Source organism: Streptomyces sp. NPDC002403 (assembly GCF_053593015.1).
The window spans coordinates 1-112,949 of record NZ_JBSFBQ010000009.1; the positions used below are offsets into that span (position 1 = coordinate 1).

The following is a 112,949-nucleotide window of genomic DNA, read 5'->3' on the forward strand; positions in this document are numbered from 1 at the left end:
GTCCGCCTTGCCGGCCCGGAGAGGTGCGGCCGAGCACTCCTCCGTCCTGTCCATCGTGCCTCAGGCATGCGGGCCCGGGGCGTCGCTGGGAAACTGGGGAGGGGCCCGCCGGGCCCCACGGGCAGGTCCCGGAGAGAGAGGTGACCGCACCATGCCACGCGGATCCGACGCCAAGCGGGAGCGGCAGTACGAGCACATCAAGGAGAGCGCGCAGGAGCGCGGGGTGAGCGAGGAGCGCGCCGAGGAGATCGCGGCCCGTACGGTCAACAAGGCACGTGCCCGCGCCGGTGAGTCGAGGACGGCGAGCCGTACCTCCATCGAGGACATGTCGTCCTCGCGGCGCGGCGGTCTGCGCTCCCACAGCGGGGCGGCAGGACCGACCCGCGACCAGCTCTACGAAGAGGCGAGGAAGAAGAACATCCACGGGCGGTCGACCATGACGAAGGCCCAGCTGGCACGAGCGGTCGGCCGCTGAGCCCACCTCGAAGGCACCGGGACGGGGTCAGCCGCTCCAGGTCCAGTCGGCCACCTCCGGCAGGTCCGTGCCGTGTTCACGGATCCAGGCGTGATGGCGGGTGCGGACATCCGCCATCGCCTGGCGTACCGCCACCGCGCGCACGCCGAGGCCGGGCACCCGGTCGATGACGTCCATGACCAGCCGGTAGCGGTCCAGGTCGTTGCGGACCACCATGTCGAAGGGTGTCGTGGTGGTGCCCTCCTCCTTGTAGCCGCGCACATGCAGCTGTGCGTGACCCGCGCGCCGGTAGGCGAGCCGGTGGATCAGCCACGGATAGCCGTGGTAGGCGAAGATCACCGGCGTGTTCCGGGTGAACACCGCGTCGTACTCGGAGTCCGGCATCCCGTGCGGATGCTCCTCGCGGGGCAGCAGCCGCGCCATGTCGACCACGTTGACCACCCGCACCGCCAGCTCCGGCAGATGCCTGCGCAGCAGGTCCGCCGCGGCCAGGGTCTCCAGTGTGGGTACGTCCCCGGCACAGGCGAGCACCACGTCGGGTTCGCGGCTGCCGTCCTCCGTGCCCGCCCATTCCCACACACCGGCGCCGCGGGCGCAGTGCGCGCGGGCCTGGTCGAGGGTGAGCCAGTCGAAGGAGGGCTGCTTTCCGGCCACGATCACATTGACGTAGTCGCGGCTGCGCAGCGCGTGGTCGGCGACCGAGAGCAGGGTGTTGGCGTCCGGCGGCAGATAGACCCGTACGACCTCGGGGCTCTTGTTGAGGATGTGGTCGACGAAGCCCGGGTCCTGATGCGAGAAGCCGTTGTGGTCCTGGCGCCAGACGTGCGAGGTGAGCAGGTAGTTGAGCGAGGCGATGGGGCGGCGCCAGACCAGCCGACGGGATGTCCTGAGCCATTTGATGTGCTGGTTGACCATCGAGTCGACGATGTGGGCGAACGCCTCGTAACAGGAGAAGAGGCCGTGCCGGCCGGTGAGGAGGTAGCCCTCCAGCCAGCCCTGGCACAGATGCTCGGAGAGCACCTCCATGACGCGTCCGTCGCGGGCGAGGTGCTCGTCGGTCGGCAGTATCCGTTCCTGCCAGGCCTTGGCGGTGGCGCCGTAGAGCGCGCCGAGCCGGTTCGACGCGGTTTCGTCGGGGCCGACGACGCGGAAGTCGCGACGCTCGGCGGTGGCGGCCATGACGGCCTCCAGCAGACCTCCGAGCACCCGGGTGGGCTCGTGCAGCACCGTGCCGGGTCTGCCGACCTCGACGGCGTGGTCGTCGAGCGGCGGAATGGGCAGATCGCGCAGGAGCAGACCGCCGTTGGCGTACGGCGTCGAGCCGAGCCGGGCGTCGCCCTCGGGCACGCAGGAGAGCACCTCGGGGCAGGGCCGCCCCGACGCGTCGAAGAGTTCCTCGGGCCGGTAGGAGCGCATCCACTCCTCCAGCTGTCGCAGATGGTCCTCGTTGTCCCGGACCCCTGGCAGCGGGACCTGATGGGCGCGCCAGGTGCCCTCGACGGGCACCCCGTCGACCTCCGCCGGGCCGGTCCAGCCCTTGGGGGTGCGCAGCACGATCATCGGCCAGTGCGGGCGGCCGGTGTCGCCGCCGGTGCGGGCGCCGGCCTGGAGCTCACGGATCCGGTCGACGGCCCGGTCCATCGCGGCGGCCATCGCCCGGTGGACACCGACCGGGTCGTCGCCGCCGACGTACAGGGGGTCGTGTCCGTAGCCGCGCAGCAGGGCGTCGAGCTCCGTCTCGGGGAGGCGGGCCAGCACGGTCGGGTTGGCGATCTTGTAGCCGTTGAGGTGGAGGACCGGCAGGACGGCTCCGTCGTGCACCGGGTCGAGGAACTTGTTGGAGTGCCAGGACGCGGCAAGCGGTCCGGTCTCGGCCTCGCCGTCCCCGATGACGCAGGTGACGAGCAGCTCGGGGTGGTCGAGGGCGGCCCCGTAGGCGTGGGTGAGGGCGTAACCGAGTTCGCCGCCCTCGTGGATGGAGCCGGGTGTCTCCGGTGCCACGTGGCTGGGCACCCCACCGGGGAAGGAGAACTGCTTGAACAGCAGCCCCATTCCTTCGGCGTCGCGGCCGACGTCGGGGTAGGTCTCCGAGTAGCTGCCCTCCAGCCAGGAGTTGGCGAGGACGGCGGGTCCGCCGTGGCCGGGGCCCCAGACGCACAGACCCTGGATGCCTCGGGACCGGATGACACGGTTGAGGTGGGTGTGGACCAGGTTCAGTCCGGGCGAGGTGCCCCAGTGGCCGAGCAGGCGCGGCTTGATGTCCTCCCGGGCGAGCGGCCGGGTCAGGAGCGGGTTGTCCATCAGATAGATCTGGCCGACGGCGAGGTAGTTGGCGGCCCGCCAGTGCGCGTCCAGTGCCGAGATCTCCTCGTCGGACGGGCCGGACGGGGCCGCCGGGCCGGGGGCGTTGCTCATGGATGTCTCCAGCCGAAAAGCTCTAGGAGGTGGTGCCGACGGGCTCGGGGCCGTACCAGACCGTGGTCGCGTTGCAGAATGCGCGGATGCCCTGCCCGGCGAGCTCGCGACCGTAGCCGGAGCGTTTGACCCCGCCGAAGGGCAGCGCGGGGTGGGACGCCGTCATTCCGTTGAAGAAGACACCGCCCGCCTCCAGGTCGCGTACGCAGCGCCGCGCCTCGCCCGGGTCGCGGGTCCATACGTTGGAGCTCAGGCCGAAGGGGCTGTCGTTGGCGAGCGCGATGGCCTCGTCCAGCCCTTCGGCCCGGTAGAGCGAGGCGACGGGGCCGAAGGTCTCCTCGCGGTGGATGCGCATGGCGGGGGTGATGCCGGTGAGGACGGTGGGGGCGTAGAACCAGCCGTGCTCCAGTTCCGGGTCCAGGCCGTCGGGTCTGCCGCCTCCGCACAGTGCGCTGGCGCCCTGCCGGAGCGCGTCGTCCACCAGCTCCTCCAGGTCGGTGCGGCCCTGTTCGCTGGCGAGCGGTCCGATGTCGGTGGACTCCTGCATCGGGTCGCCGACCGTCAGATCGCTCATGCCCACGGTGAACCGTTCGGCGAACTCCTCGTACACCTCCGTGTGCACGATGAACCGTTTGGCGGCGATACAGGACTGCCCGTTGTTCTGGACCCGCGCGGTGACGGCGGTGCGGGCGGCCCTGGCGACGTCCGCCGACGGCATGACGAGATAGGGGTCGCTGCCGCCCAGCTCCAGGACGGTGTGCTTCACCTCGTCGCCGGCGATCGACGCGACGGAGCGGCCGGCCGGTTCGCTGCCGGTGAGGGTGGCCGCCGCGACCCGGCGGTCCCGCAGGATCGTCTCGACCGCCCCCGACCCGACCAGCAGGGTCTGGAAGCATCCCGCCGGGAATCCGGCCCGGCGGAACAGCCCTTCCAGATACATCGCCGTCTGCGGGACGTTGGAGGCGTGCTTGAGCAGGCCGACGTTCCCCGCCATGAGGGCCGGGGCGGCGAACCGTACGACCTGCCAGAGCGGGAAGTTCCACGGCATCACGGCGAGCACGGCGCCGAGCGGCCGGTAGTGGACGTAGGCCCGGGAGGCTCCGGAGTCCCGCACATCGGCGGCGGACGGATGCTCGTCCGCGAGGAGTTCCTCCGCGTGGGCGGCGTACCAGCGCATCGCCTTGGCACACTTGGCGGCCTCCGCGCGGGCCGCCTTGACGGGTTTGCCCATTTCGACGGTCATGGTGCGCGCGATGTCCCGCTGGTCCTCGTCCAGCAGCACGGCGGCCTGGTTCAGCAGGCGGGCCCGCTCGGCGAATCCGGTGGTCCGGTACTGCTTGAACGCGGTCTCGGCGGCGTCGAGCCGCTGCTCGATCCCCGCCTCGTCCAGTGCCTGAAACGTTCTGAGGGTTTCGCCGTTCGCGGGATTGACCGTCGCGATGGGCATGCCCGTGTCCTCCTTGACTCGGTTCTTCGACCGTGCCGCGCCGTACGCCGTGCCGCAACGCGGGCCCCGCCGGGCGGACACCCGGCCGGCGCGGTCCGCGCGTGCGGTGCGCACGTCGTCCGCGCCGGTGGGGGGAAGCGTTCGGCGGGTACCGGAGCCGGCGGTCCCGGTGTCCCGGCTCAGACGAGAGCGGGGTCGGCTGCCGTCACGGGCTCGGCGACGGGGGCGACGACCACCGCGGGCGAGCGGCGGAACTCGCGCACACCGGGCAGCGGCGGGAGCGGCGCGAGGCCGACGCTGTACGGCTCCTCGGCGTACCGGGTGAACCAGACGACCTTGCCCTCGGGCGTGCGGCAGGTGCCCCAGCTGTCGCTCAGGGCCATGACCCGGCTCAGGCCGCCGCCACCGGCGCTGAGCAGCCGCGGCATCCCCGAGCCGTTGTCGGCGACGGAGACCGTGAGATGCCGCCCGGACCAGCGGAGTTCGACGACGCAGTTGTTGTCGTCACCGACATGCCGGTGGACATTGGTCAGCAGCTCCTCCACACCCCGGCACACCGGCCGGATATGGAGTTCGAGACTCCAATGGCGGAGGTGTGCCGCGATTATTCGCCGCAGCTGGGACACACGCTCTGCCGAAACCTGGAGTTCGACCAGATAGTGCCGGTCGAGTGGAACGGTCATCGTCGAGGCTCCTCACATCGAGGCCCACTTGTCTTCGCCCCGTTGAACAACAACCCCCGAACACGAAGAGTGAGCAGATGTCACTTCTGGGTCACTCAACAGGGTGACCCGGCCGCACCGGTCGCGCAACACAGGGGACGACCGCCCAGGTCACAGGAGGTACGGCAGCAGCGTGTCCGGGGTGAGCGGGAGGCTGCGCAGTCTGATACCGGTGGCGTGCCGGACGGCGTTGCCGACGGCCGCGGCGGCGCCGACGATGCCGATCTCGCCGATGCCCTTGCTGCCCATCGGATTGAGATGCGGATCCTCCTCGTCGATCCAGTGCGCCTCGATCTCCGGCACGTCGGCGCAGGCCGGCACGTGGTAGGAAGCGAGATCGCTCTCGGTGAAGTCGCCGAAGACGGGGTCCATGGTGCTGGCCTCGGTCAGCGCCATGCCGATCCCCATGGTCATGCCGCCGATGAACTGGGAGCGCGCGGTACGGGAGTTGAGGATGCGTCCGGCGGCGAAGACACCGAGCATCCGCCGCAGTCGCACCTCTCCGGTCCGTGAGTCCACGGCGACTTCGGCGAAGTGCGCACCGAACGCGTGGCGTGCGTACGGGGATGCCTTCGCGGTCTCCTGCTGGGTGTCGGCGGTGACGGTGAGTCCGTCGGCGGGGACCGGGCCGGTGCGCTCGTCCAGCTGCCGCCGCAACATGGTGCATGCCTTGTGCACGGACCAGCCCCAGGAGGCGGTGCCCGACGATCCGCCCGCCAGCGGGGCGTCGGGCAGCTCGCTGCTGCCGATGTCGGTGCGGACGTTCTCCACCGGGGCATCCAGGGCGTCGGCCGCGATCTGCGCGAGCACGGTGCGGGCGCCGGTACCGATGTCGGTGGCGTTGACCCGGATGCGGTACGAGCCGTCGGGGGCGGCGTGCGCCGAGGCGCTGGAGGGGGCGATGTACACGGGGTAGGTGGCGGCGGCGACGCCCATGCCGAGCAGCAGCGGCCCCTCCTCACGGATCGCGGGGCGCGGATCGCGGTCGTACCAGCCGAAGCGCGCGGCGCCCTTCTCCAGGCAGGCGGCCAGGCCGCGGCTGCTGAAGGCCCGGCCGGAGTCCGGTTCGTTCGCCGGGTCGTTGCGGATGCGCAGTTCGACGGGGTCCATGCCGAGGGCCGAGGCGAGCTCGTCCATGGCGGACTCCAGCGCGTACATGCCCGGGGCCTCGCCCGGTGCGCGCATCCAGGAGGGGCTCGGTACGTCCAGGGCGACCACCCGGTGGGCGGTACGGCTGGTGGCGGAGCCGTACATGATCCGGCTCGGAACGGCCGCCTGCTCCACGAACTCCTTGATCGTGGAGGTGTGGGTGATGCTCTCGTGGTCGATGGCGGTGAGGTTGCCGTCGAGGTCGGCGCCGAGCCGGACGTGCTGGACGGTGGGGGCGCGATGACCGACCACGGCGGCCATCTGGCGACGGGGCAGCGCGATCTTGACGGGATGCCCGGTGTGGCGCGCGGCCATGGCGGCCAGCACGGTCTGCGGGCGCGTGGTGCCCTTGGAGCCGAAGCCGCCGCCGACGTGCTCGGAGACCGCGGTGATCTGCTGGGGCCGGATCCCGAACGCGGTGGCGAGGCTGTCGCGGACCGTGGTGGAACCCTGGCTGGAGTCGTGAACGGTCAGGTGCCCGTTCTCGTCCCACCACGCCGTCGTGGCGTGCGGCTCCATGGGGTGGTTGTGCAGGGCGCCGACGGTGTAGGTGGCGTCGATCTGTACGGGTGCCGTGACGAAGGCCCGGTCGGTGTCGCCACGTTCACGGACGGCGGGGTAGTCGCCGTTGACCGTTTCCGGGGTGTACAGGCCGGGGTGGTCCTCGGTCAGCAGGACGTCGTGCCCGGCACTCTCGTACGTGATGCGCAGCGCCTGCGCCCCGGCGCGGGCGCCCTCCGGGGTGTCGGCCACCACGAGCGCGACGGGCCAGCCCCGGTGCGGGACCCGGTCGTTCTGGAGGACGGCGAGGATCGGGTCGTCGGGCTCCTTCAGCCCGGGGGCGTTCTCATGGGTGAGTACGGCACGCACGCCCGGCAGGGCCAGGGCCTCTTCCGCGCGGATGGCGTCGATGCGGCCGCGGGCGACGGTGGCGGGGACGGGCCGGCCGTACAGACACCCCGGCGGGGTGTGCTCGGCGGCGTAGCGGGCGGTGCCCGTGACCTTGTCCCGGCCCTCACGGCGGACGACGGGGGTGCCCAGTGGCGGCGGGGCCTGGCTCATGACGGGGTCCTCACGGCAGGGGTCGGCGTCGGTGCGGTCGGTCAGCTGTCGGCGGCGAGTTCGGCGAGTGCGTCGACGGCCAGATTGCGGGCGAGGCCCACCTTGAACGCGTTGTCGCGCAGCGGGCGGGCGGCGGTGAGTTCGGCGTCCACGGCCCGTGCGAAGGTCTCGTCGGTGGCCGGTGCGCCCCGGAGCACGTTCTCGGCGGCGTGTGCGCGCCAGGGCCGGTGGGCGAGTCCGCCGAAGGCCAGCGCCGCGTGCTCGATCCGGCCGGCCCGGACGCTCAGTACGGCGGCTACGGACGCGAGGGCGAAGGCGAAGGAGGCGCGGTCGCGGGCCTTGCGGTAGAGGGAGGCGGCGCCGTCGGGGCGCGGTGGCAGGACCACCTCGGTGATGAGTTCGCCCGGTCTGATCTCGGTGTCCCGGTCGGGGGTGTCGCCCGGCAGGCGGTGGAAAGCGGTGGCGGACACGGTCCGCTCGCCGTCCGGTCCGTGCAGCCGGACGGTGGCGTCGAGGGCGGACAGGGCGACGGCCATGTCGGAGGGGTGGGTGGCGACGCAGTGCTCGGAGTGGCCGAGTACGGCGAGGTCGCGCTGGGTGCTGTCGCGGGCGGGACAGCCGGTGCCGGGTTCCCGCTTGTTGCACGGCTTGGAGGTGTCCTGGAAGTACGGGCAGCGGGTGCGTTGCAGCAGGTTGCCGCCGGTCGTGGCGGTGTTGCGGAGCTGCCCGGAGGCGCCGGACAGCAGCGCCTGGGACAGGACGGGGTAGCGGGTGCGTACCGCGGGGTGGGCGGCCAGGTCGCTGTTGCGCGCCGTCGCGCCGATCCGCAGGCCGCCGTCCGCGGTGTCGGCCACCTGGTCCAGTGGCAGCCGGCTGATGTCGATGAGCAGCTCGGGACCCTCGACACCGAGCTTCATCAGGTCGACGAGGTTGGTGCCGCCGGCGAGGAACACGGCGTCGGGGCGGGCGGCGCTCTCCTGGACCGCTTCGTCGGCGGACCGGGCACGGAGATAGGCGAAGGGCTTCACGGCGCCACGTCCTCGATCGCCTCGACGATACGGGGGTAGGCGCCGCAACGGCACAGGTTGCCGCTCATCCGCTCGCGGATCTCGTCGGCGCCGAGCGGTGCCGGGGCCGACAGGGGCGCGCGCCGGGGTGTGACGTGGGACGGGAAGCCGTCCGCGGCCTCGCCGAGCATGCCGAGGGCCGAGCAGAGCTGGCCGGGGGTGCAGTAGCCGCACTGCAGGGCGTCGCGGTCCAGGAAGGCTTCCTGGAGCGGGTGGAGCCGCTCGCCGTCGGCGAGCCCCTCGACGGTGGTGATGGCGGCGCCGTCGTGAGCGACGGCGAGCAGCAGGCAGCTGTTGGCGCGCCGCCCGTCGACGATGACGGTGCACGCCCCGCACTGTCCGTGGTCGCAGCCCTTCTTGGCACCGGTGAGGCCGAGGTGCTCGCGCAGGGCGTCCAGGACGGTGGTGCGGTGATCGAGCGTGAGCGTCCGCTCGGTTCCGTTGATCTGCAGTGTCAGGGTGGAACGGTCACCGGTCGCTGCCGGTTGTTGTGCACCGTCGTCCCGCCCGCGAGAGGGGTCCACGCACTCGCACCTTTCAGGGGTGGCCTTTTGCCCGTTTTCTACCAGACGTGCGGTGGCTTCCGGTCCCATTGCTCCGCCGCCGGGCCGCGATCCCTCGGCCTGTCGGCCCATCGGTCTACCGGCTGGACAGGCGCAGCCGTACCTCTTCCTCCTGGTCGCCGGAGACGGTCCCGACGACCTTGACGTCGAAGGCGTGCGCCAGGCTCTGGCGGAGCCGCTCCACCGCCCAGTAACCGCCCTGCACATCGACGCTGACCGGCGCGCCGAGCGCGACCGGCCCGGAGACCACCCTCGCCTCGGTGACGTCGACGGTCACCACCCATGCGGTGGGGCGCCTGCCCGCGATGTGCTGCGGCACGTCGACCGAGGCCCGGTCGGTGGTGAACGCGGCCCGCAGCACATCGAAGACCATCCGCGCGTCGGCCTTCTCGCACCCGCTGATGACGACCGAGACCTCCTCGACGTACCCGCTGTCCTCCGTCTGCTTCTCCTTGATGGTGTTCACCGCGGTTCCTTCCGCTCCGTGCCCCTGGGGCGATTCGGGGATGTCTCCAGGCTCACCCCGCGGCAGGGCGACGGCGACACGAGACCACCGGAATTCGAACGGATCACGGCCTCCCGGAGCGAAACGCCTTTCAAGTCATATCCACTTAAAACATGAATTCATGTGAATTATCGAGTGAGGACTCCGCCTCGGGGTATCCGGCAAGCATGGACGTTTCGAACGCAGACCTGAGTTCGCTGGCCCTCACCTTCGCCGACGGGCGGGGGGCCACCGGGTCGGTGATGGGCATCGTCGGAGTGGTGCTGGTGGCCGTGCTGATCGGTGCCGTCTGGCTCGGGAGGCGGCGCCGGGCCGAGGAGCTGCCACCGCCCAGACCCGACGAGCAGCCACCACGGCCGGACCACCGCAGCCACATCGAGGAACGCGATGTGCACGGCGACGACCACTTCCCGCCCGACCGCCGGGGACTCTCGCCGTACGAACTCGGTGACCACGGGAACGAGCCCATCCCCCGCGAGACCGACGAGCAACGCGACTGACGCCGCGGGCTTCCCGGCGCCGGTACGCGGTGGGGGCATCGCGTGGTGTTGCGGGGTCGGCCGCCCCCGGTGAGGCTGGTGAGGCCCGTCGGCCACGGGCGTACGCAGACCTCGCAACCGATGAAGGCAGTAGGACCATGACCGGAAGCCACCCGGGGAGGGCGCCGACACCGGCGCCGCTGACCGGATCCGCAGCGCCCTGCTGGGTCAACCTCATGACCCGCGATCTGGGATCGGCCCAGGCGTTCTACACCGCTGTGCTGGGGTGGACCTTCCGCCCGGGCAAGCTGGGGCAGGAGTTCTCGGTCGCACGACGCGGCGACGTACCGGTCGCCGGGATCGGTGCGGTGGCGACCGCGTACCGGGTGGCCGTGGCCTGGACGCCCTATTTCGCCGTCCCCGACGCCGACGCGGCCGCCTCACGCATCCGTGAGCGCAGCGGCACGGTCGCCGTCGGGCCGATGGCTCTCGGCAAGGGGCGCGGGGCGCTGGCGGCGGACCGGGACGGTGCGGTGTTCGGCATCTGGGAGCGGATCGAGCCGGCCACCTCACCGCCCGCGCCGAACGGCCACTCGCACGCCTGGCTGCGTCTGCACACCAGGAACGCCTTCGACGCCGCGATCTTCTACGGAGAGGTGCTCGACTGGGCGAGCGGGCGCCCGGGGTGCTGCGAGGTGTCGTACGACAAGGACGAGGTCATCATCGAATGCGACGGGCGGCGGCTCGCCCGGATCAGCTCCGGCGCGGTGGAGGCGGCACCCGACCCACTGGTCCGCCCGCACTGGCAGGTGCACTTCCCCGTCACCGATGTGCCGGCCACGGTCGCGGCGGCGAGGGAGCGCGGCGGCGGCCTGGTCGAGCTGCGGACCCTGCCCCGTGGCAGCGAGGCGACCCTGCTGGATCCGGACGGCGGCCTCTTCACGGTCACGGACCTGCAGGGGCCGGCGGCGGACGAACCCGGCTGACCGCGCCGTTCGCGTGGCCGGGCCGCGGTCATCTCCCGTGCGAGCGGGCCAGCGCCATGGCCGGGAAGACGAACCAGCAGACCAGGAACCACAGCGCCATGGCTCCCACCAGCCACAGGGCGACGGAGTTGTGCAGGGCCACCCGCAGAATGAGCAGCAACGCGGAGCACATCGTGCAGAACAGCAGGACGAGACCGAGCACGGTCATTCTCGACGCCCAGGTGACCGTCTGCGGCTTGAGCCTCCGGCCGGTGAGCAGCCGGTGGTACGAGACGGGCCCGATCAGGGCGGCGGCGGTGGCGGCTCCCAACATCACGGTGACCACGTAGATGGTGCGGTCGGTGTCCGAGAGTGCGGCGAAACGGGGCTGGAAGACGACGGCGAGCAGAAAGCCGAACAGGATCTGGACGCCGGTCTGGGCCACGCGCAGCTCCTGGAGCAGATCGGTCCACCGCCGGTCCGCGCGTTCCTCGGGCGTCTCGTGGCGGCCGTCGTCGCGGCCCTGACCGTCGGGAGGACGTGCTGTCGAGGTCACCGGGAGCCTCCGTCCGGATACCCGGAGTACTTCACCTTCCCCCCTCCCCCACCGTAACCGGTCACCGGTGCCGGGATGGTGGCCGGATCGTTCACCGGGCCTCGACGATCAGTTCGACCTCACCTAGGATTTCGGTAACGGCATCGCGCGTCGGTCACCGGCCGGGTGAGGCGTGGAGGTGCCCGTGAGATGCCCGTTGGAGGCATTCCACAGTGTCAGTCGAGTTGAATCACACCATCATCCACTCCCGGGACAACCGGAAGTCCGCCGAGTTCCTCGCGGACATACTGGGGCTCGAAATCGGCGAGGAGTGGGGCCCGTTCATCCCGGTCACCACCGGGAACGGCGTCACACTGGACTTCGCGACCATTCCCGAAGCCTCGATCACCGCGCAGCACTACGCCTTCCTCATCACGGAGGCGGAGTTCGACTCCGCGTACGCCCGAATCAAGGAGCTCGGGATCGAGTACTTCGCGGATCCGCACAGGAAGCATCCGGGCGAGATCAACCACAACGACGGCGGCCGGGGCGTGTACTTCCTCGATCCCGCCGGTCACGCCATGGAGATCATCACACGCCCGTACGGCGGCTTCCCCTCGTAACACGGCGTCCTGAGAAGGGAGTCGGGCCGGGACTCGCGCACGGGTCCCGGCCGGACCCCGCCGTGCCCGATCAGGCGACCGGCAGCAGCAGCTCGGGCCGGTCCCACATCACCGCGGGCGGATTGGCCGCCAGGGTGCCGGTACGCCGGGCACCCACACTGCGGTAGAAGCCCTCGGCGGGCGGGTGCGAGACGACACGGACTCCGGTGAGGCCGGCACTCTCCGCCTCGGCACGCAGATGCCCGATGAGGAGCCGCCCGATGCCGAGTCCCTGTGCGTCGTCGGCGACGAACATCAGGTCGAGTTCCGGCGGCTCGAGAACGAGCGAGTAGAAACCCAGCACCCGCTCGGTGCCGGGCTCCACGGCCGCGAAGACCCGATGGGCCTCGATGTAGTCGGGACCCACCCGGTATCCGGCGACCATGGCGGCGTACTGCCCCTCGTAGGCGCGGGAGGTCCTGACCAGCCGGGTGAGCCGCTTCGCGTCCCGGGCGGTGGCCCGCCTGATGCACACGGTCTCCCGTCGCTCCCCGCCACCCCGGCGCGTAATGCTCGATTTCATGGATGGAGTATTACGCATCCGGTTGCCGTGCACCTACTCGCGAGCCGATCGAGGCTACGGGTGATCGCGCGCGGCACGCCATTCGTCGACGACGGCGTCGATGTCGAACGGCTTGAGGTTCAGCAACGGTCCCGGCGGCGGCCGCCTGATGGCCGCCCGGATCTTCTCGTTGACCTCGGTCAGCATGCGCCGTACCTCGGCCTCCGTCCGCGCCCGGGCCACGGCTTCGGCCACGTCCTCCGCCTCCTTGCGCAGGGCCAGCGTCGGCGGGAGCACCGACACCCCCTCGCGCTGCATCTTCTGCTTGATCCACCAGTTCTCGTCGTAGGGAGCCCCGAGGCTTTCGAGCGGCTTGCCGAATCCCGGCAACTGCGAGAGGCCGCCCCGCTGCTCGGACTCCCGGATCTGCTTGTCGACCCATGATTCGAAGCTGACGCCCGCAGGCTTGCGTTCGGTCAACGTGCGCCCCTCTCGGAGGATTCGAGATCCGGTCCTTCCACGATACCCAGGGGCCGAGGAGGAATCCGGCACGCCCTCGCCCACCTCTGTGCAACGCGCCCTGCCACAGGGCCGTTCCGGTGCGCCAACCGCGCGCGTCAGTGGGCGTGCGCGGCGGGCTCCCCGGTCCCGCTCCCCCCGTGCGCACCGCCACCGTTCTCCATTTCCCCCACGCGGACGGTGAACGCCGCCGTGCGCACCTTGCCCTCGTGCTTGAAGTCGAGGAAGAGCCGGTACGTGCCCGCGCTGGGCGCCGTCGCGGTGAACGACACCACCGGACCCGGGCCTCCCTCGTTGGGGTGGACGTGCAGATAGGCCAGGTCGCCCGAGCGCAGGGCGACCAGGTGCCCGTACGCGCCGAGGTAGGGCTCCAGATCGGTGACGGGACGGCCGTCCTTGCTGATGGACGGCTTGAGTTCACCGGCCCGGCCGGCACGGAGTTCGCCTCCGAGCGTGACGCGGTAGCCGTCGACCTCGGCGGTGGCGCCCGGGACGGGGAGAGCGGCGGGACGATAGGCGCCGGAGACGGCCAGATCCGCTCCCAGAGTGAGGTTCTCGGCACCCGCCGCGGCCGGGGTGAAGTCGGCGAACACCTGGTAGCCGCCGGCTTCGGGGAGGTCGACCGGCGTCGACCAGGTGCCGTCGGCACCACGGACGGGGTGCAGATGCCGGTACTGGGTGAGGTCGGTGGAGGCGAGGATGAAGTGCAACTCCTTGCCGTGCTCACGCCGGTACGCGGTGACCTTGCGCCCGTTGTCGTCCTTGACGGCGAACCGGATCTCGGAGCGGGCCCCGGCCCGGACCGTCGGCGTCTCCAGGGCCAGCGTGTAGCCGCCTTCGGACACCTGCAGTCCACCGGGCGCGTGGTCCGCCGCCGCCTTCGTTCCGCCGCCCCCTCCCCCGCCGTGACCACCGTGCCGCCCCGCGGGACGGTCCTCCGCGGCCACCAGCGGGTCGACACCCTTGCCCACTCCGTACGCGGTCCCGAAGGTCGCGGCCAGCGCCGCGGCGAAGGCGGTGATCCTCAGTGCGTTGTTCATGACGGTTTCCTCCATCGGGTCGACCGGGAGGCAGCGCTTCCCGATGCCTCACAACATACCCCCTGGGGGTATCAAGTCAACCCTGGGGCACCTCTCGCCCCGAGGATCCGCGGGAGGAGGAAACGACCTGATCGCCGCTCAGGCGGGCACCACCAGTCCGTCGCGCAGCCGTTCCACCGCCGCCGGGGGAATGCGCAGACCGTCGCGCACATAGCCGTCGAGCCCTCCCCACCTCTCCTCCACCGCGTCCAGCGCCGTGTCGAGGTAGCGCGGACGGACCTCGGTGATCGCGGATGCGATCTCCGGCTCGCCGCCCGCGTCGAGGAAGTCCTGCACATAGGGCGCGAAAGCGGCCCGCAGCACCGGGTTCACCGCGAGGAACTCGGCGCGCACAACATCACGTGACGCACCGATCATCATCAGGAGAAGGGCGGTGCCCCAGCCGGTACGGTCCTTGCCCGCCGTGCAGTGGAAGAGCACCGGGCGGGCACGCTCGTCGGCGACCGTCTCGACGAAGGCCCGGTAGGCGGCGGACGCACCCGGCGAGAGCACCATCTGCCGATAGGTGTCCGCGAACAGCCCCTCCGCCTTCCCGCCCCCCAGCGTCCGCTCCGCCTCGACGGGGTCGGTGAGCAGCGCACGCAGCCGGGCCGGCGCCACACCCGGGTTGTCCCCGAGCACATCGGCGACGAACAGCCGGGCCCCGGGAGGCAGCCGGTCGGGTGCCGCGGCGCGCTCGTCCGCGGTCCGCAGATCGACGACGGTGCGGATGCCGAGCGCGGCCACCTGCGAGTCCTGCGCCGCGTCCAGTCCGCTGAGCTGACCGGACCGCAGCACGGCACCCGCCCGGACCCGGTGATCCGGGCCCAGGGCGATGCCGCCCAGGTCGCGCAGGTTGAGGACGGTGGATGCCGGGACGGCCCTGGCTGTCTGCACGATGAACTTCCCCTTTTTCCCGACGGGTATCCGAATTCATTCGACCTGGCCGGATCAAACGTCGCATGCGGTCGGGAAATCGACAAAGTAAAACGCCGGACGGAATCGATCGGAGGCTCCGGCAAAGACAATGTAAATGTGAAATCGCAACCGCCTCCATCCTGGTCAGGGGGACACCACACCAATAGCGGTTTCCTTTGCGGGAAACCGACCGAAGGGCGACGCCGTTCGGCACGCGGACCGGCAAGAAGGCCCTCGAATTCCGGGACCGGGGATTCCCGCAGGGCCGCGGCACGGGCCGGCCGGCACAATCCTCACCCGCACGCGGTGGCCGGCCGTCTACGCGACGGTGGGTGAAGGATCAAGTGCGCTCCGGAGAGGGCAAGGTCACAAGCGGAAGCCATGCTGCCCTCAAGCACCCTGACCTAGCATCTGGGCATGACGGTCCTGCCTGCCGACGGGCTTTCGTTGGCCGCCGAATTCCCCGCCCCCGCCCATGAGCACTGGCAGCGCCTCGTCGAAGGCGTGCTGCGCAAGTCGGGCAAGGACGCCGAGGGTTCGGCCGCCGAGGAAGCACTGTCCACCACGGTGGAGGACGGGCTCATCACCCGCCCCCTCTACACCTCGCGCGACAGCGCGCCCGATGCCGGATATCCGGGCTTCGCCCCCTTCACCCGCGGCAGCAAGCCCGAGGGCAACGCGGCGGGCGGCTGGGACGTACGGCAACGGCACGGCCTCGCGGACCCCGCGCGTCTCAACGAGGCGGTGCTCTCGGATCTGGAGAACGGCGTCACCTCGCTGTGGCTGGCCGTGGGCGGTGCCACGGGCGTTCCGGTGTCCGCGCTGGCGGGGGCCCTGGACGGCGTCTACCTCGATCTGGCCCCCGTGGTGCTCGATGCCGGCGGTGAGACCGACGCCGCGGCCACGGAGCTGCTGCGGATCTGCGCGGAGCGGGGCATCGACCTGGCGAGCGTGCGCGGCAGCCTCGGCGCGGACCCGTTCGGGGCGGCCGCCCGGACCGGCGCCGAGCCCGATCTGTCGGCCGCGGTCCACTGGGCACAGCGGTGCGCGCGGGAGTTTCCCGGGCTGCGGGCGCTGGCCGTCGACGCGCTGCCGTACCACGAGGCCGGCGGTTCGGCGGCCGAGGAACTGGGCGCTTCGCTGGCGACCGGTGTCGCCCTGCTGCGGGAGCTGACGGAGGCCGGCCTGTCGGTCGAAGACGCCTGTGGGCAGCTGGAGTTCCGGTACGCGGCGACCGCCGATCAGTTCCTCACCATCGCCAAGCTGCGGGCCGCCCGCCGGCTGTGGTCCCGGGTGGCCGAGGTGTGCGGGGCCGCCGGGGCCGGTGCCCAGCGCCAGCACGCGGTGACGTCGTCGGTGATGATGACGCGGCGCGACCCCTGGGTGAACATGCTGCGCACGACGCTGGCTTGCCTGGGGGCGGGTGTCGGCGGCGCCGACTCCGTCACCGTGCTGCCGTTCGATCACGCACTGGGCCTGCCGGACGCGTTCGCCCGGCGCATCGCCCGCAACACGTCGACGATCCTGCTGGAGGAGTCGCACCTGGCCCGGGTCATCGACCCGGCGGGCGGCTCCTGGTACGTGGAGCGGCTCACCGCCGAACTCGCCGACGCCGCCTGGTCGTTCTTCCAGGAGATCGAAGGCTCCGGCGGCCAGGCCGCCGCCCTTCGCTCCGGGATGATCGGCGAGCGTCTCGCGGCCACCTGGGCGGCGCGCAGCAAGGATCTGGCGCGTCGCAAGGAGCCGATCACCGGGGTCAGCGAGTTCCCGCAGCTGTCGGAGCGGCCGGTGGAACGGGAACCGGCCCCGGCCGGACCGGCCGCGGCCTCGGGCGGTCTGCCCAGGGTCCGCCGCGACGAGGCGTTCGAGGCGCTGCGCGCCCGGTCGGACGCGCACCTCGCGGCGACCGGGGAGCGGCCGAGGGTCTTCCTCGCCGCGCTCGGTCCCGCCGCGGCGCACACCGCGCGGGCGTCGTTCGCCGCCAACCTCTTCCAGGCGGGCGGCATCGAGCCGGTCCACGAACCGGTCGCGGTCGACGCGGCTTCGGCCGCCGACGCGTTCAGGGCCAGCGGGGCGACCGTGGCGTGCCTGTGTTCCAGCGACGCGCTCTACGCCGAGCAGGCCGCGGCGGTCGCCGGGGCGCTGGGTTCGGCGGGTGCGCTGCGGGTGTTCCTCGCGGGCCGGCCCGGCGGATACGCCGGCGTCGACGAGTACGTCTTCGCGGGCTCCGATGTGGTGGCCGTGCTCTCCTCCCTTCTCGACCGTATGGATGTGGCGTAATGCGTATCCCTGACTTCTCCGGCATCGAGCTCGGTCCGGGCGCCGCCGCCGAGGTGTCCGAGGAGCGGTGGCGCACCTCGGTGAAGGAGTCCTCCGGCAGTTCCGACGGCGACCTGCTGTGGGAGACCCCGGAAGGCATCGCGGTCAAGCCGCTGTACACCGGGCACGACCTCGAAGGGCTCGACTTCCTGGGCACGTATCCGGGCATCGCCCCGTATCTGCGGGGCCCGTACCCGACGATGTACGTCAACCAGCCCTGGACGATCCGTCAGTACGCCGGGTTCTCCACCGCCGAGGAGTCCAACGCCTTCTACCGCCGCAACCTCGCGGCCGGGCAGAAGGGTCTCTCCGTCGCCTTCGACCTGCCGACCCACCGCGGCTACGACAGCGACCATCCGAGAGTGACCGGCGATGTCGGCATGGCAGGCGTGGCGATCGACTCGATCTACGACATGCGGCAGCTCTTCGACGGCATCCCGCTGGACCGGATGTCGGTGTCGATGACGATGAACGGCGCGGTGCTCCCCGTACTGGCGCTGTACATCGTGGCGGCGGAGGAACAGGGCGTCGGGCCCGAGAAACTGGCCGGGACCATTCAGAACGACATTCTGAAGGAGTTCATGGTCCGCAACACCTATATCTATCCTCCGAAGCCCTCGATGCGGATCATCTCCGACATCTTCGCGTACACCTCGCAGAAAATGCCGCGCTACAACTCGATCTCCATTTCCGGCTATCACATCCAGGAGGCGGGTGCGACGGCCGACCTGGAGCTGGCGTACACCCTCGCGGACGGTGTGGAGTATCTGCGGGCCGGGCGCAACGCCGGTCTCGACGTGGACGCGTTCGCACCGCGGCTGTCGTTCTTCTGGGCGATCGGCATGAACTTCTTCATGGAGATCGCGAAGCTGCGGGCGGCCCGGCTGCTCTGGGCCAAGCTGGTCGGGGAGTTCGAGCCGAAGAACGCCAAGTCGCTCTCGCTGCGCACCCATTCGCAGACCTCGGGGTGGTCTCTGACCGCACAGGACGTGTTCAACAACGTCACCCGGACCTGTGTGGAGGCGATGGCGGCCACCCAGGGACACACCCAGTCGCTGCACACCAACGCGCTCGACGAGGCGCTCGCCCTGCCGACGGACTTCTCCGCCCGGATCGCCCGCAACACCCAGCTGCTGCTCCAGCAGGAGTCGGGCACCGGCCGGGTGATCGACCCGTGGGGCGGCAGCGCGTACGTGGAGAAGCTGACGTACGACCTGGCGCGCCGGGCCTGGCAGCACATCCAGGAGGTCGAGGCCGCGGGCGGCATGGCGCAGGCCATCGACGCGGGCATTCCGAAGCTCCGGGTGGAGGAGGCCGCGGCCCGCACCCAGGCGCGGATCGACTCGGGGCGTCAGCCGGTGATCGGGGTGAACAAGTACCGGGTGGAGAGCGATGAGCAGATCGACGTGCTCAAGGTCGACAACTCGTCGGTGCGCGCCCAGCAGATCGAGAAGCTGCGCCGACTGCGCGAGGAGCGCGACGAGCCGGCCTGCCGGGCGGCACTGAACGCGCTCACGGCGGCGGCCGAGCGGGAGCCCGGCCCCGGTCTCGAAGGCAATCTGCTGGCTCTCGCCGTCGACGCGGCCCGCGCGATGGCGACCGTGGGCGAGATCTCGGACGCCCTGGAGAAGGTGTACGGGAGGCATGCGGGCCAGATCCGTACGATCTCCGGTGTGTATCGCAACGAGGCAGGTGAATCCCCTTCCGTGGACCGGACCCGGGCACTGGTGGACAGGTTCGGGGAGGCCGAGGGGCGCCGTCCGCGCATCCTGGTCGCCAAAATGGGGCAGGACGGCCACGACCGCGGCCAGAAGGTGATCTCGACGGCCTTCGCCGACCTGGGCTTCGACGTCGACGTCGGCCCGCTGTTCCAGACGCCGGCCGAGGTGGCGCGGCAGGCGGTGGAGGCGGACGTGCACATCGTGGGCGTCTCCTCGCTGGCCGCCGGGCACCTCACGCTGGTGCCGGCGCTCCGTGAGGAGCTGGCGGCCGAGGGGCGTGAGGACATCATGATCGTGGTGGGCGGGGTGATTCCGCCGCAGGACGTCGAGTCGCTGCACGAGGCGGGCGCGACGGCCGTGTTCCCGCCCGGCACGGTCATTCCGGATGCCGCGTACGACCTGGTGACGCGGCTCGGTGCCGCGCTCGGCCACGAGCTGTGAGCCGCTGACCCGATGGCTCCGAAGATCGACATCGACAGCTATGTGAAGGGGGTGCTCGACGGGAAGCGGGCGCACATCGCGCGCGCCATCACTCTCGTCGAGTCCACCCGCCCCGATCACCGGGCGCTGGCCCAGCGGTTGCTGCGCGAGCTGCTGCCGCACTCCGGCGCCGCCCGGCGGATCGGCATCAGCGGCGTGCCGGGGGTCGGGAAGTCCACCTTCATCGACGCGCTGGGCACCCTGCTCACCGGACTCGGGCACCGGGTCGCGGTGCTGGCCGTCGACCCGTCCTCCAGCCGTACGGGCGGCTCCATCCTGGGCGACAAGACCCGGATGGAGCGGCTCGCGGTGGACCCGGCGGCGTTCGTGCGCCCGTCCCCGACCGCCGGGACCCTCGGCGGGGTGGCCAAGGCGACCCGGGAGTCCATCGTGGTGATGGAGGCCGCGGGGTACGACGTGGTCCTGGTGGAGACGGTCGGCGTCGGGCAGTCGGAGACGGCGGTGGCCAACATGGTCGACACGTTTCTGCTGTTGACGCTGGCCCGGACCGGCGATCAGCTCCAGGGGATCAAGAAGGGTGTACTGGAGCTGGCGGACGTGATCGCGGTCAACAAGGCGGACGGCCCGCACGAGCGCGACGCCCGCGCGGCCGCGCGTGAACTGGCGGGTGCGCTGCGGCTGATGCACCCGGTGGACGCGGCGTGGACACCTCCGGTGCTCACGTGCAGCGCCCGTGAGTCGGCCGGTCTCGACACGCTGTGGGAGCGGCTGGAGCAGCATCGCGCGCTGCTGGAATCGACGGGCCGGCTCGCCGCGATCCGCCGTGACCAGCAGGTCGACTGGACCTGGACGATGGTGCGGGACGAGCTGCTGGAGAGTCTGCGCGGCCATCCGGAGGTGCGTGCGCTCACTCCGGAGCTGGAACAGCGCGTACGGGACGGCGAGTTGACGGCCACCCTGGCGGCCGAGCGGATCCTGGCCGCGTTCCGGGGCACGGCCTGATCCGTAGGAAGGCCGGTGGCCGGGGCCTCGCCCCGGCCACCGGACGGGCCGCTCCTACAGGTCGAGCTGGTACTCGACCGACCTGTGTGTCGGTTCGTAGCCGAGCTCGTCGTTGATGCGCCGCATGTACGTATTGCTGTCGGCGGTGTCCGTCAGCAGCCCCTCCAGGCCCGGGTGGCTCTCGCGGGCCTGGAGGATGGACCGCGTCTTCATCCAGCGGCCGAGGCCGTGCCCGCGGTGCTCGGGGAGGACTCCGGTGCCGTAGTGCTGGGCGTCGCCCCTGCCCTCGCCCGGGACGACCAGTTCCGTGAAGCCCACGATCGTGGCGTCGGACTCGTCGACCGCCGCGACCGTGTGGAGCAGGTCGCCGCGTGCCGCGACGACCGCCGCCACGGACCGGACCCGGTCCACGTCCCAGACGACCGTGCCGAAGTCGGTGTCGTCCATGGGCATGTCGTCCATGGCCCGGCGGGACGCGGCGAACGTCGGCGCGAGCTCGTCCGGGACGGTGCCGTCCCAGGAGATGAGCCGGTAGCCCGGATGCGGCTGCCCGACGGCCCTGCGCAGTGCCCCGGTGTCGGCCTTCGCCAGCGGGAGCCTTGCGTAGGTCAGGGTCAGCACCTTGCGCAGCCCCTTGGCCCGCAGGAAGCCGTCCCCCGGGGAATCCGCCTCGACCTGCGCGATGACGCTGCGCCTCCCCTCCTCGCGGGCGGCGGCGACCGCCGCGTCGAACAGCCGCGAGCCGACCCCCTTGCGGCGCTCCGCCGGATGCACACGCACCTCCAGTTCGGCGAGGTGGTCCTGGCCCTCACGGGTGAAGACGCGCAGGAACGCCGAGCCGAGCGGGCTGCCCTCCGAATCGGAGGCGAGCCAGGCCAGCCGGTGGCTCCCGTCGGCCCGGGCGGGGTCGGCCAGTGCGGTGATGCGTAGGGACAAGGTGACTCCTCCGCGCCCGGGGCGCCGGTCGGGAACGGGGTGAACGGGCGGGTGGCCCGGAGAACCACATCACTCCGTGAATGCCGTGGCAACCGGTTATCGGGGCTTCGACCCCGCCCCGCCCCGAGTGCCGTGGTACCGTGCAATCAGCACATGTGTCCGCCTCGATTCGAGGCGCCGGTGCGGATTCACCTCCGGATTCACCTCTCCGAAGCCGCCACGCCCGTCTCCTTCCGACCGGCGATCCGGCTTTCCGTGTCACCTCACCCAGTTCGGGCCCGGCTTTCTCCGTCCGAGCTTTCCCGCCCGTCGTGCGGGGCGTGATCTCTGCCGCCCGCGCCGTCCGGCCCCTTCATTCGCCCTGTCCGCGAAAGGACCGCTCTCCATGACCAGCACTCTTGAACTCCCGCTTCTGCAAAAGGAGTTGACCACTGAGGAGGCCCAAGGCGTCCTCGACCTCACCCACCAGGGGAACGGCGCGCTGCGCGTCCGGGGCGACCGCCCCTCCCCCGGCGACGTGGTGGTCCCGGCCGCACTGATCCGCCGCCACGGCCTGCGCCGGGGCGATGCCGTCGAGGGGCTCTGCGACCGGCCACGCACCCTGTCCACCGTGGAGTGGGTCAACGGCCTTTCCCCGCAGACCCTTCGCGGCCGTCCGCACTTCCGCGACCTCACCCCGCTCCATCCCGGGCAACGGCTGCGGCTGGAGACATCGTCCGGTGGCCCCGCGATGCGTCTCGTCGACCTGGTCGCACCGATCGGCAAGGGACAGCGCGGGCTCGTCGTCGCCCCGCCCAGGACCGGCAAGACGGTGCTGCTCCAGCAGATCGCCGCCGCTGTCGCCGAGAACCACCCCGAGTGCCATCTGATGGTGGTGCTGATCGACGAACGCCCCGAAGAGGTCACCGACATGCGCCGCTCCGTGCGGGGCGAGGTACTCGCCTCGACGTTCGACCGGCCCGCGAAGGAGCACATCGCACTCGCCGGTCTCGCGGTCGAACGTGCCAAGCGGCTGGTCGAGCAGGGCCAGGACGTCGTCATCCTGCTCGACTCCCTCACCCGGCTGTGCCGCGCCCACAACAACGCCTCCGCCGCGGGCGGACGCACCCTCAGCGGCGGCGTCGACGCGGCCGCCCTGCTCGGCCCCAAGCAGTTCTTCGGCGCCGCACGGCGCGCCGAGGAGGGCGGCTCCCTCACCATCCTGGCCACCGCGCTGGTGGAGACCGGCTCCCGCGCCGACGACTACTTCTTCGAGGAGCTGAAGAGCACCGGCAACATGGAGCTCCGGCTCGACCGCCGGCTCGCCGAGAAGCGCATCCACCCGGCCGTGAACATCCCGGCGTCCGGCACCCGGCGCGAGGAACTCCTCGTGCCGGAGAGCGAGTTGCGAACCGTACGGGGACTGCGGCGCGCACTGCACGCCAGGGAACCGCAGAACGCGCTGGAGACACTGCTCGACCGGATCCGCCGCACCCCGGACAACGCGGCCTTCCTCCGCGCGGTCCACCGCACCGTTCCCGGGGTCTGAGCCCGCCCGGGCGGCGCCGGCCCGGCGCGATAGCGTGGCCGGGACCTTGCATGATCCGCGCCTCACGAACACAGGGAGAGCAGCCACATGGAGTTCCGCCGACTCGGCCGCAGCGGCCTGACCATCAGTGAGATCGCTTACGGAAACTGGCTCACCCACGGCTCCCAGGTGGAGGAGGACGCGGCGGTCGCCTGCATCCGTGCCGCCCTGGACGCCGGGATCACCACCTTCGACACCGCTGACGTCTACGCCGAGACCCGGGCCGAAGCCGTCCTGGGCCGGGCGCTCAGGAACGAACGCCGCGAGAGTCTGGAGGTGTTCACCAAGGTGTACTTCCCGACCGGTCCCGGACACAACGACCGGGGGCTCGGCCGCAAGCACATCATGGAGTCCATCGACAATTCGCTGCGCCGCCTGCAGACGGACTACGTGGACCTGTACCAGGCCCACCGCTACGACCACTCCACACCGCTGGAAGAGACCATGGAGGCCTTCGCCGACGTCGTCCGCTCCGGCAAGGCCCTGTACATCGGTGTTTCGGAGTGGACGGCCGGCCAGCTCCGCGCCGCGCACGGACTCGCCCGCGAGCTGCGGGTGCCGCTGATCTCCAACCAGCCGCAGTACTCGGCGCTGTGGCGGGTCATCGAGAGCGAGGTGGTGCCCGCGTCCGAGGAGCTGGGCATCGGCCAGATCGTCTGGTCCCCGATCGCCCAGGGCGCGCTCACTGGCAAGTACAGGCCCGGTGCGCCGCTGCCGGCCGGTTCGCGGGCGACGGACGACAAGGGCGGCGCGAACATGATCGCCGACTGGCTGCGCGACGACGTGCTGGAGCGCGTCCAGCGGTTGCGGCCGCTCGCCGACGGCGCCGGGCTCAGCCTGGCCCAGCTCGCGGTCGCGTGGGTGCTGCAGAACTCCAACGTCTCCGCCGCGATCATCGGCGCCTCCCGGCCCGAGCAGGTGACGGAGAACGCCGCGGCGGCCGGTGTGACGCTCGACGCGGAGCTGCTGAAGGGGATCGACGACATCCTGGACCCGGTGGCCGAGCGGAATCCCGGACTGACGGCCGGGTACGCGGGCCACAGCTGACCGACCGGCGGTTCTGCGCCCCGGCCCCACGATGAGCGGGGCCGGGGCGCAGCGGTGCGCGGTCAGGTGCCGGTGTGCAGCGAGGCGGTGTGCTCGCGGACCTGCGCCGGTGTGAGGTAGGCGTCCGTGTACTCGAAGTCGCGCAGCTTGGCCGGCTGCCGGGACAGGAATCCGGTGCGCACGAAGTCGTCGCCCGCGACCGCGTTGAGCACCCAGTTGGTCATCACCCGCGCCTTGGCGACATTGGTGCGCAGCGCCGACCAGTGGTATCCGCGGGCGACGGCCTGGGCGGGGACTCCGTGCAGCTCGACGCCGAGCGGCTTGGAGACCGCGTCCTTGCCACCGAGGTCCACGACGAGGCCGAGGTCCTTGTGGACGTACGGCCTCAGCGGCTGGTGGCGCAGGGTCGCGATGAGGTTGCCGGCGAGCCTGCGGCCCTGGCGCATGGCGTGCTGTGCGGTGGGTGGGCAGACCGCTCCGTCGCCCTTGCTCAGATCCGGTACGGCCGCGCAGTCGCCGAGGGCGAAGACCCCGTCGAAGCCTGGCAGGCGCATCTCCGGGGTGACGGCCAGCCGGCCGCGTACCGTCTCCGCGTCGAACGTGGTGACCAGCGGGCTCGCGGTGACGCCCGCCGTCCAGATCAGGGTCCGGCAGGGCAGCACCCGGCCGTCGGTGAAGGTCACCTTCTCCGGGGCGGCCTCGGCGATCGAGACGCCGAGCGACACCTCGATGCCGCGGGCGCGCAGCACCTCCAGAGCGCTCTGTCCCAGCTTGTCGCCCAGCTCGGGCATCAGCTTCGGGGCGATGTCGATGAGGTGCCACTTGATGAGCTCGGGATCGAGCCTCGGGTAGTGCCTGACCGCGTTGGTGGTCAGGCGCTGCAGACAGGCGGCCGTCTCGGTGCCGGCGTAACCGCCGCCGACCACCACGAACTGCAGGCGCGAGGCGCGTTCGCTCTCGTCGTGACTGGCGTCCGCGAGGTCGAGCTGGGCGATCACGTGGTCGCGTACGTAGGCGGCCTCGGCCAGTGTCTTCATGCCCCGCGCGTTGTCCACCAGACCGGGGATGTCGAAGGTACGGGTGACGCTCCCGGCGCTGAGCACGATGTAGTCGTAGGGCTCGTCGACGATCTCGTCGGTGATCTTGCGGATGACGCAGATCTTCGCCTTGGGGTCCACGCCGATGGCACCGCCCGGGATGATCCGGGTGCGGTGCTTGCGACTGCGGCGCAGCGATACGGCGACCGACTGCGGGGTGAGCACGCCCGCCGCCACCTGCGGCAGCAGGGGGAGGTAGAGCTGGTACGAGAACGGGGCGACGAGCGCGATCTCCGCCTCGCCGGGGGCGAGCCCGCGCTCCAGACGGCGTACGCATTCCACTCCGGCGAATCCGGCTCCGACAACGAGGATCCTGGGTCGTGCCACAGTGTTCGTCCCTTCTCGGGCCTGTACGGTCATCCGTTCGCCTGCCGTCGCACGCGCCCGTCGTTCCATCTTCACGAGCCCCGGGCGAGTTCGCCCGTTGGGGACGGCGGACGGACGACGCCGCCCGGTCAGCGGGTCAGCAGGGTGAGGGCGGTACAGGTGCCGCCGACCGCACCGGCGAACACGACACCGGCAACCACGCAACGCGCCTTGAGCAGGCGGTAGCGTGCCTCATACTCGCCGCGCAGCGAGGTGGCGCGGGCGGAGATGCGGGCGAGCGTCGCCCGTGACGCGGCGAGGCGGTCGGCGGTGTAGACACGTTCCACGTCCTCGCGCTGTGCCGTGGTGAGCCAGGGCAGCTCGTCGGTGAAGCGGCCCGCCCGGCGGCGGGCCTCCTCGACCTCGGCGCTCCACAGCAGGTAGCCCTGCAGTTGTGCCAGACCGCGGGCGCTGTCCTTGTCGGGGTCCACTCGCTCCTCCTCTCACCGGGCCGCCGCGCTCAGGCCCGGTCGTCCCCCGGGGTCCCGGGCAGCTCCGTGTCCGTACGGTTGAGGGCTTCGTCGAGTGCGCGGACCGAGGGGTGGTGCAGGTCGAAGGCCGGGGATTCGGAACGGATCCGCGGCAGGGTGAGGAAGTTGTGCCGCGGCGGCGGGCAGGAGGTCGCCCACTCCAGCGAACGGCCGTAGCCCCACGGGTCGTCGACCCCGACGTTCCTGCCGTACTTGGCGGTCTTCCACACGTTGTAGAAGAACGGCAGCATCGACAGACCGAGCAGGAACGAGGAGATCGTCGAGATCGTGTTCAGCGCGGTGAAGCCGTCCGCGGCGAGGTAGTCCGCGTAACGACGCGGCATGCCCTCGGCCCCCAGCCAGTGCTGCACCAGGAACGTGCCGTGGAAGCCCACGAACAGCGTCCAGAAGGTGAACTTTCCGAGCCGCTCGTCCAGCATCTTGCCGGTGAACTTCGGCCACCAGAAGTGGAATCCGGAGAACATCGCGAAGACCACGGTGCCGAAGACGACGTAGTGGAAGTGCGCGACGACGAAGTACGAGTCCGAGACGTGGAAGTCCATCGGCGGCGACGCGAGGATCACACCGGTCAGGCCGCCGAAGAGGAAGGTCACCAGGAAGCCGATCGACCAGAGCATCGGTGTCTCGAAGGACAGCGATCCGTGCCACATGGTGCCGATCCAGTTGAAGAACTTCACCCCGGTCGGTACCGCGATGAGGAACGACATGAACGAGAAGAACGGCAGCAGCACCCCGCCCGTGACGAACATGTGGTGCGCCCACACGGTCGCGGAGAGGCCCGTGATGGCGATCGTCGCGCTGATCAGACCGATGTAGCCGAAGATCGGTTTCCGGCTGAAGACCGGGATGACCTCACTGACGATGCCGAAGAACGGCAGCGCGATGATGTACACCTCCGGATGGCCGAAGAACCAGAAGAGGTGCTGCCAGAGCAGGGCGCCGCCGTTGGCCGGGTCGAAGACGTGCGCGCCGAACTTGCGGTCCGCCTCCAGTACCAGGAGGGCCGCCGCGAGGACCGGGAAGGCCAGCAGGACCAGCACGGCGGTCAGCAGGACGTTCCAGACGAAGATCGGCATGCGGAACATCGTCATGCCGGGGGCGCGCATGCCGATGATCGTGGTGATGAAGTTGACCGATCCCAGGATGGTGCCGAAGCCGGAGAAGGCCAGACCCATGATCCACATGTCGCTGCCGATGCCCGGTGAGCGGACCGCGTCGGTCAGCGGGGAGTAGGCGAACCAGCCGAAGTCCGCCGCACCGTTCGGGGTGAGGAAGCCACCGACGACGATGACCGAGCCGAAGAGGTAGAGCCAGTACGCGAACATGTTCAGCCGCGGGAACGCGACATCGGGTGCGCCGATCTGCAGCGGCATGATCCAGTTGGTGAATCCGGCGAACAGCGGCGTCGCGAACATCAGCAGCATGATCGTGCCGTGGATCGTGAACGCCTGGTTGAACTGCTCGGGCGAGACGATCTGGATCCCCGGACGCGCCAGTTCGGCGCGCATGACCAGGGCCAGCACACCGCCGACGATGAAGAAGGCGAACGAGGTGACGAGGTAGAGCGTGCCGATCGTCTTGTGGTCGGTGGTGGTCAGCCACTTGATGACGACGTTTCCCGGTTCCTTGGCACGGACCGGAACCTCGTTCGCGTATGTCTCCTCTTCGTCGGCTGCCCCTGTTGTGCCCGTCGTCGTCACTGGGACGCTCCTTCGATCGTCGTTCGCGGGTGGACCGGGCACCCGGCAAGGGTGCCGTTCCCACCGGGACGGCCGGCAGACCGGTCCCGCGCGTCACGCCAGATTCCAGGTGCAGCAAATCAGCCGCGGGGCCGCTGTGGGCGGCCCGCCGCCCGCCGCCGCGTGACATTCACCCGTCAGGGCGTCCGTGGGCACAGACCGTGTTTCAGGCCCTCGGTCCGCCGCGGGGAAGGCCGCTTTCGGCCGAACTCCGTTGCGATGCGATGACGTTGACGGGCGATCCGGTGGATACCCGGGCCGGGGACCGGCGGCGGGCTCCCCCGGCGCCGCTCAGGCCAGCCCGCCGGTCGCGCGGACGTTCTGCCCCGTGATCCACCGGCCGTCGTGACCGGCGAGGAAAGCGACCACATCGGCCACGTCCGCGGGTTCCCCCAGCCGGCGCAGCGGGGTCAGGCCGGCGACTGCCTCCAGTGCCTGCGGCTGGTTGTTGCCGCGCAGCAGCTCGGTGTCGGTGGCGCCGGGCGAGACGGTGTTGACCGTGATCCCGCGGGCCCCGAGTTCATGGGCGGCGACGGCGGTGAGCTGCTCGACGGCACCCTTGCTCGCGGCGTAGGCGGAGATGCCGGGGCCCGGCCGGACCGTGTTGGCCGTGGAGATGTTGACGATGCGGCCGCCGTCGCGCATCCGTAGCGCCGCGTGGCGGATCGTCATGAAGACCGCTCTGGTGTTGACCGCCAGGACCTGGTCGAAGACCGCCGGATCGGTCTTTGTGAGCAGGGACGGGGCGGGGCAGAGCGCGGCGTTGTTCACCAGGATGTCCAGTCCGTCGAGCTCTTCCCCGGCGGCCGACATCAGGCGCTCCGCGCCGTCCGGGTCCGCGAGGTCCAGCCGGACGGCCCGGACCTTGCCGCCGTCGGCGCGCACCGTACGGACGACCTCGGACGCGGCCCTGTCGTCGGTGGCGTAGTTGAAGACCACGTGTGCCCCGTCGCGGCACAGCCGCTCGACGATCGCGCGGCCGATGCCCCGTGATCCACCGGTGACCACGGCGCTCCTGCCTGTCAGCACGGCCTCTCCCCTTCCAGGGCACGGTTGGTCCAGGCGTTCGAACCTACCGGTGGAGGGGTGCGTCGGGGCCCATTATGCAGAAAGACTTCGCGTCGGCGGCCCGGCTCCGGTGCCGCTCCCGGACACGGAACCGCCCCGGCCGGGCAGGATGCCGGCCGGGGCGGGAGGGGCGGGGGCGCCTGGTCGCGCTCCCTCTCCGCAGCGTCGCGTCAGCCGATGGCCGCGATGGCCTGGACGAACGTCTTCGACGGGCGCATGACGGCCGAGGCCTTGGCCGGGTCGGGCTGGTAGTAGCCACCGATGTCGGCCGGCGAGCCCTGCACCGCGATCAGCTCGTCGACGATGGTCTGCTCCTGCTCGCCCAGCGTCTTCGCGAGCGCGGCGAACGCCTGCGCGAGCTGTGCGTCGTCGGTCTGCTGAGCCAGCTCCTGGGCCCAGTACAGGGCCAGGTAGAAGTGGCTGCCGCGGTTGTCGATGCCGCCCAGCTTGCGGCTCGGCGACTTGTCCTCGTTGAGGAAGGTGCCGGTCGCGCGGTCGAGGGTGTCGGCGAGGATCTGGGCGCGCGCGTTGCCCGTGGTCGACGCCAGGTGCTCGAAGCTGGCCGCGAGCGCGAAGAACTCGCCCAGGCTGTCCCAGCGCAGGTAGTTCTCCTTGACCAGCTGCTGGACGTGCTTGGGCGCGGAGCCGCCGGCGCCCGTCTCGAACAGACCGCCGCCGTTCATGAGCGGGACGACGGAGAGCATCTTCGCGCTCGTGCCCAGCTCAAGGATCGGGAACAGGTCGGTCAGGTAGTCACGCAGCACGTTGCCGGTGACCGAGATGGTGTCCTCGCCCCGGCGGATGCGCTCCAGCGAGAACGCGGTCGCCTCGACCGGCGACATGATCTCGATCTGCAGACCGTCGGTGTCGTGGTCGGCGAGGTAGTTCTTGACCTTGGTGATCAGCTGCGCGTCGTGGGCGCGGTCCTCGTCGAGCCAGAACACGGCCGGGACGCCGGTGGCGCGGGCGCGGGTGACGGCGAGCTTGACCCAGTCCTGGATCGGCAGGTCCTTGGCCTGGCACATGCGGAAGATGTCGCCGGCGCCGACGGCCTGCTCCAGCACGACCTCGCCGTTGCCGTCGACGACCCGCACCGTACCGGTGGTGGGGATCTCGAAGGTCTTGTCGTGGCTGCCGTACTCCTCGGCCTTCTGGGCCATCAGACCGACGTTCGGCACCGAGCCCATGGTCGACGGGTCGAAGGCGCCGTTGGCGCGGCAGTCGTCGATGACGACCTGGTAGACGCCCGCGTAGCTGCTGTCCGGCAGCACCGCGAGGGTGTCGGCCTCCTGGCCGTCCGGGCCCCACATGTGGCCGGAGGTGCGGATCATGGCCGGCATGGAGGCGTCGACGATGACATCGCTCGGTACGTGCAGGTTGGTGATGCCCTTGTCCGAGTCGACCATGGCCAGCGCCGGGCCCTCGGCCAGCTCGGCCTCGAAGGAGGCCTTGATCTCGGCGCCCACGTGCGGCACCGAGTCCAGGCCCGTGAGGATGGCGCCGAGGCCGTCGTTCGGGGACAGACCGGCCGCGGCGAGCGCCTCGCCGTACTTGGCGAAGGTGTTCGGGAAGAAGGCGCGGACCACGTGGCCGAAGATGATCGGGTCGGAGACCTTCATCATGGTGGCCTTGAGGTGGACGGAGAACAGCACGCCCTCGGCCTTGGCGCGGGCGACCTGCGCGGTGAAGAACTCGCGCAGGGCGGCGACACGCATGACCGCCACGTCGACGACCTCGCCCGCGAGCACCGGCACCGACTCGCGCAGCACGGTGGTGCTGCCGTCGTCGCCCGCGAGCTCGATGCGCAGCGTACCGGCCTCGGCAATGGTGGTGGACTTCTCGGTGGAGCGGAAGTCGTCGACGCCCATGGTGGCGACGTTCGTCTTCGAGTCGGCGGACCACTTGCCCATGCGGTGCGGGTGCGCCTTGGCGTAGTTCTTGACCGAGGCGGGGGCACGGCGGTCGGAGTTGCCCTCACGCAGCACGGGGTTCACCGCGCTGCCCTTGACCTTGTCGTAACGCGCGCGGACGTCCTTGTCCTCGTCGGTCTGCGGGTCGTCCGGGTAGTCCGGAAGCGCGTAGCCCTGCGCCTGGAGCTCGGCGATGGCCGCCTTCAGCTGCGGGATCGAGGCCGAGATGTTCGGCAGCTTGATGATGTTGGCCTCGGGCCGCTTGGCCAGCTCGCCCAGCTCGGCGAGCGCGTCCTCGATGCGCTGGCCCTCCTCCAGACGCTCGGGGAAGCCCGCGATGATGCGTCCGGCCAGCGAGATGTCACGGCTCTCGACATTGACCCCGGCCGTCGAGGCGTACGCCTGGATGACGGGCAGGAACGAATACGTCGCCAGGGCCGGAGCCTCGTCGGTGTGTGTATAGATGATGGTCGAGTCAGTCACCCTGTGCTCCGCTCCACGTCTGCAACATTGCTTGACATCAAGATATCTCGTGACCGCCCCGGCCTCGACAGGGCCCTGCCCTCATCGGCGGCGGAGCGTGCCACCCCGGTCGCACGGCGCGCACCCGCCCGGGGCCGCCCTCATGTCCGCCGACGCTCCCGGCGGGAAGTCCGGCGGGCAACAGCCCGGTGGCATACGGTGGTTGCCCCAGTGCCTGCCAGAAGGAGTGCGCTCATGCCCGTTTCGCTGGGGCTCGGTCTTCCGCAGATGAAGCAGTACGACATCGGCCGCGATGTGGCCGCCGTGGCACGCGCGGCCGAGGAGACCGGCTACGAGAGCCTGTGGGTCTTCGAGCGGGTCCTCTTCCCCGAACCCGCCACACAGGGGCTGTACGGCGTTCCCGGGCTGCCCTGGCCCGATCAGTACCGCAGCGTCGCCGATCCGCTGATCACGCTCGCGCTGGCCGCCGGGGCGACGAACCGGGCCCGGCTCGGCACCAGCGTCCTGGTCGCGCCGCTGCACGTACCGTTCCAGCTGGCCCGTTCGCTGGCCTCGCTCGATGCCGCGAGCGGCGGCCGGGTGGTCGCGGGCCTCGGCACCGGCTGGTCCCTGGACGAGTACGCCGCCGCCTCGGTCGCCCCCTTCGAGAAGCGCGGCGCGGTCCTGGACGAGCTGCTGGACGTGTGCGCGGCGGTCTGGGGTCCGGACCCCGTCGCGTACGAGGGCGAGCTGACCACCATCGCCCCGTCCGAGGTCGGCCCGAAGCCGGTACGCCCCATCCCGGTCTATCTGCCGGCGAACAGTCCCCGGGCCACTCGCCGCCTGGTCGACCGGGCGGACGGCTGGATGCCGGTGGCCGCGGGCGCCGACCGGCTGGCCGAGCAGTGGAAGCGGGTCCGGGACCTGGCGGCGGAGCGCGGTCGGGAGCGTCCGGTCGGCGTCTGCGCCCGCGCCAACGCCAGGTACAGCGCGGAACCGGTCGGCGGTGCGGACCGCGCCCCCTTCCACGGCAACGCGGCTCAGATCGTCGAGGACCTGGTGGCGCATGCCGCGACGGGCGTTCCGGAGATCCTGCTGGACCTCCAGGGCACGACGCGCGACGCCCAGGAGCTGATCGACGTGGCGGCCGAGGTGTACGAGGCGGCGCGGGCGGCAGGCGTCTGACACCACGGCCGTCGGACGGGCCACCGGGATCGAGGAACGCCGGGGCCTGTCAGGCACCCGGCCGGACATCCGTCCAGCGACCTCCGACACAACGTGACACCCGGTCAGTAGAGTCGGCAGCGACTCGGCGAACCCAGCCCGGCCCTGTGTGAACCCTGCTCGGTGCCGGTCCTTCCCACCTCGCTAGGAGATACCGTTGAGGATGCTGATCAACGTCCCCGAAACCGTTGTCGCGGACGGACTGCGCGGTATGGCCGCCGCTCATCCCGAGCTGACCGTGGATGTCGAGAACCGTGTCGTCGTACGGCGTGACGCGCCGGTGGCCGGGAAGGTGGCGCTGGTCTCCGGCGGCGGTTCCGGGCACGAGCCGTTGCACGCGGGGTTCGTCGGGCCCGGGATGCTCTCCGCGGCCTGCCCCGGCGAGGTGTTCACCTCGCCCGTGCCGGACCAGATGGTGCGGGCGGCCGCCGCGGTCGACAGCGGGGCGGGGGTGCTGTTCGTCGTCAAGAACTACACGGGTGACGTGCTGAACTTCGAGATGGCCGCGGAGCTCGCCGAGGACGAGGGCCTGCAGGTCACCCAGGTGCTGGTCAATGACGACGTGGCGGTGACCGACAGCCTCTTCACGGCTGGGCGGCGGGGTACGGGCGCCACCCTGTTCGTCGAGAAGATCGCCGGGGCGGCGGCCGACGAGGGCGCCCCGCTGGAGCGGGTGGCGGCCGTCGCCCGGCGGGTGAACGAGGCGTCGCGGAGTTTCGGGGTGGCGCTCGGCGCCGTCACCACACCGGCCAAGGGCTCCCCCACGTTCGATCTGCCGCCGGGTGAGCTGGAGCTCGGGATCGGCATTCACGGCGAGCCGGGGCGGGAACGGCGGCCGATGATGACCTCGCGGGAGATCGCGGACTTCGCGGTGGACGCGGTGCTGGACGACCTGCGGCCGACCGGGCCGGTGATCGTGCTGGTCAACGGCATGGGCGCGACACCGCTGCTGGAGCTGTACGGGTTCAATGCCGAGGTCCAGCGGGTGCTGTCCGAGCGGGGCGTCGTGGCAGCTCGTACGCTCGTGGGGAACTACGTGACCTCGCTCGACATGGCGGGCTGCTCGGTGACGCTCTGCCAGGTGGACGAGGAGCTGCTGCGGCTCTGGGACGCGCCGGTGGAGACGCCGGCGCTGCGCTGGGGCCGTTGAGCCGCCGGTACCGCACCCCGTCATGCTGGAGCGACAAGGAGATCATGTGCTCGACGCCGACTTCTTCCATCGTTGGATGACCACGGCCGCGGCCCTGGTGAGCCGTGAGGCGGACCACCTCACGGACCTCGACTCCGCGATCGGGGACGCCGATCACGGGAGCAATATGCAGCGCGGGTTCGACGCGATGACCGCGGCCCTGGGCAAGGAGCCGCCACAGACTCCGGGGGCCGTACTGATGCTGGCCGGACGGCAGTTGATCTCGACGGTCGGCGGTGCTTCGGGTCCGTTGTACGGGACGCTGCTGCGGCGTACGGGAAAGGCCCTGGGCGATGCCCCCGCCGTGACCCCGGAACAGTTGGCGGAGGCGCTCGGGGAGGGCGTCGCGGCTGTGGCACAGCTCGGTGGGGCACAGGCCGGGGACAAGACGATGCTCGACGCGCTGCTGCCGGCCGCCGAGGCGCTCGGCACCTCGTTCGGGGCGGCCCGGGAGGCGGCCGAGGCGGGGGCGCTGGCCACGGTGCCGATGCTGGCCCGCAAGGGCAGGGCGAGCTATCTGGGTGAACGCAGTATCGGTCATCAGGATCCCGGGGCGACGTCCTCGGCCCTGCTGATCGCCGCGCTGGCCGAGACCGGAGCGACGGACGGGAGCGGGGCATGAGCGACGGGAATCAGGTCGGGATCGTGCTGGTCTCGCACAGCGGCCCGGTGGCCGAGTCGGTCGCGGAGCTGGCCAGGGGCCTTGCCGCGGGCGGCGCCACGGCTCCGGTGGCCGCCGCAGGTGGCACCCCCGCTGGGGGGCTCGGCACGAGTGCGGAGCTGATCGCCGAGGCCGCCAGGTCCGTGGATGGTGGCGCGGGCGTCGCGCTGCTGGTCGATCTGGGCAGCGCGGTGCTCACGGTCAAGTCGATGCTCGCCGAGGGCGACGAGTTGCCGGACGGCTCGCGGCTGGTGGACGCGCCGTTCGTGGAGGGCGCCGTGGCGGCCGTGGTGACCGCGTCGGCGGGCGGCGACATCGCGGCGGTGGAGGCAGCGGCGTCGGAGGCCTACGGGTACCGCAAGTTGTAGGCGAGCGGGGCGGCCCCGCACCGATGCGTGGTGCGGGGCCGCCCCGAGGCATACCCGGCCGCCCGGGCCGGGCCGGCTTTCGGCCGGTCAGGCCGCCGGTGCGGACCCGGCCGCCGCGATCCTGATCCGGGTCTGCTGTGTCGTGCCGTTGACGGTCACGGCGAGGGTGATGGTGCCCGGGCGCAGCGCGGTGAGGGTGCCGGTGGACGGGTCGAGCACCGCCGTGTCGCGGTGGCGGGCGCCGCCGCGGTCACCGATGTGGACGTTCGGGGAGCCGGTCCAGTCCGCGGCCAGCGGGAAGCCGACCGGGACGCTGCGGGTCCCCTGGGTGACGGTCGCGGTGACCTTCGTACGGCCTCCGGTGCCGAGCACCGCGGGCGCGTCGATCGTCAGCGCGTCCACATGCGCGCGGGTCTGTACGGAGACCCAGTCGGGCCCGCCCTGCCACGGCCGTTGCCGCGCGGCGGCCTGTGCTCCTTCGGTGACGCGGTCGGCCCCGACCAGCGACCAGCCGGTGAAGCCGCCGTCGTCCGCGGGCCCGGCCGGTGCCTTGCCGGAGTTGCCGTTGATCAGATACGGCACCCCGTCGACGTGCGAGGCGTGGAAGACACCCACGTGGCTGCCGATGAAGGCCGCGCCCTTGCCGGTCGTACGGCGGAAGTCGGCGAGCCACTGTTCGACCAGGGCCGCCTCCTTGCGGTCCCCGAGCTGGCTGCCCTTCTGCACGGTCGGGTCGCGCGGCGGCACGTGCTCGATCAGCATGAGCGAGTCGATGTTCCGGTTCTTCGCGGCCGCGTCCAGCTGGGCACGGAGCTGCTGGATCTGGGCGAAGCCGCCGCCGCGCAGGCTGAGGCTCGACGTGTCGAGGGTGACGAAGCGGGTGCCCTTGTGGTCGAACGTCCGCTGGGCGGGACCGAATTCGGTGATGAAGTTGTCGATCCTGCCACCCATCACCTCGTGGTTGCCCGGTACGTAGTACCAGGGCAGTGAGCCGCCGAGTTCCTCGGTGAGGATGCGGCGGGCGAAGGCCAGGTCCGCGGGCGATCCCTCGTCGACCAGGTCCCCGTTGATGACCAGGAAGTCCGGGGCCGCCGCCTTGATCTCGCGCAGGGTGCGCCGTGCCTGGGCGACGATCGCACTGTCCGGGTCGCGGGCGACGAACTGGGCGTCGGACATCACCGCGAATTGCCAGTCCCTGCGCCCGGTCACGGCGGCCGGGTCGATCAACGGGTCGGCGGGCTCGCTCTGTTCGGGCAGATCGACGGTGGGCGGCACCTGGGCGGTGAGGTCGTCGATCACGATCTCACCCGTGTACTGCTCGGCCGCCCCGGTCTCCGCGAGGTAGAAGCGGGACACGGACAGGGGCATGGCGGCGCCGGGCGGCACCGCGAAGGTGATCTGCCGCCAGCCCGTCCAGGTGACGTACGGTCCGCGCAGCAGCTGGTCGGAGCCGGCCGCGTCCTTGAGGTGCAGGGTCGGCCAGGCACCCTGGCCGTCGCCCTTGATCCACAGCTTGAACGACTGGGGCTGGCCGGGCACGGCGACCGGCTGGGGCGGGGCGGCGTAGGCGGCGCGGGTGGCGGTGGACCGGGTGAAGTCGTAGGTGAGCTTCAGTCCGGTGCCGGTGTGGCCGTCGGGCGTGGCGGCGAGCGATCCGTCCGCGCGGGCCTGGCTGAACTTCCAGGACCCGGCGTCGTCGAAGGAGGAGACGGCCTGCTCGGTGAGGCCGACGCTGACGGCCAGGACGGTGCTGGTGCCGGCTACGGTCGCCTTGATCCGTCCGGCGCCGGAGCCGGTGCGCGAGGCGACGCTGAAGGAGCCCTGGCCGTCGTCGCGGATGTCGAAGAGGGTGTGGTCGTAGTCGAGCGCAATGTCGCGCGGCTCGACGGGGGCGCCGGCGCCGTGGGCGTCGAGCCCGACGATGCCGAAGGTTCCGGTGGCCCCGGCGTCGGCGAGGCCCACCCGCTGGGTGGTGGGCTGGATCCGGTCCAGCTTGTCGAGGACGGTCAGGGACGTGCTCCCGCGGGCCGTTCCGTGTTCGGCACGTACGTCGGTGGTGCCGCTGCGGCGTGCGGTGAAGAGCCCGTGGTTGTCGACCGTGCCGACGGAGCCCCGTGCGGTGCGCCAGCGCGGGGTGCCCTGCGCCGGGCCGTACGTCTCGTCGTATCCGGTCGCGGTGAGGCGCCGGGTGAGGCCGGGGAAGACCCGCTCGGGGTGGCCGCCCTTGACGGGGTCGACGCCCGGCGCGGAACCGGCCGGCGTACGGGGCTGGACCCAGTAGCCCTTCAGCCGTCCGCTGCCGTCGGGGGCGGTGAGGGCGAGGCCGTTGGGGACGGTGCGTTCGCTGCCGTCGGACGGGCTGTTCTCCACCTGGAGGGTGTCGCTGCCGGGTGCGCGGGCGACGAGGGTCGAGGAGCCGCCGCCGTCCAGGTTGAGTGCGCTGTAGGAACCGGCGCGCTTCATCATCAGGGCGAGTTCGGTGAGGGTGACGCCGCCGCTGTCGGCCTGCCGTCCGTCGACGGTGAGGATCTGCATGGTCCGGCCGTCCTCGGAGAATCCGACGGCGGTGCGGGGCGCGGCGGTGTTGTTTCCCTCGCCGTCGTGGTTCTGCGCGGCTCCGTCGACGACGAGGAGTTCCCGGCCGCCGACGGCGGTGCGCGGCACGGCCCCGCCGTCGGTCCGGGCCCGGTAGGTCAGGGACACCGGGTCGCCGGGTTTCAGGGCGTCGAGTGCGGCGGCTCCGGCCTCACGGCCGACCAGGACGGTGGTGCCGTCGGGGACGGCCCCCGATCCGGGGGCGTGCGAGACGGAGACGACCTTGCCGTCCCGTACCACCGCTTCGGCGACCGGGGTCGCGTTGTCGACGGTCAGGGCCCGGTCGGCGGTTCCCCAGGCCGAGGTGTACGCGCCCACTTGGCCGGCCGGCACATTGGCCGCGTTGTACGCGGCGAGCGGCCGCTGCCCGGCGGGCAGGGTGAGCGTTCCCTCGAAGTACAGGTTCAGGATGCGGCCCGCGCTGTCGGGGCCGATGCCGACGGCCCGGTTGATCCCGGGGGCGGGCGACTGGACGGTGGCCCCGTCCTTGATGCCGATCCCCTCGGGCGCGCCGGTCTGGTTGATGTCGAAGAAGTCGGCGTTGATCGCGGCGACGGTGCGGCGGCCGCGGCCCGCGTCGTGTCCGGCGGCCAGTTCGGAGACGGTGTGCCGCTCGGAGACCTTGCCTGAGGAGAGGTAGTCGGCACGTACGCCGCTGCCGGCGAGGTCGACCGAGAGGTTGTCGACCCGCAGCCACTTGTCGGACTCCAGCCGGTCGTACGAGCTGAGGCGGACCCCCGGGGCGATCGGGCGGGACGTACGCGCGGTCTCGATGCCGTCGCCGTCCACGACCGAACGGGGCATGCCCGCCGCGTTGCTCGCGGGAGGTGGGGCGACCGGTCTGAGGATCTCGGCAAAGGTGCGGGGGCGTGGATCGGAGGTCGGATCGGCGAGTGCGGGAGAGATCGCGCCGACGGTCAGAGCGGACACCGTCGCGAGCAGCACGAGCGGGCGCGCGATCGTCCGGTTTCCTCGCGCGGCCCTCCCGCGCGGTGCGGTTGTCCTGCCGACTGTGCCAGGGCCCACAAGTCCTCCTGGGATTGCGATGGTTGCGTGGCCCGGACCGGGCCACGGCGCTGTCGGCGGACAGCATGTCCGCGAGCGCTGCCGCGCACCAGGGGGCGTCGGGAACCTCACGGCGAACAGGACACGTCGGCCCGATGACGGTATTGATCACCGGGAAAGCGGTGTCGTCCGCGGCTGTGCGCCCCGGCCCGGACGCAGACTTGACGGCATGTCATCTCAGCAGCGCGCCAGGCGCAGTGCGGGCCTTCTCCTGTTCCGGCGGTCGGGCGGGGCCGGTTTCGAGGTACTCATCGGGCACATGGGCGGCCCGTTCTGGGCCGGGCGCGAAAGTGCGGCCTGGTCGATCCCCAAAGGGGAGTACGGCCCCGAGGAGGAGCCGGCGGCCGCCGCCCGCCGTGAGTTCGCGGAGGAGTTCGGGCATCCGGTGCCGGACGGTGAGTGGGTGGCGCTGGGCGAGGCGCGTCAGTCCGGTGGCAAGGTCGTGACGGTGTGGGCGCTGGAGGCGGATCTCGAAGCCGCGTCGGCGGTTCCCGGGACGTTCACCATGGAATGGCCGAGGGGGTCGGGTGTGCTGCGGGAGTTCCCGGAGGTCGACCGGTTCGCCTGGTGCACGCCTCCGGAGGCGGCGGAGCGGCTCGTCACGGGGCAGCGGGTCTTCCTCGACCGGTTGCGGGAACACCTGGCCGACGGGCGCGTGCCGCCCGGTCAGGAGGGAGCCTGAACGGGCCGCCGGACGGCCGGGCGCCGGGGATCAGCCGGTCAGTGGTGTGCGCTCTCGCCCTGTGCCGCCTCGATGCTGCTGTGCAGATCGCTCGTCGCGTCGAGCGCGGCGGCGCCGGAGACGACCAGGCAGGCCAGCAGCGCGGCGGCTGCGGCACGGCCGACGCGGGGCCGTGCGGCGCTCCGGCCGAGCAGTGCGGCCACACGGCGCGGTACGGGCCCGGCCGCGGCGGCGAGCGCCACCCGTGGGCGGGGCTGCGGAGCGCCTTCGGCGGCGCGGGCGGCGAGGGCGGCCCGGCCGATGGCGCGGGCGGCGATCCGCCGGTCTCCGACGGCGGAGGCGGCCGCCTCGTCGGCGCAGCGTTCCAGGGCGTAGCCCAGGGGGGCGCGCAGCGAGCGCAGCGCCGGGTGGCAGAGCGCGGCGGCCTCGGCGGCGGCGATGAAGAGGTGGTGGCGGCCCTGGAGATGGGCACGCTCGTGTGCCAGCAGCGCGTCGCGTTCGGCGGGGTCGAGGGCGCGCAGCATTCCCGTGGTGACGACGATCCGGCCGGGCGTCCCGGGGCGGCCGGGCAGCGCGTAGGCGTCGGGGCGGCTGTCGCGCAGGACGGCCAGCTCGCCCCCCGGATGCCCGTGGGTCCGTCCGGCCCGGCACAGCTCCGTCCAGTGGCGGCGGGCGGCGCGGATGACGGCGGCGGCACAGCCGACGAGGAGGGCCAGTGCGGCGGCGGCCAGGGGCACGGCGACGGCCGGGGCGGCGTCGGAGAGCGGTCTGACGAGTTGGCCGACGGCGGAGACCGCGGAGAACCGGGTCGCGCCGGGTACCACGAGCAGGACCAGGGCGAGGATGCTGCACAGGGCGAGGCCGGCGCCCGTCGCGGCGAGCAGCCGTACGGCGCGCACCGGCGAGAGCGTGTCCGCGAGGCGGCGGGCCGCGGGCACTGCCAGGAACGGCATCAGCAGCGGCACCCAGACGGCGTAGATCACGGGGTTTCTCCGTCGAGCAGTTCGCGGAGCAGTTGCTCGTCCTCGTCGGTGAGCTGTGACACGAACCGGGCGAGGACGGTGCTGCGGTCCTCCTGCTTCTGCAGTTCGCTGTGCATGCGGCGGGCGGTCAGCCCGGGTGCGTCCTCGGTGGGCGCGTAGGCGAATCCGCGGCCGGCCCGGGTGCGGAGGACCGTGCCCTTCTCGTACAGGCGGGACAGGATCGTCGTCACGGTGGTGCGGGCGAGTTCGGCGCCGATCGCGCCCTGGACCTGACCCGGTGTGAGCGGTGTCCCGGCCGTCCACAGCGCCGCCAGGACCGTGGACTCCAGCTCGCCGGCGGGCCGGCGTTCCGGCGCGGCGGGGGACGGTGACGGATGCCTCGGGGCGGCTTCCGGCGTCGGTGCGGAAGCCGGATCGCCGTGCGGACGGGGGCCGGGTTCTCCGCTCGATATCCCCTTCACCTGGGACATGGGAACTCTCCTCCCCCTTCGGGCGTCTACAGTGATGTAGACCGTCTACATTACTGTAGTCAGTCCGGGCGTTCCGTGGGGCCGCCCGCTCACCATTATGGGAGACCCTCCACCGTGTCCGTATTCTCACTGGCGTCCGCGCCACAGGCGGTGAACCTGCTGGATGCGGGGTCACTGCTCGGAGCGTTCGGCGCGCTCGGCATCGCCGTCGTGCTCTTCGCCGAGACGGGGCTGCTCGTCGGCTTCTTCCTCCCCGGCGATTCCCTGCTGTTCACGGCGGGCCTTCTCTGTGTGTCCGGCGCCCACGGCCCGGTGCGGCTGTCGTTGCCGCAGGTCCTGATCGCCGCCGTGGCCGGCGCGCTGCTGGGCGCCCAGGCGGGGTACTGGATCGGCCGGCGGGGCGGCCGGGCCCTGCTCGCCCGCAGCCGCGCCAAGCGGCTGCACGAGGGCGCCGCCCGCGCCGAGGAGCTCCTCGGCAGATACGGCCACGCGCGGGCGATCGTGCTGGCCCGCTTCGTGCCCGTCGTGCGCACGGTGCTCAACCCGCTGGCCGGGGCGCTCAACGTCCCCGCCGGGCTGTTCACGCTCTGGCAGGTCGTCGGCGGAGTGGTCTGGACGGTCGGGCTGGTCCTGGCGGGCTACGCGCTGGGCTCCTCGGTGCCGAACGTCGACCGCTATCTGCTGCCGATCGTCGCCCTCGTGGTCGTGGTCTCCCTCGTCCCGCTCGCCGCCGAACTGCTCCGCTCCCGGGGCCGGCGCACCGCCGAAGGGGAAAACTCCTGATGCCGCTCGCCTCCGCCGCCACCTCGGTCGACGGTGACCTGTACACCTGGATCACCGAGCTGGCCCAGCGCTCCCCCACCGCCCTGGACTCCGTGGTCCGCGTCTGGTCGGACTACGGGCTCGCCCTGTTCGCCCTGCTGATGCTCGCCTCCTGGTGGCGCTCGCGCTCCGCCGATCCCGCCCGCACCGCCATGGCGCTCTGCACCCCGCTCGTCGTGGTGGCCGCCTATCTCGCCAACGACCTGGTGAAGTCGCTCTTCCACGAGCAACGGCCCTGCCAGACCCTCCATGTCGTGACGGTGGAGGCGTGCCCGGCGCTCGGCGACTGGTCCTTCCCCAGCAACCACGCCGCCATCGCGGCGGCCGCGGCGACGGCGATCTGGCTGACCGACCGCCGGCTCGGCGCGATCGCGGTGCCCGCCGCCGTGCTGATGGCCGCCTCCCGGGTGTGGATCGGTGTGCACTACCCCCACGATGTGCTGATCGGTCTGGTGACCGGCGCACTCGTCGCCTGGCTGCTGACGGTCGCGGCACGGCGCTGCGCCCCGGGGGTGACCCGGCTGCGCGACACCCCGCTGCGTCCGCTGGTGGCGACACGGTGAGCCGCGGTGCTGCGGCGGTCGGCCCCACGAACGGCCCGCCCTGGTCACGCCCCTCGCTGCGAGGGCGCGAGGGGCACACGGGAGAGCGCGCTACCGGCCCGCGCTGCCGGGCAGGCGGATGACGGCACGGCCGCCGTCGAGGTCGACGGTGGAGCGGTGGGGCGGCGCGCCGTCCTCCTCGTCGTCGCGCATCAGCAGGGCGCTCTGGCGTTCCTTGAGCTCGCTCTGCTTGCCCGGCGAGAAGCTCGCGTGCAGCTGCTCGAACCCCGTCGCCGACACCTGCCCCTGCCGCGCGCCGTTGCGCCAGGGCAGCAGACCGGCCCGCCCCGCGCGCAGCATCAGCTGATCGAGAAAGGCGACCGCGGTCAGCCCGATCACCAGTCCGGGCAAGGTCATCAGCGCGACGAATTCCATCCGCCCAGTCTCTCCGCGTGCGGCGCGGTGCGCATCGGTCGCGGGTATGAGGTGCGGGCCGCCGCTCGGTGCGACGGCCCGCATGGCCGTGAGAAGGAGTCCCCGGCCCGCCCTCGGGATCCGGTCAGCGGTCGAGGACTTTGTCAGCCGTTGGGGAGGATGACCGCGCGGCCGTTGATCTTCCCGTGGTGCAGCCGCTCGTACGCCAGCGGCGCCTCGTCCAGGGTGTACGTCTCCACATGGACCTCGACCGATCCCGCGCGGGCGAGGTCGAGCACCTCGGCGAGCTCGGAGCGCGAGCCCCAGTACGGGGAGGTCACCGTCGTGTTGTAGGGCAGGGAGCCGAAGCCGACCGGCAGCGCACCGCCGCCGAGGCCGACGATGGTGACGTCGGAGTCGATGGCGGCCGCGGCCCCGGCGGTGGCGACGGTGGGCGGTGCTCCGACGAAGTCGAGGACGACCTGCGCACCGGTCCCGCCGGTGAGTTCCCGGACCTTCGCCGCGGCGTCCTTGTCCGACAGGACGGTCTCGTGGGCACCGACGGCGCGGGCGAGGGCGAGCTTGTCCTCGGCGACGTCGAGGGCGATGACCCGGACGGCGGTCATGGCGCGCAGCAGCTGGATCGCGACATGGCCCAGGCCGCCGGTACCGATGACCACGGCGGTGGCGCCCGGAACCAGCTTGGGCAGCGACCGCTTGATCGCGTGGTAAGGCGTCAGGCCCGCGTCGGTGAGCGGCACGGCCTGGACCGGGTCGAGGCCGCCGAGCGGCACCAGGTGGCGCGGGTCGTCGACGATCATGTATTCGGCCATGGCGCCCGGCGAGCCGAGTCCGGGCGGAGTGATGCCGAGTTCCTTGGCGCGCAGGCAGTAGTTCTCCTTGCCCTCGGCGCACTTGACGCACGTGCCGCAGCCCCAGGGGCCGTAGACCGCGACGGAATCGCCGACCGAGAGCCCGCTCACGCCGTCACCGAGGGCGGCGACGGTGCCCACGCCCTCGTGGCCGAGGGTGAGCGGCAGCGGGAACGGGATCTGCTCCGCGGGCCAGCTCATCACGGCGATGTCGGAGTGGCAGACACCCGCGGCGGTGACCTTCAGCAACACCTGGCCGGGGCCGGGCTCCGGGTCGGGCACGGTGACGACCTCGGGTGCTGCGCCCACGGTGCGGTACTGGACGGCCTTCATGGAGTTCTCCTCACGTTCTTCGTTCCGTTGCTCGCCCCCGTTCCCCCGTTCGCCGCTCAGGAGGCGGAGTAGCCGCCGTCCACCAGGTGGTAGCTGCCGTGGATGAAGGAGGCGCGGTCGGAGAGCAGGAAGGCGGCGAGTTCGGCGACCTCCTCCGCCTTGCCGAGGCGGCCGGCCGGGTGCAGCGAGATCAGGTGGTCGCGGGCCACGCTGTCGGTGTTGCGCAGCAGCGGCGTGTCGATGAAGCCGGGGCCCACGGCGTTGACGCGGACGTTCTGCGCCGCGTATTCGAGGGCCGCCGTCTTCGTCAGGCCGACGACGCCGTGCTTGGCCGCCACGTAGGCGGGCGAACCGGCGAAGCCGTTGGTGCCGAGGATCGACGACATGTTGACGACGGCGCCGCCGCCGGCCGCGACGATGGCGGGAAGCTCGTAGCGCATCGAGTAGAAGACGCCGCTGAGGTTGGTGGCGACGACCCGGTTCCAGTCCTCGACGGCGTACTCGCCGGTGGGGTTGCTGGGGCCGCCGATGCCGGCGTTGTTGACGGCGAGGTGCAGGGCGCCGAAGGTGTCGACGGCGAAGCGCACACCCGCTTCGACGGAGGCGGGGTCGGTCACGTCCATGGCCACGGCGGCGGCCTTGGCGCCGGTGCTCTCCAGGTCCGCGACCGCCTTGCGGGCGGCGGCCTCGTCGTAGTCGGCCACGACGACGGACGCGCCGGCGGTGGCCAGGCGGTGGGCCAGGGCCAGGCCGATGCCGGAGGCTCCGCCGGTGATGAGGGCGGTCCTGCCGGCGAACTCCTGGTCGGCGGGGGTGTGGGTGGTGCTCATGATTCTGTGCTTCCTTCCGTGGTGCTGTACGGCGCCCGCCCGGTGGGAGGTTGCGCGAGCAGTTCCCCGGCGAGGGCGTCGAAGGCCTGCCCGATGAGTCGGGGCAGGTCGTCCGGTTGCCCGGCGCGTGCCCAGGCGGCCTGGGCCGCGAGGAGTGCCCCGGCGCCCGCGGCGACCGTGACGGCGGGACGGATGTCCCGTCGTGGGTCGACCCCGAGCCGGTCGGCGACGATGGCGACCGAATCCTCCTGGGCGTCCACCCGGATGTGGTGGAACGCCGCGTAGAGGGTCGGCTCCTGTTCGGCGAGGACCAGCAGGTCGAAGATCCGCTCGCGCCGGTGCCAGGCGAGCACACCGGGGTCTTCGAGCCAGTCGAAGACGGCCCTGCGGTAGGCGATCAGCGGGGGCTCGTCGGCGGGGCGGGCCCGCAGGGCCTCGTTGATCCGGTCGCCGTCGCCCCGGAGCGAGTCCAGGACCGCGGCTTCCTTGCTCGTGAAGTACCGGCTGAAGGTGCGCCGGTCGACGTCCGCGCGTTCCGCGATCTCCTCGACCGTCACATTCTTCAGACCCCGGTCGAGTACGAGCTCGAACGCGGCCTGCGCCAGGGTGTCCCGGGTCCTGCGGGCCTTGCGGCTGCGCCGCTCCGGGGTCTTCCGTTCCGGATTCATAAGTGCACCGTACACCCAAAAATGTCCCGTCGCGACATAAGTCTCGACGGGACATTGGATCGGTATCGGATGGCCTTCAGTGCCTTGCTGCCGCCGACCGCTGAACGTCTCGGCTCACACTGCTGCTGAACGTCTCGGCCGCCCGGCGGGCGCCGTGGTCGGTGGCCATGGGCCGGTCGAGGCCGCCGGCCGTTGTCCGGCGCAGGGCGAGCGCGGCGATGTCGTCGCGCCGCACGCCTCCGGAGAAGGAGTCGAGATCGGCATTGAGCGCCTCCAGCACCTCGTACGGAGCCCGCTGGGCCCAGCGGCCCAGCCGGGCGTCCAACGGGTAGAAGGCGCCGGACGCGTCGCGCGCCTCGGTGACCCCGTCGGTGCAGATCAGCAGCGTGGCACCCGGCGGGAAGTCCAGCCACTCGGCGGCCCGCGCCTCGCGGCTGAGTTCCGCCAGGCCCAGCGGAACGGAGGTGCGGCTCAGCGGAACGGCAGCGGCCGCGCCGTCGTGCAGCAGCCGTGGCGACAGATGGCCGCAGTTGACGGCCTCGACGCGGTCGCTCCCGTCGAAGCCGAGCACCAGGGCGGTGACGAAGCGTTCGGTCTCCCCGGTCTGGGCGGAGAAGACGTTGTGCCGGGCGACCGCGTCCTCCAGGGCGTCGACCACACCCGTCAGGGCGGGCTCGCGGATGGCCGCCTCCCGGAACGCTCCGAGCACGGCGAAACCCGCCCCGATCGCGGCGAGGCCCTTGCCCTGGACATCCCCGATGATCACCCGGGTTCCGTAGGGCGACTGCACGACCTCGTAGATGTCCCCGCCGACCAGGCGGTCCTCCTCGATCGGTGCGTAGATGCCGTGGGCGAGGACCTGGTCGGTCAGGATGGGCAGCGGGCGCAGGATCTGGCGCTGGAGCGCGCCGGCGGCGGAGCGCAGCCGGGCTATCTCCAGGGCGTGGCGGATCCGCAGCGCGCAGGCGCCGACACCCAGGCAGCAGGCCAGCACGGTGACGATCACGCCGGTGGTGATGTCCCAGAACGTGCCACCGGACACCAGGTGCGAACCGACGACGACGATCATGATCAGGGTGGACACGCCCACCGTCTGCCGGATCGTGCCGAAGACCGAGACGAGTGCGGGCACGACCACCAGCAGCGGCACGAGGAGCAGGTCCTCACCGGTCCGGAGGTCCAGCAGGACGACCAGGGCCGTGAGCAGGGCCAGTCCGCCGAACAGCGCGGGGTTCCCGACCCGTGGCGCGTGAACGGCCGCCTCCCCCGCGTCCGCCCCGGGGAGCGCCGCTCCACCTGTCGCACGTCGGCGCCGAAGCCCGATCGTCACGGCCACTCCTCCCGGGACCTGCCGGCCCGGTGCCGGCGTTCGGTTCCAGTGCACCCGGCTCCGAGGGGGCGGCACACGAGTCTTACGGCCTCTTGGGCCGCGCCGAAGGTCCCGAAAACCCGTGGGTCAGCGCACGGCCGCCGTGCGGGCCCCACGGACACCGCCGGGGGCGGGAAGGCGCGTCGGCAGCGGCTGCGGGACCAGCGCCGAGAGGAAGGAGGTCCGTCGGCGGAGCGCGAAGCCCAGGGACTCGTAGAGCCGGACGGCGTTCGTGTTGGAGGCGGCGGCGTGCAGGAACGGTGTTTCGCCGCGCTGCCGGATCTCGTGGGCGACCGCGCGCACCAGCCGGGTGCCGAGTCCCTGACCGCGCGCGGACTCGTCGGTGCAGACGGCGCTGATCTCGGTCCACCCGGGCAGGTGCATCCGTTCACCGGCCATGGCGACCAGCACCCCCTCGCGCCGTACCCCGAGGTAGGTGCCGAGCTCGACGGTCCGGGGCAGGAACGGCCCCGGACGGGTGCGCTCGACCAGGGCGAGCATCTCGGGCACATCGGCGGGTCCGAGCCGTACGGCCTCGGGAAGGGGTGCCGTCTCGACCCCGGTGTCGACGAGCTGGACGCCATCGGCCCGGAAGACGATCTCCCAGTCGTCGGGCGGCGGCTCACGGAAGGCGGTGATGGTGACGGCACCGCCGGGTCCTACGAGCGCCGCCGCGTCGTCCCAGTCCTCGGCCCGGGGCGCGTCCGGGATCGCGACCCACGGGGCCACGTCCGCCGGGTAGCGCAGGATCCGGCCGCGCCGCTCGGCGAAATGGGCGTGCGGGCCGGTCAGTGCGGCGCGGACCGGGCTGTCCAGCGGATGCGCGTCACCGGTGGTGCACGGCGTGCTCACGCGACCACCTCGATCACGGTCTTGCCCAGCGAGTGTCCGTCCTCCACGGCGCGCAGCGCGTCTCCCGCCCCGGTGAGCGGGTAGGCCCGGTTCACATGGGTCCGCAGCACTCCGGTGACGACGAGGTTCGCCACCTCGTCGAGGACCGCCGCGGTGCGGGCCCGCGCGACGGGCGCCCCGCCGAGCTCCACGGCCAGCGGCTTGCCCCCGGCACTGATCAGTGCGGCCGGGTCCGCGAGCAGCGAAGCCGCGGCCCGCAGGGTGTCGCCGCCGGCCAGGTCGAAGACCGCGTCCACTCCGTCGGGGGCGACTGCCCGCACCCGGTCGGCGAGTCCGGGGCCGGATTCGACGTGCACCGCGCCGAGCGACTCGACGAAGTCCTTCTTGGCCGCGCTCGCGACGCCGATGACATGGACACCGCCGCGCCGGGCGAGTTGCAGCGCGGCCGTTCCCACACCGCCTCCGGCCCCGGTGATCAGCAGGGTCGCGCCGGGGGCGAGACCGAGCTGACGCACACCGTCGTACGCGGTGGCAGCGGCGACCGGCAGTACCGCCGCGTCGGTGAACGACAGGCCGGCCGGCTTGTGCGCGGTGACGGCGACGGGCAGCAGTGTGTACTCGGCGTACCCGCCGGTCACCGGGTTGCCGAAGACCTCGTCCCCGATCGCGAACCCTTCGACGTCCGGGCCGATGCCCTCGACGACCCCGGCGGCCTCGCTGCCGAAGACGGCGGGAAATGACTGCGGCTCGCTTCCGGGCCTGACGTACCCGTCGCGCAGCTTCCAGTCGACCGGATTGACCCCGGCGGCCCGGACCGCGACGAGCAGCTCACCTGGGCCCGGCACCGGCACGTCCTGCTCGATGAAGGCCTCCACCTCCGGTCCGCCGTTGCGGGTGAACACGTACGCCTTGGGCATGAGCTTCCTCTCTCCTGTTCACGGCACCGGCGGCCGGCCCGGTCACCGGTCGCCACAGCAGCTGGAAGGCCCTCGTCGGGGCGTGTATTCCCTGGGGGTGGAGTGTTCATCGGGCCGCAATGATCCAGCGGACCGGGGTCAGCGCTTGAGACTCCTCATCAGGTCACGCATGTCGCTGATCATCGCGGACTGGTACGGGGACAGATCGGATGCGTCCGGCCCGTCGCCGGACGGGATCTCGCCGTCGTCACCGTTGAACTGCGTGTAGGAGGTGAGGCTCAGCGAGAAGACCGCACCGCCCTCCCGTACCCGCAGCTCCGCGATCCCGTCGTCCTGCGTCAGCAGGTACGCGCTGTCGCCGAGGTTCGGGACCTTCTCCACCTTCGTACCGGCGTCGATGCCGGAATCGGTCACCCCGCGCATCGCCTCGAACTCGGCCGCCGGGTCGGACTTCTTGTGCAGGGCCACCGTGACACCCACGGAGTAATCGGTGTACCAGACGCGCGTGACCGACTTCTTCGCGGCTGGTGACCGGAGGGAGAGGAAGCACTCCGCCCGGTCCAGGACCGGGTCGTTCAGGAGCTCCGGTTCGAGCCCGGCGGTCCCGTCCTTCGGCGCTATCGCCGCACCTATCGCCTTCAGCCCTACGGTCGGGCACGGGTCTCCGGCCAGCCGATAGCCGTGCAGGTCCGGCGCAGGGTCGCCGACGGGATGCAGGTACAACGCGCCGGCCCACCCGGCCGAAGCCAGCACGGCCCCGCCCAGCGCCCACAGCCACGGACGGCGCTGCCGGGCTCCCTGCGTGGGTCCCCGGTCGAGGTCGCCCACCACCTCGCCCGCCCCGGCCGCACCGAACTCGTCCACCATCTCCGGCTCGGAGATCACCTGTGCCCCCCTCGGCCACGCCCTGCGTCCATCACATGATGGCCCACCCGGTGACGGTTGCCCGGCGGACCTGCGAAGACGGCGCGGTCGCACCCGCTCCGCCGAACGCTGGGCAGCGTCGATTTCGACTCAACTACCGCTGGATATGCGCCGGTCGGTCCCCATTGCCCTGTCGGCTGTGGCAGTCTGGTGAGCGACCGCCCCACCGGGCTCCCCCGTACCGGTGGGGCGGTTCTCGTGTCCCGTGCGTGTTCCCGCTGTCCTACGCGTGTCTCCCGCGCGCCCGGCCGCGGGAACCTGGCGGGGGCACGACGATTACCGGCCAAAGCTGCCGTGTGTGACCTGATCAACTTCCGCTTTTCCGCATGGGATTCGCCTCCGGGGGCAGGTGCATACACCTCACGGGCTACGACCAGGGGAGCGTGACGAGATGACGGCGCACACTGCGCGGACCGCCACTGCGCAGAGAGCGGAGAGTGCCCGCCCGGCACCGGTGGACGGACCGGCCGGCACCGGCGCGGGCCCGGCGGCCCACGCCGTACCCGCCGGGATCACGGAGACGGTCGAGGTCGCGGAGACGGCCGGGGACACCGGCGGCCTGCCATGGATCGAGGAGGCGGGGAAGATCGCCCCGCGTGACGCGCGCGAACTGTCCAGGCTGTTCTTCGCCCGCCTCCAGACACTCGAGGAGGGGACCCCCGCCCATCAGTACGCGCGCAACACCCTCATCGAGATGAACCTCTCGCTCGTACGGTTCGCTGCCGGACGGTTCCGCAACCGGGGCGCCGGCGACATGGAGGACATCGTCCAGGTCGGCACCATCGGGCTCATCAAGGCCATCGACCGGTTCGAACTCTCCCGCGAGGTCGAGTTCACCTCTTTCGCGGTCCCGTACATCACCGGGGAGATCAAACGATTCTTCCGCGACACCACCTGGGCCGTGCATGTCCCGCGCCGGCTTCAGGAGTTGCGGGTCGACATCGCCCGGACCAAGGAGTCGCTCGTCACGGAGCTCGACCGCGACCCCACGGTCCCGGAGCTGGCCGAGCAGCTGGGGCTGAGCGAGGACGAGGTCAACGAGGGCATCGTGGCCGCCAACGGGTATGCGGCCGGCTCGCTGGACATGCCGGCCGATCCGTCGGAGGCGGGACGGCTGCACGCCCCGGGACGCACCTTCGCCGATGTCCTGGGCGGGCCCGATCCCGCCCTGGAGACGGTCGAGAACCTTCATGCGCTCGCGCCGCTTCTGGGCTGTCTCGACGCTCGCGAGCGCCGCATCATCGACATGCGTTTCGGCCAGGAGATGACACAGTCCCGGATCGGCGCGGAACTCGGCATCTCGCAGATGCATGTGTCGCGGCTGATCAGCAGGATCCTGCGGAAGCTCCGCAGCGGGATGCTCGTCGAGGAGTGACCCCGGCCACCCGGGGCCACCCGTGCGGATCATGACGGGCCGACAGGCCGGCCGGGCTCAGTCGCCGTCCTTCTCCGGGGCGCGGCCCGCGTAGTAGGTGGCGATCATGTCCTCGTCGCCGTGCCCCGCCGCCTCGGCGCGCGAAAGGCGGTCGGCCGACGCCGAGACCAGGTCCAGCCGCACACCCGAGGACCGCGCCGCGTCCAGGATGAGGCGGGTGTCCTTGAGCGCGGTGGACAGGGTGAAGCTCGGGGTGAGGTCGCCGGAGAGGACGGCGGCGGACTTGCCCTGCAGATAGGCGGAGTCCAGCGGGCCGCCCTTCACGAGGTCGAGGAAGATCTGCGGGTCGACGCCCAGCCCTTCCGCGAGGTTGAGGCATTCCGCGATGTTGTTGACCAAGGTGATCACCCAGGTGTTGACCACCAGCTTCAGCCGCGAGGCCGCTCCCGGGGCCTCGCCGACCCAGACCGTGCGCTGCCCGATCGCGTCCAGCACGGGCTCGGCCTTCGCGCGGACGGCGGAAGGACCGGAGACGAGTACGGTCAACGCGCCTTGTTCCGCGGGCTGTTTGGTGCCTGCGACCGGTGCGTCGAGATAGACCGGGCCCAGGTCCGCGGTGCGCTGCGCGAGATCGACGGTGGCCTCGGGCCCGACCGTCGAGCTCTGGAGCAGGACCTGACCGGCGTGCAGTCCCCCGGCCGCGGCGGCGAGCGCGGCGGCGACGGAGGGGCCGTCCTTGAGCATGGTGAGGACCACATCGGCACCGCGTACGGCCTCCTCCGCCGTCTCGGTGACGGTGGCGCCGTCGGCGGCGAGCGGGGTCGCCTTGGAGTGCGTACGGTTCCAGGCGCGGACGTCCAGACCGGCTCTCAGGAGGCTCCTGGCCATGGCCGATCCCATGATTCCGGTACCGAGAACGGCGACGACCGGCCGCTGCGGGGCGGCGTCGGCAGCGTTCGATGTCATGCGGGGGCTCCCTTCGTGGGCCGCGCCGGGGTCGGCTCGCGGCACTGTGGAGTCTCAGGATTGCCGCAGTGCGCCTTCGAGGACGGCAGCGTGCACGGCCCTGGCGAGTCGCGCGCCCCAGCGGGAGCGCGGTCCCGCGAAGGGTTCGCCGGGGGCGGGCCCCGGGGTGGGCGCGGCGACGCAGACGGCGTCCGTGGGGGTGCCCGAGCAGTCGAGGCCGGCGTCCAGGAGCGCCTGGACCTTTGCCTCGGTGGCCGTGGCGACGGCGTTGACGAGTGCGGCGTCGGAGAGCGGCACCGGGAGGGTGACGACGATGTTGACGGTGCCCGGGCGCGGTGGGCCCGGTGTGCCCCGGGCCGGGGCGGCGGCCCAGCCGCGTACGCCGAGTCCGCAGGTGGCGGTCGCCGTCACACCCTCGTCGGCCGCGACCGTGTACGCGGTGACGTCGGCCGCCGTCATCAGCCCCGCGCCGGGGCCGGTGAGGTGTTCGGCGGCGGCGATCTCGGCGAGGTGGCGGTCGGGGTCCAGGCGCGGATAGCCGCCGGGTACCTGGGCGTTGAGGATCCAGTCGCGGGGGCCGATGCCGCCGCCGAGCACGGCACTGGAACAGACCCGCCACCCCGGCCCGAGCCGCCACACCAGATGGTGCAGTTCCGCACCGTCCTCGTGCCGGGCCAGCAGTTCGCCGCGCTGTTGGGGCAGCCGGCTGCGTACGGAACGGATGGGGCACCCCCGGTGGCGCGGCAGGACGACGTTTCGGCACGTGGCCCGTCGATCATATGTGCCGGGGCGGAGCACTCCCGAAGGTGCTCCGCCCCGGGTCGTGCACGGTCCGGCCCGGCGGCCCCCGGTTCGGACCCGCTACCTGATCCGGCCTGATACGGACGGAAGCCCCCGGTCGCGGGCCATGGTGATCAGCCGGTCCAGCACGGCGGCGTCGGCACGCACCCCGTCGTGGGCGTGGGCGTCGGTGACCCAGGTACGCAGTCCGCGGACCGCGTCGGCGGTGGCGAGTGCCTGCTCGCGGTCGACGTACATGTCGTCGTGGTAGACGGCCGCGACGACGGGGACCTCGTTGGCGGCGAGCCGGTCCAGGTCGTAGAGAACGGGCCACTCGGTGCGGGCGGCGAGGGCCTCGGCGGCGCCGCGCAGCGGGACGAGTGCGGGGTCCTCCTCGAACTGCCAGGGGTAGACCATCTCCCCGGTGAACCGGAGCGGGCCGCCCGCGGTGGCGTCGAAGGCGGGGAACTCCTCCCGCACGCGGTGCGCCGACCAGTTCGTGGGGCGGCCGCCCTGGGCGTAGATCGGCTCGTGGAGCGCGGCGTACAGGGGGCGTTCGGCGAAGGAGACGGCGGCGTCGACACCGCGCAGGAAGGTGTCGGTGAGCTCCGGGCCGTGGGCGCCTTCGGTGAAGGCGGTCTCCAGGAGGTAGTGGAGCGAGTCGAATTTCGCCGAGGTGCCGAAGGTGATGCCGAGGGTCTGGAAGCGGCGGACGGTGAGCCGTTCGCCGGTCGGCATCCGGACGTCGTCGGCTTCGAGGTGCGCGGCCACGGCGTCGGCGAGCGGCTGGTCGCCGGGGTAGCGGGCGAAGTAGCGCTCGTTGTGGGCGAGGGTGCGCGCGTAGGCCGCCCGGTACACGTCGTCGGCGTGTCCGGTGAGTGTCGGCAGTCCGCCGGTGATGTAGGCCTGGGCGAGCCCTTCGGGTGCCAGGCCGAGGTAGGTGAGGGTGGAGAAGCCGCCGAAGCTCTGACCCAGGACGCTCCACGGCCGGTCGCCCTGGAGGTGGCGGCGCAGCAGTTCCGCGTCGCGCACGATCGAGTCGGCGCGGAAGTGCGCGAGGTATCCGGCGGCGGCCGCGGAGTCGGTTCCGAAGCGGGCGAGGGTGACCCGGTCGGCGGGGGTGGAGCGCCCGGTGCCGCGCTGGTCCAGCAGGACGACGCGGTAGTCGGCGAGGGCACGGCGCAGCCAGGCGCCCGCCGCGTTGGGGCGCTCGGCGCGGCCGCCGGGGCCGCCCTGGAGCCAGAGCAGGCGGGGCAGGTCCTCGTGTTCCCGGCCTTCGGCGACCACTTCGCGGGCGAACAGGCCGATGGCCGGGCCGTCGGGGGTGTGGTGGTCGAGCGGCACGTCGAGGGTGTGGTCGGTGCAGACCAGGCCGCCGTGGCGGTAGGAGACGGGGGCGTGGGTGGACATGGCGCTCCTTTCACTTGGCGCGGGGCCGGGGCCCGTCCGGCCTTGGTCCGCCGGACGGGCCCCGGTCGCAGAACGGTTTCACGGGTGGCGGGCGGACCGGCACCGGGGGGGTGCGGTCCGCCGTCGTACCGGGTCAGTAGCCGGCGACGCCGAGCTCTCGGCAGATCTCGACGAGCTCGGGGTGCACGTAGCGCCCGTTCTCCTCGATGGCGACCCCGTCCAGGTAGATGGACGGGCCCAGGACGCTGCCGTCGGTGTGTGCGGCGGCCACCCACGGTTCGCCGCCGATCCAGGCGCCCTTGGTGCCGATGCCGAGCTCGACGCAGCCGAAGACCCGCTCGTCCTCGACGATGCGGCCGGTCGGGGCCAGGACGCCCGGGTTGAAGCCGAGCGACCAGTGCGCGATGCGGAACATGTTCGGGTCGTCGAAGGACTCCATCCAGCGGCGGAAGGTGTCCGCGTCCGCGCCGCCCTCGATCCTGGTGACGACACCCTTCTCGACGGTGCAGCGGACCGGCGAGCGCAGCAGGCCGATCTCGTCCGGCGGCCACAGGGCGCCGTCGAAGACCAGGACACCGTCCTGGGTCTCCTCAAGGGGGTTCCAGGAGATCTGACCGGAGAGCATCACGGTCTCGCCGGGCTTCTCCGCGGGCTTGCCGCGCAGGTTGATCGGCCGGTCGCCGTTGCGGCCCACCAGGTCGGTGCCGTTGGCGGAGGTGATACGGACCTCGTCGGCGGCCTCCAGGAGCGCGACGAGGGCCTTGCCGAGGCGGATGACGCCCTGGAAGTCGGGACGGCCGACGGTGGCGACCAGCATCTGGACGTCCATCGCGGTGAGGTTGGTGTAGCGGCAGCCGTTCGCCATGGCGGCGCGGAAGGCGTCGGAGTGCATCAGGTACGAGACGGCGAACTCGATCCACACATCGGCGTCGGCGATGGCGCCGGCCACGGGCCGGGGCGGTTCCATGGACGCGCCGGGCAGCGTCTCGTACCAGACGACGACGGGGTGTGCGCCGGCAGCCGCGACGGCCTGGGCGGTGGCCTCGATCACCCGGCGGTCGCTGCTGGTGTCGCCGGTGAGGACGACGTGCTCGCCGCGCTTGACGAGCATGACCTCCTCCACCAGCTTGCGGGCGGCCAGGGCGAGTTCGAAGCTGAGGTACTCGGGGCGCGGTTCGAGCCTGCTGTACATGTCCATGGAGGGTTCTCCTTGCCGTGCGGGTGGTGCTGAGCGATGCGGTGGTACGGGAAGTGGTTCAGGGGGGCGGCCGTCAGGTCTTGAGGATCTGCGCGGAGTCGCCGAGCGAGCTGCCCGCGATCAGTCCGGCACCGACCAGGTTGAGTTCCTCGTCGGCGGCGGGGCCGCGCAGCTTGCGGTAGCCGACCCGGACGACCAGGGCGCCGAGGACCAGCCAGCAGGCCTGCGGGGTGAGGATGAGCAGGCCGGTGGCGAGCATGACGCCCATCTGCCGGCGGGTGCCGCCGAGCAGTTGGATGGCGGCGCCGGGGATGGCCCAGAGCAGCATGGTGCGTACCGCGTCCGGGTCGCTGAGCCCGCTCTTGATGGTGTCGGCGTACACCTTGGCGACGGGCGGGATGAGGCCCTGTCCGAAGTAGGAGCGCCAGGCGACGGCCACGACGACGAGGGCGACGGCGAAGCCGATGAGGGCGGCGAGGAACTGCTGGCGGCGGCCCTCTCGCTCGAAGGGGTCCCAGGGGCGGTGGTCGCGGCGCAGCAGCCAGCCGGCCTTCAGGTCGTAGCCCATGTCGGCGAAGGCGGGGCCGGTGGCGGAGACGTATCCGACGAGGAGGGCCAGCGGCACGGACGGGATTCCTATGGCCAGTCCGAGGATCAGGAAGATCAGGGTGACGGCGAAGGACGGGAACCAGCCGGACTGCATGGCTGCGAGCCCGACGATCAGCTCGTGGACCAGGGCGGCGAAGGCGGCGAACAGCACCCAGCCGACGATGCCGAGCGGGCTCATGTCGCCGATCAGCCCGCCGAGCACGGCGAGGACCACCGCACCTGCGGTGAACAGGGCGTAGCCGCGGATCAGGGAGAGCCGCAGCGCGCGCTCGTCGACGGTGTACGCGACGCTGGGGTCCGCCAGGACCGCTGCGGTCCTCGTCTCTTCGGCGACCGTCTGTCGTCTGCGCTCGCGACGGCCGATCAGGAGGTGGATCGCCTGGCCTAGCGCCACGATCCCGGCGCCGACCATGACACCGTGCGGGATGTATCCGGCGCCCAGGTCGGTGTGGAAGATGTCCGGGCCGTACTGGCGCAGCATCAGGCCGATGCCGAACATCATGAGGGCCCAGACATTGCCGAGGAAGGCGACACCGGCGGCGGAGAGCGGCAGGCTGAAGAGGGTGCCGGCCAGGCCGACTGCCGTGCCACCGGCGAGGATGAGGGCCCGTCGGCCGCCCCGGTCGCCGGCCTTGATGGTCTCGGCGGCGGCCGTTCCGGGCGGCCAGGCCGCGTCGGCGGGAAGGAGCCGGGAGCCGAAGGCGCGGTAGAGCACCCAGGCGTCCACGATCAGGCCGATGAACGCTCCGGCGAGCATCGGCCAGACCAGGTCCTTGCGTCCGAAGACGTACGGCACGGCCACGGAGGTCAGCAGTGCGTTCGCGGAGGCGAAGGTTGCGGCGGAGATGGCGCTCTGGGCGAGGTTCTGCCGGTGCACGGAACGCATCCGGCGCAGGAAGCCCAGCGGGATGCGGCCGATGAGCATGGCGACGAGGGCGCCGACCACGGAGGTGTTGGCGGAGATGCCCAGTTTGGAGACCAGGTCGATGCCGATGACGGCCCCGACGGCGGCGAGCACCACCAGGACGACCAGCAGTACGGGCTCAAGGACGCGCGGGTGCGATCGGTCGTCGTCGGTGCCGGGGCCCGGCGGTGGGGCAGGGTGCGGGGCGGGGACATGGTGCGCCATGGGGCACCCCCTTCGGTGAGCAGGGCTGGGGAGGTCGGCGTCCCCGGTGGGTGCGCGCGGGCATGGCCCGGCACACCGACGGCGCGGGGAGGTCGCGTGCGTAACGGTGAGTGGTCGCGTACTGGTGTACCGGTGTACCGGTTCAGCCGCCGAGAGCGGTGGTGATCTCCGCCGCTCCGGCGCGTACCAGCGCCACCAGGGTGTCGGCGGCCCGGTCCACCCGGTGGGAGGGGCCGATGACGGTCAGGGAGGCGGGGACCCCGTCCCCCTGGAAGACGGGGGCGGAGACCGCGGTCACGGCTTCGTCGTACTCGCCGTGGCTGATGCAGTACCCGTCGGCACGGACCCGCGCGTAGCAGGCGAGCAGGGCGTCCAGGTCCGTGATGGTGCGGTCGTTGAAGCGGGTCAGCCCGGTGGGGCCGAACATCTGGCGGATCTCGCGTTCGGGGTGGTACGCGAAGATGGTGTGTCCGGAGGCTCCGGCGTGGCCGGGCATGACCGCGCCGATGATCGCGGTGTAGCGGACGGGCCCGGTGCCGTCGACGGCGGCTTCGCAGCGGTAGCTGCCGCCGTGCGGCACGTTGAGCACGACGCTCTCGCCGGTCTCGCGGAGCAGTCGGGCGAGCACCGGTCTGGCGAGCGAGGAGAGCACTCCGCTGTGTTCGCTGACCCTGGCCAGCCGGGACAGGGCGGGCCCCGGACGGTAGCGGCGGGTGTGCTCGTCGCAGACCAGGAAGGCGCGCGCGGTCAGTGTGGTGAGCAGGCGCTGGACGACGGCCTTGTCCCAGCCGTGGTGACGGGCCATTTCGCTGACGCCCCACTCGGGGCGCTGCTCGGTGAAGGTGAGCAGGACCAGCAGGGCCCGGTCCACGGTCTGCAGGACTCCGGGGGCCTGGGTCCTGGCCTCGGGGCCGGTGTCCGTGCCGCGCTCCGCCATGGGGCCGGTCCTCCTTCGTCCGTGTCCTTCGACTTTCCGGTGCGGAAATCGCAACGCCGTTGCGATTTCTGGCGAAAGGATGCGGCCGAGACCATCGGGTGTCAAGGGTTTCCCGGGAATTCGCCTCTGCGCGACGAAAGCGCTGTTCACAGGTGGTGGCGGCCTTCGGTGCGCGAGGCAGGGCGCGGCCGGGAGGGAAGTGCTCGGCAATACGGCGCACAGCCCCCGCGCCTCACCCGAATGGACTAACGCGGGAACGGGGCGCACACCGCCGTGGCAGGCGGCCACCGCCCGACCGCCGAGGTCCGGGAGGTTGCAGCGGCCATCCGGGTGAGGCGCGATGGAAAGCGGACGCGCCTCCTCTGATGGCCTCAGCCACAGGACGCGCCCGGACGAGGAGGAATCGGTCATGGCAGCCGCTGACGGTTTCACGGATTCCGGAGAGCTCGACGGCCTGACGGTGTACGACACCGACGGCGAGAAGGTCGGCAGTGTCGGCCGGGTATATGTGGACGACAACACCGGCCGGCCGGACTGGATCACGGTGAAGACCGGCCTGTTCGGCATGAAGGAGAGTTTTGTCCCGCTTGCCGGAGCCCGCCGTGTGGGCTCCGATCTGCACATCTCGCATCCGAAGGACCGTGTCAAGGAAGCCCCCCGGGTGGACGCGGACGCGCATCTGTCCGTGGCGGAGGAGGAGGAGCTCTACAAGCACTACGGCCTCGCCAGGAACACCACGGCCAAGCTCGGCGGCCGCGCGGACCCGGGGGCCACGACGGCGTCCGGGACGGGCACCACGGCCATGGGAGCGGCGGGAGCGGCCGGGGCCATGGGCGCGGCCGGCGCCGGACGCACCACCGGGTCCGACAAGACGGCCATGACCGGGACCGGCACCACCGCCTCCGGTACGGGTACGGCCCGCACCACCTCGTCCGGCATCGCCGGCGGCGCCGGCACGGGCCAGGGCAGGCACCGCGACACCGGCGCGGCCGGCACCTCGCGGCCCCTCGTCGGCGCCGGGGCGGGCTCCGAGCGGTCCTCGGCCGACCTGGGCGGCAAGGAGGAGATGATCCGTTCCGAGGAGCAGCTGCTCGTCGGCACCGAGGAGTACGAGAGCGGAAAGGCCCGGCTGCACAAGTACGTCGTCACCGAGAACGTCACCAGGACCGTGCCGGTGACGCACGAAGAGGTGCGCCTGATCCGTGAGCCGCTCCAGCCCGGCGAGAAGACCGCGGAGCGTGCCGCCATCCGCGAGCAGGACGTCGAGGTCACCCTGCACGCGGAACGTCCGACCACGCGCAAGGAGACCGTGCCCGTCGAGCGGGTGCGGATGGAGACCAAGAAGGTGACCGAACAGAAGGAGGTCTCCGCCGAACTCCGCAAGGAGCAGATCGACTACGCGGACGACTCGGACATCGGCGGCAAGGACATCGGCGGCGAATTCGGCCGGGGACGCCGCCGCTGACCGCGTACCGCGCACCGCGGCGAACGGCCGCACCCGGAGAACCAGGGCGGACCCGCGCAGTGCCGGGGTCCGCCCGACCGCTCCCGTGGTCCGCGACCGCTTTCGCGGTTCCCGCCGCCGGGCGCTACGTCCCCGCGGGGCGCCCCGGCAGGAAGCGCACCGAGGGCCGCCCGTCCGGGCCGTCCTGCGTGACGCGTGCCGCGACCCGGTAGACGTCGGCGATCAGCTCCTCGGTGATCACTTCCGAAGGGGTTCCGGCGGCCACCACCCGCCCCTCCTTCAGGACGACGATCCGGTCGCAGAACATCGCGGCCAGGTTGAGGTCGTGCAGGGCGATGACCCCGGTCAGCGGCAGGGAGGCGATCAGCGCGAGGAGTTCCAGCTGGTGCTGGATGTCGAGGTGGTTGGTCGGCTCGTCGAGCAGCAGTTCGCGCGGCTGCTGGGCGAGTGCCCGTGCGATCTGGACACGCTGTCGCTCACCGCCGGAGAGGGTGTGCCAGGACTGGTCGCCGCGGTCGGCGAGGCCGGTCCTGGCGAGCGCCTCACGCACCGCCTCGTCGTCCTCCCGGGTCGGTGCCGACCAGGCACTGCGGTGCGGGATGCGCCCGAGCCTCACCACGTCGAGCACACTCAGCTCGACCTGGGTGACGGCGTGCTGATCGACCACGGCGACCCGTCGGGCCACGGTGCGGCGGCCGATCTCGGCGAGCCTCCGGCCGTCGAGGGTGACCACACCGGTCTCCGGGGCGAGGACTCCGGCCAGCACCCGTAGCAGGGTCGACTTGCCGGATCCGTTCGGTCCGATCAGCCCCAGGGTGGAGCCGGGCGGCGGGGCTAGCTCGACCCCGTCGAGGATCAGGCGGCCGCCCGCCGCCCGGCCGACCCGTTCGGCGCGCAGCCCCTCGGCGGCCCCGGTCATGCGGCCCTCCGGGTGCGGTGGAGGACCACGACGAACGCGGGCACGCCGATCAGCGCGGTGACCACGCCCACGGGCACCTCCTGCGGGTCGAGGACCGTCCTGGCGAGGGTGTCGACCCAGACCAGGAACACGGCCCCGGCCAGGGCCGTGACCGGCAGCAGCCGCCGGTGTCCGGAACCCGCGAGGGCACGGGCGGCGTGCGGCAGCACCAGGCCGACGAAACCGATGGCACCGGCCGAGCTGACGAGTGCGGCGGTCAGCAGCGCGGTGGTGCACAGCAGCACGATCCGGGTGCGCGCGACATGGACGCCGAGTGCGGCGGCGGCGTCCTGCCCGAACGCGAAGGCGTCGAGCGTACGGGCGTGGCCCAGGCAGACCAGCAGCGTCACGACGAGAACGGCGGCGCAGATCCACACATCGGTCCAGCCGACCCCGGCGAGCGAGCCGAGCAGCCAGAACAGCACGCCGCGGGTCTGCTCGGCGTCGGCGGCGGTCATCACGACGAAGGAGGTGAGCGCGGAGAACAACTGCATGGCCGCCACACCGGAGAGCACGACCCGGTCGGTCGTGCCGCCCAGGGTGTGGCTGAGCAGCAGCACGAGGGCGAACGAGCAGAGCGCCCCGGCGAACGCGCCGGTCGAGATCGACACCGCTCCCCCGCCGACACCGAGCACGACGACCACGACCGCGCCGGTGGACGCCCCGGAGGAGACCCCGAGGACGAACGGGTCGGCGAGCGGGTTGCGGAGCAGCGACTGCATGACGGTCCCGCACACCGCGAGTCCGGCGCCGCACACCGCGGCGAGCAGGGTGCGCGGCATGCGCAGGTCCCAGATGATGCCGTCCCGGATCGGGGAGAGCCGTGAACGGCCCCATCCGAGGTGGGAGGCGACCGCGGACCAGACGTCGGCCACGGAGATCCGGGCGGGGCCGATGGTGACGGCCAGGGCGACGGAGCCCACGAGCAGCGCGATGCCGCACACCCACAGGACCCCGCCGCGCAGCCTCCGTACGTCCTTCACGGCACCAGCGCAGGTGCCGGGGTCCGGTGGCGCGGCCACCGCGGTGCCGTGTTCGGTCCCCGTCACCCGGCGAACCCGAACCGGCGCAGCCCGGCGGCGACGCGTTCGACGCCCTCGACCGTCCGGATGGACGGGTTCATGGACTGTCCGCTGAGCAGGACGTACCGCTTGTGTCTGACGGCGTCCATGTTCTTCGTGACCGGGTTGGACTCCAGGAACTCGATCTTCTTCGCGGCGCTCTCGGCGGTCTGGGCCCTGCGGGTCAGGTCGCCGATGACCAGGACATCGGGGTTGCGGTCGGCGACGGTCTCCCAGCTGATCTGGGGCCATTCCTCGTGGGTGTCGTCGAAGACGTTCTTCGCGCCGAGCTCCTCGGTGATGATTCCGGGCGCTCCGCAGCAGCCGGCCAGGTACGGGGACTTGGAGTCGGAGAACCAGTACAGGAGGGTGGCTCCGGAGGCGTCGATGCCCTCGGCCGCCTTCTTCACCCGGGCCCGCAGCTGTGCCACGAGCGCGTCGCCGCGCTCCGGTACGCCGAACACCCGGGCCAGATCGCGCACTTCGCCGTAGACGCTGTCCATGGTCAGCCGCGCGGTACGGGAGCCGTCGCCGCCCTTGCTGTTGTCCTTGCCGGTGCAGTCGGCGGGCGAGACGTAGGTGGGGACGCCGAGTTCCTCGAACTGTTCGCGCGGTGCGACGCCACCCTTGGCGAGTGTCGATGCGAACGACGCGCTGACGAAATCGGGCTCGCGGTCGAGGACCTTCTCCGAGGACGGCCGGTTGTCCGAGATCCTGGGCACCCCGTCGTTGGCCTTCTCCAGGCCCTTCATCACCGGGTCGGTCCAGGTGGCGGTGGCTGCCAGCCGGTCGGCGAGGCCGAGGGAGAGCAGGATCTCCGTCGATCCCTGGTCCACCGGGACGGCGCGGCGTGGCGCGGCTTCGACGGTGACGGTGCGTCCGCAGTTCTTCAGTGTCACCGGGTATCCGTGCGCGGGCCCCGGTTTCGCGGCGGAGTCACCGGCTCCGCCGGAGCAGGCGGTCAGCAGGACGAGCCCCGCCGAGAGCAGGGCCATGGTGCGGACAGGGCTGGCTATGGACGGCACGGAGTCCCTCTGCGTCTCGGGGCTCATGCGCGGAGCCCGCTGTACGGAGTCCGCGGCCCGGTACCGGGCCGCGGGTACCAGCAGGTCTTCGGACTCGGGTTCCTTCGGACGGGACGCCTTCCCAGGACACCCGCGGGTGGTCCCAGTGGCCGTGGCCCCGCCCGTCCCCCTCACCGCTGCGCGTCAGTTCCGGATTCGCACCGGATTCCCTGACCCCTTACGTGGAGTTCGACTGGCCCCGGCAAGCTATCACGAGCCTCTGCGCAGCTCATGAGGGGTGTGGCCGGTGGTACGCCGGGCGGTGTTTCCCGTCGCACCACCTGCCGGATGCCTACGGACGCTGAAAAGCGATCACGGCGTTGTGTCCGCCGAAGCCGAAGGAATGGCTGACGGCACGCCGGATGGGCTGCCGCAGCGGTTGCTTGGTGACGCATTCGATGTCGAACTCGGGCGCCGGGGCGTCCAGGTTGGCGATCGGTGGGACGACTCCGCGCTGGAGCGTGAGGACGGTGAGTCCGGCCTCGATCGCTCCGGCCGCCCCCATACAGTGCCCCAGTACGCCCTTGGGGGCGGTGACGGGGGGCCGGTGCGGGTAGACCCGGGCGATCAGGGCTGCCTCGGCGGCATCGTTGACCGGGGTCGCGGTGCCGTGCGCGTTGACGTGCTCGACGTCCTCGGCCGCCCAGCCCGCGTCGCGCAGCGCGGCCTCCACCGCCGCCTGGGCGACCGCGCCGGAGGGATGCGGGCTGATGGGGTGGTGGGCGTCGGTGGTGGCGCCGGTGCCGGCGAGCAGTGCCCGTGGGGCCGCGCCCCGGGCCCGGGCGTCCTGTGTCCGTTCCAGCACCATGACGGCCGCGCCCTCGCCCATGACCAGTCCGGCCCGGTCCGCCGCGAAGGGACGGCAGAGCCCGGCCGGGTCGCCGTTCTTCCGGGCCCCGGCGCCGGACCGGGCGAACCCGGCCATGGCGACCGGGTAGACGATCGACTCGGTGGCTCCGGCGATCGCGATGTCGCACTGCCCGGTGACCAGGAGGTCGCGGGCGACGGACAGCGCGGTGGCGCCGGACGAACAGGCGGTGCACGGGGCCATGCTGGGTCCGGTGGCCCGCAGCTGGATCGCGATCTCGGCGGCGGGCATGTTCGGAATGGTGAGCAGGATGCCCGAGGGCGAGGTGGCCCCGGCTCCGAGCCGGTCCATCACGACCGCCTGCTCGGTCAGCGAGGCGGAGCCCCCGCTGCTGGTGCCGACGACCACCGCGACCCGGGTGCTCTCCCACCCTGCCGGGTCGAGCCCGGCGTCGGCGACCGCCTCCCGGGCCGCGAGCACCGCGAGCTTCACGTACTTCCCCATGCGGAAGGACGCACGGCCGCCGATCGCGGCGTCCAGGTCGATGCCGTCGACCATGCACGCGAAGTCGATCGCGCATCCTTCGAGTTCCGCGACGGTCCGGGCCGGTGACACGCCCGCGCACACACCCTCCCAGGTGGATTCGGTGTCGTTGCCGACCGGAGTGATCATGCCCAGCCCGGTGACGGCGACGGCCGGCCTGTTCATCGGGCGTTGCTCATCGCCGGCCCGCCGCCCACCCGCGCCCCGCCGTCGGCCGCCGGGTCGATGAACCGTGTGATGTCGGCCAGCGTGGCGTTCTTGGGAAGCTGGTCGAAGTCCCGGACACCGCCCGCCGTCTCCCTGATGAGGACGGCGAACTCGGCAACGGCGAGGGAGTCCATCTCCAGGCTGTCCATGGTGGAGCCCGGGTGGATCTCGGCAACGGGCACTTTGAAGGTGTGTGTCAGAACCTCGGTGATCTTGGGGTGAATCGTACTCATGAGCTTTCTCTCCATCATTCGGTCCGGCTGCCGGGCCGGCGGTGACACCGTCCCGACGCCGAATCAACTGGGCGGAGTGCCTCCAGTTACGCCTTGTGCCGAACCGATTCGGCACCGTCCTCCCCGCGCTCCCCGCACCACCGCGCCAGGACGGACGTCGTACCCCAGTAAGCCAGCAGGACAACGCGGACACCGAGGGCCCCGGCCGCCTCCCTGACCCGGTGACCCCGTACAGCAGTTCCCTTTCTCGTCATGGCTCTCACCGCTCGTCCGGAACCGTCGCGCGGTCCCCCGCCCGCTGCCAGGCGCCGTCCGGATCGTCGTAGGCAGACACGTAGTCGGCCCCGGCGATGGGCCAGTCGGCGAGCAGTTCCGGCGGCAGCGCGAAGGAATCGACGAGGCCGGGAAGATGGGCGGCGACCGTGGTGATGAGCTCTTCGACCCGGTCCGGCAGCCGGTTGACCTGATCGGCGGTCAGCAGACCCGCTGCCAGCAGATCACCGCTGTTGCGGGCGATCCGGTCGAGCGCGAAGAGCCGACGCAGCTCGTCGAGCCGTTCGCGGGCGGGCCCCTCGGGCAGCGCCGCCACCGCTTCCGCGTACGCCTCGGCCGCCTGCCGCTGGGCATGGGCCTCGACGCCGCGCAGGGCGGGACCGGAGGCCGCGTTCCACCGCGCCAGGGGATCGCCGTGCGGTGCGAGGCCCATCCGCTCCCGCGCCCGGACGAACCAGATCCGCTCCAGCTCGGCGAGCAGCCTGTCGAGGAACCCGGGGTCGTCGAGGTCACCGGGGCCGCCTCCGGGGGAGGGCCCGGGTCCGGGCGGTGCGGCGGCGAAGAGCATCTCCGCGGCCGCCTTGGCGTGGATCGCCATGTTGTCGCCCTCGGCGGTGATGGCGCCCTCCACCCCGGTGAGGAGTTCGCTCATGCCGTTGTTCTCCAGGAGCGCCTGGGCACCGCAGCGTTCACGGCACTCGACGATCACGGACCTGGCCTGCCAGGTGATCCACCCCTTGGCGACGGCGACCAGACGCTCCGCCTCCTCCGGCTGCCCGCCCCCCTCCCACCGGTCCAGAGCCCTGCGGTGCAGCAGGCTCATCGCGAAGACGGTGGCGGTGGCCGAGGCGAGCGGTCCGTGGTGGCTGCGGTGGGCCATCACCGGCACCGGCCGTGAGCCCCGGTGGCCCGAGATGTAGCGGTGGCCGCCGTAGCGGACGGCGACGGCGAGGGTCGCCCGCGCGCAGCCGACCGCGCAGGCCGTCATCGAGATCTTGCCGGAGGTGACACGGCCGATCGACACGAGGAAGCGGCGCCTGCGGTTGTCGATGGCGCTGCTGAACTCCCCGTCCGCGCCGATCCGTCCGTGGTCCCCGCCCAGCAGCGCGGCGCGTCCCACGAAGACCCGGTCGAAGGAGGTCAGGCAGTGGTCCACCGGGCTGCCGGTGCGGGTGGGGAGCCTGCGGATCCGTACGCCGGGCAGGGGCCGTTCTGCGTCGGTGAGCGGGACGAGGAAGAGGAAGACCCCGTGATCGGCGCCGTCGACGAGCAGACGCGCGGCCACGAGCCCCGTTTTCGGGCCGCCGGCCGGGCCGGTGTTGGGCATGAATTTCTGCGCCCCGGCGTGCGGGGTGCGGAGCATGAACCCGTCGCGCCCGCGGTCGTACTCGGCCGTGGTCTCGACGGCCGCGGCGTCGTTGCCGTGCGCCACCTCCGTACAGAGGAAGGTGCCGATGCGCCGCAGCCGCAGGAAGTCCGACAGGTCGTGGTGGCCGTCGTCCCCGTGGTCGAGGAGGCTGCCGAGGAAGAGGTTGTAGTGGATGCCCGCCACCGTGGTGAGTGCCGGGTCCACCGGCCCGAGCCATTCGTGCAGGGCGGCCAGGGCACGGTGGTCGGCGGCGAGCCGGGCGCCGCTGTCCAGGCAGTCGTTGAGGACGCGCAGCCGCTCGTAGGCGAGGGCCAGACGCTCCTCGGTGGTGCGGTGCTCCGGGCGGCGGAAGGGTTCCGTACTGATCAGCCGCTGCCAGAAGCCGTGCTCCCGGCGGTGGTTGTCGCCGAGGAGCACACCGGTGAGGAGGTCCGTGGACCGTTCGGCGGAGGGGCTGTCGATCGTTGCGGTCATGAAAATATAACGATCAAGCAACGGCGAGGACACCCGGATCCGCGGGCGGCGGGCCGTCCGGTTCGACACGCTCGAAGGCGAGTACGACGTTGTGTCCGCCGAAGCCGAAGGAGTGGCTCAGTGCCCGCTCGACGTGCTGGGTCCGGGGCTCCTTGACCACGCAGTCGAGGTCGAATCCGTCCGGCAGCGAGTCCAGGTTGGCGATCGGCGGGACGAGGCCGTGCTCCAGGGTCAGTACGGTGGCGGCCGCCTCGATCGCCCCGGACGCCGCGAGGGTGTGGCCGAGCACCCCCTTCGGGGCGGTCACCGAGGGCCGATGGGGGAAGAGTCCGGAGATCAGCTCGGTCTCCATCGCGTCGTTCAACCGGGTCGATGTGCCGTGCGCGTTGATGTGGTCGACCTCGTGGGCCGCCCAGCCCGCCTCGCGCAGCGCGGCCTCGACGGCCTTGCGGGCCCCGCCGCCCTCCGGGTCCGGGGCGGTGGGGTGGTGGGCGTCGGTGGCGGAGCCGGCAGCGGCCAGCAGGGCGCGCGGCCGTCCGCCCCGGGCGAGCGCGTCGGCCCTGCGTTCCAGTACGAGCACGGCGGCGCCCTCGCCGATCACGAACCCGTCCCGGTCCGCGGCGAACGGCCGCGACGCCCCCGCGGGATCGCCGGTGCGCAGCGAGAGCGCGCCCATTCCGGCGAAGGCGCTCACCACCAGCGGGGTCAGCACGGCCTCCGCACCGCCCGCCACCACCACGTCGCACCGGTCGTCCAGCAGCAGGTCGCGGGCGAGGGCGAGGGCCGTCGCCCCGGACGCGCAGGCGGTCGCCGGGGCCAGGCTGGGGCCGTGCGCCCGCAGGGCGATGGCCACCTCCCCGGCGGCCGCGTTGGGCATCATCATGGGGACCAGGAGCGGTGACACCGCGTCCGCTCCGCCTTCGTCGAGCCTGCGTACGTTGTCGACGAGCACGGACACCCCGCCCACTCCTACGCCGAGCACCACCGCGACCCGGTCGCCGTCCCACCGCTCCGGTGACAGACCGGCGTCCGCCACCGCCCGGCGGGCGGCGACCAGTGCCATCTTCACGAACCGCGCCATCCGCCACACCGAACGTCCGCCGACCGCCCCGTCCAGATCGATCCCGTCCACCGGGCAGCCGAAGTCGACCGGCAGTCCCGCCAGTTCCTCGCAGCCGCGGGCCGTCGACACACCGGCGCACAGCCCCTCCCAGAAGGTGTGCTCGTCCGCGCCCGCCGGAGTCACCAGCCCCAGTCCTGTCACCGCGACGTCCCTGTCGAGCCGCGCCATGTCCGCCCCCTCCTCCGTAATCGATCACGCCTACCGGTTGTCGAACGGCAGTAGCCCCGGGGAGGATGCGGCCAATGAGCCGAAAGGGGCATCGATGCGCCCGGCTGATCGAACAACACCGCACGCCACAGTGACTGTGTTCACCCATCCGCACCAGTCCGCCGTGCCGTCGGCGGCGGCAGGCCGTCCCCTGGGGGGATGGAACCGGAGCACGATCAGCCGAAGCCCCCGGAGGACAGTGCCGAACTGGAGGCGCTGCGCGCCAGGGTGGCCGTGCTGGAGGCCCGTGCCCCGGCCCGGCACCGGCCGCGGGCCCGTTCGTTCCTCGCCGCGCTGCTCGTCCTCGTCGCAGCCGTCCTCACACCGCTGAGCATCGTCTCCACCTGGGCGAAGAACCAGATCGGCGACACCGACAACTATGTGGCGATGATGGCGCCGCTCGCCTCCGACCCCGATGTGCAGGCCGCGGTGACCGATCGGGTCACCGGTGCCCTCATGCAGCACCTGGACGTGAAGGCCCTGCTGGCCGATGTCTCCCCCGCCGACCGGCCGGTTCTCGACAAGGCGCTGTCGAAGCTGAACGGACCCCTCACCACCGGCATTTCGAACTTCGTGCACGGCACGGTGGAGAGGTTCGTCTCCAGCGACGCCTTCGCGACGGTCTGGACCGACCTCAACCGGGCCACCCAGTCCGCCACGCTGAAGGCGCTGTCCGGGAGCGGTGGCGGGGCGGTGAAGCTCACCGGCGACACCGTCACCATCGACCTCGCGCCGGTCATCGACCGGGTGAAGCAGCGGCTCGTCGACCGGGGGCTGGGCGTCGCGGCGAAGATCCCCGAGATCCACACCGACTTCACGGTGCTGACCTCCGACTCGGTGGGCAAGGCCAAGAGGTGGTTCCGGGCCCTCCAGATCATCGGGTTCTGGCTGCCGTTGGTCACGCTGGTGCTGGCCGCGGGCGGGGTGCTCCTCGCGGTGCGCCGCCGCCGTGCCCTGGTCACGACGGCGCTCGCGGTCGCTGCCGGTGCGGCGGTGCTCGGCCTGGCCCTGTGGGTGGGCCGCGGTTTCTATCTCGACAGCCTGCCGTCCGGGGTGTCGCAGCCGGCGGCCGGTTCGGTCTTCGACGCCCTGGTCGGCCGGATGCGTGTCATGGTCCGGCTGGTCATCACCCTCGGCATCGTGGTGGCCCTCGCCGCCTGGCTCACCGGTGAGGGCCGCGCCGCCGGCCGGGTCATGGCGATGTGGAGCGGCGGAATCGGTGCCGTGCGGGACGCGGCCGGGTTCACCGGTGGTCCGGTCGGCCGGTGGGTGCACCGCGCCAGGCGCCCGCTGAACTGGGCGGTGGTCGTGGTGGCCGCCGCGGTGCTGGTGGTGTGGGACCGGCCCACGGGTCTGGTCACCGTGTGGATCGCGCTGTGCGCGCTGTTCGTTCTGGCCGTCGTGGAGTTCCTGGACGACGACAGCAGCCCGCATCTGGTGGCGCCCGGCTGAGGAGGGGTGCCCGGGCACGCCCTCCCGCGGCCGGGGCGTGTTTCAGCCCCGGCCGAGTGCCGCCGCCAGTTCCGCCGCGTCCGGCGGGTTGGCGCCGGCCCGGGCGACGGTCACCGCCGCGGAGGCCGCCGCGTGGCGCAGGACGTCGGCCGTCCGGGCCCGGTCCAGGGAGCGCAGCCGTTCCCGGCCGTCCGCGCCGAGCAGCCCGTGTGCGGCGAGGGCGTGCAGGGTGCCCGACATGAAGGCGTCGCCCGCCCCCACCGTGTCGACGACCTCGGTGGGCAGGGCGCCGACGGTCACCCGCCCGCCGGGCAGTACGGCCAGCGCGCCGTCGCCGCCCCGGGTGACAAGGACGACCGCCGGTCCGGAGGCCAGCCACCGCTCGGCGACCCGTTCCGGCGTCTGGCCCGGGTACAGCCATTCCAGGTCCTCGTCGCTGGCCTTGACCACATCGCTGAGCGCGACGCACCGCTCGACCCTGCGGACGGCGGACTCGTGGTCCCCCATCAGCTCGGGCCGCACATTGGGGTCGTAGCTGACGGTCGCCGACGTACGCAGCGACTCGACGGCGCCGAGGACGGTGGCCTCCCCCGGTTCCATCACCGCCGCGATCGATCCGGTGTGGACGTGGTGCGGCGGCCGGTCCAGGGAGACCGGGCCGAGCGTCCAGGTGATCTCGAAGGTGTAGGCGGCCCGGCCCGCCCCGTCCAGGGTGACGGCGGCGGACGGGGTGGGGGCCGTGGCACCGTCCGTGCGGACCTCGACCCCGGCACCGGCGAGGTGGTCCCTGATCAGCCGGCCGTTGTCGTCGGGGCCGAGCTGGGTGAGCAGGGTGGCGCCGTGCCCGAGCCTGGCCAGGCCGTACGCGACGTTGGCCGGACTGCCGCCGGGGTGGACCCGGTCGGCCGCGCCCGGCAGCCGGACGATGTCGGCGACGCATTCGCCGATGACGAGCAGGTCGAGTCTGTCGAGCATGGGGCTGGGTTCTCCTACAGTGCGGTGACGAACGTGTCCTGGTAGGAGGCGCGGCCCCCGAACACATTGAGCCCGATCCTGCCGTGTGTGTGGCAGGTGTCCGTCACATCGGCGACCGGACGGCCGTCGACGAATGCCTCGACCCGCCCGCCGCGGGCCCTGGTCCACAGCGGAGGCTCACCTCCGCGCGGACCAGCAGGGGTACCTCGGCGGGCACGGCGGTCCGGCCGCCCTCCCCGCGAAAGAGCCTGACGGTCCGCAGGTTCGGGTCGAGGGCGATCGCGTGGCCGATGCCCGGGGCACCGCGCCGTCGACGGTGGTACGTCCCGGGACGACGAGGCTGTCGTCGGCTCCGGAGCCGCCTCGCGCGGTCCGGGGATGTCGGCGTCGGCACGTTCGTGTCAAGAGGAGAAACGGCCCGGGTCCCCCGCCCCTTCGACGGGGGCCGGGGGACCCGGGTCCACCAGCGGGTCAGGAGGCGCCCTCGCCCCCGTACCTGCGCTCGAACTTGGCGACCTGTCCCTCCGAGTCGACGACCCGCGCCTTCCCGGTGAAGAAGGGGTGGCTCTCGGCGGAGATCTCCACGTCGATGACGGGGTAGCTGTTGCCGTCGTCCCAGTCGATCGTCTGCTCGCTCGACGCGGTGGACCGGGTCAGAAAGGCGTAGCCCGCCGAACGGTCGCGGAAGACGACGGGACGGTAGGAAGGGTGCTTGTCCTGCTGCATGCCTGCTCCTGGGGAGGTACGGGGTCGGCGCGGGGCGGCCCCGACCAGCCTCGCGAACCGGCACCGCCCGCGCGATCGGACACGTCCGTACGGGGGCTTCGGCGGACGTCCGTACTCAGCGCCCCGTCTCCTCCAGGGCATCGGCCACGAGCGTCAGGAACCGCGCGTGGGCCTGCGGGCTGCACACCGGCTCCGGGTTCCACGGCACCACCCGGGCGGCCCCCTCGATCGCCGACCAGTGCGCGTTCGCCCGCAGTTCGTCCAGCGGAGTGGCGTTGGCCCGGACGTCGGCGAGGACCACCGCGGGGCGCAGCGCCGCCGCCTCCGCCCAGCCGACCGTGGACCAGTTCAGCCCGGGCCCCTCGGCCGGCTCCACGATGCCGACACCGAGCTCGGCCAGCACCCGCAGCTCGGGCCACATCCGGGGGCGGGCGAGGTGTGTCTGCTCGTGCCCGGCCGGGGAGAGGGCGAGGACCCGGGGCGCGTCCGCACGGGCACCGAGTATCCGCAGGCGTTGCCGCGCGGTGTCCAGGTCCCCTGTCGCCGCACCGGGCCCCTCGGCGCCCAGCGAGCGTGCGAGCAGGGCGAAACGCTCACCGATCTCGGCGAGGGTGCGTGCCTGCCCCACGTCGATGACGACGACCGGGATGTGCTCCTCCAGATGCTTGGCGGTCTCCGCGGCGAGCCCGTAGACATGGCCGCCGCCGTAGCTGACCGCCACGACGAGGTCCGGTTCGCAGCCGAGCAGGGTCTCCACGTCCAGTGTGCTGCCGGCGCCGAGGTAGACGACCTCGGCCGGCGGGAGCGAACCGGTCTTCGCCGTGTCGGGCACGGCCCGGTCGTCGTGATCGGAGCCGAATATCGCGATCGGGCGTATCCCGTGGTCCCACAGGGTCGCCCCGGCCTGCACATAGGCGAGTACCCGCGTCGGGCGCCGCCCGGCGGTCGACAACTGCCCACGGTCGTCGGAGAACTGCCACACGGTCCGCTCGCTCACGTCACACGCCTCTCGCCGCCGTTCGCCGCACCCCGCTTCCCGGGGTCGTACACCAGTACCTGCCCAGCAGACACGGGTGACACCCACCCGGCGCCCGTGGGAGGATCGGTGGGTGCCGGGCGTGAGCACGTCGGGCACGGTGGCGTCGCACGCGGAACCTGTGCTTGCCCCCTTGCGCCTTGCGGTTCAGTGGGCCGGCAGAGAGGAAGAGCGTGTCATCGGAACAGCGATCCCATGACCTCGAAGCCTACGAAGCCAGGGTGCGCAACGGCCCGTGCTTCGTATGCGAGTTCGTGGCGGGTGCCCCCGGCTCCGCACATGTCACGGTGTACGAGGACGAGCATCACATCGCCTTCCTGGACCGGTATCCGACGGTGCCCGGCAAGGTGCTCGTGGCCCCGAAGGCCCATATCGAGCACGCCGTCCGCGAACTGGACGAGTCCGCCTACCTGCGGCTGATGTCGGTGGTCCGGAAGGTGGCACTGGCGATGGAGGCGGTGGTGAAACCCGAGCGCACGTATCTGCTGTCCCTCGGAAGCCGGCAGGGAAATGCGCATCTCCACTGGCACATCGCCGGCCTCCCCGCGGGAACGCCGTACCCGCAACAACAGTTCCACGCCCTGATGGCCGAGAACGGCGTGCTGTCCTTCACGGACGAGGAGGCCGCCGCGATGGGCGAGCGCTTGCGAGCGGCACTCAACGAGTAGGCCGCCGCCCCTTCGGCCCTCCCGCGCCTGCTCCCGCATCCGGCGGCGACCCGGCACCGGGATCGACACCCAGACCCGTCAGGAACGCCGCAGCCGCCGGGGCCGGGCGGAAGCGGCTCCACACCAGGCGCTCCGTGCGGGCGGGAGCGTCGCGGACGGGGAGCACGTGCACTCCGGTCAGCTCAGCCGCGAAGGCCGCCGGCAGCATGGCGATGCCGAGACCGCTGCGTACCAGCCGGACGATGAAGTCGGTGCCGCTGACCTCGAACGCCACCTCACGGGTGAGGCCGATCGCCGCGAACGCCTCCTCGGACTGGGCCCGGGCCGCGGTGCCGTCGGGGTAGTCGACGAACATCTCCCGCGCCAGCCGGTCGAGCCCCACTTCCGCCTGCCCGGCCAGGGGATGGGTGGGCGCCACGACGGCGACCAGTTCGCCCGTGCCGAGTTCGTGATCGCTCACGCCCTTCGGCCGGTAGCTGGGCAGCACCCCCAGGAACGCCACATCGAGCGTCCCGTCCCGCACCTCCTGGACCAGGTCCTTGCTCGCCCCGTCCCGCAACACGATGTGCACCTTCGGGTAGCTCAGGTGGAACGCCCGAAGTGCCGCCGGGATGTCGACCGCGGCAATGGTCGGAATGGCTCCCACCGCGAGGCGGCCGCGGACCTCCCCCGCCGTCGCGGCGACCTCGGCCCGGGCCCGCTCCGCCGCGTCCAGCGCCTGCCGGGCCTCCGGCAGGAACGCCTCGCCCGCCGCGGTGAGCCGCACCTGCCGGCTGGTGCGGTCGAAGAGCCGGGCTCCCAGCTCCTTCTCCAGCCGGGCGATCTGATGGCTCAGGGCCGACTGCACGACCAGGCACCGCTTCGCGGCGCGCGTGAAGCTGCCCAGTTCCGCCACCGCGACGACGTACCGCATCTGCTGAAGTTCCATCCATCCATCGTGAACCACGATCGATGGAATGAAAAACATGTGTTGGACTCATGAATGGTCGATCCCGGACGCTGGGGCACATGGCTCACACCACTCACGAAACCCGCAGCCGGGCCGTGCCCCGCGCGATGTCCGGACAGCCCGCGCTCGGGCGCGGTCTGGTTCTGCTGATGGCCCTCGCCGCCGCCCTCTCCTGCGCCGGGAACTACTTCGCGCAGCCGCTCCTCGACATCATCGAGGTGAATCTGGGCATCGGTGTCACCTCGGCGGGGCTGATCGTGACCGCCGCCCAGGCCGGGTACGCACTGGGGCTGATCCTGCTCGTCCCGCTCGGGGACATCATGGACCGACGGCGCCTCGCCGTGGGCCTGTTCGCTCTCACCGCCCTCTTCCTCCTGGCCACGGCCGCCGCCCCCACCGGTCCACTGCTGATCGCGGGCACGCTGCTGACCGCGCTGACCTCCGTCGGGGCGCAGGTCGTGGTGCCGTTCGCGGCGGCGCTCGCGGCTCCGGCCGAGCGCGGCAGGATCGTCGGCGTCGTGATGTCCGGCGTGCTGCTCGGCGGGCTGTTCGGACGGCTGGCCGCGGGCGCGCTGTCCGAGCTCGGCGGCTGGCGGACCGTGTACTGGGTGAACGCGCTGCTCATGGCCGTCATGGCGGTACTTCTGCACAACCGGCTCCCCCGCCTGCCCCGGTCGCGCGGCACGGCCACGATGTCGTACTCCGGACTGCTGCGCTCCACGCTGGCCCTGCTGCGGCAGGAGCCCCTGCTGCGCCGGCGGGCGGCCATCGGCGCGTTCTCCATGGCCTCGTACAGCGTGCAGCTGACCGCGTTGACCTTCCTGCTGACCCGGCCGCCCTTCCACTGGAACGCGGCCGCCATCGGGCTCTTCGGCCTGGTGGGCGTCATCGGTGTGGTGGGCATGAACATCGCGGCGCGGCTGAGCGACCGCGGCCGGGTACAGGCCGTATCGGGGACGGCGGCCGCGCTCCTCACCCTCGCCTGGCTGGCGCTGCTGGCCGGTGAGTCGTCGCTGCTGTGGCTGACGGTCGGCGTGATCCTGCTCAACATCGCCCAGCAGGCGGGGCTCAACAGCAGCCAGAACGTGATCTACGCGCTCCGCCCGGAGGCCCGCAACCGGATCAACTCCGCGTTCATGACGCTCTTCTTCCTGGGCGGGGCGGCCGGAGCCGCGCTCGCTTCGGTGGTCTGGTCCCGGGCGGGCTGGAGCGGCATCTGCCTCCTGGGCGGTGCGCTCGCCGCGGGCAGCCTGGTGCTGTGGGTCCTGGAGCGCACCCGGACGGCCCCCGCCGGCGCAGGCTCCGTCAGTCGTTGACGGCGGTCAGCAGCACCACGGCGTCCTCCAGCGCCAGCAGCCCGTGCCGCTCCTGCGGGATCGGCTGGAGCCCTCCGGCGCTCAGCTCCACATCGCCCGAGGCCGCCGTGAGCCGGACCCGGCCGCGGAGCACCTGGAGGGAGGCCGCGGCCGGGGCGTTGTGCTCGTCGAGGGCGGAACCCGAGGTCAGGGCGATGACGGTCTGCCTCAGGGGTTCCTCGTGCAGCAGGCGGTGGGCGCTGCGGCCGTGCGCGGAGGCCCGGGCGGCGGCCAGATGCTCATCGGCGAGGGCATTCAGATCGTCCATGTGCCCACTCTGCCGCAGTGCCCGTCTCCCCGCGATCCTGCCGCCCGCCGGTACGGGCGGCCCCTCGGCCCGGCCGGCCCGCCGGTGCGGGCGACGGCGAGCACGCCGGGCGCGGAGGGCGGCCGGGTCAGCCGTTCGCCGTCCACCGGTATCTGACGTCCGGTTCGTTCTCCTCGTTGCGGCTGCCGTCGTCGAAGCCGACCGCGGTGAAGCCGTGCCGCTCGTAGAAGGCCCGGGCGTCCGTGTTGCGCTGGAAGACGTACAGCGTGAGCTCCCCGGCCGCGCGTTCACGCACATCGGTCAGGAGCAGAGTGCCGATGCCCCGGCGCCGTACGTCGGGGCGCAGATAGAGGTGTTCCAGGTCGGTTCCGTCCAGGGAGGCGAAGCCCAGCAGCTCCCCGGTGCCGGTCTCGGCGATCCGCACCGTCGTTCCGGGCAGGACCACATGGGTCATCCAGGCGAGGGTGTCCTCGTCGCTGTGCACCTTCGGCAGGTACGGCATGGAATCGGCGCGCGAGGCGAGGAAGAGCCGGGTCAGCGGCCCGGCGTCCTCGGCGGTGGCGCCGCGCAGCAGTATCCGGCCGTCCGGTGCGGGGTCGTTCGGTGCCATCTCGTCTCTCCTGGTCCGGCCGGAAACCCGCCGAATCGCACGGTCCGGTGGTGAAGTGCTCATGAACGGGGACGAACCTATGCCGGAGCCCGTCGGATCCGCCAGCGGGATTCGGCCCGTCCGGGCGGGGCAGTCGCGAAGCGGTGCGGGCCACCCGCGAAAATGTGGCGGGGGAAGATCGCAGCGACCGACACGGAGGAGTGGCAGATGCCGCACGAACGAGCTGGACAGCCGGCCCGGCCGGAGGATCTCATCGATGTGGCCCGGCTGGTGACGGCGTACTACACATTGCACCCGGACCCGGCCGAGCCGGACCAGCGGGTGGCGTTCGGCACCTCCGGTCACCGCGGGTCGTCGACGGCCACCGCGTTCAACGAGGACCACATCGCCGCCACCAGCCAGGCCATCAGCGAGTACCGGGCGCGCCGGGGCACGGACGGGCCGCTCTTCCTCGGCGCCGACACCCACGCGTTGTCGGAGCCGGCCCGGATCACCGCCGTCGAGGTGTTCGCCGCCAACGACGTGACGGTGCTCATCGATCCGGCCGACGGCTACACCCCGACCCCGGCGGTCTCGCACGCCGTCCTCGGCCACAACCGGGGCCACAAGGGGCACCTCGCCGACGGTGTGGTGGTCACTCCGTCCCACAACCCGCCCGGCGACGGCGGGTTCAAGTACAACCCGCCGAACGGCGGTCCTGCCGGGTCCGATGCCACCGGCTGGATCCAGGAGCGGGCCAACGAGATCATCGCGGGCGGGATGAAGGACGTGCGCCGGCTGCCGTACGCCCGTGCACGGGCGGCGTCGACCACCGGGACGTACGACTTCCTCGGCACGTACGTGGCCGACCTGCCGTCCGTGCTCGACCTGGACGCGATCCGCACGGCCGGGGTGCGCATCGGCGCCGACCCGTTGGGCGGCGCGTCGGTCGCGTACTGGGGCCGGATCGCCGAGGAGCACCGGCTCGATCTGACGGTGGTCAATCCGCTGACCGACCCCACCTGGCGGTTCATGACGCTGGACTGGGACGGGAAGATCCGGATGGACTGCTCGTCGCCGTACGCGATGGCCTCGCTGATCGGGCAGCGGGATCGCTTCCAGATCGCGACCGGGAACGACGCCGACGCCGACCGGCACGGCATCGTGACCCCGGACGCCGGGCTGATGAACCCGAACCACTATCTCGCCGTCGCCATCGACTACCTGTACGCCCACCGCGAGCAGTGGCCGGCCTCCGCGGGGGTCGGCAAGACGCTGGTCTCGTCGGGCATGATCGACCGGGTCGCCGCGGGTCTCGGCCGTGAGCTGGTCGAAGTGCCGGTCGGCTTCAAGTGGTTCGTGGACGGTCTGGTCGACGGTTCGCTCGGGTTCGGCGGCGAGGAGTCCGCCGGGGCCTCGTTCCTGCGCCGCGACGGTTCGGTGTGGACGACCGACAAGGACGGCATCCTCCTGGCGCTGCTGGCCTCGGAGATCCTCGCGGTGACGGGCAAGTCCCCGTCCGAGCACTACGCGGCGCTCACCGCCCGGTTCGGTGAGCCCGCGTACGCCCGGATCGACGCTCCCGCCGACCGCGAGCAGAAGGCGGTCCTCGCGCGCCTCTCCCCCGAGCAGGTCACCGCCGACACGCTGGCCGGTGAGCCGGTCACGGCCGTGCTGACCGAGGCGCCCGGCAACGGAGCGCCGATCGGCGGCATCAAGGTGACCACCGAGAACGCCTGGTTCGCCGCGCGCCCCTCCGGCACCGAGGACGTGTACAAGATCTACGCGGAGTCGTTCCTGGGCGCCGGCCATCTGGGCCGGGTGCAGGAGGAGGCCAGGGCCGTGGTCTCCGCGGCGCTGGAGTCCTGAGCCCGGCCGGGGCGGTCTCCGGGCCGCCCCGGCCGTTCGCGCGGGCTCAGCGCACGACGTCCACGAAGACCGGGTTGGTGTAGAACCAGGTGTCCAGCCACGGATTCCCCTGGCCCGGTTCGTGCGGCAGCGGGCCGTGCGGGTCGATCGCCGCGCCGAGGAACCCCTTGCCGTGGCGCTTGCCGTCGCTGCCGCGCAGCCGCAGATAGAACGGCTCGTCAGCGCGGCCGACCGGGATGCGCAGGGTGTACGTGCCGCGGCGTCCGGAGACATCGGCGGTGTGGGCGAGCCGGGTGTCGGGGGCGCGCCAGTCGTCGCGGTCGGCGGCCGGGCCGCGGACCGCGCCGCGGATGACGTCGACGTGCTCCAGGCGCGGCAGCACACCGTAGGGGTTGCGGCGGGACGCGGCGGTCACCGTGACGGTGAGGGTGAGCCGCTCGCCGCGCCGGGCGCGCAGCCGGCCGCCGAGCGTGGCGCTGTTGCCGTGCTCGCCGCGCACCTTGACGTCGATGCCGTCGACGAGGTGGCCGTGGTCGACCCAGACCCGGCCGGCCCGCAGCCCTTCCATCACGTTCCGGTAGCCGTACCGGGTGACGCCGACGTGGGTACGGCTGAACTGGCCGGGCCAGAAATCGCCGCCGGGCTGCGGTTCGGTGGTGTTGTACGGGTCGGGGAGGCGGCCGGTGTTGTCGAAGTCCCGGCCGGGCGGCCACGCGCCGTTGACCCAGGTGTCCTGGGCGACGCGGTGGACATCGGAGTTGGAGGTGATCGTGAAGAGCTTGCCCTCCGCCAGCATCGCGTCCCACAGGCCGCCGACGGTCGCGGTGGCCCAGTCGAATCCGCCGTAGGTGACGTAGGCCTCGCGCGGGTAGCCGGGCCAGGAGTCGGCGGACGGTGAATTGCTGTACTCGCCGCGGACGTTGGTGTCCGGGTGCCAGCCCGGTATCGCCCCGGCCTGGGCACCGGGGGCGCCCTCCATGCCGATCATGATCTCGGGGGCGGCGTCGCGCCAGCCGCGCATCTCGTGCGGGGAGTCGATGCCGAGGCGCATGGGGTGGTTGGCGAGGACGAGTACGTCGTCGACGTAGCGGGTGCGGCGCTGTTCGGCCAGCCACTTGAGGGCCTTGACCGCGTGGGCCTCGTTCCGCGGGGTGTCGGGGTGCGTCGGGGCACCGGCCGTGTAACCGAGCAGCTTGCCGTCGAAGGCCTCCTCGAAGCGGGTGAGGAGGTCGACCTCGTGCCGGCCGGGCGGTGAGAAGACGGTGCAGTGCTCGGCCCCGGGGATGTACCACTCCAGCCCCTGGAAGATCAGCATGCGCTTGTTGTCGGCACGGGCCCTGAGGATCTCCCGGTGCTCCCGCGCGGCGCCGAACTCGGCGTGGCCGATGTTGCTGTGCTCGGTGAAGACCATCCAGTCGAGGCCGAACTTCTGTCCTGCCGATGCGAGTTGGGAGAACGTGTACTTGGCGTCGTGGCTGTACACGGAGTGGTTGTGGTGGTCGCCGACCAGATAGACCAGGTCCGGGGCGTGACCCTGCCCGTGGGACCGGCCTGCCCGGCTGTCGGCCACCGCGGGCAGCGGCAGCGAGGCGGCGGCGAAGGCCGCGCCGAACAGCCCGGCACGGCGCATCAGGCCTCGGCGGCTGAGTCCCTGGGGGTCGAGCGACTCCGCGGGAACCTGGGGGTCGGCCCATTCGGGCACGGGGTGGGACATGACGCGTCGTTCTCCTTCGTGCGGTGCGGCAGCGGTCCGGGGCCGGACCGCGGGGCCGCCTCCAGGAGGATTCCTTGATTCCGGAACCATCCGGTGAACCCCGGCCGAAGTACGGGAGTCGGGCCAGGGGCACGCGGGTGGCGGTCGCGCCCGGAGCACGCCGGGCCGGCGGCGGTTCACCCGTCCGGCGTCCCTCCGGTGGCGGAGTCCGCACGGCGCGCCGACGCTTTCCCTACCTGCCGATCCGGGCAGGGGGCGGAGCCTGATGGGGGTGAATCCGTGTCGGACGCCGGTGCACCGGTCCCCGCGCCGGGAGGGGCCGACGGGATGGCGTCGGCGATCCTGCGCACCCTGTTCGCCCAGTCCGCCGTGGGGCTGCATGTTCTGGACGCGCGGCTGCGGGTGATCCGGGCGAACGTCCTCACCGACACGGTTGCCGCGGAGAACCTCGTCGGGCAGTACTTCACCGACGTGTACCGGCTGGAGAGGCCGCACGAGGCGGAGCGCGTGCTGCGCGAAGTGCTGGACAGCGGGGTGGCCGTGCGCGACCGCGTGGTACGCGGCCGGCTCGTGGACATGCCCGGCCCCGATCACAGTCTCAGGGTGTCCGTCTACCGGATGGACGACACACGGGGGCAGAAGCTCGGCCTGCTGGCCACGGTCGTCGATGTCGACGAGCAGGAGAAGGCGCGCACCCGGGCGGCGTGCCTGACCGCGGTGCGCACCCGGGTGGGCAGGTCGCTCGATGTGGCCGCCACCTGCGAGGGCCTCGTCGAATCCGTGGTTCCGGTGTTCGCCGACTTCGCCGTCGTCGAGGTGGTGGACGAGGTGCTGCGGGGGGCGGATCCGCCGCCGGGGCCACTGGGGCACGATGTCCCGTTGCGCCGCGCCGCCCTTCGGGGGCTCGGTGCCGACGGTCACCGGGACGGCCTCGTCGGAGAGATGCGCCGGCTGCCCGCCCGTACGCCCTACGCCCTGGCGGTGTCGGATCTGCGGCCCCGGCTGGTCCGGATCACCGCCCGGACACCCTGGCTCGGCACGGCCCCCGGCAGCGCACGGCTGATCGAGGCGATCCGGGCGCACTCCATGATCGTGGTTCCGCTGAAGCTGCACGGTGCGGTCCTCGGCCTGGTCAGTTTCTACCGGTGCCGGGATGCCGAGCCCTTCGAGGAGAACGACCTCCCGCTGACGCTGACGGCCGCCGCCCATGTCGCCCTGAGCATCGACAACGCACGGCAGTACGAGCGCGACCATGTGATCGCCTCGACGGTTCAGCGCCGGCTCCTTCCGCAGCGCGACAGCGACCACGCCGCCGTGGAGACCGCCCATGTCCTGCTGCCCGGGCGCAACAGCGGCTCCTGGTTCGACACCATCGGCCTCTCCGGCGCCCGTACCGCCCTGGTCGTCGGCGCCGTCGAGGGGCCGGGGCTCCAGACGGCCATCACCATGGGCCAGCTGCGGACCGCCCTCCACGCGCTGGCCGGACTCGACCTGGAACCCGACGAGGTGCTCGCCCGGCTGGCCGACACCGCCGCCCGCCTCGCCAGGGACCGGGCGGCGCTGCCGCCCGCGGACCGGCTGCTCGGGCAGTCGCTGACGGCCACCTGCATGTACGCCGTCCACGACCCGTTCTCCGGCACCTGCACCATCGCACGGGCGGGGGACGCGACACCGGCCCTGATGGCATCCGACGGCACCACGACGCCCCTGGACGTCCCCGAGGGTCCCCGGCTCTTCTCCGGCGACAGCGCCCCCTTCGCGACGGCCACCTTCGAACTCGGCGAGGGCAGCGTCCTGGCGTTCTTCTCCGGCGCCCCCATGCCCGCCGGCCGCCACTCGACGGGCCCGCGCGAGGAGCCGGCCGGCCCCGGTCGCAGCCTGCAGGACCTGTGCGACGACGTGGTCTACCACCTCCCGGCCGACGCCCATCCCGGAGGCGCCGCCCTGCTCCTCGCCCGCATCGGCGTGGTCCCGCCGGACCGGGTCGCGGCCTGGGAGCTGTCCCAGGACCGGACCACGCCCGGCATCGCCCGCACACTCGTGCGCGACCGGCTCGACGGCTGGCACCTCGACGAGGAGACGATCGAGGCGACCGAACTCATCGTGAGCGAACTGGTCACCAACGCGGTGCGCTACGGCACCCCTCCCCTGCGCCTGCGCCTGATCCTGGACCGCACGCTCACCTGCGAAGTCCATGACAGCAGCCCGGTCGCACCCCATCTGCGCCATGCCCGCACCATCGACGAGGGCGGGCGCGGACTGTTCATCGTCTCCCAGCTCGCCGCCCACTGGGGCATCCGGTACGGCACCGACGGCAAGACCCTGTGGACCGAGCAGGAGCTCGGGCCCGCCGCCGACGGCCCCTGAACCGGCGGGACGAATTCCGCTACGGCCATTGCACCCGGAGAGCAACAGTGGTTGGCTGAACAACAGAAGATATGAATCGAGGTTCAGACCATGGCCTACCGGCCCACCGCCCGCACGGAGGCGACCCGGCTCGCCCATCGCGAACGACTGCTCGACGCGGCGCGGGAGCTGCTCGCCGAGGGCGGATACCCGGCGGCCAGCATCTCCGCGCTCGCCCGGAGGGCCGGCATCGCCACCGGGAGCGTGTACAACCACTTCTCCTCCAAGCAGGAGCTGCTGGCCGCGGTCTTCCGGCATGTGGCGGGCCATGAGCTCAGCGCCGTACGGGAGGCGGTGCGGGCGCACAGCGGCGCCGGCGAACAGCTGCGGGCGCTCGTCGAGGTCTTCTCGTACCGCGCGCTGCGCAGCCCCCGTACGGCCTGGGCGCTGCTGGCAGAGCCGGTCGACCCACTCGTCGAGGAGGAGCGGCTCACCTACCGGCGCGGCTATCACCTCCTCGCCGAGACGGTCATCGTCGCCGGTATATCCGCAGGTGAACTGCCATCGCAGAACGCCCAGTTGTCAGCGGCCGCCGTGATCGGGGCAGTCGGCGAGGCACTGCTCGGCCCGCTGTCGCCGGTCGGCGCGCGAACCGATCCGGAACCGGTCGTGGAGAACATCACCACGCTGTGCCTCAGAGCGGTCGGCGCCCCAGGCGCCTGAACACGAGCCGCCCGCCCCGTTTTCCCCCGGCCGTCGACCCAGCACAGGACAGGACCCCCCACCATGACCGTCGCTCAGCACCCGACCGACCTGCCGCCCGGGGCCCCCGCACCGCACCCCACCCACGAGGTGACCAACCAGGCACCGCCCCGGAAGGACCTCGACGAGTACGGCACCAACCTCCCGCTCGCCGAGGCCGTCCGTACCTTCGGCGCGGCCTGGCACGAACCTGAGCTGCACGAGATCGGCACCCTGGTCGGCTCCGGGCGCTTCCAGACCGCCACCGAGCTCGCCCACACCTCGCCGCCCGCCCTGCGCACCCACGACCGGTACGGCAACCGCGTCGACGAGATCGACTTCCACCCCGCGTACCACGAGATCATCGGCGCGGCCGTGAGCCATGGCGCGCACACCGCGGGCTGGGCCGACCCGAAGCCCGGGGCGGCGGTGGCGCGGGCCGCTTCGTTCATGCTCTTCACCCAGATCGAACCCGGCCACGGCTGCCCGATGTCCATGTCGCACGCCGTGGTCCCGGTGCTGCAGCGCGATCCGGAGGTGGGCCGGGACTGGCTGCCGGGACTGCTCAGCCGCTCGTACGACCCCCGCCTGATCGCCCCGGCCGAGAAGTCCGGTCTCACCTTCGGCATGGGGATGACGGAGAAGCAGGGCGGCTCCGACGTACGCGCCAACACCACGCGGGCCGTCCCGCTGGCCTCCGACCCCGAGGGCCGGGCGCATCTGCTGACCGGCCACAAGTGGTTCTTCTCCGCCCCGCAGTCGGACGCCTTCCTGGTGCTGGCCCAGGCCGGGGCCGGGCTCACCTGTTTCCTCGTACCGCGGGTTCTGGCCGACGGCACCCGCAACTCCGTCCGCATCCAGCGGCTGAAGAACAAGCTCGGCAACAAGTCGAACGCCTCCTCCGAGGTGGAGTTCGACGGCACGTGGGCGGTACGGGTCGGCGAGCCCGGCCGGGGTGTCCCGACCATCATCGAGATGGTCGACCACACCCGGCTCGACTGTGTGCTCGGCACCACCGCCGGCATGCGCCAGTCGGTGTCGGAGGCGATCTGGCACGCACGGCACCGCAGCGCCTTCGGTGCCCGGCTGGCCGATCAGCCGGCCATGACGGCGGTCCTCGCCGACCTCGCGCTGGAGACGGAGGCCGCGACCTGGACCTCGCTGCGGCTGGCCCATGCCTACGAGAGCGGCAGCGGCGAGTCCGGGGAGATGTTCCGCCGGCTGGCCACCGCGGTGGCCAAGTACTGGATCTGCAAGCGCGGCCCGCACCACGCCTACGAGGCGCTGGAGTGCCTGGGCGGCAACGGCTACACCGAGGACTGGCCACTCGCCCGGCGCTACCGCGAGCAGCCGGTGATGGCGGTGTGGGAGGGGTCCGGCAACGTCATCGCCCTCGATGTGCTGCGCGGCATCGGAAAGACACCGCAGTCGCTGGACGCCTTCTGGGCCGAGCTGGAGACCACGGCCGGCGCCAGCCCCGTACTGGACGCACACATCCGCCGGGTGCGCCGGGAACTCGCCGAGGACCTGCGCGACCCGCTCACGGCGCAGACCCGGGCCCGGGCCTCGGTCGAAGGCATGGCGCTGGCCCTGCAGGCCTCGCTGATGCTCCGTCACGCCCCCGCGGCCTCGGCCGAGGCGTTCGTGGCCGCACGGCTCGGCGAGGCACGCGGTCACCAGTACGGCGTCCTGCCGCGCGGCACCGACGCGACGGCGATCGTGGAGCGGCACTTCGGCACCGGCGGCTGAGCCGTGCGGGCGGGCCCGGGTCGCGCGGCGGCCCGGGCCCGCCCGTCGCCGTGGGCCGGGGAGCGGGTTAGGTTGGCCCCATGGAGTCGAGACCCCGCACGCTCTGGCTGCGCACCGAACCCCTCCACGCAGTGATCTACTTCGACGAGGAGTGCCGGGGCATCGGGAAGTCCGTCGGCCTCAAGGGCTTCTGGATGGGGTACTTCGTCACCCGTACGGCCCCGATGGGACGCATCGGGCCCGAGGCCGCCACCGCCGTGCTGGGGGTCTTCGCACCGGGCATGGTGGCCCGCACACTGCCCGACGCGTGGCGGCTCGTCACCCCCGAGAAGCTGATCGACCTGCGCGCCCGGCTCGCCGCCCGTGCGCTGCGCCGCCTGGTTCCCGGAGTCGACTCCCTCGCCGGCCGGCTCAATCCGCCGCTCGCCGCGATGGTGGCGGACGCCTCGCCGCTCGCCCGTCCGCTGTTCAGCGCGAACCGTGCGCTGTGCGACCGCACCGATCCGGTGGAGAACCTCTGGCAACTCACCACCGCGCTGCGGGAGTTCCGGGGCGACGCACATGTCGCGGCCCTCGCCGACCACGGACTCGACGCGCCCGAGGCGCTCGTCCTCGCCGCCGCCACTGACCGCGTCCCGCGCGAGGGCATCCGGCTCGACCGCGGCTGGACCGAGGCGGAGTGGGCGGACGCCGAGGAGCGGCTCCGCTCGCGGGGCCTGATCGACGCGGAGTCGGGCATCACTCCACGCGGCAACCGGGAACGGGAGCTCGTCGAGGACACCACCGACCGGCTGGCGGCCCGGCTGCTGCGTCCCCTCGCCGAGAGCGCGGCGGACGAACTGCTCGCCGCCCTGGAGCTGCCGGCCCGGCAGGTGCTGGGGGCAGAGCTGCTGCCGTTCCCCAACCCGATCGGCCTGCCCCGGCAGGTCTAGGGCCTCCCGTCCGGATCATGCCGGGCTCGCGGGGCCGGTCGCAGGGCCGGAGCGGGTCCGGCACAGCAGGATCACCGAGCACACCGCGGCGAAGGCGCACCAGGTCGAGACGAATTCCAGACGCCACAGTGCCGCACAGACGACGGCCCCGACGGCGGCCAGCACCCCGAGCGCTCTCAGCAGCCGGTCCCCGGACAGGAGCAGGGCGCCGACCGTGGCCAGGAGATACCCGGCGACCAGCGGTCCGGAGCGGGGGACGTCGAGCGCGTAGCCGAGGGTGTGGCCCCGGATCTCGGCGGTCACCGGTCGGGTCGCCAGGCAGTACGCGAGCAGGGCGGCGGTCGCGACTCCGGCCGTGAGGGGGACGAGCAGGCGGCGCCGGGCGCGGGGCGGGGCGGCGCACAGCACGCCGAGCGGGATCCACAACGGCAGCAGCGGCAGGGCGATGACCGCCCAGGCGAGGACAGCGGGGCCGGTGCCGCCACCCGAGCGCCAGATCTGGGACTCGATGATCTGGTGGGCGCCGAGCAGCAGCGGCAGCGCCGCGAGCGGAAGATCACGCACCCGGCGCGTCCGGGCGACGCACACCACCCCCATGGCGGCGATGCCCGTGCCGGCGGCGAGGTCGGCGTTCGCACTCCAGCACATGGTGTCCCCCGTGACATGGTGTCGCCACGCCCCGGACCGGCAGCGCGGAAGCGGTGGCTTCCGTACGCAACGCTACGGCTCCGGCGACGGTCACCGGGCATGACACGTGCGGCACGCTCCGCCGCAGCGACAGCAGCGCCGGGCGAGCAGCGCTCCCAGCACGGCGAGTGCGGTCACGGCCGCCGCCGCTGCGACGCGCCTGCCCACCGTTCCGCCCGCCGTGCGCAGCAGGCCGATCGGCTCGGCCCCGCCGGTCGGCGCGGTGTCCGCCGTGCCGGCGGCGGGCTGCGCCGGTGCGGACGGTTCCGCGGCCGGGAGTTGCTGCGCGAGACAGTCCGCGAACCGGCCGACGAGTCCGTCGCTCACGTCGCTGATGACGCCGCGGCCGAACTGGGCGGGCCGTCCGGTGACGGTGAGGTCGGTGGTCACCGAGACGGTCGTCCCGCCGTCGCCGCCGGTCAGCACGGCGGCCACCGTCGCGCTCGCCGTGCCCTGGCCCCGGACCTCGTCGCCCCGGGCGGACAGGACCATGCGGTGGGCGGCGTCGTCCTTCTCCAGGAAGGTCGCCGTGCCCCGGTACGTCACGGCGATCGGGCCCACCCGCACCTTCACGGAGCCCTTGACGGTGTCGCCGTCGAACTCCTCCACGGTCGCGCCCGGCATGCACTGCGAGACGTGTTCGATGTCGAGCAGTGCCCGCCAGGCCTCGTCGACCGGGACCGGCACGGTGAATGAGTTCCGCAGCTGCATGGTCCGCTCCTCTCGCTCATCACAGCGGTCACGGGGACCGCGGGGTCATGGGGCCCGCTCGGTCATCCGGATCCCGGCCGCGGGCGGTGGATCGCCCCGGCCGTGTCCGTGAGCGGGCTGCCCGTGCCGCCCCAGCGCAGGGCCACGATCTCCGCGGCGATGGAGACGGCCACCTCCTCCGGGGTGCGCGCCCCGATGTCGAGGCCGATGGGGGATCGCAGCCGGGCCAGTTCGGCTTCGCGCAGACCCGTCCCGCGCAGCCGGGCCATGCGGTCCTCGTGGGTCCGGCGGCTGCCCATCACACCGATGTACGCGGCCGGGGTGCGCAGCGCCACCTCCAGCAGCGGGACGTCGAACTTGGGGTCGTGGGTGAGTACGCACAGCACGGTCCGCCCGTCGGTCTCCGTGTCGCGCAGATAGCGGTGCGGCCAGTCGACGACGACCTCCGCGCCGTCGGGGAAGCGGCGGGGGTCGGCGAAGGCGGGGCGGGCGTCGCAGACGGTGACCCGGTATCCGAGGAACGCGCCGATCCGGGCCACCGCCGCCGCGAAGTCGATCGCGCCGAAGACCAGCATCCTGGGCGGCGGGGCGAACGACTGGAGGAACACGGCGACGTCGTCCTCGCGCCGTTCGCCGTTCGCGCCGTAGTGCCGCAACCCCGTTGCTCCCTGGGCGAGTTCACCGCGTGCGTCGGCGGTCACCGCGGCGTCGAGGCCGCTCGCGCCCAGTGACCCCGCAACGGCTTCCGGCCGGACCGCGAGAGCGGCGCCGCGCGGGGCGGGTCCGTCGGTCACGGTGGCGACCACCACCGGACGGTGCCCGGCGACCGCGGCGGCGACCTCGCCGAAGGCGGGATCGTCCGCCGCCGTCACCGGGCGCACCAGGAGGGTGATCTCGCCGCCGCAGGTGAGTCCCACGGCGAAGGCGTCCTCGTCGCTGTATCCGAAGGTCTCCAGCCGGGCCCGGCCGCTCTCCACGACCTCCTTGGCCAGTTCGAAGACCGCGGCCTCGACGCAGCCGCCGGAGACGCTGCCCACGACCTCGTCGTCCGGGCCCACCGCCATCGCCGCGCCGGGGCCGCGCGGCGCGCTGCGGCTGACCGCGACGACGGTGGCGAGCCCGAACGGCTCGCCGGCGGCGTACCAGCGGCCGAGGACCGGCAGGATCTCACGCATCGAAGGCCTCCCCCCGCACCCCTGCGACCGGCCGCTCCGGGGCCGCCGGGCCGTGCCCCTCGACGAACGCGTCCCCGTGCGCAGGTGCCGCCGCCACGCCCGCCGCGAGCGGCGCGTGACCGGGCCGCGTCTCACGGGGGTTGGTCCGGGCCACGCGGTGCGCCGACCGGCGCATCCGGGCGGCGAGCGGTGCGGGGTCCGTGCGCTCCCAGCCGTAGGAGAGGACGACCACCACCGCTCCCCGTGCGCAGAAGCGCTGCCCCCGCCGGCCGGGGAAGGCGCGCGGCATCCCGCCGAGCCGGGTGCCACCGCTGCGGTCGGGTACGACCGCGGCGAGGGCCGGGGCGAATGCGGTCCGGCCCACGCCCGTGTCGCCCTCGCAGAGGAGCGGCCGGCGCGGCCGCGGTGCCAGGAAGCAGGCGATGGCGAGCCCTTCGTCGACGAGGTGGCCCGTTCTCTTCGGGCGGGCGCGCAGCCCGGCCGGTCCGTCGTACGGCCCGGCCGTTCCGTGCGTCGTGACCGTTCCGGCCACCGGTCCGGTCACCGCTCACTCCGTCCCGGCCGCGGCCGGCACCGCGCGCCGGGTCAGCACCCGGGCGAGCTGTGCGCGGCACTCGGGTGTAGCGGAGAGATCCGTGGCGGGGCGGGTGCCCTGCGCCGCCGCTCCGGCGGCGTGCGCCACCGCGTCCGGGCCGGCCTCCGCACCGGTGAGGGCTTCCTCGGTCGCGCGGGCGCGCAGAGGTGTGGTGCCCATGTCGGTCAGGCCGATGCGGGCCTCGGCGATGTGGCCGTCGTCGCGCCGTACGAGCGCCGCGACTCCGACGATCGCCCGGCCCTGGGCGACACCGCCGTGGATCTGGCTCTGGACGATCATCGGGTTGATCACCTTCCCGATGTCGTCGACGCAGCGACGGGTTCTCCGGCGTACCGCACCTCGTCGACGGCGACGGCCGGGTGGTCGGGCATGACGATGTCCTCGGTCACCGGCCACACGCACGGCACGGGGCCCGGTTCACCGGCCAGGTCACGGCCGGTGAAGGCGGCGATCGCCCCCGGCCGTTCCAGCGCGGGTGACACGTCCACGCGGTCGATCCGGGCGTGGACCATGGGGCTGCGCAGGATCGCCAGGTGCGGCGGGCCCGGCACGGAGATGTTGTCGGTCCAGGCGGTGCGGCCGGTGACGAGCCGGGCGTCCTCCTTGCGGGTCCGGGAGCGGCCGGCCTCGGGGCGCGGCTTCTCGGTGGCGGCCGGGCCGGTCATGTCCGTGCCTCCTGCCGGGCGGTGTCCGGCGGGGCCGCGGGCCGCTGCCCGGCCGCCCGGGCGGTGTCCGCGGGCGGGGGCGCGGGGGCCCTGCGGCGGCGCTCCTCGGCGGCTGCCGCCAGGACGGCGCGCACGATGTTCTGGTAGCCGGTGCAGCGGCAGAGGTTGCCCTCCAGCCCGTGGCGGATCTCCTCGGGCGTGGGGTCGGGGTTCTCCCTGAGCAGGTCCCGGGCGGCCATGATCATGCCGGGCGTGCAGTAGCCGCACTGCAGCGCGTACTGCTCGTGGAAATCGGTCCGCAGCGGTGTCCACTCGCCGTCGCGGGCGAGGCCCTGGACGGTCGTCACCTCACCGCCGCCGGTCTGGACGGCCAGTACGGAGCAGCTCTTGACGCTTTCGCCGTCGAGCTCGACGGCGCAGGCCCCGCAGTTGCCGGTGTCGCAGCCGACGGGAGTACCCGTGAGGCCCGGCCGGTCGCTGAGGTGGTGGACCAGCAGCAGCCGGGGCTCGGTCTCGTCCTCGTACCGTGTGCCGTCCACCGTCATCGATATACGGGTCACAGCCGCTCCCGGGGATCAGGCCGTGGTGTCGGACCATGCGTAGGGCGGGGCCACGGGGCCGCTCGCCGGTCCGGCACCGACGGTCTCGAGTTCCTCGTCGGCGGCCTTCATCAGCTGTGCGGCGACATCCTTCATGGCGCGGCTCGCCGCGAGTTCGTCGCCGATCACGGGTACGTCCACGTCCTGCGGGTTGCAACGGGCGACCCCGTGTCCGGTGAGCTTCGCGGTGCCGGTGTCCAGCACCGCCTCCGCCCTGGTCGTCCCGTCGTCCTCGGTCAGACCGAGGCGGAGTTCCCACTCCAGCGTGCGGGTCATCGCGCACCTCCTGCGACCGCGTCCGGTCGCGATGCGCCGCCTCGACGCGGTCCTGTCACCAGGATCCACCCGCCCGCGCGGGTTCGCGCGCTTCGGCTCGTCCTGCGGGGATCACACCGCCGAAATAGGATGCGGGATGTCGAATTCCACCGAAGGCGGGCGACGCCCGGCCGTCGCACCGGGATCCGGTCCGTCGGCACCCCGGCAGGCGCCGCCGCGGCAGGCCCCGCGGTGCGCCGCGCGGACGAACGCAGTGCGGAGCGGCCCATGAACCGGCGTCGTCCTCCCCGTTCGGCGAGCGCCGAGGAGCTGCTCACCACCCTGCAGCAGCTCACCTCCCGGGCCCGCCGCCAGGTGGAGCTCCATCAGGCGCGGGTGGAACTGGCCGAGGTGCTCCAGCGCGAGATGCTCCCCGCGACGCTGCCCGCCCGCCCCGGGCTCCAGACGGCCGCCCGGTACACACCGGCCCGCAGCGGTCTCGACATCGGCGGCGACTGGTACGACGGATTCGTGCTGCCGGACGGTGCGCTGGCCTTCGCCATCGGGGACGTACAGGGCCATGACGTCGAGGCAGCCGCGTTCATGGGCCAGGTCCGCATCGCCATGCGGGCGATCGCCGCGACCGCCACGGACCCCGGCGAGGTCGTGGGTCGTACCAACGACCTGCTGGTCTCGGCGGGCTCGGGCCTCTTCGCCACCTGTACGTTCGTCCGCCTCGACCCGGAGTCCCGGGAGCTGCACAGCGCCCGTGCCGGGCATGTCGCCGCGGTGTGGGCCACGGCCGACGGGCGTGCCGGAGTGACCAGCGACGAGGGCGGGCTGCCCCTGGGGATCCAGGCGGGCGAGGCGTATCCGGTCACCCGGCGGCAGCTCACGGCCCCGGGGGCGTTCGTGCTGGTCACGGACGGGGTGGTGGAGGGGCCCTCCTTCCCGATCGACCGGGGTCTGGACGCGGTGACCCGGCTGGTGCGCGCCCGGGTCGGCGCCGACGCCGACGAGCTGGCCGACGCGGTACTCCGGGCGGCGGAGCAGACCGGGCACCAGGACGACGCCGCCGTCCTCGTGGTGCGCCACGGGCCCGCCACCGGCCGTTCCTGATCCGCCGGGCAGGTCCCGAGCGTGTCAAACAGCCGCCACCCGTCCGGGCGGTGTCTGATGAGATGTGTGATCCGCAGCGAGAGAACCAGACGTACGGCCGTGGCCGTACTGCGTGTCCTGGCCGTCGCCGCTGCCTACTACGCGGCGGGAGGGCTCGGTCTCATCCGGGAGGTGTCCGTCCACGGTGCGGTCGTCACACCGCTCTGGCCACCGACGGGCATCGCGCTCGGCGCCCTGATCTACCTGGGCCCGGTCGCCTGGCCCGGCATCGCGCTGGGCTCCCTTCTCGTCGTCGCCACGCTCAGTGGCTCGGTCACGCCCTCCACCTTCGCCGTCGTGGCGGGCAACACCGCGGCCCCCGTCTGCGCGTACCTCATACTCCGCAGGGCCGGGTTCCGCAGCCGGCTGGACCGGCTGCGCGACGGGGTCCTGCTGGTCTTCCTCGGTGCTCTGGCAGGGATGTCCATCAGCGCGACCGTGGGCACGGGCATGCTGCTGCTGGACGGCAAACTGCCCCTGAGCGGGTTCTGGCCGGTCTGGGCCGCGTGGTGGTCGGGGGACGCGATGGGGGTACTCGTGGTCACTCCTCTGCTGCTGGTGCTGCGCAGGCTGCGGCTGCCGCGGGCCACCGACCGGTGGATCGAGGCGGGCACGCTGCTGATCGCTTCCGTCCTGATCTCGCTGGTGGCCACGCGGAGCTCTCTGGCGATGATCTACCTGGCGTTCCCACTGCTCATCTGGGCGGCGCTGCGCTTCCAGCTGGCGGGGAGCGCGCCCTGTGCCTTTTTGCTCTCGGTCCTGGCCGCGGTCGCGGGAACGCAGGGCGTGGGGCCGTTCGAGGGCCAGAGCATCCTGCATGTGATGGTCCACCTCGCCGTGTTCAACGGCTGTGTGGCTCTGACCGCGCTGCTGCTCGCGGCGGTCGTGACCGAGCAGAGCAACATCCGGGAGAGGATCGAGCGCGCCTGCGAGGAACTGGCCGACGTGGTGGACCATCTGGCGCCCGGCAGGGCGGCCGCCGCGTGGCCGTCCCGGCCCGAGGACGAACTCGACAACCCCTGAGCCCCACACGTCCCACCGTCATCACCGCTCAGCGGCTCTCCGCGTCGGCGGATCACACCGAAAAGATCCGGCCACCGGCCGTCACCATTCGTCCGCTCACTCGTTTGTTGGCCGGGGAAGGTCTCCCGACAGCACGTCGTCGCGGATGAACCTGGTGGACGGGCCGAGCAGTTGCCGGCGTACATGTCCGCACACAACCCGATTCAGGTGCATTCCAAATGCCAACACTTACCCACAGACCCAGAGATCCGGCGCGGAACGGGACGAGATCCGAGCCAGTGTGCATGTCTGAACTTCACGAGAACTCCAGCGAAATGGCACGTGTGTGGATATCGTGCACCGAGCGAGGGCGCATCCGTCAGGCCATGAGATCGGCGGATGCGCCCCGTTTGTGACGATGCAACTGTGACTGGGGGGTTCATGGGGCATGTCGAGCTACCCGATTCGGACAGATCAGCGCTCGTGGGACTGGCGGGGGCGCCACGACCACGGTCTGTCGCGAACCGGCCTCGCGGCAACGAACTCGACGAGCTGTGGAGGGCGCCGAGTGCACAGCGCGAACGTGGTGGACCGGCCACCGGGAAGAGAAGGCCGGCCCGGTGCATACCGGTCGTCGTCGGGGCCGAACTCCTCGGCCTCGGGGCGCCGGCCTGGTTCCTGCTCCGCGCCGACGGGCAGTCCCGCACCTCGGTGACCGCGGCGGTCGTCCTGGCCGCGCTGATGTGGTCCGGCCTGCGGGCCATGCGCGGCCGGTACTCGGACCGGCATCCGGGCGGACCGCCGGGGGCGCTGAGCACGACCGCCGACTGGCTGCTGCTCATAGGGGTGCTCGCCGTGCTGTCCACCGTGACCGGCGATCCGACCGGTCCCGCGACGGCGGTCGTGGCCCTGCTGCCCGGCCTGCCTGCGGGGATCGCGGCGCAGGCACTGCGGCGGCTGCCGTGGCCGGGGCGCCGGCGGCGGACGGCCCGGCGGGTGCTGGTGGTCGGCGAGGCTCCCGGAGTGGAGCGCGCCGTGCGGCTGCTCGCGTCCCGTACGGACCATCCGTACGCGGTCGTGGCCGCGGTCCCGGTGGGGACGGTGCCCTTGGATTGCGGGATTCCGGTGCCGGGCCGGCTCGCGCCGGCGCCCGCCGACGACGATGCGTCGACCGTGCTGGGCGGGGCCTTCGCCCAGCACGCGGACCTGGCGCTGGTGGTTCCCGGGCCGCGGCTCTCCGGGGAGCGGCTGCGCCGGCTCTCCTGGGGGCTGCACGACGGCGGGCTCCCGCTGTCCGTGCTGTCGGAGCTCTCGGGCATCGCGGCCGGCCGGGTGCGGCCCACCGCCGCGGCCGGGCTCACCCTGCTCCATATCGCGCCACCGCTGCGCCGGGGGCCGCAGCCGGCCCTGAAGGCCGTCGTGGACCGGGCCGGAGCCGCCCTCGGCCTGCTGACCCTGGCGCCCCTGCTGGTCCTGATCGGGGCGGCGGTACGGCTCGGCTCGGACGGGCCGGTGTTCCACCGCCAGACCCGCCACGGGAAGCACAACCGGCCATTCACGATGTGGAAGTTCCGCACCATGGTGGCCGACGCCGAGAGCCGTCGGGAACGGCTCGTCGCCGCGAACGAGGCCGACGGCCCGATGTTCAAGATGCGCCGCGATCCCCGGGTCACGGGAATCGGCCGGCTGCTGCGCCGGACCTCCCTCGACGAGCTCCCGCAACTCCTCAATGTGCTCCGTGGCGAGATGTCACTGGTCGGTCCACGCCCTCCGCTGCCGGAGGAGGTGTCCCGCTACGACGAACGCGAGCTGCGGCGGCTCGCGGTGAAGCCGGGACTGACCGGCCTGTGGCAGGTCAGCGGCCGCTCGGACCTGTCCTGGCAGGAGACGGTCTCGCTGGATCTGTGGTACGTCGACAACTGGTCGGTGGCCACGGACATGGGACTCATGGCCCGTACGCTGCGCGCCGTCACCGACGGCCGCGGGGCCTACTGAGAGCGGCGGCCCATCGATGGGAAGGGTGCCGAGGCCCACGCCGCGCGTGTCCGGGCCGTTCCGGTCGGTCCTTCGGGCCCATTCAGAGCTGTGCGGTCCGCTGTTCCAGCCACCAGGCGTAGGTCTCGGCGATCCCGTCACGCAGCGCGATCCGCGGTGCGAAACCGAGCGCGGTGAGCCGGGAGACGTCGAGCAGCTTGCGCGGGGTGCCGTCGGGCTTCGTCGTGTCCCATTCGACGTGACCCTGAAATTCCGTCACATCCCTCACGGTCTCGGCGAGTTCACTGATCGTCAGGTCCGCTCCGCAGCCGATGTTGACCGGATCGTCACCGTCGTAGCGCTCCAGCAGCAGAAGGCACGCGGCGGCCAGGTCGTCGACGTGCAGGAATTCCCGGCGCGGGCTCCCCGAACCCCACAGCGTCACCGCCGACGAGCCGTCCCGGCGCGCCTCGTGGAAGCGGCGGATCAATGCGGGCAGGACGTGCGAGGTCTCCAGGTCGAAGTTGTCGCCCGGACCGTAGAGGTTGGTGGGCATGGCGCTGATGTACGAGGCGCCGTACTGCCGTCGGTAGGATCGGGTCTGCACGATTCCGGCGATCTTGGCCAGCGCGTAGGCCTCGTTGGTCGGCTCCAACGCGCCGGTGAGCAGGGCACTTTCGGGGATCGGCTGCGGGGCGAGCCGGGGGTAGATGCAGGACGAGCCGAGGAAGAGCAGCCGCTCGACCCCGGCCTCGTGCGCGCCGGCGACGACACTCAGCTGGATGCGCAGATTGTCCTCGAGGAACTGCACCGGGTAGGTGCTGTTGGCCATGATCCCGCCGACCTTGGCGGCGGCCAGCACCACGGCGTCCGGACGGGCCCCGCGGAGAAACGCCCCGGTCCGCTCCGCGTCGCGCAGATCGAGGTGTGCGCGATCGCGGGTGATCACCTCGTGCCCCTCGGCGGCGAGGCGGCGCACCAGCGCCGAGCCGACCAGGCCGCGGTGGCCCGCGACGAAGACGCGGGCACCGGATCGCAGGAGGGGGCGGACGGATTCCTGGGGCGGGCCGGGGAGATCAGTCGTCATGGGCCGGATTCTGCCAGCACCCGCAGCCCGTGGTGATGTTTTACCGCAAACAGCTCAATTCAGATATTTCGGCGAGGAGTATTCGGTGCGGAACAACAGCCACTCAGATGACCGGAGAAGGGGGGAGTCGTGGCGAAGACCGCGCTCATTACCGGCGTGACCGGACAGGACGGTTCCTATCTGTCCGAGCTGCTGCTCGACAAGGGGTACACGGTCCATGGACTGATACGCCGCTCGTCGAGCTTCAACACCGAACGCATAGACCACATCTACCAGGGGCCCGAGGAGGAGAACCGTTCGTTTCTGCTGCACCATGCCGACCTCGCCGACGGTGTCGCGCTGGTGAATCTGCTGCGCGACATCCGGCCGGACGAGGTCTACAACCTGGGCGCGCAGTCGCATGTCCGCGTCTCGTTCGACGCCCCGCTGTACACGGGTGACGTCACCGGGCTCGGCACCATCCGGCTGCTGGAGGCGGTCCGCGCGAGCGGGATCGACACCCGGGTCTATCAGGCCTCGTCGTCCGAGATGTTCGGCGCCAACCCGCCGCCGCAGAACGAACGGACCCCGTTCCATCCGCGGAGCCCCTACAGCGTCGCCAAGGTCTACTCGTACTGGTCCACCGTCAACTACCGTGAGGCGTACGGCATGTTCGCGGTCAACGGGATCCTCTTCAACCACGAGTCCCCGCGCCGCGGCGAGACCTTCGTGACCCGGAAGATCACCCGCGGGGTGGCCAGGATCAAGGCGGGCCTGCAGACCCATCTCCACCTGGGCAACCTCGATGCCGTACGCGACTGGGGGTACGCCCCCGAGTACGTCGAGGCGATGTGGCGGATGCTCCAGTGCGACGACCCGGACGACTACGTGGTCGCCACCGGCGAGGGCGTCAGCGTCCGGCAGTTCCTGGAGTACGCCTTCGCACACGCGGGCCTGGACTGGCGCGAGCACGTCCGCTACGACGCCAAGTACGAACGCCCCAGCGAGGTCGACGCGTTGATCGGGGACGCCACCAAGGCCGAGGAACTGCTCGGCTGGAAACCGGTCGTGAGGTCGCGGGAGCTCGCCGGAATCATGGTCGAGGCGGACATCCGCCAGCTGTCCGACCAACTCGCCGGTGCGGCCGTACGGGTGGACCGATGACAACGCCCGGCACCAACACGACAGCCGGCTCCACCGCACTCCCGGTGGAGCCGTGCGCCGCGACCGGCCGGCCGCGGCTCGTTCTCACCTTCGGAGCTGAATGATGAAACCGACCACGGGGCGCGGACGCCCCGGGCACGGCCGGGTCCGCGCCGCTGCCGCCGCGCTCTGCCTGCTCGCCGGAGCGCTGACCGCCGCCGCGTCCGGGGGCTCCCCGGCCGAGGCCCTCACCCCGCCGGTCTCCCTGACCGCGGACGACCTCACCACCTGGCAGACCAACGGAATCGTCTGGTCGATGGCCGGTGCGGACTCGGGTGTCGTCTACACCGGCGGAACCTTCTCCACCGTCCGGCCGCCGGACGCGGCACCCGGCACCTCGGAACGGCCCGCGGTGAACTTCGCCGCCTTCGACGCCGCGACCGGTGAGCCGACCGACTGCAGTCTGTCGTTCACGCTCTCCTCCGGCACCGCGACCGTACGGGCCCTGGTTCTCTCGCCGGACCAGAAGACCCTTTACGCGGGCGGCCAGTTCGGCTCGGTGAACGGCGTCGGGGTGAGCAACATCGCCGCGATCGACACCGCCACCTGCACCCCGCGCCAGGACTTCAAGGTCGCCGTCTCCGCGACGGTGCGGGCCCTGGCCGTCACCGCCGACACCGTCTATCTGGGCGGTGACTTCAACTCGGTGGCCGGACAGACCAGGAAGAAGTTCGCCGCGGTGACCACGGGCGCCGCCCTGAAGCCGTGGAAGGCCGACGCCGATGAGGTGGGCCGGGCCGTCGAGCTGACGCCCGACGGCAAGCACGTACTGCTCGGCGGCAATTTCTTCACCGTCAACGGCGCCACGTCGCATGCCCTGGCGGTGGTGGACGCCACGACCGGGGCCGTGACCAAGAGCTACCCGGCCGGTTTCATTCCCGACACGTCCACGGTGCAGGACCTGACCACGGACGCCACCGGCTTCTACACCGCCAACGAGGGCACCGGAGGAGGTGTCTTCGACGGCCGGATCGCGCTGAACCTGAGCACCTTCGAACAGCGCTGGCGGGACACCTGCCTCGGTGCCACCCAGGCGGTGCTCGTGCACAAGGGCGTGCTGTACAGCGGGAGTCACGCCCATGACTGCGCCACCATGGGCGAGTTCCCGAACCAGCCGCGCAAGCATCTGCTGGCCCAGTCCGTCGACGATCCGAAGCTGCTGCCCTGGTTCCCGGACACCAACGACGGGATCGGGGAGCCGGTGGGGCCGCGGGTGATGGCCCAGACCGACAAGGGCGGCCACCACTACCTGTGGGTGGGCGGAGAGTTCACCACCGTCAACGGCGCCGCCCAGCAGGGTCTGACCCGGTTCGCCGACGGCCCCGACACCGGGGCTCCATGGGTGCCCAATGTCAGCCTCTCGACCGTCGCCGCGGGCAAGGTGGAGGTCAACTGGCAGGCGAGCTTCGACACCGACGACGGCGACCTCACCTACCGGATCTACCGGGACGGCGCGAGCACCCCGGTGTACACCACGACGGCTCGCTCCATGTTCTGGGACCGGCCGCAGCTGAGGTGGACCGACACGGACGTGGCCGCGGGCGAGACCCACTCGTACCGGATCAGCGCGAGCGACGGCACCAACACCAGTGCCAAGTCGACCGCCGTCTCCGCGACCGTGGCATCCGCGGCCGAGAAGTATCCCGCCAAGGTGCTCGCGGACGGTGCCTCGCTCTACTGGCGGTACGACGACCCCTCGACCTTCGCGGGCGACACCGGCGGCGGGCGGGACAACGGCTTCGCGCGCAACTCCCCCACCCGGCTGCTGACCCCCGCCGCCGTCGCGGGTCCCTCGACCGCGATCGGGCTCAACGGCACGAACCAGTACGTCTACAGCAACAAGCGCCATCCGCAGCCGACCAAGTTCTCGGTGGAGACCTGGATCAGGACGACGACGACCAAGGGCGGGAAGATCATCGGCTTCGGCAGTCTGACCATGCAGAACAGCACCCAGTACGACAAGCACGTGTACATGCGCGACGACGGCCGGCTCGTCTTCGGGGTGAAGAGCGGCAGCGCCCGGACCATCACCACACCCACCGCCTACAACAACGGCGCCTGGCACCACGTCGTCGCCACGCAGGGCACCGGTGGCATGGCACTGTACGTCGACGGGAAGCTCAGTGCCTCGACCACCCTGTACACCGGCAACGAGAAGTACGACGGCTACTGGCGGGTGGGCGGGGACAATCTGAACGGCTGGCCCAGCAGGCCGACGAGCGACTTCTTCGCCGGGCAGATCGACGAGACCGCCGTCTACCCGACCGCGCTGAGCAGCACGCAGGTCAGTGCCCACTACGCGCTGAGGACAGCTGGATGAGGCATCCGTTCCGGGCCGGTGCCGCCGCCGTCGCACTGACGGCGGCACTGGCCGCCTGCGGCTCGTCCTCCGGCGGGGACACGGGGACGAGCGGCGCCGGACCGTCGGCGGTGCGGGCCCCGCTCACCGCCCCGTCGACCGGGCCCGGCACCGCCGCGCCCGGTGACTCCCCGGCGCCGCGCACGAGCGAGCCGCCGAAGCTTCCCTCCGATGAACTCACCCCGGCCACGGGCTCGTTCACCCGGAAGCAGAAGGAGTATCTGGTCGACCGGGTGCCCCGGGGGATGGACCCGGCGGCCGTGCTCCAGACCGGTCAGGAGACCTGCGACCGGCTGCGGTTCCTGGTGAAGGCCGACCGGGACGTGGCGGTCGGCGCGATCGTGACCGGTGAGATCGCCGATGCCGAACCGGCCGTCGAGCACCTCTGCACCCAGCACCGGGACCTGCTGCGGGAGGCCGCCCTGGGGTACGCGGACGGCACGTACGAGGGCGAGCGGCTCCGGCCCGGCCGCTACCGCGACGTGTCCCCCACCGGGAACTGCACCTGGCGGATCACCGGGGCCGACGGCAGGTCCCTGGCCTCCGGCTCCGCCTCCGCCGGGAAGCGGGCCTCGGTCACCGTCCCCCGGGAGGCCCGCGCCTTCACCTCCACAGGCTGCTACGCCTGGCTGCCCGAAGGAGACCGTGGATGAGCAGGCTGCCGATAGCCGTGGTGATCCCCACGAAGAACGAGGGACTCAACATCGCCGAGGCGGTGAAGTCGGTGCTCGGACATTTCGAGGCGGTCGTCGTGGTCGACTCGCACAGCACGGACGACACGGCGAAGATCGCCGAGGAATGCGGGGCCGAGGTGGTCACGTACACCTGGGACGGCGGCCATCCGCGCAAGAAGCAGTGGTGTCTGGACCATGTCCGCACGGATCTGGACTGGATCCTGCTGCTCGACGGGGACGAGCGGATCGGTCCCGGCCTGCTGGCCGAGTTGCGGCATATCTTCGCCGACCCCGGCGCGCCGAAGCCCGCCGCGTACGACATCCCGCTCGGCTACTGGTTCTCCGGGAAGCGGCTGCGGCACGGGTACACCATCCGCAAGCGGTCGCTGACCGACCGGACCCGCTGCCGGTATCCGGAGGTGGGGGATCTCGACGCGCCGGGAATCGGTGAGGTCGAGGGCCACTACCAGCCGGTCGCCGAGTCGGTCCGGTCGCTCCGCAATCCGATCGAGCACCAGGATCTCGACCCGGTCACCGCCTGGTTCGAGCGGCACAACCGCTACTCGGACTGGGAGGCGTGGCTGGAGCACCATCCCGAGGTCAAGGAGCAGGTGCGCAGGGTGAAGTCGCGCCAGGGGCAGCTGTTCCACAAGGCGCCGTTCAAGCCGCTGGTGTCGTTCGCGTACATGTACGTGTACCGGCGGGGGTTCCTCGACGGGCGGGCGGGGTTCGACTTCGCGCTGGCGATGAGCTTCTACCGCTGGCAGATCGCGCTCAAGTCCCGTGAGGGGAAGACGGCGTGAGCCCGTGGGCTCTCCGGCGGACCACGTCCTCGTAGGTCCGCCGGAGGGCCGCGGTCACGGCGTCGATGGTGAAGTCCTCGTTGACCAGGTCCCAAGCCTTTCTGCCCGCAATGGAGTTGGCCTCGGGGTCGAGGAGGTCCAGGACGGCGGCGGCGATCTTGTGTGCGTTCCTCCCTTCCTCGCCGACCCGGCTGTCGATGACCCGGCCCGCGCCCGCGCGCGCCACGTCGGGGCCCAGTCCGCAGGTGCGGGTGATGACCACGGGGGTGCCGACCGACATCGCTTCGAGGACGGACACGCCCAGGGGTTCCTCGATCGACGGCAGTACGTACACATCGGCCCGCCGCCCCGCCGCCAGGACCTCCTCGTGGCCGAGCGGGCCGACATGGTCGAGCGACCCCATCACCCCCAATTCGCGGGCGAGTCCGAGGGTCGCGGGCAGTGCGCCGGTGTCGGGGCCGGCCAGCACGAAGCGGGCGTCCGGGTGCTCGGCCAGGACCGCGGGCATCGCGGCGACGAAGTCCTGCGGGCGCTTGCGCTCCTGGATCCGGGCGAGGAAGAGGACCGTCGGCGGCCGCCCCGGCTCACGGGCGGGCTTGATCTCCTGCGGGCGTACGCCGTTGACGAGCCGTACGGTGCGGGTCAGCGGTACCGGTGCGGCGACCGCGTTCACATCGAGGCGCTCGGTCTCGGTGAGGTGCAGTACGGCGTCGGCGCCGCGCAGCACCCTGCGTACCCCCAGCAGGTCGGTCAGCCGGGCGACCCGGTTCTCGGTGGGGTCCACCATGCCGTGGGTCTGGAGGACCAGAGGTGTGCCGGAGGCCAGCGCGAGCAGCGCGGCGGGCAGTGTCACCAGGTCGCGCATCAGATGGACGTGGACGATGTCGGCTCCGCGCATCATGCGGCGCGCGGCGAGCAGGAGCGCTCCGGAGGTGATCCCGCTGACCTCGAACGCCGGGAGCAGGTGGCGGGCCCGGAAGAGATGGGCCGGAACTCCCTCGACCCGGCGCGGGAGGGGGCCCTCGAATCCGTCGCCGAGCGCCATGATCCGGGCGTCGTCGCCGGCGGCCCGCTGGACCTTCGACAGGTTGAGCGCCACCCTGGTCGGGCCGCCGAACGCATGGTCCGGGGTGTGCAGTGTGACGACGTGCAGGATCTTCACCAGGGCTCCCCTCGACCTCGGCCGGTCTCTTGCAGACTAGTCGTCCAAACCCCCCAAGTGGGTTGATTCGTTAGAGTGTTCACCGGTCCACGGGAACGGGGAACACATGACGTCCGTGCACGAGGCGGCGCCGCCGGCGAAGCCCATGTCATGGGCGATGCTCTCGCGCGCCCTGGCCGTGCCTCTCATCCTCGCCCTGGTGTGTTTCCTGCCCGCGGTGATCGCCGCACAGCCGGGAACGGGCGTCCGGGACACCGCGTACTGGCTCCAGCTGGTGCTGACCTGTTATGCGGGGACCCGGCTCGCGACCATGGTCCTCTCCACCCGGCGGCGGCTGCTCCAGGGCGTCTTCTGGATGTTCGTGTACATCGCGATGGGGGTGGCACCGTTCGCCCAGGCCGTGATCGGGCAGACGCCCACGCCGGCGGTCGGCCCGCGGTCGGATCTGATGACGGCCGTGGCACTGATCCTGGTGGGCTGTGCCGCTTTCGACCTGGGGGCACTGCTGGCGTCCCGGCGGCCGCTGCGGCGGCGGGACGCCGTGCGTTCCGGCACCGGTCCGGCCGTCGCGCACCGGATGCGGCTCAGACTGCTGGTGGTGCTGGCCTTCGCGGCGAGCGGCTACTACATCGTGAAGCTCGGCGGGCCCGCCGTCTTCTTCACCAGCCGTCAGGAGATCAGCGCCTCGGTCGCGGCCAGCGGGGTGGTGTCGGGCGGGTCCAATGTGGGTTCGGCCTTCCTCAAGGGCTTCGGGACGGTGCCCGCGCTGCTCGCGCTGCTCTTCTACACCCGCCGCCTCGTGACCTCGCGCAGGGCCCGGCGTTCGCCGTCGACGGTGCTGGTCCAGGCCGGGCTGATCTGCCTCAACGCGATCGTCAACAACCCGGTCTCCAACGCCCGTTACTGGTTCCTCACGGTGCTGGTCTCGCTGCTGTTCACCGCGTTCCCGAGCAGCGCCGCAATGTACCGCTCGGTGCTGGCCGCGGGGGTGATCGGGGCGCTGGTGCTGTTCCCGTACGCGGACCGGTTCCGCTACGACAGCGCCGGGTACCGGCCGGTGGAGTCCTCGTCGGTGTTCGAGCCGCTGGCCACCAAGGACTACGACCAGACGGTGATGTTCGCCAACACCATCACCTGGGTCGACACCCGTGGTCACACCTATGGGCGGCAACTGGCGGGCTCCGCGCTCTTCTTCGTGCCGCGGTCGGTGTGGAGCGGCAAGCCGGAGGACACCGGGGTGCGCGTCGGTCAGTGGATGGGGATGAGCATGACCAACCTGTCGGCGCCGCTGTGGGCGGAGCTCTGGGTGGACTTCGGCGCGCCTGGCATGGCCGGTGCCTTCCTGCTGATCGGGTACGCCGCCGCCCGTGCCGACCGGCGGTACGCGCGGGCCGTCTCGCGGGACGGTCCGGGGCCCGGCAGTGTGCTGGCCGTCACCGTGCCGCTGATCGCCGGGTACACCTTCATTCTGCTGCGCGGGCCGCTGTTGCAGGCGGCGGGGAAGCCGGCCGTCGCGGCGCTCTGTCTGCTGCTGGTCACAAGCTTCCGGAGCCGGGCTGGGCGGCATCCGCGCTGAGCGGCGGCCGCTCGGCAGTGGTGCGGCGCATCAGCCCGGCCACCCTGGTCCAGGTGGCCACCGCCTTGCACACGGACCCCAGAGACAGGCCCCAGGCGGCGCCCGGGACCCCGCCGAGCAGGTAGCCGCCGATGAGGAAGGCGACGGCGGCGAGCGAGAAGACCACCTGGACGGAGAGGGTGGTACGCGGGTCGAGGACGCGCAGGGCCAGCAGTCCGCAGGTGCCGACGGCCATCGCCGCGTACTGGCTGCCGGTCGCCGGGAGCAGGGCGGCGGCGGTGGGCCAGGTGTCGCCGAGCAGGTGGCGTCCGACCGGGCCGGGCAGCAGGGCCAGTGCGGTGGCCCAGGCGGCCGCGGTGGCCGCCAGGACGGCTGCGAGCGTCGCGGCGGCCCGTACTCTGCGCCGGTCACCGGCGAGTCTTCCCAGAAGGGGCGGGCCGAAGCCGGTGGCCGAGGTGTACAGCACGTTCAGCGGTCCGAAGAGGGTGGTCGCACCGCGCAGGGCGCCGACCACCAAGGGGTTGCCGATCGTGCCGAGCCCGAGCACGGAGAGCTGGCCCGTGGCATTGCCCACCGCGAACTCCACCACGAAGCGCCGTCCCAGATGGCCTCGGCGCAGCAGCGCCTTCAGCCGCAGGGGCGTACCGGCCGCCCTGTGGTGCAGCAGGGCGGCCGACAGCAGCAGGGCCGGCAGGGCGGAGAGCCCCCAGACGGTGACCAGCCGGGCGGCCGGGGCACCGTGCGGCTGCGCGGCCAGCGCACCCAGTACACAGACCAGTCGGAGCGCGTCGCCCGCCAGCGCCAGGTGCGGCAGATGCAGGGTGGAGAACGCGTACCGCATGGTGTCCTGGCCCAGGACGACCGGCAGGACGAGTCCCAGCGCCATGAGGGCCCGCGCGGTGGCTCCCGGCAGCATGGAACAGACGCCGGCCAGCAGTGCGCCGAGCACCGCGGCCGCGATCAGGGTGAAGGTGACCGCCGACCGGCAGGCGCCGCGCACCTCCTCGCTCCCGCCGCGCCGCAGCACGAGCGGCTGCCCGGTGTAGGCGCCGGACACGCCCAGCAGCACCGTGAAGACGAGGTAGACCGCGGAGAAGCGGGCGAAGTCGGCCACGGTGGAGAGCCGGGCGGCCGTCACCAGCACCAGGATGTTGGTGAGCGCGGCCACGCCCTGGTCCGCGACCGAGCAGACGATCGCGGTCCGTGCCCTCATCTGTGTCCGGCGGTCGAGTCGAAGGGCCGCAGCCCCAGCGTCTCGGCGGGGTCACCGGCGTACTCCGGTCCGCCCCCCTCACTCCCCCGGCCCGGCCGTCCACCGCGCGTGTGGCGCTTGGCCGCCTTCCTGAGGGCCCGGCGCTCGTGGCGGCTGCGGCCGGGGTGCAGCAGGGCGCCGAGCACGGTGCCGCCCGCCGCCCCGATGATCTCCCGGATCCGCTCCAGGTCGCTGCGGTGGACCTCGCGCGGGTCGCAGACCACCACGACGCCCTCCACCCGGTCTATCAGTGCGACGGCGTCGGCGTACGAGAGCACGGGCGGGGCCAGCACGATGACGACGGTGCCGGGCCGGTCGCCCGCCGCGACGATCACCCCGACGGGTGCCGAGGTCAGGGCTCGCGGCACGTTGTCCGTGCGTCGGCCCGCTATCAGGGTGAAGGCACCCGACCCGGGTACGTCGACGTTCATCCGGCTCTCCGACGGCCAGGCCCGCTCGCCCCGGTTCGCCCAGCCCGGCCGGGAGCCCTGCACCGCCGGTCCCAGGTCCCTGGCCAGCGCGGGGGTGCGGAGATCGGCCTCCACCAGGATGACGTCACGTCCCATCTCGGCGAAGGCCGCGGCGAGGTTGGCCGCGGCGGCGGCCGCCCCCGTGCCGTCCCCGCGCGGGGCCGTGACCAGGAGCCGGCGGCGCTGGGCGAACGAGGGATCGTAGGCGAGCCGGAAGGCCACCGCGCGGTACTCCTCGGCGAGCCGGCTGCCGCTGCGCCCGATGGCCAGCAGCGTGCCGGCGGAGGCCCGTTCCCTGGGCAGGGTGCCGAGCAGGGGTGCGCCGAGCGAGCGGACCAGTTCCCGGGTCGAGCGCACGGCCGGGTCGAAGACGAGGCGCACCCACGACAGGAGCAGTCCAAGGGCCAGGCCGACGGCGCCGCCGAGTCCCAGCAGCAGGGGGAGCCCGGCGCCGGTGGGCCCGCTCGGCGCGACGGGCTTCTTCGTCAGGTAGCCGGGCGTGGTGTCCAGTGCGCGCAACTCGGAGATCTTGCGGCTGAGTTCGGAGATCGCGACCACGAGGTTGGCCCGTGCGCCGGCCACGTCGTCGCTTCCGGTGGCCTGCTCCGTCAGCTGGTCGCGCTGTGCGGTGAGCGGGCTCAGCTGGGCACGGTAGCCCTCGACCATGTTGGCGATGCTGTTCTCGGTGCGCTGTCGGCGTATCTCCAGATAGGCGTCGGCCAGGGCCTGGGCCCGTTCCCTCGCCAGCTCCGGGGTCCGGCCGGTGTAGGCGAAGCGGAGCACGAGGGTGTTCGGCGGGTTGGTGACCTGGAGACCGGACAGCAGCGGCCCGACCTCCACCCGGTCCCCCTCTCTGGCCAGGGTGGTGACGGCCAGGGTGCCCACGGTGTCGCTGACGGCGGTCTGCCGCTCCGAGCCGATGTTGATGCCCTTGTCCGCGGAGGCACCGGCGGCGAAGGGGTCCGAGGCGGCGGAGCGTACGACGACCTCGCCCGTCGAGGTGTAGCTCTCCTCGCCGCTCAGGGCGAGCCAGCCGCCGCCGAGGAGTCCGACGACCACGCCGCAGGCGAGCAGGGCCCGGTAGCGCAGGAGCTGGCGGAACTGGTCCCTCAGCAGCGCGGGTTCGTCCTGGTCCTCCAGGGCGCGGATCGGCTGGTTCATCGACGTGGTCTCCCTTGTGTGTCCGCGAGGACCTCGGTGAGCAGGGCGTCGAAGCGGGCCAGGCCCGCCTCGCGGCTCAGGTGACGTGCGACGTACTGCGGCCCATTCGCGCCGAGCGCGTCCGCCCCCGCCGGCGCCTCGATGAGCTTGCGTACGGCCGACAGCAGGGCGGCGGGGTCCTCCGGGGCTACGAGGAGCCCGGCGCCGGACCGTTGGACCTCCTGTGCGGTGCCTCCCCCGGCGGCGACCGAGGCCACCACGGGCCGCCCCGAGACGAAGTAGGACGTGAGCTTGGACGGGACGCTCATGTCGAGTACGGATGCCCGCTGCGTCACCGCGAGAACGTCGGCGGCGGCGAGGATGTCCGTGAACTCGGCCGCGTCGGCCGGGGGCAGGATGTCCAGGTTGCGCAGGCCCGCGGCCCGTCCGCGCAGCGCCTCGCGCTGGTTCCCGTCGCCCATGAGCACCACGCGTATCTCCGGGGCGAGCCGGGCCGCGTCGACCAGGACCTCCAGCCCCTGCTTGAGCCCCATGTTCCCGGAGTGCAGGACCACCGGGGTGCCCTCGCCCCAGCCCAGCCGCGCCCGGGTGCCGGCCCGGTCGGCGGAAGACGCGTGCACATGGGACCAGTTGGGCACGGTACGGATGCGCCCCGGGTCCACTCCGTATGCGGTGACGCGGTCCACGAAGCTGTCGTGGATGACGCCGACGAGGGCCGCGGAGCGCAGCGCGTACCGTTCGGCGGCCGAGGCGGCGGCCGCCGCCCTGCCGCCGCCCCGGATGCCGCTCTGCGCGGCGGCGGCGCCCATCAGGTCCTGCACGACCGGTATGTACGGGACACGGTGGCGGGCGGCCAGCCGGGCACCGATGACACCCCCGGCGAGGCTGGGAATCTGGGAGACCACCGCGTCCGGCGGGCGCGAGGCGGGCGGTGACAGCAGGCCGTGGCCGAGCACCGACGCCTCGAACAGGGCTCTGCGCAGGGCCGTCTGACGGGGCGGCACATAGTGTCTTCGCCGGTGAACGGTGACCCCGGCCCGCCGCTCGGTGACCCGCCACACCCCCCGGTACTCCGGGTCGGTCCGCCAGGAGGGGTAGTGCGGCATTCCGGTCAGTACGTGTGTGTCGGCCCCGGCCGCGGCCCAGTGCTCGGCGAGCTGCGCGGCGTACGGGCCGATGCCCGTCACCTCGGGTGCGTAGTTCGTCGAGACCACCAGCAGGGTGCGGTCCTCGAACGGCTTGTGACACTCGGCATCGGACATGGACGCTCGCCTTCCCCCCGGAACGATCTGTCTTCCCCCAAGGAACAGCCCCAAAAGCGAGCTTATCCGTTCACGTGATGCGCAAGTGGCCTTCACAGTAAGGTCGTTGCACCATCAACACCGATACCGATATCCCACCGCACCGGATGCCATGTCCGGACAACTGCCGCGCGGGACACGGGCATCGCGTTCACCATGGGGGGAGAGAACGGATGGCGCACAGGGTCGGCTACGCGCCGGGGGTCTACGATCTGTTCCATGTGGGGCACCTCAACATCCTGCGGCATGCCCGCAGTCAGTGCGACTACCTCGTCGCCGGGGTTGTCTCGGACGAGATGGCCGCGCTCGCCAAGGGGCACCGGCCGGTGATCCCGCTGCCGGAGCGGCTGGAGATCGTGCGCAGCGTGCGCTACGTGGACGCGGCGTTCGTCGAGACGGTGCCCGACAAGGTCGAGACCTGGCAGCAGGTCAGGTTCGACGTGATCTTCAAGGGGGACGACTGGCGGGACACGGAGCGAGGAAAACGGCTGGAACGCGACTTCGCCGAGGTCGGTGTGGAGGTCGTCTACTTCCCGTACACCGTGCATACGTCCAGCACCCAGCTGCGCCGGGCGCTGGACACACTCGTCAGTCCGCAGTCCGGAGCGCTCTGAGCTCCCTGAACCACTTGGCGAGGAACACCACCAGGAACAGCGCGTGCACCAGTGCCAGGGCCGCGTAGCCGATGCGGAACGCGGTGGGGTCACCGAGGAGCAGGAACACCGGACAGAACACTCCGTAGTCGGCGGGCAGCAGCGCGACGGCCCGCAGCCGCGAGACCGGGGCGGCGGCGTCGGGAGCGGGCCGGGCGGACCCCTTCCCGAGCTGTTCGCGCAGCAGCCCCGCGCAGAAGGTCAGCACGGCCGCGAACAGGAATCCCAGCGGCAGGAGCAGCCAGCCCTCTCCGGGCAGTGGGAAGAATCGCCGGAACGAGATCAGCACGGCGGTGTGGACGAGGATCATCTTGGCGCAGTCCACGACATGGTCCAGCCACTCACCGTCCGGGCCGCCCCGGCCGGTGAGCCGGGCCAGTTGCCCATCGGCCGAGTCGAGGGCGAAGCCGATGGCGAGACCGGCGTAGACCGCGACGGCGAGCCCGGGGGACGGACGGACGAGGGCCACCATCCCGATGGCGGCGAAGGTGAAGAACGCGCTGATCGACGTGACTTGATTGGGCGTCAGTCCCATGCGGTATGCACCGGCCGCGAACAGCCGGCCGGCCGGCCGGTTCACGTACCGCGAGTACAGCGACACCCCCTTGGCCGTCTTCTGCGCGCCGCGCAGCTCACGAAGAACCGTGCCCGTGTTTCCCATCCGCCCCCCAGCGTGCCGCCGTTGCCGTCGGAGCCGCATCATGGCACGCGGGCCCGGTCCCGCGTGGCCACTCGCCCGCTCCGGCCGGCCACGGCGGTGACGCCGCGTATCAGGCGGGAGCGGTGCGGCACTCCGGGTGGCCCCAGCCGTTGGGGTTCTTGGCGATCATCTCCTGTGCCGCGTACGGCTTTCCGCAGTGGCAGCGGCCGGCGAACCTGGCCCGGATGGTTCCACCGGAGCGGGCCGGGCGTGACGCTCCCTGGGCCTTCTTCGTCGCCGTGCCGCTCCGCCGACCCTCGGTCGCGCGGGCCGGAGCGGGCGCCGGCAGCTCCGTGGCACCGTGCGCGGTTCCGGCCGGCCGCTGGGCCACCGCGGCCTCGCTGGCCGCTTGGTCCGCGAGCGCGTTGAGCGGGTCGCCGTCCACCTGGTGGGCGGGAACGTAGGTGAAGCGTACGGACCGGCCGGTCAGCAGGGCATCGATGGCGACCACGAGCTCACGGTTGGCCACCGACTTCCCTGCCGAAGTCTTCCAGCCGTTGCGCTTCCAGCCCGGCAGCCACTTCGTGACCGCGTTCATCGCGTACTGCGAGTCCATCCGCACCTCGATCGGAACGGACGGGTCCGTCGACTCCAACAGCTCACGGAGCGCGGTGAGTTCGGCGACGTTATTGGTGGCGGTTCCCAGCGGTCCCGCCTCCCAGCGCTCGGGCCGCCCCTGCGCGTCGGCCACGACCCATGCCCAGGCAGCGGGTCCCGGATTGCCCTTGGACGCCCCGTCACAGGCGGCGATGATGCTTTCGTTCATGCCCCCGATCATGCCAGCGTCACGGCGCCCCACTGGAAACCGTGACTCTGAGTGACGATTCGAGGTGCGGCGGTGCGACGGCGCTGGTTCTCTGATGGAGCCCGCTCTTCCCAACCGCACAAGGAGCGATGATGAGCGTTGCACGTGAATCCGGTGACCGTGCGCAGCAGCTGCGCGAGAAGGCCCGGCACATGACCGAGGCCGCCGAGCGCACCACCGACCCTGAGCAGCGCCAGCGGCTCCAGGAGAAGGCACGGAAGCTTCAGGAGCAGTGCGACCAGATGGGCGGCGGCGGCATCCGCCCGCCCAAGTAGCACCCGCCTCACGCCAACGGCCGACGTCTTGCCGCTCTTCCATGAGTGTGCGGCAAGCCGTCGGCCGCTGTGCGGGAGCGGCTCCGCAGCCGTCCCTGTACCCCCGGCCCTCGGCCGCTGTTTCAGTAGGGGTGTTTGTTCGCCTTCTCCGCCCACGCCCGGTAGGACGTGTTCCCCAGTTCGGGATGGATCTGTTCGAGTGTGATGCTGCGCCGGTCCGGCGGCCTGGCGAAGTCCTCGTACTGGAAGGCGTCGTCGAAACCGATCTCCTGGGTCGCCTTCCAGTCACAGCTGTAGTAGACGGCGCCGATGCGGGCCCAGTAGATGGCGCTCATGCACATGGGGCACGGGGCTCCGCTCGTGTAGATCGTGCATCCCTGCAGCATCCGGGCACGCTCCGGAACGGAGTCCTGTGAGCCCTCGGGGCGGGGCACCAGTCTGAGCGTGTACCGGTCCTGGTACGCCTCACAGATGCTGGGCGCCTCGGGATTGAGGAGCTGAATGGCCTTGCGGATGGCTTCGACCTCGCCATGGGCGGTCGGATCGGCGGTGAGAAGCACACGGTTCTGCCCACGAGCGATGATCTCGCCGTCCTTGGTGATCACAGCGCCGAACGGCCCGCCCCAGCCCTGCTCGACGGACTCGGTCGCCAGCCGCACCGCTTCGGCCATGAATTCCTTGTGCCCCATCACGAGACCCCACTTCGTCCGGCGCTCGCCTCCTGGCGCGACCACTTTCCGGGGACTACTATTAGCCCTATTTGTCCGACAACTCCCTTTAGAACTAGACTACTCCGTATGAGTACCCGTGCAAGCCCCGACCCCGGCGGCAGCGCCACGGTCGTCATCTCGCAGAGAGTCCGGGCCGGCCGGAACGACGACTACAGGCGGTGGCAGGAGAAGACCAATGAAGTCGTACGGGGCTTCGACGGGTTCCAGGGGACGGAGATGTACTCACCGGCCTCCGGCGACGAGAACGACTGGGTCGTCGTTTTCCGCTTCGCCCGGATCGGGCAACTCACCCACTGGCTGGAATCACCGGCACGTCGGCAACTTCTCGACGAGGGCCGCCCCCTGTTCGACGGGCCCGCCACGCAGGAGGTGCTCTCCGGCGGGACGCCGACCGACGACGTCGTCACGGCCGTTGTCTCGCACGACGTGCGGCCGGGCCACGAGCGGGACTTCCTGCGCTGGCAGGACAGGATCCTCAAGGAGCAGGAGAGACAACCGGGTTTCATGGGATCCGAGATGTTCGAGCCGGTGAAGGGCATCCAGGACCGCTGGGTGGTGGCCTTCCGCTTCGACACCCGGCAACACCTGGAGGCATGGCTCGACTCCGACGCCCGCCGACGGCTCATCGAGGAAGGGCACGACCACTTCGGCTCCTACGACGTACGCAGGATCGGCTCGGCGTTCGGCGGCTGGTTCCGATTCGGTTCGGGCCCGCAGGAGGGCGTACCGCCCAACTGGAAACAGGCCATGTCCGTGGTGCTGGCGCTGTATCCGACGGTGATGGTCCTGGAGCTGACGGCAGGCGACTGGTTCAAGGACCTGGGGGTGCCGGGGTACATCGCGCTGTTCCTCAGCAACGTACTGAGCGTCAGCATCCTGACCTGGCTGCTGATGCCGCTGGTCAACCGGGCACTCGCGTTCTGGCTGCTGCCGGGCCGCGCGCGGTCCGTCCGCGCCCATGTGGCCGGGGCCGCCGTCGTGGTGGTGTGCTGCCTGGTGATCATCACGGTCTTCGGCCTGACCACCGGTTGACGCCTCCGCGTCCTGACCACCGGCCGTTCCGGCGCACGCGCACATCGGCCCTTCCGCTCCGCAGCCACCCGAGGCACGCGCGGGTCCGGATGTTGACGCACCTCCAGCGAAGGCCCTAGGTTGCGGTAAGCGCTTTCCAGCCGCACCCAGGAGACTCGGGACATGAGCAGTCCACTGCGCATCACGCACGCCCACGGGGACCGGATCACGGTCACGGAGGAGCGCGGCGGCATCGACCTGATCAGCTACGTCTACCGCCCGGAGGCGGCCTGGGAGGCCCCCAAGCCGTACATCCACCCCATGCGCACACTGTCCGACAACGTTGTCACCGACTATCGGCCCAACGATCACCGCTGGCACAAGGGCCTCCAGATGACGGCCTCCCACCTCTCCGGGCAGAACCTCTGGGGAGGCAACACCTATGTGCACGGACGGGACTACCAGCCGCTGCCCGAACGGGTCGGATCGATGGCGCACCTCGGATTCGACGAGGTCACGGCGGACGCCGGCCGCGCGGTCGTCGCGGAGCGGCTGAGCTGGCGCCACAACGACGGCACCCACTGGGCGGACGAGCTGCGCCGCGTCGAGCTGCACGACGTCGAGCACGAGGAACGCACCGGTCCCGGCTCCGGCACCACGGGCGCGAACACCGGCGGCAGCTGGTCGCTGACCTGGTCCAGCGCGATCACCAACCGGCGTGCCGAACCGCTGCTCTTCGGCAGCCCGACGACCCACGGCCGGGAGGCGGCCGGCTACACCGGCCTCTTCTGGCGCGGGCCGCGCGCCTTCCGGGGCGGGCGGATCCTCGGCCCGGACGGGGAGGGTCCGGAGCTGATGGGCACGCAGGCACCCTGGCTGGCCTACAGCGGCGAACACGACGGCGCCGACGGTCACGCCACACTGATCTTCCGGCACGCCCCGGAGAACGACCACACGGGAGCGGGCGGCACCCACCCGGCCCACTGGTTCGTCCGCGACGAGCCCTTCGCCGCGGTCGCCCCCTCCTTCGCGTTCCACGAGGAGCTGGAGCTCGCCCCGGGCGACACCCTGGCCCGCCGCTACCGGGTCACCGTCGCGGACGGGGCGTGGGACCGGGAGCGGATCACCGACTACCTCGCGGAGCACCCGTGGTGAACCCTGACATGGACGGCACCGGCCTGTACGTGGAAATGCCGCTCGCCGACGCCGACCGCACCCGGCTGCGTGAACTCTGTGCCGGGCCCGTCCGGTTCGCCGACCCGGGGACCATCTCGGAGGCGGACGCCCGTGCCCTCACCGGCGCCCGCATCGCGCTCGGCAATCCCAGGGCTGCCTGGGTGGCCGACGCGCCCCGGCTGCGGTGGCTGCAGCTCGCCTCGGTCGGGATCGACGGCTATCTCGGCCTGGACTGGCCCGACCTCGGCCGTCGGCTGACCGTCACCAACCTGGGTGATGTCTTCGCCGACCCGGTCGCGCAGTCGTGCCTGGCGGGGCTCCTCGCGCTCCATCGCGGGATCGACCGGCTCTCCGGACTGCGTACCGGAGGCAGGTGGGCGAAGTCCGCCGTGCGGCCCCGGCTGCGCCTGCTGACCGGGGCCCGGGTCCTGGTGCTGGGCCGGGGGTCCATCGCCCGGCGGTTCGCCGAGCTGACCGGCCCGTTCGGCTGCGCCGTCACCTACTTCGCACGCGGCTCCGGGGACCTCCGTACCCTGGCCGAGCTCGATGAGCGGCTGCCGGACTTCGACGTGGTGGTGGGGCTGCTGCCCGAGACGCCCGAAACGAGCGGACTGCTCGATGCGCGGCGGCTGGCCCTGATGCGGCCGGGGGCCGTTCTGGTCAACGCCGGCCGGGGATCGCTGGTGGACGAGGAAGCCCTGGTGACCGAGCTGTCCTGCGGGCGACTCGGCGGAGCGGTGCTGGACGTCACCGCCGAGGAACCGCTGCCCGCCGGTCATCCTCTGTGGACCTGTCCCCGGGTCGTTCTCACCCAGCACACCGCGGGCGGATCGACGGACGAGAGCGCCCGGGTGGTCGACCTGTTCATCGACAACTGGAGCCGGCTCCGAGCCGGTTCACCGCTGCGCAACCCCGTGCAGTGGTCCAGGGGATTCTGAGGAAACGACGTCATGTCCGAACCGTCTTCCGCGCACATCGGCGCACAGCCCGACGACGGGGTGCGCGTCGCGGCGATCCGGCCGGTGCTGCTCAGCGCCCCCTACGCGGATCCTGACAATCTGGAGGTGCGCCTGGCGCTGCCGACGGGGCGGCGCACGACCGGTCTGGTGGAGGTCACCCTGGACGACGGCACGACCGGGCTCGGGGAGGGCTATCTCGCCGTCTTCGCACCGCAGGTCTTCG

104 protein-coding genes, 1 pseudogene and 1 riboswitch (1 of these 106 running past the window's edge) are annotated in these 112,949 nt (G+C 72.0%); of the genes and pseudogenes, 40 read left to right on the forward strand and 65 right to left on the reverse strand.

Features of this window, described 5'->3' with window-relative positions:
- The first annotated feature begins 151 nt into the window (after positions 1–151).
- Positions 152–475, forward strand: a complete 324-nt coding sequence (locus ACWCPY_RS13085) for a plasmid stabilization protein (protein WP_451264363.1) — start codon at positions 152–154, stop codon at positions 473–475.
- Between the two features lie 27 nt (positions 476–502).
- On the opposite strand, the gene ACWCPY_RS13090 is transcribed toward ACWCPY_RS13085, so the two are convergent.
- The 7 genes from ACWCPY_RS13090 to ACWCPY_RS13120 all read right to left on the reverse strand — a co-directional run bounded on the left by ACWCPY_RS13090 (position 503) and on the right by ACWCPY_RS13120 (position 9,366).
- A complete protein-coding gene (locus tag ACWCPY_RS13090; protein WP_451264364.1) occupies positions 503–2,890 on the reverse strand; it encodes a phosphoketolase family protein in 2,388 nt (795 codons plus the stop codon).
- A gap of 22 nt (positions 2,891–2,912) precedes the next feature.
- Positions 2,913–4,337, reverse strand: coding sequence for an NADP-dependent succinic semialdehyde dehydrogenase (locus ACWCPY_RS13095; RefSeq protein WP_451264365.1), 1,425 nt, complete (start codon positions 4,335–4,337; stop codon positions 2,913–2,915).
- Between the two features lie 179 nt (positions 4,338–4,516).
- Complete coding sequence (locus tag ACWCPY_RS13100; RefSeq protein WP_451264366.1) at positions 4,517–5,020, reverse strand: ATP-binding protein; 504 nt, start codon at positions 5,018–5,020, stop codon at positions 4,517–4,519.
- Between the two features lie 150 nt (positions 5,021–5,170).
- Complete coding sequence (locus ACWCPY_RS13105) at positions 5,171–7,270, reverse strand: xanthine dehydrogenase family protein molybdopterin-binding subunit (protein WP_451264367.1); 2,100 nt, start codon at positions 7,268–7,270, stop codon at positions 5,171–5,173.
- Between the two features lie 41 nt (positions 7,271–7,311).
- Complete coding sequence (locus ACWCPY_RS13110; protein WP_451264368.1) at positions 7,312–8,298, reverse strand: FAD binding domain-containing protein; 987 nt, start codon at positions 8,296–8,298, stop codon at positions 7,312–7,314.
- Positions 8,295–8,861: a 2Fe-2S iron-sulfur cluster-binding protein gene (locus ACWCPY_RS13115; RefSeq protein ID WP_451264369.1), complete on the reverse strand. Its 567-nt coding sequence runs from the start codon at positions 8,859–8,861 to the stop codon at positions 8,295–8,297. Before ACWCPY_RS13115 ends, ACWCPY_RS13110 begins: the two co-directional genes overlap by 4 nt.
- Positions 8,862–8,976: 115 nt before the next feature.
- A complete protein-coding gene (locus ACWCPY_RS13120; protein WP_451264370.1) occupies positions 8,977–9,366 on the reverse strand; it encodes a hypothetical protein in 390 nt (129 codons plus the stop codon).
- Positions 9,367–9,572: 206 nt separating this feature from the next.
- Here ACWCPY_RS13120 and ACWCPY_RS13125 point away from each other — a divergent pair, with 206 nt between their 5' ends.
- A complete protein-coding gene (locus ACWCPY_RS13125; RefSeq protein ID WP_362438899.1) occupies positions 9,573–9,905 on the forward strand; it encodes a DUF6479 family protein in 333 nt (110 codons plus the stop codon).
- 137 nt (positions 9,906–10,042) lie between these two features.
- A complete protein-coding gene (locus ACWCPY_RS13130; RefSeq protein ID WP_451264371.1) occupies positions 10,043–10,870 on the forward strand; it encodes a VOC family protein in 828 nt (275 codons plus the stop codon).
- Between the two features lie 28 nt (positions 10,871–10,898).
- Here the strand turns inward: ACWCPY_RS13130 and ACWCPY_RS13135 are convergent, their stop codons facing one another.
- Positions 10,899–11,405: a DUF6328 family protein gene (locus ACWCPY_RS13135; protein WP_451264372.1), complete on the reverse strand. Its 507-nt coding sequence runs from the start codon at positions 11,403–11,405 to the stop codon at positions 10,899–10,901.
- 212 nt (positions 11,406–11,617) lie between these two features.
- On the opposite strand from ACWCPY_RS13135, the gene ACWCPY_RS13140 reads away from it, so the two are divergent.
- The gene (locus ACWCPY_RS13140; protein ID WP_451264373.1) at positions 11,618–12,007 is read left to right on the forward strand and encodes a VOC family protein; all 390 of its coding nucleotides are present in this window, start codon (positions 11,618–11,620) and stop codon (positions 12,005–12,007) included.
- Positions 12,008–12,077: 70 nt separating this feature from the next.
- Here ACWCPY_RS13140 and ACWCPY_RS13145 read toward each other — a convergent pair whose 3' ends face one another.
- From ACWCPY_RS13145 to ACWCPY_RS13160, 4 genes are all read right to left on the reverse strand, one after another.
- Positions 12,078–12,569 (reverse strand): GNAT family N-acetyltransferase, encoded by a 492-nt coding sequence (locus tag ACWCPY_RS13145; RefSeq protein ID WP_451264374.1) that lies wholly within the window; start codon positions 12,567–12,569, stop codon positions 12,078–12,080.
- Positions 12,570–12,623: 54 nt separating this feature from the next.
- Positions 12,624–13,028 (reverse strand): DnaJ family domain-containing protein, encoded by a 405-nt coding sequence (locus ACWCPY_RS13150; RefSeq protein ID WP_451264375.1) that lies wholly within the window; start codon positions 13,026–13,028, stop codon positions 12,624–12,626.
- A 137-nt stretch (positions 13,029–13,165) separates the two neighbouring features.
- The gene (locus ACWCPY_RS13155) at positions 13,166–14,107 is read right to left on the reverse strand and encodes a hypothetical protein (protein WP_451264376.1); all 942 of its coding nucleotides are present in this window, start codon (positions 14,105–14,107) and stop codon (positions 13,166–13,168) included.
- Between the two features lie 138 nt (positions 14,108–14,245).
- Positions 14,246–15,043 (reverse strand): tyrosine-protein phosphatase, encoded by a 798-nt coding sequence (locus tag ACWCPY_RS13160; RefSeq protein ID WP_451264377.1) that lies wholly within the window; start codon positions 15,041–15,043, stop codon positions 14,246–14,248.
- A 438-nt stretch (positions 15,044–15,481) separates the two neighbouring features.
- On the opposite strand from ACWCPY_RS13160, the gene mutA reads away from it, so the two are divergent.
- From mutA to meaB, 3 genes are read left to right on the forward strand one after another with little or no spacing between them, the layout of a single operon-like run.
- Positions 15,482–17,344 carry a methylmalonyl-CoA mutase small subunit gene (gene mutA, locus ACWCPY_RS13165; RefSeq protein WP_451264378.1) on the forward strand — a complete coding sequence of 621 codons (1,863 nt, stop codon included), beginning with the start codon at positions 15,482–15,484 and terminating at the stop codon, positions 17,342–17,344.
- Entirely contained in the window at positions 17,344–19,545 is a 2,202-nt protein-coding gene (scpA, locus tag ACWCPY_RS13170) for a methylmalonyl-CoA mutase (protein WP_451264379.1), read from the forward strand. Before mutA ends, scpA begins: the two co-directional genes overlap by 1 nt.
- 12 nt (positions 19,546–19,557) lie before the next feature.
- The gene (meaB, locus tag ACWCPY_RS13175) at positions 19,558–20,547 is read left to right on the forward strand and encodes a methylmalonyl Co-A mutase-associated GTPase MeaB (protein ID WP_451264380.1); all 990 of its coding nucleotides are present in this window, start codon (positions 19,558–19,560) and stop codon (positions 20,545–20,547) included.
- 54 nt (positions 20,548–20,601) lie between these two features.
- Here the strand turns inward: meaB and ACWCPY_RS13180 are convergent, their stop codons facing one another.
- Positions 20,602–21,483, reverse strand: a complete 882-nt coding sequence (locus tag ACWCPY_RS13180; RefSeq protein ID WP_451264381.1) for an N-acetyltransferase family protein — start codon at positions 21,481–21,483, stop codon at positions 20,602–20,604.
- Positions 21,484–21,868: 385 nt separating this feature from the next.
- Between ACWCPY_RS13180 and rho the strand changes: the two genes are divergently transcribed.
- Both rho and ACWCPY_RS13190 read left to right on the forward strand, forming a co-directional pair.
- Positions 21,869–23,011: a transcription termination factor Rho gene (rho, locus tag ACWCPY_RS13185; protein WP_451264382.1), complete on the forward strand. Its 1,143-nt coding sequence runs from the start codon at positions 21,869–21,871 to the stop codon at positions 23,009–23,011.
- Positions 23,012–23,098: 87 nt separating this feature from the next.
- Positions 23,099–24,097, forward strand: coding sequence for an aldo/keto reductase family protein (locus tag ACWCPY_RS13190; protein ID WP_451264383.1), 999 nt, complete (start codon positions 23,099–23,101; stop codon positions 24,095–24,097).
- A gap of 62 nt (positions 24,098–24,159) precedes the next feature.
- Here the strand turns inward: ACWCPY_RS13190 and ACWCPY_RS13195 are convergent, their stop codons facing one another.
- The 5 genes from ACWCPY_RS13195 to ACWCPY_RS13215 all read right to left on the reverse strand — a co-directional run bounded on the left by ACWCPY_RS13195 (position 24,160) and on the right by ACWCPY_RS13215 (position 31,251).
- The gene (locus ACWCPY_RS13195) at positions 24,160–25,521 is read right to left on the reverse strand and encodes an NAD(P)/FAD-dependent oxidoreductase (RefSeq protein ID WP_451264384.1); all 1,362 of its coding nucleotides are present in this window, start codon (positions 25,519–25,521) and stop codon (positions 24,160–24,162) included.
- 128 nt (positions 25,522–25,649) lie between these two features.
- Positions 25,650–25,991: a hypothetical protein gene (locus ACWCPY_RS13200; protein WP_451264385.1), complete on the reverse strand. Its 342-nt coding sequence runs from the start codon at positions 25,989–25,991 to the stop codon at positions 25,650–25,652.
- A gap of 29 nt (positions 25,992–26,020) precedes the next feature.
- Positions 26,021–27,751: an aa3-type cytochrome oxidase subunit I gene (gene ctaD, locus ACWCPY_RS13205; RefSeq protein WP_451264386.1), complete on the reverse strand. Its 1,731-nt coding sequence runs from the start codon at positions 27,749–27,751 to the stop codon at positions 26,021–26,023.
- A gap of 330 nt (positions 27,752–28,081) precedes the next feature.
- Complete coding sequence (locus tag ACWCPY_RS13210; RefSeq protein WP_451264387.1) at positions 28,082–28,819, reverse strand: SDR family oxidoreductase; 738 nt, start codon at positions 28,817–28,819, stop codon at positions 28,082–28,084.
- 209 nt (positions 28,820–29,028) lie between these two features.
- Positions 29,029–31,251 carry an NADP-dependent isocitrate dehydrogenase gene (locus ACWCPY_RS13215; RefSeq protein WP_451264388.1) on the reverse strand — a complete coding sequence of 741 codons (2,223 nt, stop codon included), beginning with the start codon at positions 31,249–31,251 and terminating at the stop codon, positions 29,029–29,031.
- Positions 31,252–31,485: 234 nt separating this feature from the next.
- Here ACWCPY_RS13215 and ACWCPY_RS13220 point away from each other — a divergent pair, with 234 nt between their 5' ends.
- From ACWCPY_RS13220 to ACWCPY_RS13235, 4 genes are all read left to right on the forward strand, one after another.
- On the forward strand, positions 31,486–32,415 hold the full coding sequence (locus ACWCPY_RS13220) for an LLM class F420-dependent oxidoreductase (RefSeq protein ID WP_451264389.1): 930 nt from the start codon (positions 31,486–31,488) through the stop codon (positions 32,413–32,415).
- Positions 32,416–32,611: 196 nt separating this feature from the next.
- Positions 32,612–33,604, forward strand: a complete 993-nt coding sequence (dhaK, locus tag ACWCPY_RS13225; RefSeq protein ID WP_329819242.1) for a dihydroxyacetone kinase subunit DhaK — start codon at positions 32,612–32,614, stop codon at positions 33,602–33,604.
- 46 nt (positions 33,605–33,650) lie between these two features.
- Entirely contained in the window at positions 33,651–34,265 is a 615-nt protein-coding gene (gene dhaL / locus ACWCPY_RS13230) for a dihydroxyacetone kinase subunit DhaL (RefSeq protein ID WP_451264390.1), read from the forward strand.
- Positions 34,262–34,672, forward strand: a complete 411-nt coding sequence (locus ACWCPY_RS13235) for a PTS-dependent dihydroxyacetone kinase phosphotransferase subunit DhaM (protein ID WP_451264391.1) — start codon at positions 34,262–34,264, stop codon at positions 34,670–34,672. The genes dhaL and ACWCPY_RS13235 overlap by 4 nt, the downstream gene beginning before the upstream one ends.
- Positions 34,673–34,759: 87 nt before the next feature.
- Here the strand turns inward: ACWCPY_RS13235 and ACWCPY_RS13240 are convergent, their stop codons facing one another.
- Positions 34,760–38,209: a phosphodiester glycosidase family protein gene (locus ACWCPY_RS13240; protein ID WP_451264630.1), complete on the reverse strand. Its 3,450-nt coding sequence runs from the start codon at positions 38,207–38,209 to the stop codon at positions 34,760–34,762.
- 292 nt (positions 38,210–38,501) lie between these two features.
- On the opposite strand from ACWCPY_RS13240, the gene ACWCPY_RS13245 reads away from it, so the two are divergent.
- Complete coding sequence (locus tag ACWCPY_RS13245; RefSeq protein ID WP_451264392.1) at positions 38,502–39,014, forward strand: NUDIX domain-containing protein; 513 nt, start codon at positions 38,502–38,504, stop codon at positions 39,012–39,014.
- A gap of 38 nt (positions 39,015–39,052) precedes the next feature.
- On the opposite strand, the gene ACWCPY_RS13250 is transcribed toward ACWCPY_RS13245, so the two are convergent.
- Positions 39,053–39,997, reverse strand: coding sequence for a M48 family metalloprotease (locus tag ACWCPY_RS13250; RefSeq protein WP_451264393.1), 945 nt, complete (start codon positions 39,995–39,997; stop codon positions 39,053–39,055).
- A complete protein-coding gene (locus tag ACWCPY_RS13255) occupies positions 39,994–40,326 on the reverse strand; it encodes a BlaI/MecI/CopY family transcriptional regulator (protein ID WP_451264632.1) in 333 nt (110 codons plus the stop codon). The genes ACWCPY_RS13250 and ACWCPY_RS13255 overlap by 4 nt, the downstream gene beginning before the upstream one ends.
- 255 nt (positions 40,327–40,581) lie before the next feature.
- Here ACWCPY_RS13255 and ACWCPY_RS13260 point away from each other — a divergent pair, with 255 nt between their 5' ends.
- Together ACWCPY_RS13260 and ACWCPY_RS13265 are read left to right on the forward strand one after the other, a co-directional pair.
- A complete protein-coding gene (locus ACWCPY_RS13260; protein WP_451264394.1) occupies positions 40,582–41,250 on the forward strand; it encodes a DedA family protein in 669 nt (222 codons plus the stop codon).
- Positions 41,250–41,852, forward strand: a complete 603-nt coding sequence (locus ACWCPY_RS13265; protein ID WP_451264395.1) for a phosphatase PAP2 family protein — start codon at positions 41,250–41,252, stop codon at positions 41,850–41,852. Before ACWCPY_RS13260 ends, ACWCPY_RS13265 begins: the two co-directional genes overlap by 1 nt.
- A gap of 90 nt (positions 41,853–41,942) precedes the next feature.
- Here the strand turns inward: ACWCPY_RS13265 and ACWCPY_RS13270 are convergent, their stop codons facing one another.
- The 8 genes from ACWCPY_RS13270 to ACWCPY_RS13305 all read right to left on the reverse strand — a co-directional run bounded on the left by ACWCPY_RS13270 (position 41,943) and on the right by ACWCPY_RS13305 (position 48,971).
- Complete coding sequence (locus ACWCPY_RS13270) at positions 41,943–42,266, reverse strand: DUF6191 domain-containing protein (protein WP_451264396.1); 324 nt, start codon at positions 42,264–42,266, stop codon at positions 41,943–41,945.
- Positions 42,267–42,409: 143 nt separating this feature from the next.
- The gene (locus ACWCPY_RS13275) at positions 42,410–43,450 is read right to left on the reverse strand and encodes an NAD(P)-dependent alcohol dehydrogenase (protein WP_451264397.1); all 1,041 of its coding nucleotides are present in this window, start codon (positions 43,448–43,450) and stop codon (positions 42,410–42,412) included.
- 56 nt (positions 43,451–43,506) lie between these two features.
- Positions 43,507–44,280, reverse strand: coding sequence for an SDR family NAD(P)-dependent oxidoreductase (locus tag ACWCPY_RS13280; RefSeq protein ID WP_451264398.1), 774 nt, complete (start codon positions 44,278–44,280; stop codon positions 43,507–43,509).
- Positions 44,277–44,948 carry a TetR family transcriptional regulator gene (locus ACWCPY_RS13285; RefSeq protein ID WP_451264399.1) on the reverse strand — a complete coding sequence of 224 codons (672 nt, stop codon included), beginning with the start codon at positions 44,946–44,948 and terminating at the stop codon, positions 44,277–44,279. Before ACWCPY_RS13285 ends, ACWCPY_RS13280 begins: the two co-directional genes overlap by 4 nt.
- A 76-nt stretch (positions 44,949–45,024) precedes the next feature.
- Complete coding sequence (locus tag ACWCPY_RS13290) at positions 45,025–46,278, reverse strand: PP2C family protein-serine/threonine phosphatase (RefSeq protein WP_451264400.1); 1,254 nt, start codon at positions 46,276–46,278, stop codon at positions 45,025–45,027.
- Between the two features lie 126 nt (positions 46,279–46,404).
- Complete coding sequence (locus ACWCPY_RS13295) at positions 46,405–47,169, reverse strand: GNAT family N-acetyltransferase (protein WP_451264401.1); 765 nt, start codon at positions 47,167–47,169, stop codon at positions 46,405–46,407.
- Entirely contained in the window at positions 47,166–48,086 is a 921-nt protein-coding gene (locus ACWCPY_RS13300) for an NADP-dependent oxidoreductase (protein WP_451264402.1), read from the reverse strand. The genes ACWCPY_RS13295 and ACWCPY_RS13300 overlap by 4 nt, the downstream gene beginning before the upstream one ends.
- A 138-nt stretch (positions 48,087–48,224) precedes the next feature.
- Entirely contained in the window at positions 48,225–48,971 is a 747-nt protein-coding gene (locus ACWCPY_RS13305) for a hypothetical protein (protein WP_451264403.1), read from the reverse strand.
- 430 nt (positions 48,972–49,401) lie between these two features.
- On the opposite strand from ACWCPY_RS13305, the gene ACWCPY_RS13310 reads away from it, so the two are divergent.
- Complete coding sequence (locus ACWCPY_RS13310) at positions 49,402–50,385, forward strand: RNA polymerase sigma factor SigF (protein WP_451264404.1); 984 nt, start codon at positions 49,402–49,404, stop codon at positions 50,383–50,385.
- Between the two features lie 57 nt (positions 50,386–50,442).
- On the opposite strand, the gene ACWCPY_RS13315 is transcribed toward ACWCPY_RS13310, so the two are convergent.
- The 6 genes from ACWCPY_RS13315 to ACWCPY_RS13340 all read right to left on the reverse strand — a co-directional run bounded on the left by ACWCPY_RS13315 (position 50,443) and on the right by ACWCPY_RS13340 (position 57,414).
- Entirely contained in the window at positions 50,443–51,351 is a 909-nt protein-coding gene (locus tag ACWCPY_RS13315; RefSeq protein WP_451264405.1) for an NAD(P)-dependent oxidoreductase, read from the reverse strand.
- 54 nt (positions 51,352–51,405) lie between these two features.
- Positions 51,406–52,053: an adenosylcobinamide amidohydrolase gene (locus ACWCPY_RS13320; RefSeq protein WP_451264634.1), complete on the reverse strand. Its 648-nt coding sequence runs from the start codon at positions 52,051–52,053 to the stop codon at positions 51,406–51,408.
- Positions 52,054–52,212: 159 nt separating this feature from the next.
- The gene (locus ACWCPY_RS13325) at positions 52,213–53,541 is read right to left on the reverse strand and encodes an alpha/beta fold hydrolase (RefSeq protein ID WP_451264406.1); all 1,329 of its coding nucleotides are present in this window, start codon (positions 53,539–53,541) and stop codon (positions 52,213–52,215) included.
- A gap of 133 nt (positions 53,542–53,674) precedes the next feature.
- Complete coding sequence (locus ACWCPY_RS13330) at positions 53,675–54,739, reverse strand: M29 family metallopeptidase (protein ID WP_362452375.1); 1,065 nt, start codon at positions 54,737–54,739, stop codon at positions 53,675–53,677.
- A 73-nt stretch (positions 54,740–54,812) separates the two neighbouring features.
- Positions 54,813–56,477: an OPT/YSL family transporter gene (locus ACWCPY_RS13335; RefSeq protein WP_451264407.1), complete on the reverse strand. Its 1,665-nt coding sequence runs from the start codon at positions 56,475–56,477 to the stop codon at positions 54,813–54,815.
- Between the two features lie 142 nt (positions 56,478–56,619).
- Positions 56,620–57,414 (reverse strand): IclR family transcriptional regulator, encoded by a 795-nt coding sequence (locus ACWCPY_RS13340; RefSeq protein WP_451264408.1) that lies wholly within the window; start codon positions 57,412–57,414, stop codon positions 56,620–56,622.
- Positions 57,415–57,823: 409 nt separating this feature from the next.
- On the opposite strand from ACWCPY_RS13340, the gene ACWCPY_RS13345 reads away from it, so the two are divergent.
- Positions 57,824–58,879, forward strand: coding sequence for a DUF2382 domain-containing protein (locus ACWCPY_RS13345; protein WP_451264409.1), 1,056 nt, complete (start codon positions 57,824–57,826; stop codon positions 58,877–58,879).
- A 124-nt stretch (positions 58,880–59,003) separates the two neighbouring features.
- On the opposite strand, the gene ACWCPY_RS13350 is transcribed toward ACWCPY_RS13345, so the two are convergent.
- The 7 genes from ACWCPY_RS13350 to ACWCPY_RS13380 form a co-directional block, all read right to left on the reverse strand.
- A complete protein-coding gene (locus tag ACWCPY_RS13350; protein WP_451264410.1) occupies positions 59,004–59,798 on the reverse strand; it encodes an ABC transporter ATP-binding protein in 795 nt (264 codons plus the stop codon).
- On the reverse strand, positions 59,795–60,886 hold the full coding sequence (locus ACWCPY_RS13355) for a FecCD family ABC transporter permease (protein WP_451264411.1): 1,092 nt from the start codon (positions 60,884–60,886) through the stop codon (positions 59,795–59,797). The genes ACWCPY_RS13350 and ACWCPY_RS13355 overlap by 4 nt, the downstream gene beginning before the upstream one ends.
- Entirely contained in the window at positions 60,883–61,950 is a 1,068-nt protein-coding gene (locus ACWCPY_RS13360; RefSeq protein ID WP_451264412.1) for an ABC transporter substrate-binding protein, read from the reverse strand. The genes ACWCPY_RS13355 and ACWCPY_RS13360 overlap by 4 nt, the downstream gene beginning before the upstream one ends.
- Positions 61,951–61,985: 35 nt before the next feature.
- Positions 61,986–62,175, reverse strand: a riboswitch (cobalamin riboswitch).
- Positions 62,176–62,254: 79 nt separating this feature from the next.
- Complete coding sequence (locus ACWCPY_RS13365; RefSeq protein ID WP_451264413.1) at positions 62,255–63,478, reverse strand: beta-ketoacyl-[acyl-carrier-protein] synthase family protein; 1,224 nt, start codon at positions 63,476–63,478, stop codon at positions 62,255–62,257.
- Positions 63,475–63,753 (reverse strand): acyl carrier protein, encoded by a 279-nt coding sequence (locus tag ACWCPY_RS13370; protein ID WP_451264414.1) that lies wholly within the window; start codon positions 63,751–63,753, stop codon positions 63,475–63,477. Before ACWCPY_RS13370 ends, ACWCPY_RS13365 begins: the two co-directional genes overlap by 4 nt.
- 259 nt (positions 63,754–64,012) lie before the next feature.
- On the reverse strand, positions 64,013–65,869 hold the full coding sequence (locus ACWCPY_RS13375; protein WP_451264415.1) for an acyl-CoA dehydrogenase family protein: 1,857 nt from the start codon (positions 65,867–65,869) through the stop codon (positions 64,013–64,015).
- 13 nt (positions 65,870–65,882) lie between these two features.
- Positions 65,883–67,160: a beta-ketoacyl-[acyl-carrier-protein] synthase family protein gene (locus ACWCPY_RS13380; protein WP_451264416.1), complete on the reverse strand. Its 1,278-nt coding sequence runs from the start codon at positions 67,158–67,160 to the stop codon at positions 65,883–65,885.
- A 198-nt stretch (positions 67,161–67,358) separates the two neighbouring features.
- Between ACWCPY_RS13380 and ACWCPY_RS13385 the strand changes: the two genes are divergently transcribed.
- A complete protein-coding gene (locus ACWCPY_RS13385; RefSeq protein WP_451264417.1) occupies positions 67,359–68,651 on the forward strand; it encodes a hypothetical protein in 1,293 nt (430 codons plus the stop codon).
- Between the two features lie 42 nt (positions 68,652–68,693).
- Here ACWCPY_RS13385 and ACWCPY_RS13390 read toward each other — a convergent pair whose 3' ends face one another.
- The 3 genes from ACWCPY_RS13390 to ACWCPY_RS13400 all read right to left on the reverse strand — a co-directional run bounded on the left by ACWCPY_RS13390 (position 68,694) and on the right by ACWCPY_RS13400 (position 71,349).
- Entirely contained in the window at positions 68,694–69,626 is a 933-nt protein-coding gene (locus ACWCPY_RS13390; RefSeq protein WP_451264418.1) for a carbohydrate kinase family protein, read from the reverse strand.
- Positions 69,627–70,097: 471 nt separating this feature from the next.
- Positions 70,098–70,352, reverse strand: coding sequence for a type B 50S ribosomal protein L31 (locus ACWCPY_RS13395; RefSeq protein WP_362452362.1), 255 nt, complete (start codon positions 70,350–70,352; stop codon positions 70,098–70,100).
- 115 nt (positions 70,353–70,467) lie between these two features.
- Positions 70,468–71,349 (reverse strand): ABC transporter substrate-binding protein, encoded by an 882-nt coding sequence (locus tag ACWCPY_RS13400; protein WP_451264419.1) that lies wholly within the window; start codon positions 71,347–71,349, stop codon positions 70,468–70,470.
- Between the two features lie 260 nt (positions 71,350–71,609).
- On the opposite strand from ACWCPY_RS13400, the gene ACWCPY_RS13405 reads away from it, so the two are divergent.
- Positions 71,610–72,056, forward strand: coding sequence for an HIT family protein (locus ACWCPY_RS13405; RefSeq protein ID WP_451264420.1), 447 nt, complete (start codon positions 71,610–71,612; stop codon positions 72,054–72,056).
- On the opposite strand, the gene ACWCPY_RS13410 is transcribed toward ACWCPY_RS13405, so the two are convergent.
- A complete protein-coding gene (locus ACWCPY_RS13410; protein ID WP_451264421.1) occupies positions 72,046–72,984 on the reverse strand; it encodes a LysR family transcriptional regulator in 939 nt (312 codons plus the stop codon). The genes ACWCPY_RS13405 and ACWCPY_RS13410 overlap by 11 nt on opposite strands.
- Positions 72,985–73,064: 80 nt before the next feature.
- Between ACWCPY_RS13410 and ACWCPY_RS13415 the strand changes: the two genes are divergently transcribed.
- Entirely contained in the window at positions 73,065–74,321 is a 1,257-nt protein-coding gene (locus ACWCPY_RS13415) for an MFS transporter (RefSeq protein WP_451264422.1), read from the forward strand.
- Here the strand turns inward: ACWCPY_RS13415 and ACWCPY_RS13420 are convergent.
- Both ACWCPY_RS13420 and ACWCPY_RS13425 read right to left on the reverse strand, forming a co-directional pair.
- The gene (locus tag ACWCPY_RS13420; RefSeq protein WP_326763967.1) at positions 74,311–74,628 is read right to left on the reverse strand and encodes a cupin domain-containing protein; all 318 of its coding nucleotides are present in this window, start codon (positions 74,626–74,628) and stop codon (positions 74,311–74,313) included. The genes ACWCPY_RS13415 and ACWCPY_RS13420 overlap by 11 nt on opposite strands.
- A gap of 127 nt (positions 74,629–74,755) precedes the next feature.
- Positions 74,756–75,238 (reverse strand): N-acetyltransferase family protein, encoded by a 483-nt coding sequence (locus ACWCPY_RS13425; protein ID WP_451264423.1) that lies wholly within the window; start codon positions 75,236–75,238, stop codon positions 74,756–74,758.
- Positions 75,239–75,445: 207 nt separating this feature from the next.
- On the opposite strand from ACWCPY_RS13425, the gene pgm reads away from it, so the two are divergent.
- Positions 75,446–77,086, forward strand: coding sequence for a phosphoglucomutase (alpha-D-glucose-1,6-bisphosphate-dependent) (gene pgm / locus ACWCPY_RS13430; RefSeq protein ID WP_451264424.1), 1,641 nt, complete (start codon positions 75,446–75,448; stop codon positions 77,084–77,086).
- A gap of 46 nt (positions 77,087–77,132) precedes the next feature.
- On the opposite strand, the gene ACWCPY_RS13435 is transcribed toward pgm, so the two are convergent.
- Positions 77,133–78,800, reverse strand: coding sequence for a PHP domain-containing protein (locus ACWCPY_RS13435; RefSeq protein ID WP_451264425.1), 1,668 nt, complete (start codon positions 78,798–78,800; stop codon positions 77,133–77,135).
- A gap of 327 nt (positions 78,801–79,127) precedes the next feature.
- On the opposite strand from ACWCPY_RS13435, the gene ACWCPY_RS13440 reads away from it, so the two are divergent.
- From ACWCPY_RS13440 to ACWCPY_RS13455, 4 genes are all read left to right on the forward strand, one after another.
- Positions 79,128–81,167: a SpoIIE family protein phosphatase gene (locus tag ACWCPY_RS13440; RefSeq protein WP_451264426.1), complete on the forward strand. Its 2,040-nt coding sequence runs from the start codon at positions 79,128–79,130 to the stop codon at positions 81,165–81,167.
- Between the two features lie 90 nt (positions 81,168–81,257).
- Complete coding sequence (locus tag ACWCPY_RS13445) at positions 81,258–81,869, forward strand: TetR/AcrR family transcriptional regulator (RefSeq protein ID WP_451264427.1); 612 nt, start codon at positions 81,258–81,260, stop codon at positions 81,867–81,869.
- A 63-nt stretch (positions 81,870–81,932) separates the two neighbouring features.
- Entirely contained in the window at positions 81,933–83,636 is a 1,704-nt protein-coding gene (locus ACWCPY_RS13450) for an acyl-CoA dehydrogenase family protein (RefSeq protein ID WP_451264428.1), read from the forward strand.
- An 80-nt stretch (positions 83,637–83,716) separates the two neighbouring features.
- Positions 83,717–84,568: an SCO6745 family protein gene (locus ACWCPY_RS13455; RefSeq protein ID WP_451264429.1), complete on the forward strand. Its 852-nt coding sequence runs from the start codon at positions 83,717–83,719 to the stop codon at positions 84,566–84,568.
- Between the two features lie 15 nt (positions 84,569–84,583).
- Here the strand turns inward: ACWCPY_RS13455 and ACWCPY_RS13460 are convergent, their stop codons facing one another.
- The 8 genes and pseudogenes from ACWCPY_RS13460 to ACWCPY_RS13495 all read right to left on the reverse strand — a co-directional run bounded on the left by ACWCPY_RS13460 (position 84,584) and on the right by ACWCPY_RS13495 (position 89,276).
- Positions 84,584–85,216, reverse strand: coding sequence for a DUF6629 family protein (locus ACWCPY_RS13460; RefSeq protein WP_451264430.1), 633 nt, complete (start codon positions 85,214–85,216; stop codon positions 84,584–84,586).
- Between the two features lie 90 nt (positions 85,217–85,306).
- Positions 85,307–85,966: an SRPBCC family protein gene (locus ACWCPY_RS13465; RefSeq protein ID WP_451264431.1), complete on the reverse strand. Its 660-nt coding sequence runs from the start codon at positions 85,964–85,966 to the stop codon at positions 85,307–85,309.
- Positions 85,967–86,028: 62 nt separating this feature from the next.
- Entirely contained in the window at positions 86,029–87,141 is a 1,113-nt protein-coding gene (locus ACWCPY_RS13470) for an XdhC family protein (protein WP_451264432.1), read from the reverse strand.
- Positions 87,134–87,685, reverse strand: coding sequence for a VWA domain-containing protein (locus ACWCPY_RS13475; protein ID WP_451264433.1), 552 nt, complete (start codon positions 87,683–87,685; stop codon positions 87,134–87,136). Before ACWCPY_RS13475 ends, ACWCPY_RS13470 begins: the two co-directional genes overlap by 8 nt.
- Positions 87,686–87,688: 3 nt before the next feature.
- The gene (locus ACWCPY_RS13480; protein ID WP_451264434.1) at positions 87,689–88,015 is read right to left on the reverse strand and encodes a hypothetical protein; all 327 of its coding nucleotides are present in this window, start codon (positions 88,013–88,015) and stop codon (positions 87,689–87,691) included.
- Between the two features lie 11 nt (positions 88,016–88,026).
- Positions 88,027–88,401, reverse strand: a pseudogene (locus ACWCPY_RS13485) (xanthine dehydrogenase family protein molybdopterin-binding subunit); the annotation flags it as partial.
- Positions 88,398–88,961 (reverse strand): (2Fe-2S)-binding protein, encoded by a 564-nt coding sequence (locus ACWCPY_RS13490; protein WP_451264435.1) that lies wholly within the window; start codon positions 88,959–88,961, stop codon positions 88,398–88,400. The pseudogene ACWCPY_RS13485 and the gene ACWCPY_RS13490, both read right to left, overlap by 4 nt.
- Before the next feature lie 15 nt (positions 88,962–88,976).
- Positions 88,977–89,276 (reverse strand): DUF1876 domain-containing protein, encoded by a 300-nt coding sequence (locus tag ACWCPY_RS13495; RefSeq protein WP_451264436.1) that lies wholly within the window; start codon positions 89,274–89,276, stop codon positions 88,977–88,979.
- Between the two features lie 267 nt (positions 89,277–89,543).
- Here ACWCPY_RS13495 and ACWCPY_RS13500 point away from each other — a divergent pair, with 267 nt between their 5' ends.
- The 3 genes from ACWCPY_RS13500 to ACWCPY_RS13510 all read left to right on the forward strand — a co-directional run bounded on the left by ACWCPY_RS13500 (position 89,544) and on the right by ACWCPY_RS13510 (position 93,410).
- Positions 89,544–90,374 (forward strand): PP2C family protein-serine/threonine phosphatase, encoded by an 831-nt coding sequence (locus ACWCPY_RS13500; RefSeq protein ID WP_451264437.1) that lies wholly within the window; start codon positions 89,544–89,546, stop codon positions 90,372–90,374.
- A 66-nt stretch (positions 90,375–90,440) separates the two neighbouring features.
- Entirely contained in the window at positions 90,441–91,436 is a 996-nt protein-coding gene (locus ACWCPY_RS13505) for an MASE1 domain-containing protein (protein ID WP_451264438.1), read from the forward strand.
- A gap of 462 nt (positions 91,437–91,898) precedes the next feature.
- Entirely contained in the window at positions 91,899–93,410 is a 1,512-nt protein-coding gene (locus ACWCPY_RS13510) for a sugar transferase (RefSeq protein ID WP_451264439.1), read from the forward strand.
- Positions 93,411–93,492: 82 nt separating this feature from the next.
- Here ACWCPY_RS13510 and ACWCPY_RS13515 read toward each other — a convergent pair whose 3' ends face one another.
- Positions 93,493–94,476, reverse strand: coding sequence for a GDP-L-fucose synthase family protein (locus ACWCPY_RS13515; RefSeq protein ID WP_451264440.1), 984 nt, complete (start codon positions 94,474–94,476; stop codon positions 93,493–93,495).
- 129 nt (positions 94,477–94,605) lie between these two features.
- On the opposite strand from ACWCPY_RS13515, the gene gmd reads away from it, so the two are divergent.
- The 4 genes from gmd to ACWCPY_RS13535 all read left to right on the forward strand — a co-directional run bounded on the left by gmd (position 94,606) and on the right by ACWCPY_RS13535 (position 99,494).
- Positions 94,606–95,619, forward strand: a complete 1,014-nt coding sequence (gmd, locus tag ACWCPY_RS13520; protein ID WP_451264441.1) for a GDP-mannose 4,6-dehydratase — start codon at positions 94,606–94,608, stop codon at positions 95,617–95,619.
- 103 nt (positions 95,620–95,722) lie between these two features.
- The gene (locus tag ACWCPY_RS13525) at positions 95,723–97,978 is read left to right on the forward strand and encodes a LamG-like jellyroll fold domain-containing protein (RefSeq protein WP_451264442.1); all 2,256 of its coding nucleotides are present in this window, start codon (positions 95,723–95,725) and stop codon (positions 97,976–97,978) included.
- Positions 97,975–98,670, forward strand: coding sequence for a hypothetical protein (locus ACWCPY_RS13530; RefSeq protein WP_451264443.1), 696 nt, complete (start codon positions 97,975–97,977; stop codon positions 98,668–98,670). The genes ACWCPY_RS13525 and ACWCPY_RS13530 overlap by 4 nt, the downstream gene beginning before the upstream one ends.
- On the forward strand, positions 98,667–99,494 hold the full coding sequence (locus tag ACWCPY_RS13535; RefSeq protein ID WP_451264444.1) for a glycosyltransferase family 2 protein: 828 nt from the start codon (positions 98,667–98,669) through the stop codon (positions 99,492–99,494). Before ACWCPY_RS13530 ends, ACWCPY_RS13535 begins: the two co-directional genes overlap by 4 nt.
- On the opposite strand, the gene ACWCPY_RS13540 is transcribed toward ACWCPY_RS13535, so the two are convergent.
- Positions 99,466–100,656, reverse strand: coding sequence for a glycosyltransferase (locus ACWCPY_RS13540; RefSeq protein ID WP_451264445.1), 1,191 nt, complete (start codon positions 100,654–100,656; stop codon positions 99,466–99,468). The genes ACWCPY_RS13535 and ACWCPY_RS13540 overlap by 29 nt on opposite strands.
- A gap of 106 nt (positions 100,657–100,762) precedes the next feature.
- Here ACWCPY_RS13540 and ACWCPY_RS13545 point away from each other — a divergent pair, with 106 nt between their 5' ends.
- Positions 100,763–102,232, forward strand: a complete 1,470-nt coding sequence (locus tag ACWCPY_RS13545) for a hypothetical protein (RefSeq protein WP_451264446.1) — start codon at positions 100,763–100,765, stop codon at positions 102,230–102,232.
- On the opposite strand, the gene ACWCPY_RS13550 is transcribed toward ACWCPY_RS13545, so the two are convergent.
- The 3 genes from ACWCPY_RS13550 to ACWCPY_RS13560 are packed head-to-tail and all read right to left on the reverse strand — an operon-like array spanning position 102,192 to position 106,377.
- Positions 102,192–103,445, reverse strand: coding sequence for a hypothetical protein (locus tag ACWCPY_RS13550; protein ID WP_451264447.1), 1,254 nt, complete (start codon positions 103,443–103,445; stop codon positions 102,192–102,194). The genes ACWCPY_RS13545 and ACWCPY_RS13550 overlap by 41 nt on opposite strands.
- Positions 103,442–105,115, reverse strand: a complete 1,674-nt coding sequence (locus ACWCPY_RS13555; RefSeq protein ID WP_451264448.1) for a lipopolysaccharide biosynthesis protein — start codon at positions 105,113–105,115, stop codon at positions 103,442–103,444. Before ACWCPY_RS13555 ends, ACWCPY_RS13550 begins: the two co-directional genes overlap by 4 nt.
- Positions 105,112–106,377: a glycosyltransferase gene (locus ACWCPY_RS13560; RefSeq protein WP_451264449.1), complete on the reverse strand. Its 1,266-nt coding sequence runs from the start codon at positions 106,375–106,377 to the stop codon at positions 105,112–105,114. Before ACWCPY_RS13560 ends, ACWCPY_RS13555 begins: the two co-directional genes overlap by 4 nt.
- Before the next feature lie 212 nt (positions 106,378–106,589).
- Here ACWCPY_RS13560 and ACWCPY_RS13565 point away from each other — a divergent pair, with 212 nt between their 5' ends.
- On the forward strand, positions 106,590–107,030 hold the full coding sequence (locus ACWCPY_RS13565) for an adenylyltransferase/cytidyltransferase family protein (RefSeq protein ID WP_403775616.1): 441 nt from the start codon (positions 106,590–106,592) through the stop codon (positions 107,028–107,030).
- Here the strand turns inward: ACWCPY_RS13565 and ACWCPY_RS13570 are convergent.
- Positions 107,005–107,730, reverse strand: coding sequence for a CDP-alcohol phosphatidyltransferase family protein (locus tag ACWCPY_RS13570; RefSeq protein ID WP_451264450.1), 726 nt, complete (start codon positions 107,728–107,730; stop codon positions 107,005–107,007). The genes ACWCPY_RS13565 and ACWCPY_RS13570 overlap by 26 nt on opposite strands.
- 109 nt (positions 107,731–107,839) lie before the next feature.
- Entirely contained in the window at positions 107,840–108,535 is a 696-nt protein-coding gene (locus ACWCPY_RS13575; RefSeq protein ID WP_451264451.1) for a ribonuclease H family protein, read from the reverse strand.
- Between the two features lie 131 nt (positions 108,536–108,666).
- Between ACWCPY_RS13575 and ACWCPY_RS13580 the strand changes: the two genes are divergently transcribed.
- On the forward strand, positions 108,667–108,849 hold the full coding sequence (locus ACWCPY_RS13580; protein ID WP_451264452.1) for a DUF6381 family protein: 183 nt from the start codon (positions 108,667–108,669) through the stop codon (positions 108,847–108,849).
- Positions 108,850–108,971: 122 nt separating this feature from the next.
- On the opposite strand, the gene ACWCPY_RS13585 is transcribed toward ACWCPY_RS13580, so the two are convergent.
- Positions 108,972–109,538 (reverse strand): nucleoside deaminase, encoded by a 567-nt coding sequence (locus ACWCPY_RS13585; protein ID WP_451264453.1) that lies wholly within the window; start codon positions 109,536–109,538, stop codon positions 108,972–108,974.
- A gap of 108 nt (positions 109,539–109,646) precedes the next feature.
- On the opposite strand from ACWCPY_RS13585, the gene ACWCPY_RS13590 reads away from it, so the two are divergent.
- From ACWCPY_RS13590 to ACWCPY_RS13605, 4 genes are all read left to right on the forward strand, one after another.
- On the forward strand, positions 109,647–110,612 hold the full coding sequence (locus ACWCPY_RS13590; RefSeq protein WP_451264454.1) for an antibiotic biosynthesis monooxygenase: 966 nt from the start codon (positions 109,647–109,649) through the stop codon (positions 110,610–110,612).
- Between the two features lie 162 nt (positions 110,613–110,774).
- Positions 110,775–111,746 (forward strand): DUF6807 domain-containing protein, encoded by a 972-nt coding sequence (locus ACWCPY_RS13595; RefSeq protein ID WP_451264455.1) that lies wholly within the window; start codon positions 110,775–110,777, stop codon positions 111,744–111,746.
- Positions 111,740–112,705: a D-2-hydroxyacid dehydrogenase gene (locus ACWCPY_RS13600; RefSeq protein WP_451264456.1), complete on the forward strand. Its 966-nt coding sequence runs from the start codon at positions 111,740–111,742 to the stop codon at positions 112,703–112,705. Before ACWCPY_RS13595 ends, ACWCPY_RS13600 begins: the two co-directional genes overlap by 7 nt.
- Before the next feature lie 12 nt (positions 112,706–112,717).
- Positions 112,718–112,949 carry the start of a mandelate racemase/muconate lactonizing enzyme family protein gene (locus ACWCPY_RS13605; RefSeq protein ID WP_451264457.1) on the forward strand. The gene runs 1,010 nt beyond the window's last position, so 232 of the gene's 1,242 nt are visible here — the first part of the coding sequence; the start codon lies at positions 112,718–112,720; its stop codon lies off the right edge, out of view.

Coding starts and splice junctions, on each gene's coding strand:
- pgm (WP_451264424.1), top strand. CDS start 75,446: ATGCCGCACGAACGAGCTGGACAGCCGGCCCGGCCGGAGGATCTCATC.
- ACWCPY_RS13575 (WP_451264451.1), bottom strand. CDS start 108,535: ATGAACGAAAGCATCATCGCCGCCTGTGACGGGGCGTCCAAGGGCAAT.
- rho (WP_451264382.1), top strand. CDS start 21,869: ATGACCAGCACTCTTGAACTCCCGCTTCTGCAAAAGGAGTTGACCACT.
- ACWCPY_RS13470 (WP_451264432.1), bottom strand. CDS start 87,141: ATGCGTGAGATCCTGCCGGTCCTCGGCCGCTGGTACGCCGCCGGCGAG.
- ACWCPY_RS13535 (WP_451264444.1), top strand. CDS start 98,667: ATGAGCAGGCTGCCGATAGCCGTGGTGATCCCCACGAAGAACGAGGGA.
- ACWCPY_RS13595 (WP_451264455.1), top strand. CDS start 110,775: ATGAGCAGTCCACTGCGCATCACGCACGCCCACGGGGACCGGATCACG.
- scpA (WP_451264379.1), top strand. CDS start 17,344: ATGCGTATCCCTGACTTCTCCGGCATCGAGCTCGGTCCGGGCGCCGCC.
- ACWCPY_RS13145 (WP_451264374.1), bottom strand. CDS start 12,569: ATGAAATCGAGCATTACGCGCCGGGGTGGCGGGGAGCGACGGGAGACC.
- ACWCPY_RS13450 (WP_451264428.1), top strand. CDS start 81,933: ATGACCGTCGCTCAGCACCCGACCGACCTGCCGCCCGGGGCCCCCGCA.
- ACWCPY_RS13365 (WP_451264413.1), bottom strand. CDS start 63,478: ATGAACAGGCCGGCCGTCGCCGTCACCGGGCTGGGCATGATCACTCCG.
- ACWCPY_RS13330 (WP_362452375.1), bottom strand. CDS start 54,739: ATGGACATGTACAGCAGGCTCGAACCGCGCCCCGAGTACCTCAGCTTC.
- ACWCPY_RS13545 (WP_451264446.1), top strand. CDS start 100,763: ATGACGTCCGTGCACGAGGCGGCGCCGCCGGCGAAGCCCATGTCATGG.
- ACWCPY_RS13570 (WP_451264450.1), bottom strand. CDS start 107,730: ATGGGAAACACGGGCACGGTTCTTCGTGAGCTGCGCGGCGCGCAGAAG.
- ACWCPY_RS13555 (WP_451264448.1), bottom strand. CDS start 105,115: ATGAACCAGCCGATCCGCGCCCTGGAGGACCAGGACGAACCCGCGCTG.
- ACWCPY_RS13310 (WP_451264404.1), top strand. CDS start 49,402: ATGACGGCGCACACTGCGCGGACCGCCACTGCGCAGAGAGCGGAGAGT.
- ACWCPY_RS13440 (WP_451264426.1), top strand. CDS start 79,128: ATGGCGTCGGCGATCCTGCGCACCCTGTTCGCCCAGTCCGCCGTGGGG.
- ACWCPY_RS13100 (WP_451264366.1), bottom strand. CDS start 5,020: ATGACCGTTCCACTCGACCGGCACTATCTGGTCGAACTCCAGGTTTCG.
- ACWCPY_RS13335 (WP_451264407.1), bottom strand. CDS start 56,477: ATGGCGCACCATGTCCCCGCCCCGCACCCTGCCCCACCGCCGGGCCCC.
- ACWCPY_RS13095 (WP_451264365.1), bottom strand. CDS start 4,337: ATGCCCATCGCGACGGTCAATCCCGCGAACGGCGAAACCCTCAGAACG.
- ACWCPY_RS13590 (WP_451264454.1), top strand. CDS start 109,647: ATGAGTACCCGTGCAAGCCCCGACCCCGGCGGCAGCGCCACGGTCGTC.
- ACWCPY_RS13370 (WP_451264414.1), bottom strand. CDS start 63,753: ATGAGTACGATTCACCCCAAGATCACCGAGGTTCTGACACACACCTTC.
- ACWCPY_RS13275 (WP_451264397.1), bottom strand. CDS start 43,450: ATGAAGGCCGTCCAGTACCGCACCGTGGGCGCAGCACCCGAGGTCGTC.
- ACWCPY_RS13560 (WP_451264449.1), bottom strand. CDS start 106,377: ATGTCCGATGCCGAGTGTCACAAGCCGTTCGAGGACCGCACCCTGCTG.
- ACWCPY_RS13340 (WP_451264408.1), bottom strand. CDS start 57,414: ATGGCGGAGCGCGGCACGGACACCGGCCCCGAGGCCAGGACCCAGGCC.
- ACWCPY_RS13415 (WP_451264422.1), top strand. CDS start 73,065: ATGGCTCACACCACTCACGAAACCCGCAGCCGGGCCGTGCCCCGCGCG.
- ACWCPY_RS13435 (WP_451264425.1), bottom strand. CDS start 78,800: ATGTCCCACCCCGTGCCCGAATGGGCCGACCCCCAGGTTCCCGCGGAG.
- ACWCPY_RS13455 (WP_451264429.1), top strand. CDS start 83,717: ATGGAGTCGAGACCCCGCACGCTCTGGCTGCGCACCGAACCCCTCCAC.
- ACWCPY_RS13580 (WP_451264452.1), top strand. CDS start 108,667: ATGAGCGTTGCACGTGAATCCGGTGACCGTGCGCAGCAGCTGCGCGAG.
- ACWCPY_RS13190 (WP_451264383.1), top strand. CDS start 23,099: ATGGAGTTCCGCCGACTCGGCCGCAGCGGCCTGACCATCAGTGAGATC.
- ACWCPY_RS13530 (WP_451264443.1), top strand. CDS start 97,975: ATGAGGCATCCGTTCCGGGCCGGTGCCGCCGCCGTCGCACTGACGGCG.
- mutA (WP_451264378.1), top strand. CDS start 15,482: ATGACGGTCCTGCCTGCCGACGGGCTTTCGTTGGCCGCCGAATTCCCC.
- ACWCPY_RS13550 (WP_451264447.1), bottom strand. CDS start 103,445: ATGAGGGCACGGACCGCGATCGTCTGCTCGGTCGCGGACCAGGGCGTG.
- ACWCPY_RS13285 (WP_451264399.1), bottom strand. CDS start 44,948: ATGAATCCGGAACGGAAGACCCCGGAGCGGCGCAGCCGCAAGGCCCGC.
- ACWCPY_RS13345 (WP_451264409.1), top strand. CDS start 57,824: ATGGCAGCCGCTGACGGTTTCACGGATTCCGGAGAGCTCGACGGCCTG.
- ACWCPY_RS13500 (WP_451264437.1), top strand. CDS start 89,544: ATGAACCGGCGTCGTCCTCCCCGTTCGGCGAGCGCCGAGGAGCTGCTC.
- ACWCPY_RS13300 (WP_451264402.1), bottom strand. CDS start 48,086: ATGCCCAAGGCGTACGTGTTCACCCGCAACGGCGGACCGGAGGTGGAG.
- meaB (WP_451264380.1), top strand. CDS start 19,558: ATGGCTCCGAAGATCGACATCGACAGCTATGTGAAGGGGGTGCTCGAC.
- ACWCPY_RS13380 (WP_451264416.1), bottom strand. CDS start 67,160: ATGGCGCGGCTCGACAGGGACGTCGCGGTGACAGGACTGGGGCTGGTG.
- ACWCPY_RS13090 (WP_451264364.1), bottom strand. CDS start 2,890: ATGAGCAACGCCCCCGGCCCGGCGGCCCCGTCCGGCCCGTCCGACGAG.
- ACWCPY_RS13465 (WP_451264431.1), bottom strand. CDS start 85,966: ATGCAGCTGCGGAACTCATTCACCGTGCCGGTCCCGGTCGACGAGGCC.
- ACWCPY_RS13515 (WP_451264440.1), bottom strand. CDS start 94,476: ATGACGACTGATCTCCCCGGCCCGCCCCAGGAATCCGTCCGCCCCCTC.
- ACWCPY_RS13220 (WP_451264389.1), top strand. CDS start 31,486: ATGCCCGTTTCGCTGGGGCTCGGTCTTCCGCAGATGAAGCAGTACGAC.
- ACWCPY_RS13425 (WP_451264423.1), bottom strand. CDS start 75,238: ATGGCACCGAACGACCCCGCACCGGACGGCCGGATACTGCTGCGCGGC.
- ACWCPY_RS13495 (WP_451264436.1), bottom strand. CDS start 89,276: ATGACCCGCACGCTGGAGTGGGAACTCCGCCTCGGTCTGACCGAGGAC.
- ACWCPY_RS13420 (WP_326763967.1), bottom strand. CDS start 74,628: ATGGACGATCTGAATGCCCTCGCCGATGAGCATCTGGCCGCCGCCCGG.
- ACWCPY_RS13360 (WP_451264412.1), bottom strand. CDS start 61,950: ATGAGCCCCGAGACGCAGAGGGACTCCGTGCCGTCCATAGCCAGCCCT.
- ACWCPY_RS13280 (WP_451264398.1), bottom strand. CDS start 44,280: ATGAGCACCACCCACACCCCCGCCGACCAGGAGTTCGCCGGCAGGACC.
- ACWCPY_RS13375 (WP_451264415.1), bottom strand. CDS start 65,869: ATGACCGCAACGATCGACAGCCCCTCCGCCGAACGGTCCACGGACCTC.
- ACWCPY_RS13085 (WP_451264363.1), top strand. CDS start 152: ATGCCACGCGGATCCGACGCCAAGCGGGAGCGGCAGTACGAGCACATC.
- ACWCPY_RS13445 (WP_451264427.1), top strand. CDS start 81,258: ATGGCCTACCGGCCCACCGCCCGCACGGAGGCGACCCGGCTCGCCCAT.
- ACWCPY_RS13460 (WP_451264430.1), bottom strand. CDS start 85,216: ATGTGCTGGAGTGCGAACGCCGACCTCGCCGCCGGCACGGGCATCGCC.
- ACWCPY_RS13125 (WP_362438899.1), top strand. CDS start 9,573: ATGGACGTTTCGAACGCAGACCTGAGTTCGCTGGCCCTCACCTTCGCC.
- ACWCPY_RS13105 (WP_451264367.1), bottom strand. CDS start 7,270: ATGAGCCAGGCCCCGCCGCCACTGGGCACCCCCGTCGTCCGCCGTGAG.
- ACWCPY_RS13385 (WP_451264417.1), top strand. CDS start 67,359: ATGGAACCGGAGCACGATCAGCCGAAGCCCCCGGAGGACAGTGCCGAA.
- ACWCPY_RS13390 (WP_451264418.1), bottom strand. CDS start 69,626: ATGCTCGACAGACTCGACCTGCTCGTCATCGGCGAATGCGTCGCCGAC.
- ACWCPY_RS13525 (WP_451264442.1), top strand. CDS start 95,723: ATGAAACCGACCACGGGGCGCGGACGCCCCGGGCACGGCCGGGTCCGC.
- ACWCPY_RS13395 (WP_362452362.1), bottom strand. CDS start 70,352: ATGCAGCAGGACAAGCACCCTTCCTACCGTCCCGTCGTCTTCCGCGAC.
- ACWCPY_RS13480 (WP_451264434.1), bottom strand. CDS start 88,015: ATGATCGTCCAGAGCCAGATCCACGGCGGTGTCGCCCAGGGCCGGGCG.
- ACWCPY_RS13130 (WP_451264371.1), top strand. CDS start 10,043: ATGACCGGAAGCCACCCGGGGAGGGCGCCGACACCGGCGCCGCTGACC.
- ACWCPY_RS13270 (WP_451264396.1), bottom strand. CDS start 42,266: ATGGAATTCGTCGCGCTGATGACCTTGCCCGGACTGGTGATCGGGCTG.
- ACWCPY_RS13325 (WP_451264406.1), bottom strand. CDS start 53,541: ATGTCCACCCACGCCCCCGTCTCCTACCGCCACGGCGGCCTGGTCTGC.
- ACWCPY_RS13315 (WP_451264405.1), bottom strand. CDS start 51,351: ATGACATCGAACGCTGCCGACGCCGCCCCGCAGCGGCCGGTCGTCGCC.
- ACWCPY_RS13265 (WP_451264395.1), top strand. CDS start 41,250: ATGCCGCTCGCCTCCGCCGCCACCTCGGTCGACGGTGACCTGTACACC.
- ACWCPY_RS13155 (WP_451264376.1), bottom strand. CDS start 14,107: ATGAACAACGCACTGAGGATCACCGCCTTCGCCGCGGCGCTGGCCGCG.
- ACWCPY_RS13235 (WP_451264391.1), top strand. CDS start 34,262: ATGAGCGACGGGAATCAGGTCGGGATCGTGCTGGTCTCGCACAGCGGC.
- ACWCPY_RS13350 (WP_451264410.1), bottom strand. CDS start 59,798: ATGACCGGGGCCGCCGAGGGGCTGCGCGCCGAACGGGTCGGCCGGGCG.
- ACWCPY_RS13585 (WP_451264453.1), bottom strand. CDS start 109,538: ATGGGGCACAAGGAATTCATGGCCGAAGCGGTGCGGCTGGCGACCGAG.
- ACWCPY_RS13245 (WP_451264392.1), top strand. CDS start 38,502: ATGTCATCTCAGCAGCGCGCCAGGCGCAGTGCGGGCCTTCTCCTGTTC.
- ACWCPY_RS13565 (WP_403775616.1), top strand. CDS start 106,590: ATGGCGCACAGGGTCGGCTACGCGCCGGGGGTCTACGATCTGTTCCAT.
- ACWCPY_RS13410 (WP_451264421.1), bottom strand. CDS start 72,984: ATGGAACTTCAGCAGATGCGGTACGTCGTCGCGGTGGCGGAACTGGGC.